110 protein-coding genes, 2 tRNA genes, 1 pseudogene and 1 riboswitch (1 of these 114 running past the window's edge) are annotated in these 115,343 nt (G+C 71.0%); of the genes and pseudogenes, 78 read left to right on the top strand and 35 right to left on the bottom strand.

The features are described from left to right. Positions 1–600 (bottom strand): AfsR/SARP family transcriptional regulator (locus tag ABD211_RS02385; RefSeq protein ID WP_344125693.1); only part of this gene is annotated, 600 nt, incomplete at its 3' end. A 50-nt stretch (positions 601–650) separates the two neighbouring features. Between ABD211_RS02385 and ABD211_RS02390 the strand changes: the two genes are divergently transcribed. After that, positions 651–1,154, top strand: coding sequence for a CYTH domain-containing protein (locus tag ABD211_RS02390; protein ID WP_344125695.1), 504 nt, complete (start codon positions 651–653; stop codon positions 1,152–1,154). A gap of 230 nt (positions 1,155–1,384) precedes the next feature. Then, on the top strand, positions 1,385–1,549 hold the full coding sequence (locus ABD211_RS02395; RefSeq protein ID WP_344125698.1) for a hypothetical protein: 165 nt from the start codon (positions 1,385–1,387) through the stop codon (positions 1,547–1,549). Between the two features lie 281 nt (positions 1,550–1,830). Here ABD211_RS02395 and ABD211_RS02400 read toward each other — a convergent pair whose 3' ends face one another. Beyond that, on the bottom strand, positions 1,831–2,346 hold the full coding sequence (locus ABD211_RS02400; protein ID WP_344125700.1) for a hypothetical protein: 516 nt from the start codon (positions 2,344–2,346) through the stop codon (positions 1,831–1,833). 253 nt (positions 2,347–2,599) lie between these two features. Between ABD211_RS02400 and ABD211_RS02405 the strand changes: the two genes are divergently transcribed. After that, complete coding sequence (locus ABD211_RS02405; protein ID WP_344125702.1) at positions 2,600–3,907, top strand: hypothetical protein; 1,308 nt, start codon at positions 2,600–2,602, stop codon at positions 3,905–3,907. Here ABD211_RS02405 and ABD211_RS02410 read toward each other — a convergent pair. Further along, positions 3,889–4,767: a transglutaminase-like domain-containing protein gene (locus ABD211_RS02410; protein ID WP_344125704.1), complete on the bottom strand. Its 879-nt coding sequence runs from the start codon at positions 4,765–4,767 to the stop codon at positions 3,889–3,891. The genes ABD211_RS02405 and ABD211_RS02410 overlap by 19 nt on opposite strands. A gap of 184 nt (positions 4,768–4,951) precedes the next feature. Between ABD211_RS02410 and ABD211_RS02415 the strand changes: the two genes are divergently transcribed. Genes ABD211_RS02415 through ABD211_RS02425 form a run of 3 tightly spaced genes read left to right on the top strand, consistent with a single transcriptional unit; the run spans position 4,952 to position 6,571 of the window. Beyond that, on the top strand, positions 4,952–5,749 hold the full coding sequence (locus tag ABD211_RS02415; protein ID WP_344125707.1) for a DUF2637 domain-containing protein: 798 nt from the start codon (positions 4,952–4,954) through the stop codon (positions 5,747–5,749). 57 nt (positions 5,750–5,806) lie between these two features. After that, the gene (locus ABD211_RS02420) at positions 5,807–5,980 is read left to right on the top strand and encodes a hypothetical protein (protein WP_344125709.1); all 174 of its coding nucleotides are present in this window, start codon (positions 5,807–5,809) and stop codon (positions 5,978–5,980) included. A 57-nt stretch (positions 5,981–6,037) separates the two neighbouring features. Next, positions 6,038–6,571, top strand: coding sequence for a YbaK/EbsC family protein (locus tag ABD211_RS02425; protein ID WP_344125712.1), 534 nt, complete (start codon positions 6,038–6,040; stop codon positions 6,569–6,571). A gap of 284 nt (positions 6,572–6,855) precedes the next feature. Here ABD211_RS02425 and ABD211_RS02430 read toward each other — a convergent pair. From ABD211_RS02430 to ABD211_RS02440, 3 genes and pseudogenes are all read right to left on the bottom strand, one after another. Continuing rightward, a pseudogene (locus tag ABD211_RS02430) lies at positions 6,856–7,500 on the bottom strand (DsbA family oxidoreductase); the annotation flags it as partial. Positions 7,501–7,566: 66 nt separating this feature from the next. Further along, complete coding sequence (locus ABD211_RS02435) at positions 7,567–7,914, bottom strand: hypothetical protein (protein WP_344125714.1); 348 nt, start codon at positions 7,912–7,914, stop codon at positions 7,567–7,569. 58 nt (positions 7,915–7,972) lie between these two features. Beyond that, a complete protein-coding gene (locus tag ABD211_RS02440) occupies positions 7,973–9,733 on the bottom strand; it encodes a proline--tRNA ligase (protein ID WP_344125716.1) in 1,761 nt (586 codons plus the stop codon). A 108-nt stretch (positions 9,734–9,841) separates the two neighbouring features. On the opposite strand from ABD211_RS02440, the gene ABD211_RS02445 reads away from it, so the two are divergent. Continuing rightward, on the top strand, positions 9,842–10,642 hold the full coding sequence (locus ABD211_RS02445) for an SGNH/GDSL hydrolase family protein (protein ID WP_344125718.1): 801 nt from the start codon (positions 9,842–9,844) through the stop codon (positions 10,640–10,642). Here the strand turns inward: ABD211_RS02445 and ABD211_RS02450 are convergent. Then, a complete protein-coding gene (locus tag ABD211_RS02450; protein ID WP_344125720.1) occupies positions 10,623–11,753 on the bottom strand; it encodes an acyltransferase family protein in 1,131 nt (376 codons plus the stop codon). The two genes, ABD211_RS02445 and ABD211_RS02450, sit on opposite strands and share 20 nt — an antisense overlap. 91 nt (positions 11,754–11,844) lie before the next feature. Between ABD211_RS02450 and ABD211_RS02455 the strand changes: the two genes are divergently transcribed. From ABD211_RS02455 to ABD211_RS02490, 8 genes are all read left to right on the top strand, one after another. Then, positions 11,845–12,396 carry a VanZ family protein gene (locus ABD211_RS02455; RefSeq protein ID WP_344125723.1) on the top strand — a complete coding sequence of 184 codons (552 nt, stop codon included), beginning with the start codon at positions 11,845–11,847 and terminating at the stop codon, positions 12,394–12,396. A gap of 55 nt (positions 12,397–12,451) precedes the next feature. Further along, entirely contained in the window at positions 12,452–14,263 is a 1,812-nt protein-coding gene (locus tag ABD211_RS02460) for an HSP90 family protein (protein ID WP_344125725.1), read from the top strand. Further along, entirely contained in the window at positions 14,260–17,130 is a 2,871-nt protein-coding gene (locus tag ABD211_RS02465) for an ATP-binding protein (RefSeq protein WP_344125727.1), read from the top strand. The genes ABD211_RS02460 and ABD211_RS02465 overlap by 4 nt, the downstream gene beginning before the upstream one ends. A 47-nt stretch (positions 17,131–17,177) precedes the next feature. Further along, entirely contained in the window at positions 17,178–17,768 is a 591-nt protein-coding gene (locus tag ABD211_RS02470) for a TetR/AcrR family transcriptional regulator (RefSeq protein ID WP_344125729.1), read from the top strand. A 503-nt stretch (positions 17,769–18,271) separates the two neighbouring features. After that, positions 18,272–19,609 (top strand): acetyl-CoA carboxylase biotin carboxylase subunit, encoded by a 1,338-nt coding sequence (locus ABD211_RS02475; protein ID WP_344125731.1) that lies wholly within the window; start codon positions 18,272–18,274, stop codon positions 19,607–19,609. A 93-nt stretch (positions 19,610–19,702) separates the two neighbouring features. Continuing rightward, complete coding sequence (locus ABD211_RS02480) at positions 19,703–21,343, top strand: alpha/beta hydrolase (protein ID WP_344125733.1); 1,641 nt, start codon at positions 19,703–19,705, stop codon at positions 21,341–21,343. A gap of 127 nt (positions 21,344–21,470) precedes the next feature. After that, positions 21,471–22,364: a hydroxymethylglutaryl-CoA lyase gene (locus ABD211_RS02485; protein ID WP_344125946.1), complete on the top strand. Its 894-nt coding sequence runs from the start codon at positions 21,471–21,473 to the stop codon at positions 22,362–22,364. Positions 22,365–22,535: 171 nt separating this feature from the next. Then, positions 22,536–23,621: a glycoside hydrolase family 11 protein gene (locus ABD211_RS02490; RefSeq protein WP_344125735.1), complete on the top strand. Its 1,086-nt coding sequence runs from the start codon at positions 22,536–22,538 to the stop codon at positions 23,619–23,621. A 54-nt stretch (positions 23,622–23,675) separates the two neighbouring features. On the opposite strand, the gene ABD211_RS02495 is transcribed toward ABD211_RS02490, so the two are convergent. Beyond that, positions 23,676–25,484 carry an RICIN domain-containing protein gene (locus ABD211_RS02495; protein ID WP_344125737.1) on the bottom strand — a complete coding sequence of 603 codons (1,809 nt, stop codon included), beginning with the start codon at positions 25,482–25,484 and terminating at the stop codon, positions 23,676–23,678. 151 nt (positions 25,485–25,635) lie between these two features. Then, entirely contained in the window at positions 25,636–26,073 is a 438-nt protein-coding gene (locus ABD211_RS02500) for a YdeI/OmpD-associated family protein (protein ID WP_344125739.1), read from the bottom strand. Between the two features lie 60 nt (positions 26,074–26,133). On the opposite strand from ABD211_RS02500, the gene ABD211_RS02505 reads away from it, so the two are divergent. The 4 genes from ABD211_RS02505 (at position 26,134) to ABD211_RS02520 (ending at position 31,989) form a co-directional block, all read left to right on the top strand. Next, on the top strand, positions 26,134–27,657 hold the full coding sequence (locus tag ABD211_RS02505; protein WP_344125741.1) for an acyl-CoA carboxylase subunit beta: 1,524 nt from the start codon (positions 26,134–26,136) through the stop codon (positions 27,655–27,657). 11 nt (positions 27,658–27,668) lie between these two features. Further along, positions 27,669–28,802: an acyl-CoA dehydrogenase family protein gene (locus ABD211_RS02510; protein WP_425560321.1), complete on the top strand. Its 1,134-nt coding sequence runs from the start codon at positions 27,669–27,671 to the stop codon at positions 28,800–28,802. A gap of 95 nt (positions 28,803–28,897) precedes the next feature. Then, on the top strand, positions 28,898–30,373 hold the full coding sequence (locus tag ABD211_RS02515) for a glutamate-cysteine ligase family protein (RefSeq protein ID WP_344125743.1): 1,476 nt from the start codon (positions 28,898–28,900) through the stop codon (positions 30,371–30,373). 182 nt (positions 30,374–30,555) lie between these two features. After that, positions 30,556–31,989 (top strand): PASTA domain-containing protein, encoded by a 1,434-nt coding sequence (locus ABD211_RS02520; RefSeq protein WP_344125745.1) that lies wholly within the window; start codon positions 30,556–30,558, stop codon positions 31,987–31,989. 11 nt (positions 31,990–32,000) lie between these two features. Here the strand turns inward: ABD211_RS02520 and ABD211_RS02525 are convergent, their stop codons facing one another. Next, positions 32,001–32,324 carry a hypothetical protein gene (locus tag ABD211_RS02525; RefSeq protein ID WP_344125747.1) on the bottom strand — a complete coding sequence of 108 codons (324 nt, stop codon included), beginning with the start codon at positions 32,322–32,324 and terminating at the stop codon, positions 32,001–32,003. A 79-nt stretch (positions 32,325–32,403) separates the two neighbouring features. Between ABD211_RS02525 and ABD211_RS02530 the strand changes: the two genes are divergently transcribed. Then, on the top strand, positions 32,404–33,075 hold the full coding sequence (locus tag ABD211_RS02530; protein WP_344125750.1) for a hypothetical protein: 672 nt from the start codon (positions 32,404–32,406) through the stop codon (positions 33,073–33,075). A gap of 161 nt (positions 33,076–33,236) precedes the next feature. Here ABD211_RS02530 and ABD211_RS02535 read toward each other — a convergent pair whose 3' ends face one another. Further along, positions 33,237–33,548, bottom strand: coding sequence for a hypothetical protein (locus tag ABD211_RS02535; RefSeq protein ID WP_344125752.1), 312 nt, complete (start codon positions 33,546–33,548; stop codon positions 33,237–33,239). A 626-nt stretch (positions 33,549–34,174) separates the two neighbouring features. Here ABD211_RS02535 and ABD211_RS02540 point away from each other — a divergent pair. The 4 genes from ABD211_RS02540 (at position 34,175) to add (ending at position 36,948) form a co-directional block, all read left to right on the top strand. Beyond that, positions 34,175–35,026 carry a helix-turn-helix domain-containing protein gene (locus ABD211_RS02540; protein ID WP_344125754.1) on the top strand — a complete coding sequence of 284 codons (852 nt, stop codon included), beginning with the start codon at positions 34,175–34,177 and terminating at the stop codon, positions 35,024–35,026. After that, the gene (locus ABD211_RS02545) at positions 35,023–35,247 is read left to right on the top strand and encodes a DUF397 domain-containing protein (protein ID WP_425560322.1); all 225 of its coding nucleotides are present in this window, start codon (positions 35,023–35,025) and stop codon (positions 35,245–35,247) included. The genes ABD211_RS02540 and ABD211_RS02545 overlap by 4 nt, the downstream gene beginning before the upstream one ends. Before the next feature lie 222 nt (positions 35,248–35,469). Next, positions 35,470–35,964 (top strand): hypothetical protein, encoded by a 495-nt coding sequence (locus tag ABD211_RS02550; RefSeq protein WP_344125756.1) that lies wholly within the window; start codon positions 35,470–35,472, stop codon positions 35,962–35,964. Between the two features lie 9 nt (positions 35,965–35,973). After that, positions 35,974–36,948, top strand: a complete 975-nt coding sequence (add, locus tag ABD211_RS02555; RefSeq protein WP_344125758.1) for an adenosine deaminase — start codon at positions 35,974–35,976, stop codon at positions 36,946–36,948. 837 nt (positions 36,949–37,785) lie between these two features. On the opposite strand, the gene ABD211_RS02560 is transcribed toward add, so the two are convergent. From ABD211_RS02560 to ABD211_RS02570, 3 genes are all read right to left on the bottom strand, one after another. Then, positions 37,786–38,592: a WecB/TagA/CpsF family glycosyltransferase gene (locus ABD211_RS02560; RefSeq protein ID WP_344125760.1), complete on the bottom strand. Its 807-nt coding sequence runs from the start codon at positions 38,590–38,592 to the stop codon at positions 37,786–37,788. 5 nt (positions 38,593–38,597) lie between these two features. Continuing rightward, positions 38,598–39,707, bottom strand: coding sequence for an NAD-dependent epimerase/dehydratase family protein (locus tag ABD211_RS02565; RefSeq protein WP_344125762.1), 1,110 nt, complete (start codon positions 39,705–39,707; stop codon positions 38,598–38,600). A 174-nt stretch (positions 39,708–39,881) separates the two neighbouring features. After that, positions 39,882–39,967, bottom strand: a tRNA-Leu gene (locus ABD211_RS02570). Positions 39,968–40,155: 188 nt separating this feature from the next. Here ABD211_RS02570 and ABD211_RS02575 point away from each other — a divergent pair. From ABD211_RS02575 to pknB, 7 genes are all read left to right on the top strand, one after another. After that, positions 40,156–40,935, top strand: coding sequence for an FHA domain-containing protein (locus ABD211_RS02575; protein ID WP_344125764.1), 780 nt, complete (start codon positions 40,156–40,158; stop codon positions 40,933–40,935). Between the two features lie 5 nt (positions 40,936–40,940). Beyond that, entirely contained in the window at positions 40,941–41,423 is a 483-nt protein-coding gene (locus tag ABD211_RS02580; protein WP_344125766.1) for an FHA domain-containing protein FhaB/FipA, read from the top strand. After that, a complete protein-coding gene (locus tag ABD211_RS02585; protein ID WP_344125768.1) occupies positions 41,420–42,775 on the top strand; it encodes a protein phosphatase 2C domain-containing protein in 1,356 nt (451 codons plus the stop codon). Before ABD211_RS02580 ends, ABD211_RS02585 begins: the two co-directional genes overlap by 4 nt. A 75-nt stretch (positions 42,776–42,850) precedes the next feature. Continuing rightward, entirely contained in the window at positions 42,851–44,341 is a 1,491-nt protein-coding gene (locus tag ABD211_RS02590) for an FtsW/RodA/SpoVE family cell cycle protein (protein WP_344125952.1), read from the top strand. Then, the gene (locus ABD211_RS02595; RefSeq protein ID WP_344125770.1) at positions 44,338–45,816 is read left to right on the top strand and encodes a peptidoglycan D,D-transpeptidase FtsI family protein; all 1,479 of its coding nucleotides are present in this window, start codon (positions 44,338–44,340) and stop codon (positions 45,814–45,816) included. Before ABD211_RS02590 ends, ABD211_RS02595 begins: the two co-directional genes overlap by 4 nt. A 22-nt stretch (positions 45,817–45,838) precedes the next feature. Next, positions 45,839–47,257, top strand: a complete 1,419-nt coding sequence (locus tag ABD211_RS02600) for a serine/threonine-protein kinase (protein ID WP_344125772.1) — start codon at positions 45,839–45,841, stop codon at positions 47,255–47,257. A 48-nt stretch (positions 47,258–47,305) separates the two neighbouring features. After that, complete coding sequence (gene pknB, locus ABD211_RS02605; RefSeq protein ID WP_344125774.1) at positions 47,306–49,012, top strand: Stk1 family PASTA domain-containing Ser/Thr kinase; 1,707 nt, start codon at positions 47,306–47,308, stop codon at positions 49,010–49,012. Between the two features lie 24 nt (positions 49,013–49,036). Here the strand turns inward: pknB and ABD211_RS02610 are convergent, their stop codons facing one another. From ABD211_RS02610 to ABD211_RS02625, 4 genes are read right to left on the bottom strand one after another with little or no spacing between them, the layout of a single operon-like run. Beyond that, the gene (locus tag ABD211_RS02610; RefSeq protein ID WP_344125776.1) at positions 49,037–49,681 is read right to left on the bottom strand and encodes an aminodeoxychorismate/anthranilate synthase component II; all 645 of its coding nucleotides are present in this window, start codon (positions 49,679–49,681) and stop codon (positions 49,037–49,039) included. Positions 49,682–49,689: 8 nt separating this feature from the next. Next, on the bottom strand, positions 49,690–49,914 hold the full coding sequence (locus ABD211_RS02615; RefSeq protein WP_344125961.1) for a hypothetical protein: 225 nt from the start codon (positions 49,912–49,914) through the stop codon (positions 49,690–49,692). Positions 49,915–49,916: 2 nt separating this feature from the next. Continuing rightward, positions 49,917–50,693, bottom strand: a complete 777-nt coding sequence (locus ABD211_RS02620; RefSeq protein WP_344125778.1) for a class E sortase — start codon at positions 50,691–50,693, stop codon at positions 49,917–49,919. An 8-nt stretch (positions 50,694–50,701) separates the two neighbouring features. Further along, positions 50,702–51,505: a DUF881 domain-containing protein gene (locus ABD211_RS02625; RefSeq protein WP_344125955.1), complete on the bottom strand. Its 804-nt coding sequence runs from the start codon at positions 51,503–51,505 to the stop codon at positions 50,702–50,704. Positions 51,506–51,662: 157 nt separating this feature from the next. On the opposite strand from ABD211_RS02625, the gene ABD211_RS02630 reads away from it, so the two are divergent. The 3 genes from ABD211_RS02630 (at position 51,663) to ABD211_RS02640 (ending at position 54,831) form a co-directional block, all read left to right on the top strand. Next, positions 51,663–51,947, top strand: coding sequence for a cell division protein CrgA (locus ABD211_RS02630; RefSeq protein WP_344125780.1), 285 nt, complete (start codon positions 51,663–51,665; stop codon positions 51,945–51,947). A 121-nt stretch (positions 51,948–52,068) separates the two neighbouring features. Further along, positions 52,069–54,204, top strand: a complete 2,136-nt coding sequence (locus tag ABD211_RS02635) for a (Fe-S)-binding protein (protein ID WP_344125782.1) — start codon at positions 52,069–52,071, stop codon at positions 54,202–54,204. A 12-nt stretch (positions 54,205–54,216) separates the two neighbouring features. Next, the gene (locus ABD211_RS02640) at positions 54,217–54,831 is read left to right on the top strand and encodes a hypothetical protein (RefSeq protein WP_344125784.1); all 615 of its coding nucleotides are present in this window, start codon (positions 54,217–54,219) and stop codon (positions 54,829–54,831) included. A 6-nt stretch (positions 54,832–54,837) separates the two neighbouring features. On the opposite strand, the gene ABD211_RS02645 is transcribed toward ABD211_RS02640, so the two are convergent. Next, entirely contained in the window at positions 54,838–55,071 is a 234-nt protein-coding gene (locus ABD211_RS02645; protein WP_344125786.1) for a hypothetical protein, read from the bottom strand. Positions 55,072–55,446: 375 nt separating this feature from the next. Between ABD211_RS02645 and ABD211_RS02650 the strand changes: the two genes are divergently transcribed. From ABD211_RS02650 to ABD211_RS02660, 3 genes are all read left to right on the top strand, one after another. After that, positions 55,447–56,847, top strand: coding sequence for a hemolysin family protein (locus ABD211_RS02650; RefSeq protein WP_344125788.1), 1,401 nt, complete (start codon positions 55,447–55,449; stop codon positions 56,845–56,847). Beyond that, entirely contained in the window at positions 56,844–57,851 is a 1,008-nt protein-coding gene (locus tag ABD211_RS02655; protein WP_344125790.1) for a hemolysin family protein, read from the top strand. Before ABD211_RS02650 ends, ABD211_RS02655 begins: the two co-directional genes overlap by 4 nt. Before the next feature lie 168 nt (positions 57,852–58,019). Continuing rightward, positions 58,020–58,164: riboswitch (cyclic di-AMP (ydaO/yuaA leader) on the top strand. An 11-nt stretch (positions 58,165–58,175) separates the two neighbouring features. Then, positions 58,176–59,162 (top strand): C40 family peptidase, encoded by a 987-nt coding sequence (locus ABD211_RS02660; protein WP_344125792.1) that lies wholly within the window; start codon positions 58,176–58,178, stop codon positions 59,160–59,162. Between the two features lie 68 nt (positions 59,163–59,230). Here ABD211_RS02660 and ABD211_RS02665 read toward each other — a convergent pair whose 3' ends face one another. After that, positions 59,231–59,623, bottom strand: a complete 393-nt coding sequence (locus ABD211_RS02665) for a CBS domain-containing protein (RefSeq protein ID WP_344125794.1) — start codon at positions 59,621–59,623, stop codon at positions 59,231–59,233. 192 nt (positions 59,624–59,815) lie between these two features. Between ABD211_RS02665 and ABD211_RS02670 the strand changes: the two genes are divergently transcribed. Genes ABD211_RS02670 through ABD211_RS02680 form a run of 3 tightly spaced genes read left to right on the top strand, consistent with a single transcriptional unit; the run spans position 59,816 to position 62,385 of the window. Beyond that, a complete protein-coding gene (locus ABD211_RS02670) occupies positions 59,816–60,562 on the top strand; it encodes a phosphocholine cytidylyltransferase family protein (RefSeq protein WP_344125796.1) in 747 nt (248 codons plus the stop codon). A 4-nt stretch (positions 60,563–60,566) separates the two neighbouring features. Next, a complete protein-coding gene (locus tag ABD211_RS02675; RefSeq protein WP_344125798.1) occupies positions 60,567–61,661 on the top strand; it encodes an iron-containing alcohol dehydrogenase family protein in 1,095 nt (364 codons plus the stop codon). Then, a complete protein-coding gene (locus ABD211_RS02680; RefSeq protein ID WP_344125800.1) occupies positions 61,645–62,385 on the top strand; it encodes a CDP-alcohol phosphatidyltransferase family protein in 741 nt (246 codons plus the stop codon). Before ABD211_RS02675 ends, ABD211_RS02680 begins: the two co-directional genes overlap by 17 nt. Here the strand turns inward: ABD211_RS02680 and ABD211_RS02685 are convergent. Further along, positions 62,348–63,583 (bottom strand): glycosyltransferase, encoded by a 1,236-nt coding sequence (locus tag ABD211_RS02685; RefSeq protein ID WP_344125802.1) that lies wholly within the window; start codon positions 63,581–63,583, stop codon positions 62,348–62,350. The genes ABD211_RS02680 and ABD211_RS02685 overlap by 38 nt on opposite strands. A 38-nt stretch (positions 63,584–63,621) precedes the next feature. Between ABD211_RS02685 and ABD211_RS02690 the strand changes: the two genes are divergently transcribed. From ABD211_RS02690 to pheA, 22 genes are all read left to right on the top strand, one after another. Then, a complete protein-coding gene (locus ABD211_RS02690; RefSeq protein WP_344125804.1) occupies positions 63,622–64,476 on the top strand; it encodes a DNA-formamidopyrimidine glycosylase family protein in 855 nt (284 codons plus the stop codon). A 264-nt stretch (positions 64,477–64,740) separates the two neighbouring features. Further along, positions 64,741–66,213, top strand: coding sequence for a sugar transferase (locus ABD211_RS02695; RefSeq protein WP_344125957.1), 1,473 nt, complete (start codon positions 64,741–64,743; stop codon positions 66,211–66,213). A 535-nt stretch (positions 66,214–66,748) separates the two neighbouring features. Continuing rightward, positions 66,749–67,435, top strand: coding sequence for a response regulator transcription factor (locus ABD211_RS02700; protein ID WP_344125806.1), 687 nt, complete (start codon positions 66,749–66,751; stop codon positions 67,433–67,435). Positions 67,436–67,465: 30 nt separating this feature from the next. Continuing rightward, on the top strand, positions 67,466–68,575 hold the full coding sequence (locus ABD211_RS02705; protein WP_344125808.1) for a HAMP domain-containing sensor histidine kinase: 1,110 nt from the start codon (positions 67,466–67,468) through the stop codon (positions 68,573–68,575). Between the two features lie 126 nt (positions 68,576–68,701). Further along, positions 68,702–70,321: a DUF4153 domain-containing protein gene (locus ABD211_RS02710; RefSeq protein ID WP_344125810.1), complete on the top strand. Its 1,620-nt coding sequence runs from the start codon at positions 68,702–68,704 to the stop codon at positions 70,319–70,321. A 41-nt stretch (positions 70,322–70,362) separates the two neighbouring features. Continuing rightward, entirely contained in the window at positions 70,363–71,172 is an 810-nt protein-coding gene (locus ABD211_RS02715) for an ABC transporter ATP-binding protein (RefSeq protein ID WP_344125812.1), read from the top strand. Next, on the top strand, positions 71,169–72,833 hold the full coding sequence (locus tag ABD211_RS02720; RefSeq protein WP_344125814.1) for an ABC transporter permease: 1,665 nt from the start codon (positions 71,169–71,171) through the stop codon (positions 72,831–72,833). The genes ABD211_RS02715 and ABD211_RS02720 overlap by 4 nt, the downstream gene beginning before the upstream one ends. After that, entirely contained in the window at positions 72,830–73,357 is a 528-nt protein-coding gene (locus ABD211_RS02725) for a flavin reductase family protein (RefSeq protein ID WP_344125816.1), read from the top strand. Before ABD211_RS02720 ends, ABD211_RS02725 begins: the two co-directional genes overlap by 4 nt. 82 nt (positions 73,358–73,439) lie before the next feature. Then, positions 73,440–74,417, top strand: a complete 978-nt coding sequence (locus tag ABD211_RS02730) for an NAD-dependent epimerase/dehydratase family protein (protein WP_344125818.1) — start codon at positions 73,440–73,442, stop codon at positions 74,415–74,417. A gap of 84 nt (positions 74,418–74,501) precedes the next feature. Next, on the top strand, positions 74,502–75,728 hold the full coding sequence (locus ABD211_RS02735; protein ID WP_344125820.1) for an LCP family glycopolymer transferase: 1,227 nt from the start codon (positions 74,502–74,504) through the stop codon (positions 75,726–75,728). 299 nt (positions 75,729–76,027) lie between these two features. Beyond that, on the top strand, positions 76,028–77,269 hold the full coding sequence (locus ABD211_RS02740; protein ID WP_344125822.1) for an LCP family protein: 1,242 nt from the start codon (positions 76,028–76,030) through the stop codon (positions 77,267–77,269). 62 nt (positions 77,270–77,331) lie between these two features. Then, entirely contained in the window at positions 77,332–78,564 is a 1,233-nt protein-coding gene (locus ABD211_RS02745) for an LCP family protein (RefSeq protein ID WP_344125824.1), read from the top strand. Positions 78,565–79,170: 606 nt separating this feature from the next. After that, positions 79,171–80,253, top strand: coding sequence for an LCP family protein (locus ABD211_RS02750; RefSeq protein ID WP_344125826.1), 1,083 nt, complete (start codon positions 79,171–79,173; stop codon positions 80,251–80,253). A gap of 42 nt (positions 80,254–80,295) precedes the next feature. Beyond that, positions 80,296–80,616 (top strand): rhodanese-like domain-containing protein, encoded by a 321-nt coding sequence (locus ABD211_RS02755; protein ID WP_425560323.1) that lies wholly within the window; start codon positions 80,296–80,298, stop codon positions 80,614–80,616. After that, positions 80,597–81,352 carry a glycerophosphodiester phosphodiesterase gene (locus ABD211_RS02760; protein WP_344125830.1) on the top strand — a complete coding sequence of 252 codons (756 nt, stop codon included), beginning with the start codon at positions 80,597–80,599 and terminating at the stop codon, positions 81,350–81,352. Before ABD211_RS02755 ends, ABD211_RS02760 begins: the two co-directional genes overlap by 20 nt. Before the next feature lie 101 nt (positions 81,353–81,453). Beyond that, positions 81,454–82,656, top strand: a complete 1,203-nt coding sequence (locus ABD211_RS02765; RefSeq protein WP_344125832.1) for a sensor histidine kinase — start codon at positions 81,454–81,456, stop codon at positions 82,654–82,656. Beyond that, the gene (locus ABD211_RS02770) at positions 82,653–83,108 is read left to right on the top strand and encodes an ATP-binding protein (RefSeq protein ID WP_344125834.1); all 456 of its coding nucleotides are present in this window, start codon (positions 82,653–82,655) and stop codon (positions 83,106–83,108) included. The genes ABD211_RS02765 and ABD211_RS02770 overlap by 4 nt, the downstream gene beginning before the upstream one ends. An 18-nt stretch (positions 83,109–83,126) precedes the next feature. Then, positions 83,127–83,999, top strand: a complete 873-nt coding sequence (locus tag ABD211_RS02775; protein WP_344125836.1) for a DUF5926 family protein — start codon at positions 83,127–83,129, stop codon at positions 83,997–83,999. A 248-nt stretch (positions 84,000–84,247) separates the two neighbouring features. Then, positions 84,248–84,826, top strand: coding sequence for a hypothetical protein (locus tag ABD211_RS02780; protein ID WP_344125838.1), 579 nt, complete (start codon positions 84,248–84,250; stop codon positions 84,824–84,826). A gap of 58 nt (positions 84,827–84,884) precedes the next feature. After that, on the top strand, positions 84,885–85,337 hold the full coding sequence (locus ABD211_RS02785; RefSeq protein WP_344125840.1) for a PAS domain-containing protein: 453 nt from the start codon (positions 84,885–84,887) through the stop codon (positions 85,335–85,337). Positions 85,338–85,405: 68 nt separating this feature from the next. Beyond that, positions 85,406–85,786, top strand: coding sequence for an ACT domain-containing protein (locus ABD211_RS02790; RefSeq protein ID WP_344125842.1), 381 nt, complete (start codon positions 85,406–85,408; stop codon positions 85,784–85,786). Further along, positions 85,783–86,742, top strand: coding sequence for a prephenate dehydratase (gene pheA, locus ABD211_RS02795; RefSeq protein ID WP_425560324.1), 960 nt, complete (start codon positions 85,783–85,785; stop codon positions 86,740–86,742). Before ABD211_RS02790 ends, pheA begins: the two co-directional genes overlap by 4 nt. 7 nt (positions 86,743–86,749) lie before the next feature. Here pheA and ABD211_RS02800 read toward each other — a convergent pair whose 3' ends face one another. The 3 genes from ABD211_RS02800 to ABD211_RS02810 are packed head-to-tail and all read right to left on the bottom strand — an operon-like array spanning position 86,750 to position 88,383. Continuing rightward, a complete protein-coding gene (locus tag ABD211_RS02800) occupies positions 86,750–87,487 on the bottom strand; it encodes an AIM24 family protein (protein ID WP_344125846.1) in 738 nt (245 codons plus the stop codon). A 51-nt stretch (positions 87,488–87,538) separates the two neighbouring features. Continuing rightward, positions 87,539–87,901: a metallopeptidase family protein gene (locus ABD211_RS02805; RefSeq protein ID WP_344125848.1), complete on the bottom strand. Its 363-nt coding sequence runs from the start codon at positions 87,899–87,901 to the stop codon at positions 87,539–87,541. A 53-nt stretch (positions 87,902–87,954) separates the two neighbouring features. After that, positions 87,955–88,383: an OsmC family protein gene (locus ABD211_RS02810; RefSeq protein WP_344125850.1), complete on the bottom strand. Its 429-nt coding sequence runs from the start codon at positions 88,381–88,383 to the stop codon at positions 87,955–87,957. Between the two features lie 109 nt (positions 88,384–88,492). Here ABD211_RS02810 and ABD211_RS02815 point away from each other — a divergent pair, with 109 nt between their 5' ends. Then, positions 88,493–89,140, top strand: coding sequence for an NADPH-dependent F420 reductase (locus ABD211_RS02815; RefSeq protein ID WP_344125852.1), 648 nt, complete (start codon positions 88,493–88,495; stop codon positions 89,138–89,140). Between the two features lie 36 nt (positions 89,141–89,176). Continuing rightward, positions 89,177–90,001: a hypothetical protein gene (locus ABD211_RS02820; protein WP_344125854.1), complete on the top strand. Its 825-nt coding sequence runs from the start codon at positions 89,177–89,179 to the stop codon at positions 89,999–90,001. On the opposite strand, the gene ABD211_RS02825 is transcribed toward ABD211_RS02820, so the two are convergent. Then, entirely contained in the window at positions 89,969–90,580 is a 612-nt protein-coding gene (locus ABD211_RS02825) for a GNAT family N-acetyltransferase (protein ID WP_344125856.1), read from the bottom strand. The genes ABD211_RS02820 and ABD211_RS02825 overlap by 33 nt on opposite strands. Before the next feature lie 125 nt (positions 90,581–90,705). Between ABD211_RS02825 and ABD211_RS02830 the strand changes: the two genes are divergently transcribed. From ABD211_RS02830 to ABD211_RS02840, 3 genes are all read left to right on the top strand, one after another. Then, positions 90,706–91,503, top strand: a complete 798-nt coding sequence (locus ABD211_RS02830; RefSeq protein ID WP_344125857.1) for a hypothetical protein — start codon at positions 90,706–90,708, stop codon at positions 91,501–91,503. Between the two features lie 56 nt (positions 91,504–91,559). Beyond that, positions 91,560–92,822 (top strand): serine--tRNA ligase, encoded by a 1,263-nt coding sequence (serS, locus tag ABD211_RS02835; RefSeq protein ID WP_344125859.1) that lies wholly within the window; start codon positions 91,560–91,562, stop codon positions 92,820–92,822. 78 nt (positions 92,823–92,900) lie between these two features. Then, positions 92,901–93,758 carry an HAD family hydrolase gene (locus ABD211_RS02840; RefSeq protein ID WP_344125861.1) on the top strand — a complete coding sequence of 286 codons (858 nt, stop codon included), beginning with the start codon at positions 92,901–92,903 and terminating at the stop codon, positions 93,756–93,758. Between the two features lie 87 nt (positions 93,759–93,845). Here the strand turns inward: ABD211_RS02840 and ABD211_RS02845 are convergent, their stop codons facing one another. Further along, on the bottom strand, positions 93,846–94,478 hold the full coding sequence (locus ABD211_RS02845) for a bacterial proteasome activator family protein (RefSeq protein ID WP_344125863.1): 633 nt from the start codon (positions 94,476–94,478) through the stop codon (positions 93,846–93,848). A 178-nt stretch (positions 94,479–94,656) separates the two neighbouring features. Here ABD211_RS02845 and ABD211_RS02850 point away from each other — a divergent pair, with 178 nt between their 5' ends. Then, positions 94,657–95,844, top strand: a complete 1,188-nt coding sequence (locus ABD211_RS02850; RefSeq protein WP_344125865.1) for an ABC transporter substrate-binding protein — start codon at positions 94,657–94,659, stop codon at positions 95,842–95,844. Here ABD211_RS02850 and ABD211_RS02855 read toward each other — a convergent pair. Next, positions 95,837–96,580 (bottom strand): class I SAM-dependent methyltransferase, encoded by a 744-nt coding sequence (locus ABD211_RS02855; protein WP_344125867.1) that lies wholly within the window; start codon positions 96,578–96,580, stop codon positions 95,837–95,839. The genes ABD211_RS02850 and ABD211_RS02855 overlap by 8 nt on opposite strands. 117 nt (positions 96,581–96,697) lie before the next feature. Between ABD211_RS02855 and ABD211_RS02860 the strand changes: the two genes are divergently transcribed. Both ABD211_RS02860 and ABD211_RS02865 read left to right on the top strand, forming a co-directional pair. Beyond that, complete coding sequence (locus ABD211_RS02860) at positions 96,698–97,390, top strand: glycosyltransferase family 2 protein (protein ID WP_344125869.1); 693 nt, start codon at positions 96,698–96,700, stop codon at positions 97,388–97,390. Next, on the top strand, positions 97,390–98,316 hold the full coding sequence (locus ABD211_RS02865) for a serine hydrolase (RefSeq protein WP_344125871.1): 927 nt from the start codon (positions 97,390–97,392) through the stop codon (positions 98,314–98,316). The genes ABD211_RS02860 and ABD211_RS02865 overlap by 1 nt, the downstream gene beginning before the upstream one ends. Here the strand turns inward: ABD211_RS02865 and ABD211_RS02870 are convergent. Continuing rightward, on the bottom strand, positions 98,313–99,287 hold the full coding sequence (locus tag ABD211_RS02870; protein WP_344125873.1) for an NAD(P)H-quinone oxidoreductase: 975 nt from the start codon (positions 99,285–99,287) through the stop codon (positions 98,313–98,315). The genes ABD211_RS02865 and ABD211_RS02870 overlap by 4 nt on opposite strands. Before the next feature lie 209 nt (positions 99,288–99,496). Here ABD211_RS02870 and ABD211_RS02875 point away from each other — a divergent pair. Further along, positions 99,497–99,585, top strand: a tRNA-Ser gene (locus ABD211_RS02875). Between the two features lie 113 nt (positions 99,586–99,698). Here ABD211_RS02875 and ABD211_RS02880 read toward each other — a convergent pair. Together ABD211_RS02880 and ABD211_RS02885 are read right to left on the bottom strand one after the other, a co-directional pair. Continuing rightward, complete coding sequence (locus ABD211_RS02880) at positions 99,699–99,884, bottom strand: hypothetical protein (protein ID WP_344125875.1); 186 nt, start codon at positions 99,882–99,884, stop codon at positions 99,699–99,701. After that, positions 99,881–100,204, bottom strand: coding sequence for a hypothetical protein (locus ABD211_RS02885; protein ID WP_344125877.1), 324 nt, complete (start codon positions 100,202–100,204; stop codon positions 99,881–99,883). The genes ABD211_RS02880 and ABD211_RS02885 overlap by 4 nt, the downstream gene beginning before the upstream one ends. A gap of 219 nt (positions 100,205–100,423) precedes the next feature. Here ABD211_RS02885 and ABD211_RS02890 point away from each other — a divergent pair, with 219 nt between their 5' ends. From ABD211_RS02890 to ABD211_RS02900, 3 genes are all read left to right on the top strand, one after another. Beyond that, the gene (locus tag ABD211_RS02890; protein WP_344125878.1) at positions 100,424–100,984 is read left to right on the top strand and encodes a hypothetical protein; all 561 of its coding nucleotides are present in this window, start codon (positions 100,424–100,426) and stop codon (positions 100,982–100,984) included. A 77-nt stretch (positions 100,985–101,061) separates the two neighbouring features. Next, complete coding sequence (locus ABD211_RS02895; RefSeq protein ID WP_344125881.1) at positions 101,062–101,865, top strand: hypothetical protein; 804 nt, start codon at positions 101,062–101,064, stop codon at positions 101,863–101,865. Further along, positions 101,862–102,221: a GntR family transcriptional regulator gene (locus tag ABD211_RS02900; protein WP_344125884.1), complete on the top strand. Its 360-nt coding sequence runs from the start codon at positions 101,862–101,864 to the stop codon at positions 102,219–102,221. The genes ABD211_RS02895 and ABD211_RS02900 overlap by 4 nt, the downstream gene beginning before the upstream one ends. Positions 102,222–102,224: 3 nt before the next feature. Here the strand turns inward: ABD211_RS02900 and ABD211_RS02905 are convergent, their stop codons facing one another. Continuing rightward, entirely contained in the window at positions 102,225–103,064 is an 840-nt protein-coding gene (locus tag ABD211_RS02905) for a zinc metalloprotease (protein ID WP_344125886.1), read from the bottom strand. Between the two features lie 114 nt (positions 103,065–103,178). On the opposite strand from ABD211_RS02905, the gene ABD211_RS02910 reads away from it, so the two are divergent. Together ABD211_RS02910 and ABD211_RS02915 are read left to right on the top strand one after the other, a co-directional pair. Further along, the gene (locus ABD211_RS02910; protein WP_344125888.1) at positions 103,179–103,643 is read left to right on the top strand and encodes a T6SS immunity protein Tdi1 domain-containing protein; all 465 of its coding nucleotides are present in this window, start codon (positions 103,179–103,181) and stop codon (positions 103,641–103,643) included. Further along, positions 103,640–104,155: a GNAT family N-acetyltransferase gene (locus ABD211_RS02915; RefSeq protein WP_344125890.1), complete on the top strand. Its 516-nt coding sequence runs from the start codon at positions 103,640–103,642 to the stop codon at positions 104,153–104,155. The genes ABD211_RS02910 and ABD211_RS02915 overlap by 4 nt, the downstream gene beginning before the upstream one ends. On the opposite strand, the gene ABD211_RS02920 is transcribed toward ABD211_RS02915, so the two are convergent. Together ABD211_RS02920 and ABD211_RS02925 are read right to left on the bottom strand one after the other, a co-directional pair. Further along, positions 104,141–106,051, bottom strand: a complete 1,911-nt coding sequence (locus ABD211_RS02920; protein WP_344125892.1) for a primary-amine oxidase — start codon at positions 106,049–106,051, stop codon at positions 104,141–104,143. The genes ABD211_RS02915 and ABD211_RS02920 overlap by 15 nt on opposite strands. 41 nt (positions 106,052–106,092) lie before the next feature. Next, positions 106,093–106,878 (bottom strand): (2Fe-2S)-binding protein, encoded by a 786-nt coding sequence (locus tag ABD211_RS02925; protein WP_344125894.1) that lies wholly within the window; start codon positions 106,876–106,878, stop codon positions 106,093–106,095. 233 nt (positions 106,879–107,111) lie between these two features. Here ABD211_RS02925 and ABD211_RS02930 point away from each other — a divergent pair, with 233 nt between their 5' ends. Together ABD211_RS02930 and ABD211_RS02935 are read left to right on the top strand one after the other, a co-directional pair. After that, positions 107,112–108,602, top strand: a complete 1,491-nt coding sequence (locus ABD211_RS02930; protein WP_344125896.1) for a peptide deformylase — start codon at positions 107,112–107,114, stop codon at positions 108,600–108,602. Between the two features lie 20 nt (positions 108,603–108,622). Next, positions 108,623–109,396, top strand: a complete 774-nt coding sequence (locus ABD211_RS02935; RefSeq protein ID WP_344125898.1) for a CPBP family intramembrane glutamic endopeptidase — start codon at positions 108,623–108,625, stop codon at positions 109,394–109,396. 42 nt (positions 109,397–109,438) lie between these two features. Here ABD211_RS02935 and ABD211_RS02940 read toward each other — a convergent pair whose 3' ends face one another. After that, positions 109,439–112,984 carry a carboxypeptidase regulatory-like domain-containing protein gene (locus ABD211_RS02940; RefSeq protein ID WP_344125900.1) on the bottom strand — a complete coding sequence of 1,182 codons (3,546 nt, stop codon included), beginning with the start codon at positions 112,982–112,984 and terminating at the stop codon, positions 109,439–109,441. A gap of 82 nt (positions 112,985–113,066) precedes the next feature. Continuing rightward, on the bottom strand, positions 113,067–115,343 hold the 3' portion of the coding sequence (locus tag ABD211_RS02945; RefSeq protein WP_344125902.1) for a carboxypeptidase regulatory-like domain-containing protein. Its footprint extends 1,248 nt past the window's final position; only the last 2,277 of its 3,525 coding nucleotides appear in the window; the start codon falls outside the window, past its right edge; it ends in the stop codon at positions 113,067–113,069.

A 115,343-nucleotide genomic window follows, 5' to 3' on the forward strand; every position in this document is an offset into this window, starting at 1 on the left:
CGCGGCGAGCGCGCGCATGCGCAGCGCCCAGGTCCGCTCGCGCAGCGGGTGCGCGGCGGCGAGCCCGTCGAGCTCGGCGCCCAGCAGCGCGGCGTCCGCCACGAGCCGCAGTTGCGCCTCGACGCGGTCCTCGGTGACGGTCAGCCGCAGCTCGGACAGCCGCGCGTCCGCGGCGACCGCGAAGTCGGCGCCGGCGACGTCGGAGAGCGCCGGGCCGCGCCACAAGGACAGAGACTCGGCGAGTACGGTCGCGGCGCCGGCCGGGTCGTCCGACCGCAGGGCCCGGGCACCTTCGCGGGCGAGCCGCTCGAAGCGGTGCGCGTCCACGGCGTCGGCGGGCAGGTCGAGGCGGTAGCCACCCGGGCCGGAGACGAGCGGCAACCCGGGGACGGCCCGGCGCAGGCGGGACACCAGCGACTGCAGGGCGTTGGCCGGCTCGGCCGGCGGCGCGTCGCCCCAGACGGCGTCGACCAGGGCGCCCACGCTGACGGTCCGGCCGGGGTCGAGGGCGAGGCGGGTCAGCAGGGCGCGCAGCCGGGTCCCGCCGACCTCGACGGCCACCCCGTCGACGGTCACCTCAAGCGGACCGAGCACCCCCACCCACACAGCGTGAACTCTGCCATCCCGCGTCACGGGCTACGGTCGTGGGCATGGTGCGCACATACGGGCGGGTCGAGCGGGAACGCCGGTTCCTGCTCGCGGCCGCGCCCGACCCGGCGTCCGTCCTGGTCACCCGCGAGATCCTCGACCGGTACGTGGACGGCACCCGGCTGCGGCTGCGCGCCATGACGGACCTGGCCACGGGCCGCACCGACTACAAGTTCACGCAGAAGATCCCCGACGGCAGCCTGCTCACCACGATGTACCTGACCGCCGACGAGTACGCCGTCGTCGCCGCGCTGCCGGCCGCGACGCTGCGCAAGACCCGGCACAGCGTGCCGCCGCTCGGGGTGGACGTCTTCGCGGGCGGGCTCGCCGGTCTGGTGCTCGCCGAGGCCGAGTTCGACGACGACGCGTCGCTGCGCGCGTTCGAGCCGCCCGCGGGGGTGGTCGCCGAGGTGACGGACGACCCCCGGTTCACCGGCGGTCGGTTGGTGCGGGCCGCGCGGGTCGAGGTCCGCGAATGGCTTGCGGAGTACGGCGTAGCGCTCTGAGCGGCCGGACAGGAGTCTCCGGTCGGGCTAGCATGCGCCGCATGGGAGCGTTGAAGCCATGGCACCTGATGGTGTGCCTGTGCGTGGTGACCGTGGTGATTGCGGTCGGCGGCCTGGTGGTGCTGCTGACCCGCCGCCGGTCCTGACCTGGTGACGGCGACAGGGGCGCGTCCGGTTGGACGCGCCCCTGTCACATGACGTGCTTGTCGCGCTGACTCACCAGGTCACCGGTGGCACCACCAGCAGCCGTGGTGTCCGTGGCCGTGGTGTCCGTGGCCGTGGTGTCCGTGGCCGTGGTGACCGTGGCCATGGTGTCCGTGGCCGTGGTGTCCGTGGCCATGTCCGTGGCCGCCACCGTGGCCGCCGTGCGTGACGACCGCAACCGTGGACGCTGAGTCACTTCCGACCGCCGCCGCGGCAGCTGGGGCCGCGGTCATGCCCAATGTGAAGAGGGCACCGATCAGGATCGCGAACAAACGGAATCGCAGGCGTGTCATTTCTCCCCCCTAATGACGCAGCGCCGAAGTGCATCGGAGCTGGAGCCTGCGGGGTACCACCGTGTCGGGGTGTTGCCCAGGCAACATTCCCAACCCTACGTAGTTGAACCATCGCTGTCAGTGGCTACGGAAAGGTAATACGAGGGAATTTCGCCAATTCATCGGACCTTTGCGGCGGTCTACCAGCCGCGGCCACCACCGTGGCCACCGCCGCCATCGTGGCTGTCTCCATGGCCATGCCCGTAGGTGGTGCTGTGACCGTGGCCGCCGCCTCCACCGCCGTGGCCGCCACCGCCGCCGTTACCGCCGCCACCACCGCCGTGGCCGCCGCCCCAGTTGCCGCCACCACCGCCACCGCCCCAATGACCGCCACCACCGCCGTGGCCGCCGCCACCGCCCCAGTTGCCGCCACCGCCCCCGCCGTGGCCGCCGCCCCAATGACCGCCGCGCCCTCCCCGGTGGCAGTCGTCGTCCCACCGGCCGCCGCGTCCGTGGCGGTTCCCGTGCCCCCGGTCGTGGCGCCAACTGTCGCGCCAACCGCTGTTCCGCTCGTGACCGGTCGCGAACGAGGTCGTGGTCAACGTGGTCGCGGAGGTCGTGGCGGGCGACGCGGCGGCGGCCGGGCCGGCCGCCATGCCCACGGCGAAGAGCGCGCCGGATGACACGGCGAGAAGTCGCAGTCGCAAGCGATTCATGGATCCCCCTCGGGTACGAACGGAACAGTGCCCCTGACGCTACGCAGCAAAATCACGAGTTGAGCCGATTTGGTCCGATTTCACGGGGAGGGGGTACCTGTCCTTCGTGGAGGGACGCCGCAGACGGGTACGGACGAATGATTGCTTGCTCGTTGCGGCTGCGCTAACTTCGTCGCCTGCTCTGTAACTTTCTGCGTGATACCCGCCAGCTGGCCGCCGTGCGGGGTCACGCGGCCCTGAATGGTGGTGGCGCGTGCGCCTTCCCGACCCCGAGCACACCCGGATCGTCCTTGCCGGCACGGGCAACTACGGCTATGGCGGGCTGAGCCACCTGCCGGCCGTACCGCACAACGTCGTCGCGTTCGCAGAGACGTTCGCCGACCGGCGGCTGTGCGGCGTGCCCGAGCACCACATCCGGGCGCTCATCAACCCCAACCGGCCCACGACCGTGGCGTCGGAAATCCAGGTCGCGGCTACCGACGCGGCCGACCTGCTGTTCGTCTACCTCGCCGGCAACGTCGTGCCCGTCGGGGCGACCGAGCCGGCGCTGGCGCTCGCCATGGACTTCTCCGGGACGAGCACCGGCTCCTCCTTTCTGGACCTGCGACAGGTCGCCCAGACCGTCGCGGCCAGCCGTGCCTACACCCGCGTCCTCGTGCTCGACCTGCGGATCGTCGCGCCGCCCGAGCTGGAGGTCGCGGTCCGGGAGACGATCGCCCGGCAGGTCCACCAGCCCGGCGTGGCCGTGCTCCTCGCGGCCACGGCCGACGACAACACCTACGACAGCCCGGGCCGGGCGGGCACGGCCTTCACCCGCGCCATGCTCGACGTGGCCCACCGGCGCGACAACAGCGGCCAGTTCTATGTCAACCTGGTCGGCCTGTACGAACAGGCGGCGGAGCGGATGCAGCGCGCCGGCAAGCCCGCCCCCAAGCTCATGCTCGCCCGCGCCATCTCCGACCGGCCCGCCCTCATCCCGGCCGGGGCCGGTCCCACCCGCACCTTCGGCGGGCGGGTCACCGACGAACGCAGCCTCGCCAGCAAGGTCACCGATGAGCGTGACCTGGGCGAACGGCGACTCTTCGGCCGGTTCACCGGCGGGCGCTCCGGCCGCTCGCGCGGGCAGGCCGCCGACCGGGGCGCCGACCGCCGGGCCGCGCTGGACCCGCACGAGCACTTCGCCGCCACCGTCGACACCCGTACGCCCATGGTGTTGTTCGCGAACGCCAGCCCGACGGCGCCGGCGCCCGAGGATCTGCACCGCATCTGGATGATGCGGGAGGCCGCCGCGGCGGCCGAACGCGACTATCAGCACCCTGACCTGGCGCTCGACCACTACCGCGCGCTCGTCCTGCACGCCCAGCGCGTTCTCGGCCCCGACGACCGGGAGCTCATGGGGGTGCGGCAGCGGCTCGCCTACTGGGTCGGCATGTCCGGCGTGCCCGCCCACGCCACGGACCTGCTGCGCGACCTGCACGCCGACCAGCTGCGGCTGCTCGGCCCGGAACATCCGGAGACGGTGTCGGTCTCCCGCGACCTGACCTACTGGTCCCAGCGGTAGGCCGGCGCCGGCTCGTCGAGTGAGGTGAGCCGCGTGTGGTCGTCGCCCGGAAGGTCCCCGGCGACCACCGCGCTCACCGCGACCTCGCCCAGCTCCACGTGCCCGGACAGCACCGTGGAGAACGCGATGTCGGCCGCGTCGCGGCCGGTGGCGACGCGCACCAGCGACTGGCGCGGCGCCAGCCGGGTCGCGTCCCACACCCACCACGAGCCGTCGATCTCCGTCTCGGTGACCATGTGCAGGTCCATGGGGCTCAGGCCGGGGGCGTACACGGCCGCGACGCGCGCGGGCACCTGCACCGCCCGGCACAGGGCGGCCACCAGGTGCGCGAAGTCGCGGCACACGCCCGCGCCGGCGAGCAGCGTGTCGACCGCGTCGGTCGTCGGGCCGCTCGACCCCGGCAGGTAGGCCACGTGCTCGTGCACGTACTCACAGATGGCGCGGGTCCGGTCGAGGTTCGTGGTGATGGCGCCGAAGTGGCTGCGCGCGAAGCCCTCCAACCGGTCCGACGGGCAGTAGCGGCTCGGCCGCAGCGCGTCGGCGCGACCACGCTCCGTCACCGGCGCGGGTGCGCGGGTCGCCGGCGTGGCCAGCGCCGCCTCGTAGCGCACGGTCAACGGCCCGGGCAGGACGTGGACGACGTGCTCGCGGCCGCCCGCGAGCGCCGGCACGACCGAGGCGCCGACCGGCACACCGTTGCTGACCAGGTCCAATGTCTCCGTACGGCCGTCGCCGGTGGTGCCCGCGGCAGCGATCTGCAGGGCCAGGCTCGCCGCCGTGGTCGCCTCGAACGTGAGCTCACACGTGACGTGGCGCTCGCCGGGCGGCGCGAGCGTGAGGGTGTCGGTCTTGTTCGGCACGGCAGGGCAGATACCCCGCGTAGCCGTCGCGTACACCTGTGGTGGGTTTCCGGGCCGTTACACCTTCCACCATGTGCGCAACCTCGCGCCACGCCGATATGAAGGTGGCGACCTTGACGACAATCGGTCAGGCTGCTTCGTCGGGGCGGCCACAGCCGTGCCGCGCTCAGGGGAGGAGCAACCAGTGGCTGTGAACACGACCAGGCTCGCCAGCAACCTGTCGGCCGCCGTCGTGGCGGGCATCGCCGCGTGGTCGTCGTACCACCACATGGTCAGCGTCGCGCTGAGCGTGGGCGAGCGTCCCGACGTGGCGTACGTGCTGCCGCTGTCCGTCGACGGCATGCTCGTCGTCGCCTCGGTCGCGATGGTCGACGACCGGCGCAACGGCCGGCGGGTGCGCTGGTCGGCGCGGCTCGCCTTCGTCGCGGGCGTGGTCGCCTCCGTGGCCGCGAACGTCGCCGCCGCCCAGTCCACGGTCGGCGCCCGGATCGTCGCCGCCTGGCCGGCGATCGCGCTGCTCCTGACCGTCGAGCTGCTGTCGCGCACCGGCCGGCTGCTCACCCGCGTCGAGCCGGAGGCCGCCGCGCCGCCGGCACCCGCGGCCCCGCCCGCGGCGGCGCCGCTGGTCGTGGCGCCCGCGTGGGAGCCCGCATACGCGACCGAGATGCCTGTGTCCGGCGCGCCACGGTCCTATGTGGATGACGTGACGCCGCTGGCCGCGCCGCGGCGGAGCGCCCCCTCGATCCCGGAGGACCCGTTCCCGACGCCCGTCTCGCCGGCGGTGGCGCCGGCGACCACGACGCTGCCGTCCTCCACGCGCATCGCCGTCGCGCAGGCGCTCCCGCCCGCCGGCCCGACGGCCGCCCGCCACGCCAGCGAGCGCCGCGCCCGGGCCGCGCAGTCGACGACCCCGACGACCCGCACCTCGGCCCGGGTCAGCTCCGCCCGGCCGCGCCCGGCCGCCGAGGACGGCGACAACTAGCGGACAGAACGCGTGCGGGTGACACACCTGTTCGGTCCCGTGCCCTAGGGTCGCGGCATGTCCGACGTCCAAGAGGACCCCAGCGCCAACACGGCCCGGTTCCAGGCCTTCGTCAACGAGGCACCGGAGCCGGAGTCGGAGAAGCGGGGCCTGCCCATCGCACTCATCGCCACGGTCGCCGTGGCCGCCGTCGCCGTTGTCGCGGCGATCGCCTTCCTCGCCACCCGCTGATTCACCCGGCGTCGGCGGCGTCCTGCCTGGTCGCCGCCGACGTGCGAGGATGTCGGCGTGTTAGGGACCCTCGCTACCGAACCGGCCCGGCAACGGCCGGACCTGCTGGCCGCCCCGGTGCGGGCGGCCCTCGACGCCTTGCCGCTCGACGCCGTGCTCGTCGCGCCCATTGACGCCGACCTGGCCGACACGGCCGCGTTCTGCGCGGCGTACGAGGTCGGCCTCGAGGTGTCCGCCAACTGTGTGATCGTCGCGGGCAAGCGCGGCGGCGAGGTGCGCTACGCCGCGTGCGTGGTGCTGGCGACCACGCGCGCCGACGTAAACGGCGTCGTGCGACGCCACCTGGACGCCCGCAAGGCGAGCTTCGCGCCCCAGGCCGAGGCGGTGGCGCTGACGAACATGGAGTACGGCGGCATCACCCCGATCGGTCTCCCGTCGGACTGGCCGATCCTGATCGACGCGGCGGTCGCCGCGACCCCCTACGTGATCATCGGCTCGGGCGTCCGCCACAGCAAGATCGCCATCCCCGGCCCCGCCCTGTCAAAGCTCCCGAACGCCCAGGTCCTCCCCGACCTGGCGACGCCCGCCTAACTGTCCGCGCCCCCCGCGGCGCTTCGCGCGGTTCCGAACGGCAGAAGTCGACTTCCGCACGTTATCGGCGCGTCCGATAGGTGCGGAAGTCGACTTTTGCTGGGTGCGGGACCGCGCGCGGGTCAGCGGCAGGAGTCGTCCGTGCAGGCGTCGTCGGCGGGTGTGCGGGGGTGCGGGATGTGGGGGGCCGCGGTCGTGGGGGGCGCGGCGGTCGTGGAGGGGTGGGGGTGGGCGTCCGGGGCGTGGGCGCCGACCAGGGTGCGCAGGACCGGGCGGATGCCCTCGCGGCGGGCCACCTCGTCGAGCACGGACGCGAGGGTGGCCGCGTCCTGGGCGCCGGTGACGGCGTACTTCCCGGCGAAGATGAACGTCGGGACGCTCGTGATGCCGAGCTCGCCGGCCCCGGCCAGCTCCCCGCGGACCTCCGCGACCCCCTCGTCCGAGCCGAGCAGGCGCGCAACGCGGTCGCGGTCGAGCCCGACGGACGCGGCGACGTCGACCAGGGTGTCGTGGTCGGAAATGTCGCGGCCGTGGGTGAAGTGGGCGGCGTGCAGCGCCTCGACGACGTCCTGCTGGGTGTCGGCGTGCGCGCCGAACGGCACGGCCTGGGGCAGGCCGGCGAACCAGATCAACCGGTGCGCGTCGAACGTGTTCGCGACGAGCGCCGACTCGAAGTTCATGGTGATGCCGGCGGTCTTGCCGGCGGCAGCGGCGGAGCCGAACATCTGACGGGCCCGGGCCTCGCCGCCGTAGCGGGCGCCCAGCCACGGCAGCAGCGGCTGGCCGGTCGCCGGCGCGCCCGGATCCAGCTGGTACGCGCGCCAGCGCAGCGTCACCTCGCCGTCGTAGGAGCGCAGCGCCTCCGTGAGCCGGCGCATGCCGATGTAGCACCACGGGCAGATGACGTCAGAGTAGATCTCGATCTCCACGCCGAGTCCAACATTGCGAGCGTGGCTCACATTTCCGCAGCTAGTGGCAGCCGGAGGAGATCCGCGTCACGGGGCCAGCCCGAACCGGGTGATGGCGAAGCAGACGACCGTGACGAACCCCGCACCGATCACGGAGCCGACCAGCAGACCCTGGCCGAACGGCCGGGCGGTCGGCAGGCGCCCGGCAACGAACCTGATCAACAGGACGAGCGGCAGAAGGACGACGTTCGTGAGGCCGTAGTAGCCCACCGCACGTTGCAGGTCCGGATCACCGATCAGGGTCCACAGCCGCCACGACACGATGCCGAGGATCACGGTTTGAAGACCGGTCCCCGCGACGAAGCCCGGCCACCATCCGGACGCGACCCACCCCGCGGGCACGGTCGCCCCCAGCTGAGTACGTGGACGGGTCACGTCCCGTCCAGTCGGCAGGACGGGTCCGGGTCGGACCCGTCCTGACCAGACCTTGAGGTCAGGTGAGGTGAGCGACGATGTCGGCGACCGGGACGTCCACCGACTCGCCCGTGGCGCGGGTGCGCACCTCGACGAAGCCGTCCGCCAGGCGGCGGCCGACCACGACCGCCTTCGGCATGCCGAGCAGCTCCGCGTCCGTGAACTTGACCCCGGCCGAGACGCCCGGGCGGTCGTCCACCAGCACGGACACCCCGCGGGCGGACAGTTCGGACGCGATCTGCAGGGCCGCGTCGACCTGGGCGCCCTTGCCGGCGGCGATCACGTGGACGGCGGCCGGGGCGACGGCCTCCGGCCAGACGAGGCCGCGCTCGTCGGCGTACTGCTCGGCGATCGTGGCGATGAGCCGGGTGACGCCGATGCCGTACGAGCCCATGGTGATGCGGATCGGCTTGCTGTCGGGGCCCAGCGCGTCGAGTCCGAACGCGTCCGCGTACCGGCGGCCGAGCTGGAAGATGTGCCCCACCTCGATGCCGCGCCGGGTGGTCAGCGTGCCGCCCGTGCAGGCCGGGCAGGCGTCGCCGGCGCGGACCTCGGCGGCCTCGATCGTGCCGTCCGGCACGAAGTCGCGGCCGACGACCACGTTCGTGGCGTGCTTGCCGGGGATGTTCGCGCCGGTCAGCCAGGCGGTGCCGGTGACGACCCGGGGGTCGACGACGTAGCGGAAGCCGAGCTTGGACAGGCTCGCGCGGTCGTCGGAACCCTGTGGGCCGATGTAGCCGCGGACCAGGTCGGGGTTCTTGGCGAAGTCCTCCGCCTCGAACATCGACGGCACGGCCGGGGCGAGCGACGCCTCCAGCCGCTTCATGTCGACCTCCCGGTTGCCGGGCACGCCGACGATCAGGACCTCCGGCTCCGTACTCCCCGGGGTTGTGATCTTGAGGACGACGTTCTTGAGCGTGTCGGCGGCGGTCCAGTCGTCGCGGTTGCCGAGGCGGCGCGCGTTGGCCAGGTCGACGAGCGACTCGATCGTGGGGGTGTCGGGGGTGTCGTGGACCTCGAGCGCGGGCCGCGACGAGGGATCGGTGGCGGGCGGCGCGGGCGTGGTGACGGCCTCGACGTTGGCGGCGTAGTCGCAGGCGGTGCAGCCGACGAAGGTGTCCTCGCCGGCGGCGGCGTGCGCCAGGAACTCCTCGGACGCCGAGCCGCCCATCGCGCCCGCCATGGCGGACACGACGGTGTACTTCAGGCCCAGCCGATCAAAGATCTTGACGTACGCGTCGCGGTGCGCGGCGTAGGAGGCGCGCAGGCCGTCGTCGGACAGGTCGAACGAGTACGAGTCCTTCATGACGAACTCGCGCCCGCGCAGCAGGCCGGCGCGGGGCCGGGCCTCGTCACGGAACTTCGTGCCCACCTGGTAAAGAATGACCGGAAAGTCCTTGTAGGACGAGTACAGGTCCTTCACGAGCAGCGTGAACAGCTCCTCGTGCGTCGGCCCGAGCAGATAGTCGGCGTTGCGCCGGTCCTTGAGCCGGAAGATGTCGTTGCCGTACTCCGTCCACCGGTGCGTCGCCTCGTACGGCTCGCGCGGCAGCAGCGACGGGAATGAGACTTCCTGCGCCCCGATCGCGGCCATCTCCTCGCGCACGATCGTGGCGATCTTCTCGCGCACCAGCACGCCGAGGGGGAGGAACGTGTACCCACCCGGGGCGGCACGGCGGATGAACCCGGCGCGCACCAGCAACTTGTGGCTGGGCACCTCGGCCTCCGCGGGGTCCTCCCGCAGGGTGCGTACGAAGAGCGTCGACATCCGCAGCAGCATTCGGGCAGCCTATCGGGTCGCTTCCGGGTCACCGCCAACGGTTATCTACGCCACGCTCCACGCGGGGCGGGCTGACGCGAACGGGTGTCGCGCGGTAGATATATGCCCGTGCAGTGGCGTAGCTATGTGGCGGTCGGTGACAGCTTCACCGAGGGAATGGACGACCACCAGCCCGACGGGTCCTACCGGGGCTGGGCGGATCTTGTCGCGTCGCGGCTGGCCGCCGAGTACCGGACCGCCGTGGCCGGCCGTCCGGCCGCCGAGGAGCAGCACGACTTCCGCTACGCCAACCTGGCGGTCCGCGGCCGGCTCTTCGACAGCGTCGTGGACGACCAGGTGCCCGCCGCCCTGCGCATGCGCCCCGACCTGGTCAGCTTCGCCGCCGGCGGCAACGACATGCTGCGCCGCAGGTTCGACCCGGACGCGCTGGTCAAGCGCTTCGACGAGGTCGTGCGGGTGCTGCGCGCCTCCGGCGCGGACGTGCTGGTGTTCCGGTTCGCCGACGTGACCGTCCGGCTGCCGGGCCGGCGGATCATCCTGCCCCGCGTCGAGATCCTCAACCGGGAGGTCGAGGTCGTCGCCGACCGGCACGGCGCCCGCCTGGTCGATCTGTGGCACGACGAGGAGTTCCACAACCCGCAGCTGTGGAGCATCGACCGCCTGCACATGAACGCGATCGGCCACCGCCGCGCCGCCGCCCACGTGCTCAAGGCGCTCGGCCTGGAGCCGTCGCCGGGCTGGTGGGAGGTGCCGGCCAAGCTGACCCACTCGTGGGCCGCCGCCCGCGCCGCCGACGCCCGCTGGGTCGGCAACCACCTGGCCCCGTGGGTGAAGCGCCGGCTCACCGGCCGCTCCAGCGGCGACCACGTGAGCGCGAAGCGTCCCACGCTCAGCTCCGTGCAGGACTAGGCACCAGGCGCGGCCGCCGCTTCGCGGCAAGATCTTCAACCCAACCCAGGGCGAGTACGGCCGACAGCAGCAGCCCGACCCCGATCCCGGCGTAGAGCACGTACCCGGTCCGGTCGCCGAAGCGCCACACGTCGGCCCAGTCGGCCACCGGTTCGCTGGCCGACAGCGCGATGTTGTGCCACAGATAGATCGTCACCGCCCGCGCGGTCACGACGGAGACGAGCCAGTCCAGCGCCCGTACCCGTCGCAGCCAGGCCAGGTCCGGACTGAACCGCATGAGCAGCAGCACGAACCCGGTCGAGTAGAGCCCCTGCGCCAGCGGGATCTCGTTGAGGTCCAGCGTGCCGCCCTCCCCCGGGTGGGTGACCGCCCACGCCGTCCCGGCGGCCAGCAGGACGACAGCGGATCCCAGCCACACCGCCACGGGCAGCCGGCGCAGCGCGCCGTCGCGGTGGGCGAAGCCGAGCACCCAGCAGGCCCCGAAGATGGCCGCGTTCACCAGCGCGTTGCCGAACGTGGTGTCCAGGTCGACCCCGGCGGCGGGCGCCGCGAACTGGGTGAGCGCCAGGATCACCAGCGGTGCCACGACCGTGGGCAGCGGCCACCGGCGGAACAGCGCGTGCAGCAGCGGCGACAGCAACACCAGCCACAGGTACGTCACGACGTACCACAACACGATCGTCGCCGGCTCCAGCTCGTCGGCGCCGCCGGGCTGACCGACCGGCAGCAGCCACAGCAGCAGGTCGCCCGACGGCAGCGCGGTCGGGTCGTCCGACCACAGCAGCCACAGGCTCACCGGCACGACGATCGCGCCGAGCGCCCACAGCGACGGCACGAGCCGCCGGATCCGGCTCCGCACCACCCGCGTGGCCGGGCCCCGGCGCAGCGACGCCGCCATGAGCGAGCCGGCGATCGCGAACATCACGCCCATCGCCGGAAACAGGTACGCCAGCCAGGCGAACCCCAGCGCGTGATAGATGATCACGCGTCCGATGGCCAGCGCCCGCAGCCCGTCGAGGAACCGGTCACGGTCCGGCCGCGTGTCCGGTACGGCGGCGACGCCCCGCGCGGCGGAGGCGGCTTCGTCAACATAGGCGGGGGCGGAGGTCACCCGACGATTCTGAGCGTCGCTTGTGGAGTATCTGTGCGGATCATGTGAAGCTCACCCGGGTGCGGTCGGTCGAACGGATACCGTCCGACGCATGCATGAGGTCTGGGTGCGGTACGGCTGGGTGGTCTACGTCTTCGTGGCGGCCCTGCCGGTCATTGTCGGCGTGACGCTCGGGACGGTCGCGCTGCGCCGCCGCCGCGGCGTACTCCCCGAAGTGGCCTGGCGGGACACGGTGGCCGAGGTGGGGATCGTGGCCGGCACCGCGCCCTGGCTGTTCATGGGATTCATCCCACACTGGGAGGCGGTCCGCTCGGCGCACCTGCTGCCCTTCGTGGACCTGGTCGACCAGTGGCACGTGGGGCCGGAGTTCTTCGCGGTACAGGTCGGCGCGAACCTGCTGGTCTTCGCGACGGCGGGGTTCTTCGCGCCGATCCGGTGGCGGATCGGGCCGGGCGCGGTGCTCGTCGGCGCGGCGGTCGCGTCCGCGCTGCTGGAGATCGGCCAGTGGGTGTTCGACATCGGCCGGGTCACCTCGGTCGACGACGTGCTCGTCAACGCGGTCGGGGCGTGGCTCGCGGCGCTCTGCTCGACCCGCTGGTGGGCCCGGCGAAGGGTTACGAACGTCGCGGTCGCCCCCGCCTGACGCGTCCGGCAGGTACCGTGTCGCGAGACATGTGACCTGGGGGAGCGGCGCAACCATGACCAACTTCCAGGTCGACCTCCGTGGCGTGGTCGACCTGCTCAGCCACCACCTCTACGGCAGCCCGCGGGTGTACGTGCGGGAGCTGCTGCAGAACGCGGTCGACGCGATCACCGCCCGGCGCGCGACGGACTCCGGCGCGCCCGCGCTCGTGCGCATCGAGCCGGCCGAGCTCACCGGCGACGGCACGCTGCGCGTGCACGACACCGGCATCGGGCTCACCGAGGCGCAGGTGCACGAGCTGCTCGCCACGATCGGGCGCAGCGGCAAGCGCGACGAGCTGGGCTTCGCCCGGCACGAGTTCCTCGGCCAGTTCGGCATCGGCCTGCTGTCGTGCTTCCTGGTCGCCGACGAGATCCGGGTGCGCACCCGGCACGGCAACGAGCCGACCGTGCTGTGGACCGGCTACGCCGACGGGCGTTACGAGGTCGCTGTCGCGGGCCCGGCCGACGAGCGCGCCGAGCAGGGCACGTCCGTGACGTTGGTGCCGCGCCGCGACGGTGCGCAGTGGCTCACCGGGCCGACCGTGGTCGAGCTGGCCCGCCTCTACGGCTCGCTGCTGCCGGTCACCGTCCGCGTCGGCAGCGAGGTCGTGTCGGCGGGGCCGCCGCCGTGGCTGGCCACCGCGGCCGACTCACCCGGCGACCGCCGGGAGAGACTGATCGGGTACGCCCAGGCGACGCTCGGTTTCACCCCCTTCGACGTGATCGACCTTTCGGTGCCCGCCGCGGGGCTGACCGGCGCGGCATTTGTCCTGCCGATGCCCGTCAACCCGGCCGCGAAGCTGGGCCACCGTGTCTACCTCAAGCGGATGCTGCTCGGCGAGGGCACCGAGGGCCTGCTGCCCGAGTGGGCGTTCTTCGCCCGATGCGTCGTCGACGCCACCGAGCTGCGACCCACCGCGAGCCGCGAGGCCCTGTACGAGGACGGCCTGCTCGACGAGGTCCGCGAGGCGCTCGGCGACCAGCTGCGCGGCTGGCTCGTCCGGCTGGCCACCAACGACCGCGACCGGCTGGCCGCCTTCCTCGACGTGCACCACCTCGGCGTGAAGGCGCTCGCCCTGCACGACGACGAGATGCTGCGCCTGGTCGACCAGTGGTGGCCCATGGAGACGAACGTGGGCCGCATGACGCTCGCCGAGTTCCGCGAGCGGCACGGCACCGTCCGCTACTGTGCCACGATCGACGAGTTCCGCCAGCTCGCGGCCGTCGCCGCCGCGCAGGACCTGGCCATCGTCAACGGCGGCTACACGTACGACTCGGAGATCATCGAGCGGCTGCCGTCGCTGGACCGGGAGATCCTCGTCGACCGGCTCGACCCGAGCGACCTGACCACCCGGTTCGACACCCTCGACCCGGACACCGAACTCGCGCTGCGGCCCTTCCTCAAGGTCACCCAGCGGGCGCTGGACCGGCTCGGCTGCGAGGCGGTCGTGCGCTCGTTCGAGCCGGCCGCGCTGCCCGCGCTCTACCTGGTCGACCGGTCGGCGGCGTTCCAGCAGCAGTTGCGCGCCACCCGCGAACGCGTCGACGACGTGTGGGCGGGCGTGCTCGCCGCGTTCGAGCAGGCGGAGGCCGACGCGCGCCCGCAGCTGGTGTTCAACCACCGCAACCCGCTGGTGCGCCGGCTCATCGCGCTCACCGGCAGCGGGCTCACCGAGCTGGCCGTCGAGGCGATCTACGGGCAGGCGCTGCTGCTCGGCCACCACCCGCTGCGCCCGGCCGACGCGGCGCTGCTCAACCGGTCCTTCCTGGGACTGCTCAACCACGCGGTGATCGGGGAGGCAGAGCGTGAGGGAGGCTCAGCGTGACGGATGAGGCACGGGTGCGCGAGATGATCGCGCAGCTCTGGGACATGCCGTACGGGGCCGCGCACATCGCGGCCGCCGAGGAGGCGGTCCGGCACGCCGACGCGCTCGACAGCGCCGACCTGGGGTTCCACGCCCGGATGGCAGCCACCCCGGCCTACCAGCACGGCGGCGAGCCGGCCAAGGCGTTCGTCACGTTCTCCTGGTGCCTCGCGGAGTACGACCGCAACCCGGCCCGGTACGGGGCGAACGACGCCGAGCTGCTGCGTTGGTACTTCAAGTACGTCATCTCGTCGCTGACCAAGTTCCCCGAGGTGCCGCTCGACCGGACGTACGCGGTGCTCGACGACATGCAGCGCCGGTTCACCATCGGCGGGCACAGCCTGCACGCGGTCTACCAGTACCGGTGGGTCGTGGCGAACCACCTGGGCGACGAGGCGGCCGCCGACGAGTGGTACGCGAAGTGGTCCGCCGCGGCGCGCGACGAGAACTCCGACTGCGCCGGCTGCGACCCGACGTCGAAGGTGTCGCACCTGGTCAGCCGCGGATGCGACGAGGAGGCCGTGGCGCTGGGCGAGCCGGTGCTCGCCGGCCAGCTGGGCTGCCGCGAGCAGCCGCAGTCCATCCTGACCGAACTGATGCTGCCGTACCTGCGCACGGGCCGGCTCGACGAGGCGCGCGACGCGCACCGGCGGGCGTACCGGACCGTGCGCGGCAACGTGGCCAACATGGGCGACGTCAACCAGCACATCCACTTCTGCGGCGTGACCGGCAACGAGGTGCGCGGCCTGGAGCTGATCGAACGGCACCTCGACTGGCTCGACCGGGCCCCGACGCCCCTCACGGCGATGTACTTCGCGGCCGCCGCCGGCCTGGTGCTGCGCCGGCTGACCGAGGCCGGGCACGGCGAGGTGCCGGTCCGGCGGGCCGCGGGCGAGATCAGCGTCGCGGCGCTGGCCGACGACCTGGCCGCCCACGCGCGGGATCTCGCGCAGAAGTTCGACGAGCGCAACCGGACCACGCACCAGTCGCGCAAGGTCGCGGAGTGGCTGACCGCCGAGCCGATCGTCGACTACCTGCCGCTCACCGCCACCGCCCGGCCGCTGTCCGCGCCGCCGGTCGCCGACGCCGCCCCGGCCGAGCCCGCGCCCGTCGTCGTCGACGTGCCGGAGTCGACGACCGTGGACGAGCTGCTCGACATGATCGACCACGGGTACTCGACGGGCGACGAACGGCGCTCGTTCGCGCTGGTGCGCGTCTTCGCGGAGCGCTTCGGCGCGGGCGGGCTGGCCGACGACCAGGCGGCCCGGTGGGCCGACTACCAGGCGGGGGGCGCCGCCAACGAGCGCGGCGACCTGGCGGAGGCGGAGCGGCTCTGGCGGGAGGCGGTTCGGCTCTACACCGAGCTGGACCTCCCCGACCGCCGGTACACCGCGTCCGGCCGGCTCGGGCTGACGCTGTGCGAGCTGGGCGCCGGCGACGAGGGCCTGCCGATGACCGAGGAGGCCGCGGCGTACCTGCTCACGCAGGGGGCGCCGCACCTGCGGGCCAGCGCGGCGCACCGGCTGTCGGGCGCGCTGCTGTCCCTGTCGCGGCCCGAGGAGGCCCTGGCCGCCCTCGACGTCGCGGCCGAGTACGCGCCGGACAGTCCCAACCCGTACACGGTGTTCGCGGTCGCGCTGAGCCGGGCGCAGTGCCTGGGGATGCTGGGCCGGGTGTCCGAGTCGGTCGTGGCGGCCCGGCAGGCGCACGGCGGGTTCGCCGAGCTCGACCACCGGGCCGGCCGCGCTGCGTCGGCCTGGGCCATGGGCCTGGGCCTGGAGATGACCGGCGACGGCGAGGGCGCGGTCGCGGCCTTCGAGGACGCCATCGCGCACCTGTCCGACGGCCGGGTGATCGCCGACGCGCGCCGGCACCGGGCGCACCTGCTGGCCGCGACGCCGCGCGCCGCCGAGGTGATCGACGACCTGGTCGAGCTGGTCGCGCTCGCCGAGGAGCGGGCACCCGTCGGGGTGCGCACCGGGCCGCGCGCCGACCTGCCGAGCGCGCAGATCCGGTTCGACCTCGCGGTCGCGTACCGGCACGCGGGGCGGCTGCTCGACGCGGCCGAGATCGCGGAGGAGGCGGTGCCGGCGCTGGCGGCGGCGGAGCGGCCGGACCTGGCCGACCGGTGCCGGTACCTGCTGGCGTCGATCTACCGCGACATGGGCGAGACCGACGGCGCGCTGGCCCTGTTCGACCAGCTCACGGTCAACCTGGACGGCTTCGACAACGCGCCGGCCCGGGGCCAGATGCACGAGGAGGCCGCCGAGATCCTCTACCGGCTGGACCGCGACGGCGAGGCCGCCGCCCGGTTCCTGGCGGCGGCGGAGACGTTCCGCGCGAGCGGACTGATCCTGGACGAGCTGCGTACCCGCCGGATGTCGGCGCTGTCGTTGCGCTGGGCGGGCGACCCGGAGGCGGCCGTGGCCCGGCTCGAGGAGGCGGACGCCTGCCTGTCGGGCGTCCCGGTCGACGAGCCGCCGGCGCGCTGGGAGCGGGCGATGCTCGGCTACGACGGCGCCCGGGTGCTGCTCGGGGCCGACCGGCTCGACGACGCGCTGGCCCGCCTCGACGGGGTGGCCGCCCAGTTCCGGTCGATCGACGCGTACGCCGAGGCCCTGCAGGTCGAGCTGTTCGTCGGGGAGCTGCTGCTGCGCCAGGGCCGGGCGCCCGACGCGGAGGCGCAGCTGCGTCCGGTGCTCGGCGCCGCCCCGACGGGCTCGGACCTGAGCCAGAACGCGGCCTGGCTGCTGTGCGAGTCGCTGGAGGCCCAGGGCCGTTCCGCGGACGCCCAGCGCATCCGCGACGAGTACGGCCTCGACGCTTAGTTACTCTTGAGTAGGAAGGGTCTTGACCCGCGAGTAGGCTGCATCGCGTGAGTGTGCAGACGCAGACCCCCCGCCGCCGGACGCGACGCCAGGAGATTCTGGACATCGCGGTGCAACTCTTCGCCACCCGTGGCTACCACGGCGTCTCCATGGACGACATCGGTGCCGCCGCCGGCGTGACCGGCCCCGCGCTCTATCACCACTTCGCGGGCAAGGAGGCGATGCTGGCCGCCGCTCTGACCCCGGTCAGCGAGCAGCTGCTCGCCGGCGGCCGCGAGCGGGTCGCCGCCCACGAGGCCGACCCGGGCGCCGCCCTCGACGCGCTGGTCACCTTCCACGTCGACTTCGCGCTCGCCAACCCCGCGGTGATCACCCTGCACCTGCACGAGCTGGACCGGCTGCCCGAGGAGCCCCGGCGCCAGATCCGCCGCCTCCAGCGCCAGTACGTCGAGGAGTGGGTGAGCGTGCTCACGTCCTGCCGGCCGGAGCTGGTCGACACGGAGGCCCGGGTCCTGGCCCACGCCGCGTTCGGCCTTATGAACTCGACCCCGTTCGCCGGCTCCGAACTCCCGGCCGAGCGCCACGCGGAGCTCCTCCGCGACGCGACAAAGGCCGCCCTCCGCGGAGGTGGGCGCTGACGCCTCGACCTCGCCAGATGTGAGCTTCTGGCGACGGTGACGCGTTGAGCCTCGCCAGATGCGCACTGTTGGCGGGGCAGTCACGCCTTCGCCTCGCCAACTGAGCACATTTATCCGTGCGAGATCATGGCGTCCGAGGCGGATGCCATGAGGCCGCACCCATTACCACCGCATAAGCGACATATACCCCCGAGCCAAGCCCTCTGTCGTCGTCGTATGGCGCCATAGGTGCGGTATGCGGGGCCGGATTCCAGGCCTATGGCGCCATAAGGTGAAACCCGACCCGGGCCGCGCCGCGCGACCACGGGTTGGTGTCAAGGTCGGGCGTCGAGAGTTATCCACAGGGTCTGTGGAGAGGCTGTGTGCGACCGCGCACAGGGTGCCTATTTGTGCTGGTCGGGGCTGTGGATTTCAGTCATTTGAATGTCCACAGACTCGCCAGTAACCGCGACCGGCCCGTAGTCTGGCGACCGCTCCCCGTTCTGCCAGAAAGGCCGTTCCCCATGATCGGATCGCTGCTCGTCGCCAACCGTGGCGAGATCGCCCGTCGGATCATCCGCAGCGCGAAGCGCCTGGGCATCCGCACCATCGCCGTGCACTCCGAGGCCGACGCGGACCTCCCGTTCGTGCTCGAGGCCGACGAGGCCGTGCTGGTCGGCCCCGCGAACCCCGCGCTGTCGTACCGCAACACCGAGGCGATCCTGGCGGCGGCCAAGCAGACGGGCGCCGAGGCGATCCACCCCGGCTACGGCTTCCTGTCGGAGAACGCCGAGTTCGCCCGCGCCGTCGAGGCCAACGGCCTGATCTGGGTCGGCCCGAGCCCCGAGGCGATCGTCGCGATGGGCGACAAGATCAACGCTCGTAACCTGATGGCGGCGGCCGGCGTGCCCGTCGCCCCCGGCACCACCGACCCGGCCGCGTCCGAGGACGAGGCGGTCGCCGAGGCCGAGCGCATCGGGTACCCGGTCATGGTCAAGGCCGCGGCCGGCGGCGGCGGCATGGGCATGGCGGCCGCCCACGACGAGGCCGCCCTGCGCGCCGAGTACGCCAAGGTGCGCGGCTTCGCGGAGCGCATGTTCGGCGACGGCTCGGTGCTCATCGAGCGCTACTTCCCCCGGGTGCGCCACATCGAGGTGCAGATCCTCGGCCTCGCCGACGGCCGCGTCGTCGCGCTCGGCGAGCGCGAGTGCTCGGTGCAGCGCCGCAACCAGAAGGTGTTGGAGGAGACCCCGTCGCCGGCGGTGTCGCCGGAGCTGCGCGCGGCCCTGTGCGCCGCCGCCGTCCGCGCCGGCGAGGCCGTGGGCTACCGCAACGCGGGCACCGTCGAGTGCCTGCTGGACCCCAGCACCAACGAGTTCTTCTTCCTGGAGATGAACACCCGCCTGCAGGTCGAGCACCCGATCACCGAGGCGATCTTCGGCGTCGACCTGGTCGAGGAGCAGCTGCGGGTGGCGTCCGGCCTGGCGCCGACCTTCGACCCCGACGCGCTGGTCTCCCGTGGTCACGCCATCGAGCTGCGGGTCAACGCCGAGGACCCGAAGCGGTTCCTGCCGGGGCCCGGCGCCATCACCGCGTGGGTCGAGCCCACCGGCGAGGGGGTACGCGTCGACAGCGGGTACGCGGCGGGCACCACGGTGACGCCGAACTACGACTCGCTCATGGCGAAGCTGATCGTCTTCGCGGACGACCGCGCCGCCGCGATCGAGCGCGCCAAGGCGGCCGTGGCCGGCTTCGAGATCACCGGCCCGAAGTGCAACCTGCCGTTCTTCGCCGAGCTGCTGGACAACGCCGAGTTCGTCTCCGGCGACTACGACACGGGCATCGTCTCGCGTATGCGGTGATCGTGCCCGCTCATCCGAAAGGGTGGCGCGGGGTGGCTACCGTCCCAGATGTCGCATACATCTGGGGAGGCGAATATGCGAACAGTACGATCAATGGCCGTCGCACTGAGTGCGGCGGCCATTGTCGTGTCGGCCCTACCCGCACCCGCCCTGGCGGCGCCGAAGGCGGCGGCAGCGCCGGCTGACAAGGTCGTCTGGGGTGAGTGCCCGCCCGCGCCGGACTCCTACCGGGACCCCCGGCAGGAGTGCGCCACCATCACGGTGCCGCTCGACTACCGCAAGCCGCACGGCCGCACGATCGACGTGGAGATCTCGCGGATCGCCACGTCCACGCCCGACAAGCGTCGGGGCATCCTGCTGTCCAACCCGGGCGGGCCGGGCGGCTCGGGCCTCGACCTGCCGGGTGCCCTCGCGGCGCTGCTGCCGGCCGACGTGCTCGACCAGTACGACCTGATCGGGTTCGACCCGCGCGGCGTCGGCTTCAGCACGCCGGTGACCTGCGGCATCCAGGACACGCCCGCGCTCATCACACTGGCGCTGCCCTACCCGGCGCCGGATGGGAGCATCGCGCGCAACGTCGCGTACGCCAAGGAGACCGCGGCGGCGTGCGCGGAGCACTCGGGCGACCTGCTGCCGCACATCACGACCGCGAACACCGCGCGCGACATGGACCGCATCCGGGCCGCGCTCGGCGAGAAGAAACTGTCGTACTTCGGCGTCTCCTACGGCACGTACCTGGGCGCCGTCTACACGTCGTTGTTCCCGCAGCGGTCCGACCGCATCATCCTGGACAGCGGCGTCGACCCCGACCTGGTCTGGAAGGACATGTGGCGGACCTGGAACCCCGCGGTCACTGAGCGGATCGAGGACTTCTACAAGTTCGCGGCGACCTACCCCGACCTGTACGGGCTGGGTGCCACGCCGGCCGCCGTGCGCAGCGAGTACTCGCGGCTTGTCTCCGCTCTTGACGCTGAGCCCGTCGACCTGGGGGACGGGTACATCCTCGACGGGAACTACGTGCGCGAGGTGACCCGGTCGGTGCTGTACGCGGACTTCTTCCTGCCGCTGCTCGGGGAGCTGGTCGCCGAGCTGGTGCCGCTGGTCGACGGCACGTCGACGGCGGCGGAGCGGTCATCGGCGCTCGCCGCGCTGAAGTCCACCGGAGTCCGGCGGGCCGCGGCCGTGGATGTGCCCTTCGACAACACCATCGCGGTGCTGTACGCGGTGGTCTGCGACGACGCGGTCTGGCCGGGCTCGGTGGCGCGGCACGCCCGCGACGTCGCGCGGGCGCGGCAGAAGTGGCCGCTGCTCGCCGGCATGCCGTCGAACCTGTGGCCGTGCGCGTTCTGGCCGACCAAGCCCGTCGAGCGGCCCGTGGCGGTCACCGACCGGGGGCCGCGCAACGTGCTCGTGCTGCAGAACACGCGCGACCCCGCCACGTCGTGGGAGTCGGGCCTGGGCCTGCGTAGGGCGCTCGGCAAGCGGGCCGCGTTCGTCGGCGTCGACCAGGGCGGGCACGGCGCGTTCGCGCTCGGCACCTGCGCCGACGCGGCGATGGTGGAGTTCCTGGCCACGGGCGCGCTGCCGGCCCGCGACCGGTTCTGCGAGGGGGTGCCGCCGCCGTCGCCGCTGGCCCGGTCGTTCGGAGCCCGGCCGCCCTACCTGCCGGTGGGTCCGCTCGACGGGGCCGCGACGCTGCTCGCGGCCGCCGCCCGGGCGCGCGCCGGTAGTTGATCCTTGGCGACACGGCAACGGGGGCCGGTGTCGCCCGTCCTGAGGCGTTGATCCCGGCTCGCGGCGGATCCTGGTCGGTTACCGGCCTTCCGCCGCGAGCCGGGCGCGCTAGCCTCGGGGTGTGGAGCTGCCAGCAGCAGTGTCGCTGCGCGAGGTCGGGCCGCGCGACGGCCTGCAGAACGAGGACCCGGTCCCGACGGCCGCCAAGGTCGCGCTGCTCGACGCGCTGTCGTCGACCGGCGTACGGCGCATCGAGGCGGTGAGCTTCGTCCACCCGAAGGCCATTCCGCAGATGGCGGACGCCGAGGAGGTCTGGGCGGCCGCGCACAAGGAGCCGGGCGTGCGCTACAGCGCGCTCGTGCCGAACTCGCGGGGCGCGACCCGGGCGCTGGAGGCCGGCTTCACCGAGCTGGAGGTCGTCGTCTCCGCGTCGGACACGCACAACCGCCGCAACGTCAACCGCTCCACGGCCGAGTCCCTCGACGACATCACGGGCCTCATCGACCAGGTGCACGAGGCGGGCGGGTCCGTCGAGGTGATCGTGGCGACCAGCTTCGGCTGCCCGTACGAGGGGAACGTGGCGCCCGAGCGGGTCGCCGGCATCGTGCGCCGGGTGCTCGCCGACGGCGCCGACCGGGTGGCGTACGGCGACACGACCGGCATGGCCACGCCGCGCCGGGTCCGCGAGCTGTTCCGCGCCGTCCCGCCGCCGACGCGCGTGCCCACGCTGCTGCACTTCCACAACACGCGCGGCACCGGGCTGGCCAACATCCTCACGGCCCTCGAGCTGGGCGTGGTCGAGTTCGACGCGAGCGTCGGCGGCCTCGGCGGCTGCCCGTACGCGCCGGGGGCCAGCGGCAACGTGGCGACCGAGGAGGTCGTGCACATGCTGGCCGACATGGAGATCGAAACGGGCGTGGATCTCGACAAGCTCATCGACGCCGCCCGCCTGGCGCAGAAGATCGTCGGCCGCGACCTGCCCAGCGGCGTCCTCAAGGCGGGCCCCCGCGTTCCGCGGTAGGAAACTTTCGGATCCCGCCGCCACCCAAAATCCCAGGCCAGCATAGGGATTTCGAAGAGCTTTCGATAGCCATTGACAGCCTTGACTGCGCCTCGAATGCTGGCGCTGCCGACAACTTTCGACGTCTGTCGACGGTCGGCATCGCCAGCTTCGCTAGGAGGAAGCGCGCAGATGAATGACATCCCCATCCACCACCAACGCCGCCGGCGCAACCGGCTGCGGATGTTCATCGGCGGCGCGAGCGCACTGGTGCTCGCCGCGACCGTGGCGGTGCTACCCGGCGTCGCCAACGCGATCAACACCAACCAGACCGGTACGCACAACGGCTACTTCTACACGTACTGGAAGGACAGCGGCTCCGTCGAGATGACCCTCGGCTCGGGCGGCAACTACAGCGTCAGCTGGGGCCAGGTCAACAACTTCGTGCTCGGCAAGGGCTGGAACCCCGGCTCCAACCGCACGGTCACCTACTCGGCCAGCTACAACCCGCAGGGCAACTCGTACCTGACCCTGTACGGCTGGACGCGGAACCCGCTGATCGAGTACTACATCGTCGACAGCTGGGGCACGTGGCGCCCGCCGGGCGCGTCGTCCATGGGCACGGTCACCACCGACGGCGGCACGTACGACATCTACCGCACCCAGCGGGTCAACCAGCCCTCGATCGAGGGCACGGCCACGTTCTACCAGTACTGGTCGGTGCGTACGTCCAAGCGGGTCGGCGGGACCATCACCACCGCCAACCACTTCAACGCGTGGGCGAGCAGGGGCATGAACCTGGGCAACCACGACTACCAGGTCATGGCGGTCGAGGGGTACCAGAGCTCCGGCGGCAACGCCAACGTCACGATCGGCGGCAGCCCGCCGCCGACCAGCAGCGTGGTCACCACCCGGCCGGTCGTCACCACCCGCCCGGTCGTCACCACCGGCGGCCCGACCACCGGCGGCGGCCAGCCCGGCACCTGCACCGCGACGTACCGGACCAGCAACAGCTGGAACACCGGCTTCAACGGTGAGGTGACGGTACGCAACAACGGCTCGTCCACGTTGAACGGCTGGACCGTCAACCTGGGCCTGGCCAGCGGCCAGACGATCCAGAGCCTGTGGAACGGCGTGAACAGCGGGACCACCGGCAGCGTTACGGTGCGCAACGCGCCCTACAACGGCACGCTGAGCGGCAGCGGCTCGACGAGCTTCGGCTTCACGGCCAGCGGCAACGGATCCACGTCGCCGACCGTGAGCTGCACGTCCCCGTAACAGTAGTCGCGGAGCGGGCCGGCACCGTTAGGTGCCGGCCCGCTCATCGTTGCCCTAGACCTGCCGGCGCTGCCACTGCTGGTTGGTGCCGGAGCCGCACGTCCACTGGACGAGCTGCGCCCCGTCGGCGGTGGACGCGCCGGTCACGTCCAGGCACTTGCCGCTGTGCCGGGCGATGACGTTGACGTACCCCGTGCCCGGGTCCTGCAGGCGCCACTGCTGGTTCGTGCCGCCGTTGCAGGTCCACTGGTCGATCCGGACGCCGTTGCCGGTGGCGGACGCGCCGCCGTACACGTCGAGGCACTTTCCGCTGTTCACGCTGACGATCGTGTAGTAGCCGCCGCCTACGTCGGTGAACCGCCAGCGCTGGTTGGCCTGGCCGTTGGACGTCCACTGCACGGCGTTGGCCCCGTCCGTGGTCGCCGCGTTGTAGATGTCCGCGACCTTCCCACTGTGCCGGGCCACCAGGTTGTACGTCGCGGGGACCGGCACCGTCGTCTGCGGCGTGATCCGGTACAGGCCCGCGCCGTGCGCCGGGAGGGACTGGCTGAACGTCGTGGTGACCGTGCCCAGCGAGCCGCCCGTCCACAGGTTGCTGACCGTCGCCGAGCCGATGCCCAGGTCGGCCAATGCCAGCGACACCGTCGCCGTCGCGGCGGACCGGTTGAACAGGGCGATGTAGCGGTCGGAGCTGCCGGGCACGTCAGCGGCCCATACCTGGTACGTCCCGCCGTACAGCTGGCGGTTGTTCGTGCTGTTCTGATCGACGGCGAGCACCCCGGCGTTGGTCATCAGGGCGAGCTCGGCGGCGCGGTTCTCGGTGAGGTTGCCACCCCACATGAGCGGCGCCCGGTTGATGGCCCACAGCGTCATGAGGGTCCGCTGCTCGTCGGCGGTGAGGTTGGAGTAGCGCGGTGAGCCGACCGGCCCCTGCTTCGACAGCCGCCCGATCGGGATCATGTCCGGGTCCGGCCAGGCGCCGGTGCTCCGGTGGGGCGTCCAGTCGCGGAGCACGTCGAACAGGGCGTCCAGCGACGACCAGTTGTCCCACAGGTCGTTGACGATGCGCCACATGTGCGCGTTGGCGGTCACGTGGCCCGCGGCCGACAGCGGCGTCGGCCCGGGCGAGAGGCTGAGCACCATCGGCCGGCCGCTGCGCTGGATCGCCAGCCGGTAACCGTCCACCTCGGACTGCCGGTAGGTGGGCGCGGCGATGTCGTCGACCTTCACGTAGTCGACGCCCCAGCTCGCGTACAGCGCGAACAGCGAGTCCAGGTACGCCTGCGCGCCCGCGTGCGACATGTTCAGGCCCCAGTTGAGGTTCAGCCACGCCGCGGTGGTGGTGTTGTTGATCTGGTTGGCCCGGTAGCTCGTGTTGAGGATCGGCACGTTGTCCGCGACGGCCTGGCGCGGGATGCCGCGCATCAGGTGGATGCCGAACTTCAGGCCCTGCGCGTGGATGTAGTCGGCGAGCGGCTTGAACCCGTTGGTGCCGGTCGCGGACGGGAACCGGGTCGTGTCCGGCAGCAGCCGGCCGTTCGCGTCCATGCGCAGGCGCGGGTTGAGGTTCGCGTCCTGGTTGGGGCTGCCGGTGCCACTGCCCGGGTAGTACCACGCCCAGTCGATGACGATGTACTGCCAGCCGTACTGCCTGAGGTTGTCGCGCATGTAGTCGGCGTTCGCCTTCACCTGCGCCTCAGTGACATTCCAGTTGTACGAGTCGTAGCTGTTCCACCCCATGGGGGGCGTGTTGGCCACCCCGTTGTTCCACGCCATCGCCGGCTGCCCTCCACCCGCCACCACGATTCCCGCGGCGGCCGCCAGGATGAGCACCGTCGCCGCCGCCAACCTGCCACGTCGCATCGCCACTCCATCGATCGAGATCCTTGTTAACGTTCACAATTCTCCACCCGCAACCCTCCCGTAACAAGAAGCGACTGATCGTGTCCACCTTCACTAGATCTTGGGGGCGATAACGGGCCTATAGGAGGTGGCAGCCCTCAAGATCGGGTGACTAGCGGGTGCGGAGGATGTCTAGGGCCTTTGCTATGCGGCGGGTGCGGGTGGCTTCGGCCTTTGCCGAGGTGATGACGTCGACGTGTTCGCGCTGGTGGGTGTAGGAGAGCTGGTCGAAGCGTTCCCGGAGGCCCGCCTCCGCCAGGGCGGCCGCGAAGTCGTCCGGGACCTCGACGGTCCTGGGGGCGGTGTCCAGTTCCACGGTCACGTCCACCTCGTCGCCGGCGGCGACGCCGGCCGCCGTGCGGTTGTCGGCGCTCAGGGGCAGGAAGTAGCGGCCGGTGTAGGCCGCGATGGTGCTCCGGTACGTGTGGGAACCGATGGTCACGGTGACCTTCGGACGCTTGCCGGCGCCCAGCGCCTCGACCACGTCGGCGGGCACCTCGATGCCCGTGGCTGTCTTGCCGCCCAGCTCAACAACGCTGCGGAACTCCATAACGAGCAGTATGCCGGGGTGGCCGACATGGGGTAACCTAACGATCGTTAAGGAGGGCTCATGACGGACGAGCGGATCGACGCGCTGCGCAAGCGGGTCAGCGCCGGTGGCGCCGAGCGCTACCACCAGGCGAACGCCGCCAAGGGCAAGCTGTTCGCCCGCGAGCGGGTCGCGCGCCTGGTCGACGAGGGCTCGTTCGTCGAGGACGGGCAGCTGGTCAACGCGCTCGACGAGACCCTCCCCGCCGACGGCGTGATCACCGGCGAGGCGACGGTCGACGGTCGCCCCGTGTGCCTCATGGCCAACGACTCCACCGTCAAGGCGGGGTCCTGGGGCGCCCGGACGGTAGAGAAGATCATCAGGATCATCGAGAAGGCGCGCGACCACGGCGTACCCATGGTGTATCTGGTGGACTCGGCCGGGGCGCGCATCACCGACCAGGTCGACCTGTTCCCCGGGCGGCGCGGGGCGGGGCACATCTTCCACCAGCAGGTGCTCGCGTCCGGGGCGATCCCGCAGGTGTGCGCGCTGTTCGGGCCGAGCGCGGCGGGCGGGGCGTACATTCCGGCGTTCTGCGACGTGGTGGCCATGGTCGACGGGAACGCGTCGATGTACCTGGGCTCCGACCGCATGGTCGAGATGGTCACCGGCGAGCGCACCACGCTGGAGGCCATGGGCGGCGCGAAGGTCCACTGTGAGCAGTCCGGCGTCGGCCACTTCCTCTGCAGGACGGAGGACGAGGCCCTCGACACGGTGAGGCGCTACCTCAGCTACCTGCCGACGAACTGGCGCGAGAAGCCACCGACAAAAGCCCCGACGGAGCCGCACAAGGGCGACCTGGAGATCCCCGACTCCGAGCGGCGCGCCTTCGACATCCGCAAACTGGTCCGAGGCGTCGTGGACGGGGACAGCTTCTTCGAGATCCAGGCCCGCTGGGCGCGCGAGGTGACGATCGGCTTCGCCCGGCTGAACGGCGAGGTCGTCGGCATCGTCGCGAACAACTCGCTGCACAAGGGCGGCGTGCTGTTCGTCGACTCCGCCGACAAGGCGACCCGGTTCATCCAGCTCTGCGACGCGTTCGGGGTGCCGCTGCTGTTCCTCGCCGACGTGCCCGGGTTCATGGTCGGCACGGCCGTCGAGAAGCAGGGCATCATCCGGCACGGCGCCAAGATGATCAGTGCGGTGGCCGAGGCGACGGTGCCAAAGATCTGCGTCGTGGTGCGCAAGGCCTACGGCGCCGGCCTCTACGCCATGGCCGGGCCGGGCTTCGCGCCCACCGCCACGCTCGCGCTGCCCACCGCGAAGATCGCCGTGATGGGCGCGGAGGCCGCCGTCAACGCGGTCTACGCCAACAAGATCGCGGCCCTTCCCGACGAAGAGTCCCGCGCGGCCTTCGTGCAGAGCAGACGCGACGAGTACGAGCAGGACATCGACCTCGTGCGGCTCGCCGCCGAGAACATCGTCGACGCCGTCGTGCAGCCACACGAGCTGCGCGGCGAACTGATCCGCCGGTACGCCGTCGCCGCCCGTCGCGACCGTGCCGCCGCCACGCCGCAGCGCCGCCACGGCGTCACGCCGGTATAGAGGAGAGACCGATGATCAGCGAAGAGCACGAGGCGCTGCGCGCCACGGTCGCCCAGTTCGCCCGCGAGGTCGTCGCGCCGGTGATCGCGGAGCACTACGCCAACCACACCTTCCCCTACGACGTGGTGCGGCAGATGGGCAAGCTCGGCCTGTTCGGCCTGCCCTTCCCCGCCGGGTACGGCGGGATGGACGGCGACTATCTCGCGCTGTGCGTGGCGATCGAGGAGCTGGCCCGGGTCGACTCGTCGGTGGCCATCACGCTGGAGGCGGCGGTGTCGCTCGGCGCGATGCCCATCTACCGCTTCGGGACGCCCGAGCAGAAGCAGGAGTGGCTGCCCCGGCTGCTGTCCGGCGAGGCGCTGGCCGCGTTCGGGTTGACCGAACCGGGCTTCGGCTCGGACGCCGCCGGTATGCGTACCAGGGCGGTATTGGACAGTGAGCGGGACGAGTGGGTGATCAACGGGAGCAAGGCGTTCATCACCAATTCGGGCACCGACATCACCGCGGTCATCGCCGTCGCGGCGGTCACCGGGCCCGACCACGAGATCTCCACGATCCTCGTGCCGTCGGGGACGCCGGGGCTGACCGTGGCGCCCGGCTACGACAAGGTCGGCTGGTGCGCGTCCGACACGCACGAGCTGCACTTCGACAACGTGCGGGTGCCGGCGGCGAACCTGCTCGGGGCGCGCGGGCGCGGGTACGCCCAGTTCCTGCAGATCCTCGACGAGGGGCGGGTCGCGATCGCGGCGCTGGCCACCGGGCTGGCGCAGGGGTGCGTCGACGAGTCGGTGCGCTACGCCCACCAGCGGGAGGCGTTCGGCCACCCGATCGGCGACTTCCAGGCCATCCAGTTCAAGATCGCCGACATGGAGGTGCGGGCGCACACCGCGCGGCTGGCCTACCTCGACGCCGCCGGCCAGGTCGACCGGGGCATCTCGGTCAAGCGGACCGCCGCCATGGCCAAGCTGTACGCCAGCGAGGCCGCCGTCACCAACGCCCGCGAGGCCACCCAGGTCCACGGCGGGTACGGATTCATGAACGAGACGCCCGTCGCCCGCTTCTGGCGCGACTCGAAAATCCTCGAAATCGGGGAGGGAACCTCCGAGATCCAGCGAATGATCATCGCGCGCGACCTCGGCTTGTAAACGAACGCTTACTCCTCGCATAAGGTTGACCGAACTGTCACTAGCGCGGTGCAATCGGTGACCCTACCGTGGGATCACGGCGGCGGGGAGGACTCATGGGCGAGGACGTCTCGGCGACCACGTTCACGCTGGAAGACAGCATGCGATACCGCCACAAACTCAGGCGGTGCCTCGATGTCCTCCGGATGATGCTCGACGACCTGGCCTTCGACGCGGACTCGCTGAAGACGGGCCTCGAAGTCGAGGTGAACATCGTCGACACCAACGCGCAGCCCGCCATGCGCAACGCCGAGATCCTGCAGGCCTTCGCCAACCCGACCTTTCAGCGCGAGCTCGGCCGGTTCAACCTGGAGATCAACGTGCCGCCCCGGCTCATCGCCGCCGAAGGGCTCGCCGCCTACGAACACTTCATCCGGTCGAGCCTCACCATGGCCGACGAGTACGCCCACCACGTCGACGCGTCGCTCGTCCTCATCGGCATCCTGCCGACGCTGACCGAGGCGCACACGGTGCTGGCCAACCTGTCGCCCGTGCCGCGCTACCTGGTGCTCAACCGCGAGATCATCGAGGCGCGCGGCGGGAACATCGACATCGACATCGCGGGCCAGGAGCGCCTCGCGGTGCGCACCGACTCGATCGGCCCCGAGGCCGCGTGCACCAGCGTGCAGTTCCACATCCAGGTGCCCGCCGACCGGTTCGCCAGCTACTGGAACGCCTCCCAGGCGCTCGCCGGCCCGCAGGTCGCGGTCGGCGCGAACTCGCCGTTCGTTTTCGGCCGCCGGCTCTGGGACGAGACCCGCATCGCCCTGTTCGAACAGGCCGCCGACACGCGTTCCGAAGAACTGAGAACTCAGGGGGTACGCCCACGCGTGTGGTTCGGCGAACGGTGGATCACCTCGACGTCGGAGCTGTTCGAGGAGAACCTGCGCTACTTCCCGCCCCTGCTGCCGCTGCTCGACGACGAGGACCCGGTCGAGGTGTTCCGGTCCGGGGGCGTGCCGCGGCTGCCCGAGCTGCGCCTGCACAACGGCACCGTCTACCGCTGGAACCGGCCCGTCTACGACATCATGGACGGCCGCCCCCACCTGCGCGTCGAGAACCGGGTGCTGCCCGCCGGGCCGGCCGTGTCCGACATGCTGGCCAACGCGGCGTTCTACTTCGGGCTGACCCGGGCGCTCGCCGAGACCGACGACCCGGTCTGGAACCACATGTCGTTCTCCATCGCCGCGCAGAACTTCCGCCGGGGGGCCGAGCACGGACTGCGCGCCACGATGTGGTGGCCGGGGCGGGGCGAGTCGCGGGTGTGCGACCTCATCCGTGACGAGCTCCTGCCACTCGCGGCGGCCGGGCTCGACCGGTTCGGCACCGATCCGGGCGTCCGCGACCGGCTGCTCGGCATCATCGACGGCCGCTGCGCGACCGGCCGTACGGGCGCGGTCTGGCAGGCCGAGGTCGTCGCCGAGCTGGAGCGCGCCGGCCTGACCCGCCGCGACGCCCTCACGGAGATGCTCCGCCGCTATATGACCCTGATGCACACCAACGTCCCGGTCCACCTCTGGCCCTCGGCCTGACCGCGCTGTTTGCTCCGCTACGTCACGATCCTGTCTCCACAGTGGACCCTTGTCGCCGGCGGTCTCGGAGGGAGTAGTTGTTACGTGTCGGGTTTTGTTCGGTGATGGGGTGGCGGGGCGCCCGTATGCTGGCCCGGACGTGATCGCGGGCTCGCCCGCCAGCGCCCGGGGAGGAGAGCGCGATGGCTGACGCCGACAGTTCCGACCAGCCGCGCCCGGCTACGCCGGGGAACGTGCCCGACGCCGACGCGACCCGGCGCTGGACGCAGGATGAGCTGCGCGCCGCCGCGACCGGGCGCGGGCCCTCGTCGGCCGCCGACGGGCCGCCGGAGTCCGGCCCGATCCCTCCCGAGCCGACGCCACCCGTCGAGGACGCGCAGGCCACGACCATCATGCGCCCCGACGACTCAGCGCCGGCCGCGGAGCCCGATGAGCCGGGCGACGCTGAGTCGTCCGCGGCGGTGGCGGCGTCGGAAGGTCCGGCCGAACCCGAGGCAGCCGCCGAGCCGAAGTCGCCGGCACAGCCGTTGCTGCCCGCGGGCGGCATGCGGAACCCCCCGAAGTCCGCGTCACCCGCCAAGCCCGCGCCGCCCACCGAGGTAAAGGCGGAGTCACCTGCCGCGCCCGCGCAGCCCGCCGCGCCCGCGGTGCCCGCCGCGTCGGCTGGGCCGACTGAGCCTGCCGCGCCGGCTGAGCCGGTGCAGGCTGCTGGGCCCACTGAGCCCGTTTCGCCGGCCAAGCCGGTGCAGCCCGCTGGGCCGGCGGAGCCTGTTTCTCCGGCAAAGCCGGTTCGGCCGGCGGCCGAGGCTACGCAGGCGCTTCCGCCCGGCGCCGTTGCGCCCGGGAAGCCGCCGGTGAAGCCGGGGGTCGCGGGAGCGCCGGGGGTGCCCGTGCCGCCGCCGGGCGGGCCCGCCGACGGGAATGCGGCGACAGCCATGCTGCCGCCGATGAAGGGCGCCCGGACAGGGCCGGCGGCCACCTCGGTCATGCCGCCCATGGATAAGCTGCCGCCCGCGGGTGGTCAGGCGTCGCCGACGCCGCCGAACACCCCCAAGTGGGCCGCCCGGGCCGAGGTCCCGGCCGTCGCACCCCAGTTGTCCACGCCCACTGACGAGTGGCAGGCGCTGCACCCGCAACGGCGGAGCGTGATCATGCCTATCATGATCACGATTGGGATCCTGATCCTGGTCGGGCTCACCTCGCTCGGCATCTGGGCCGTGGTCCAAGGGTCGTCCGAGCCCACGCCGGAGCCGACGACCGTGCCGACGAAGGCGCCCGTTGCCACGACCGCACCGGCGACCAGCGCGGCGCCCCCGACGAAGGCCGAGGAGCCGAGCGAGAAGCCGGCCGTCGTTCCGGTCCCGCCCGTGCGCAAACTGCCGACGCTGCTCGCCCGCCAGGCGCTGTCCGCCCTCGGGCTGAAGGTCGTGGTCGTCGAGCGGCCTGACGCGGAGATCGCCGCCGGTACGGCCATCGGCACCGAGCCGGGCGCGGGTTCCTTCGTGGAGAAGGGCTCCGAGATCACCCTGTTCATCTCCTCCGGGCCGCCCGAGGATCCGCCGACCGAGGAGCCGTCGGAGTCACCCGAGGGGCCCACCGAGGAACCGACGGGCTGAGCCCGAGGGCGTTACAAACGGCGGCGGAGCAGGCCCAGGGCGACGAGTCCGACGGCGGCGACGGCGATCCCGGTCGCGCCCACGGTCACCAACGTCTGACCGGCCTCCTGCACCGGCCACGACGGTTCGGTACGGACCGCGTGCGGCGGGGCGGGCGCTTGCCGGTTGTTCCCGGTCACGTCCCGGCCGGCCGAGTCCTCGGGCACGTCAGGGACGTACGGTGCGGCCCAACCGGGGCGCCAGTCGGGTTGGTCCGGGCCGGCGAGCGGCGGGCTGCCCCAGGCGGGCGGCTCCGGTGCCACCAGCCACGGGTCGATCCTCCGGTCCGGGACCACGACGACATGGCGCGGTCGCCGGCTGGGCGTCGCCGGCGCCCGCCGCACCGCAGCCGCGGCCGCTGCCTGCGACGACGTCGTGGCCGGTGACGGGCTCGGGCTGGTCGGACTGACCGAAATGGTCGGACCAATAGAGGATGTCGCCGTCGGACTACCCGACGCGCCGGACGTCGGCGGCGCGGACGACGGGTTCACGGACGTGGGCGGCGCGGACGTGGGCGGCGCGGACGTGGGCAGCACGGTGGTCGGTGGCGCGGCGGTAATGGTGGCCGGCGGTGCGGTGGTGATCGGCACGAGTGGACTGGCCGACCACGTCGTCGGCCCCGCGGTGCTGGGTCGCCCCGTCGTGGGGCGTGCGGTCGTGGGGCGCGTCGAGGTGGGCGGCGCGGTGGCCGTCGCCGACGGCCGAGGGCTGCCGGCTGGCACGGTGACCAGCGGACTCGCGGACCACGACGGGACCGCGCTGGTGTGTGTGGTCGGCGGCGCGGAGTCCAGCGGCACACCGGCCAGCCCCGAGACGGCGGGCGTGATCGGCGATGCCGACAGGTTCGTGACCGACGGGTCCACTGTGGTCGAGGGGTTGACGGTGCTTGACGGGTCGATCGTGTACGACGGCGACATACCGGACGACGGGATGACCGGTGTCGTGAGGGGCACACCACCTGTCACCGAAAAGGGTGACTCGAATGTCGGGACGATGCGGGCGTACGCGTGCTGTCCGGACGTACCCATGGTGGTTGTGGCGGCCTGAGCCCCGCGGGCCAGATCGCAGAACGCGGCCGTACCCAGCGCGGCGATCGCGGCAGCCGCTGACAGCGACGCCCACCGCCGATCGCCCCGGCGGATGCGTTTGACCATGACACGGCCCCCCGGGATGCATCGGGGACCGGGCCACGTGAGGGGTGTTTCTGACTACCGTGGGTAGTTCGATCGTAGGCCGGCGGGGCGGTCGGACAGGCGGCCTTGGCGATTCTGGGTGTCCGGGCGGCGCTGGGCGATGTTGTGAGCCCCGGTAGCGGCCTTCTGGAGGCCGTCGAGCTGCACGAAGATGCAGCGGCGCTCGACGGCGTCACCGACAGAATTCAGTTGATAACCATCGAGCCATGCCCAACCGTTATAGGTCTGCCAGTCCTGTACGCGGATGACCCGGAACATCATGGGTTTGTTGAACTGGATGCTCGCCGCGCGCGTCACGCGCAGCACGTCACCGGAGCGAGGTAACACGGTGCCCTCCTTTCCCCACATTCCGGAGTACCTTCGCGGGGGAGCGTGGGTGATGTGGTGGTCGATCGTGTCTGTTCGGGTGGCCGGCCGCCGCGGGCGACCGACGGTAGGCGCGTCTGATCACGTTGGCGGCCGGGCCAGCACCCCGCTCCGTGTGGCACCCACCCCCGCAGGGCACGGGCGCATACGGTCGGCGGGGCGTGAACCACGGAGCGGTCGAGGACCGGCGATCGCTCTCCGAGGTGGGGCATGGTGGACACCGGTGCGGACGGCCGTTGGCGGGACGTCCGAGCCCGGATGCTCCACAGTGCCCCCTTCATCGTGTTGGTTGGATGAGTTGATCACGGGGAGTTACGTTGGCCTCACGGACAGGTTGCCGTAGGTTATTGCCCAATGCAAGTTGCAAACGGAGTGTTTCTCGGGGTGTCACCCATAGTGATGGCCCGAACACACCGTCGCTGTGCGAATCGGGCAAAACTCGTGAGTCTTGATTGGCGGTGGAGCGCGGGGCAAACTGAACGCGCTTCGTCTTTCCTGTCCTCAGCAACGATCGGTACGGCGGGGATATCTACAGAGGGGGTGCCGGTCCACATCGGACCCGAGCACCGGGGGCCCGGAGGTGACGCGTGACCGCCAGGCGTGGCAGCCCGACGGCCCGACGGCGGCGGCTCGGCGCCGAGTTGCGGAGACTGCGCGACGCGTCGGGATTCACGATCGAATTCGTCGCGGAGCGCTTGGAGTGCTCGGCGTCGAAGATCAGCCGCATCGAGACCGGACAGATCGGCGCGAGTCCGCGCGACGTCCGCGACATCCTCACCATCTACAGCTCCCCGCAGAGCGAGATCGAGTCGCTTGTCCAGGTCGCCCGCGAGGCGCGGCAGAAGGGGTGGTGGCAGTCCTACGGCGTCGTGCTCACCGGCGCGTATGTGGGATTCGAGGCCGCCGCGGACAAGATTGACACCTTCGAGGTGGTGTGCGTTCCCGGCCTGCTCCAGACCGCGGAGTACGCGCGACACCTCATGCTCGTCGGCAACCCGGATATGAGCCAGGACGAAATCGAAAGCCGAATCAGTATCCGGAAACAACGTCAGTCGTTATTGACGCAGGACGAACCCGTGGATCTGCGGGTGGTGCTCGACGAGGCGGTGTTGGCCCGCCTCGTGGGCGGCGCTGAGGTCATGCGGCGTCAGCTCGAGCGTCTCGCGACAGAAGCCGAGCGACCCAACGTCACGATCCAGGTTCTTCCGTTCCGTGCCGGAGCTCATTCCGGCATGGAAGGGGCGTTCTGCATCCTTCGCTTCGCCGAGGAGGTCGACCCGGATATGACGTACGTCACGATGGCCACCGGGGGCGTCTTCCAGGAGAAGGACGACGAAATGACCCGGTACTCGTTTATTTTCGACCGCCTCCGGGAGACCGCGCTGTCGCCGGAGGAGTCGGTGAAATTGATCATCGACAGGGCAAGGGAGCTTCAGTGAGCATCAATATCAAGGGCTTTGACGTCGATCTGAGCCGCGCCGTGTGGCGCAAGAGCACACGGTCGGGCCCATGGACGGACAACTGCGTTGAAGTGGCGTTTGTTGACGGCGCGATCGCGGTGCGCGACTCCAAGAACCCGGAACAGCGTGCTCTGATCTTCACCCCGGGAGAGTGGGATGCGTTTGTCGGCGGCGCGAAGGACGGCGAGTTCGACCTCTGACAGGTGTCCCCGCCCGGCGGAGTCGCGCGGTCCGGGCTGGCACACCTCCGCGTTCACGGAGCGGCGATGCACACGTCATCGCCGCTCCGTTGCCTTTTGTCTTACACGGGTGACGTTTGCCGGCCGACCGTCGCCCGGTCGTCGACTGCGTCGTTGGACCTGATGGCGTTCCGCGTTTTCGCGGAACGCGGAACAGGCAGCGACACGGACGATGGGGTGGCGATGAAGAACGGCGCAAACGGTTCCTCCGACACCGACGACCGGTACGGCGACCCGAACTCCGACGCGCTCGCGAGCTTCCGCAGCAGCGTGCGCCGGGAGGTGCTGGCCGGCGACTTCGAGTCCGACCACAGCCGCCGCAACGGCTCCCTGACCGGGCTCGACGGACTGCCCGGCATCCCGCCGCCGTCGGTCCTGGACGTGCCGCCGCCGCACATTCCCGCCCCGTCCCTGTCGGACGTGGGTCGCGTTTCTGATCTGGGGAGGGTATCGGAGATGGGGCATCTGCCCAGCGTCTCGCATCTGGACGAGTCGGTGTTCGACCCACCGTCCTGGTTGGACAATCCGGCCATGCCGCTCGCGGACCATCCGCTGCTGCGCGGCCTGCTCCTCGAACTGCCCAACAAGGGCCCCATGCCGTCCGCGGACTGGCTGGACCGGTGGTTCGAGGCGGCACGTTCGATACTTGAACTGCTCTACGCCCAGAGCAGTCGGTAATCTTGCGGAGTGGTCCCCGCAATCGAGCTGCACGTTCACCTTGAGGGCGCCATCCGGCCGCACACGCTGCTGGAGATCGCCCGCAACAACGGTGAGACCCTGCCCGCGTCCTCCGTCGCCGAGCTGGAAGCCCTCTACGAGTTCACGGACTTCGCGCACTTCATCGACGTCTGGATGCTCACCACGAACTGCCTGCGCACGGCGGACGACTTCCGCCGGATCGTGGTCGACTACGCCGCCGAGGCCGCCAGCTTCGGAGCCGTCTACGTGGAGGGCATCTTCTCCCCGGGCGAGCGCGTGCAACGCGGCCTGCGCTTCGAAGACATCTTCGAGGGGTACGCCGAGGGAGCGCGCGAAGCGGAGTCACGCCACGGGGTGACGGTGCGCTTCACGCCGGACATCCACCGGCAGTTGCCGGTGGACCTGGCGGAGGAGTGCGCGCGGCAGGCCGTGCGCTACCGGGACCACTTCGTGGTCGGCTTCGGCCTGGGCGGCAACGAGTACGCGGCGCCGCTGGAGCCGTACCGCAAGGCGCTGGAGATCGCGCGCGACGGCGGGCTCGGGCTCGTGCCGCACGCCGGGGAGCTGCCGGGGCGCGACGGGCTCGGCGGGGCTCTGTCGGTCCGGGAGGCGCTGGACGTGGGCGCCGACCGGATCCGGCACGGCATCTGGGCCGTGGAGGATCCCGACGTGGTCGCCGAACTGGTCGACCGGGGCGTCGTGCTGGACGTGTGCCCCACGTCCAACCTGCGTACGCGCAGCGTGCCCGCATTGTCGGAACACCCGCTCCCGGCACTGCTGGCCGCCGGCGTGGCCTGCACGGTCAACACCGACGACCCGGCCATGTTCGGCACCGACCTGGGGCGGGAGCTGGCCGCTGCCGCGTCGCTGGGCCTGTCGGGCGTCGACGCGTTCCGGGCCGGGGTGGCCGGGGCGCTCTGCGACGCGCAGACACGGGCGCGATTGGCGTCCCTGGCGCTCTAGCCGCGCCGCCTCGCCGCCCACGCGACGGGGATGGTGGCCAGCACAAGCACCACCGAGGTGCTGACCAGCGCGATGACGGTCGGGTTCACGTAGCCGGGCACCCGGTCTGAGTGCGCGTTGCACTGCTCGACAACGGCAAGAGCGACGGCGGGTAGTAGTTGCCGTCCGATGGCTGGCCGGCAGCCCTGCAGACGTCCTCCCAATCCGTGGCGAAACTGAACATGTGCAGGAAGCCCCAGTCGTACACGCACAGCGCCGCGATGAAGCACACGGTGACGCCGCACCATAGCCTCGCGTGCCAGTCGCGCCTGCCCGCCATGTCGCCCCCCGTGGAACCGATGCGCGTCGGCGCCGGAAACGCATTGTCATCGACCAGCGCTGGCCCGGCCAGGTGGTGAGGGCGCACGTTGGGGGTATTTGGCGGTTTTAGTGCGGTGTTTGTCTGCACAGCTGGCGATCTGCGCGCCTCCCTCTTCGCCACATGTGAGCATCTGGCGAGGTGCGGGCGGCTTCGGCTCGCCACATGTGAGCATCTGGCGAGGGGGCGACAGCTTCAGCCCGCCACATGTGCACCATTGGCGAGCGGCGAGGTCGTCCCCGCCGCCAGATGCGCACATCTAGCGGAAGCTGGCGGAGGGCGACCCACCTAAGCGTGCACATCTGGCGAGATCACCGCGCCCCACGCTCGCGGCATACGCGCTCAGGGCGGCTTGCGGCGCGGAGGCGGTCAGCTTCCGCGCCGTAGGAGACCCCTTGGCGGCCGGCACGCCCGCCTGACGGCGACCCCGTGACGGGCTGGGTGGCCGGCACGCCCGCCGGTGGCGGTGCCTGGGCGGGTCAGACCGCGAAGGTGCGCGCCGGGTCCGTGGTCGGCGCGGCCGGCTTGGCGCGCCAGAGGCGGGTCTTCTGGGCCGTCAGCCGGGCGACGTACGCCGGGTTGAGGATGAGGTAGCGGCGCCAGAGGCGGCGGGGCTCGAGACCCAGCCGCCACAGCCACTCCAGCCCGCGGGCCTGCATCCACGCGGGCGGGTTGCGCAGCTGTCCGGCGTGGTAGTCGAACGCCGCGCCGACCGCCATGATCGGCATGTTGAGCAGCGGGCGCATCGCGTGCGTGAAGATCTCCTGGCGCGGGCAGCCCAGACCGACGAGCAGGAGTTGCGCGCCGGACGCGGTGACCCGCTCGGCGATCTCGGCCGGCTCGCCCGGGTGGGCGGCGCGGAACTTCGAGGCCTCCAGGCCGGCGATCTTCAGACCCGGGTACTGCTCACGCAACGCCGCGACCAGCCGGCCGAGGGTCTCATCGGTCGAGCCGTAGAGGTAGACCGGCAGTCCCTCGGCCGCGCAGCGGGCGAGCACGCGCAGCGTCAACGCGGGGCCGTAGACGCGGTCGGTGAGGCCGGCGCCGTGCAGCAGGTTCAGCGCCCAGCGGACCGGCTGGCCGTCGGGGGTGACCACGTCGAACGAGTTGAGCCGCGCCTCGTGGGCGGGGTCGGCGACGCCGGTCATCACGCCGTGCACCGCGAGCGCGGTCAGGGCGAGCGGCCGCCGCTCGTGGGCGGCCGCGATGACCTTGTCCTCGGCGGCCTGGTAGTCGATGGCGTCGACGAGGACGCCCAGCACGTTGCGCTTGCCCTGGTCGATCACCGACGTCACCCCTGGGTGTTCGTGTTGGCCTGCGCGGCGGTCCAGGAGCCGGGGACCCAGCGCTCGACGTTCGCCTCGTAGATCTCCTGCATGATCATGGGGACGTCGTAGACCTGCTTCCACTCCGGGTAGTCGCGCGAGAACGCCTCGTTCGAGCCGATCCACCACTGATGGTCGCCGATCCGGTTCGCCTCGCGGTAGTCGTACACCATCTCATTGCCGCTGATCTTCTCGGCGATCTTGAACGCCTCGATGTTGGAGGTGTTCGAGTGGCGCCCGCCGCCGAGGTTGTAGACCGCGGCGCTGCGCGGGTTGCGGAAGAACGCCTCGAACGCGGCCACCACGTCGTGCGAGTGGATGGCGTCGCGGACCTGCTTGCCCTTGTAGCCGAACAGGTTGTAGGTGCGCCGCTCCATGTTGCAGCGCATGACGTAGCCGAGGAAGCCGTGCAGCTCGGTGGCCGAGTGGGCCGGGCCGGTGAGCGTGCCGCCGCGGAAGCAGACGGTCTTCATGTCGAAATAGCGCCCGTACTCCTGCACCATGACGTCCGCGGCGACCTTGGAGGCGCCGAAGACCGAGTGCAGGCACGCGTCGATCGACATGTCCTCCTTGATGCCCTGCTCGTAGGCGTGTCCCGGCTCGATCTCCCAGCGCGTGTCCAGCTCGACGAGCGGGAGCGAGTTGGGCCGGTCGCCGTAGACCTTGTTGGTCGAGCAGTGGATGAACGGCGCGTCCGGGGCGTACTCCCGAACGTTCTGCAGGAGGTTGAGGGTGCCGACGGCGTTGACGTCGAAGTCGGTGAAGGGGTCGCGGACGGCCCAGTCGTGGCTGGGCTGCGCAGCCGTGTGGATCACCACGGCGATGTCGCGGCCATAGCGCTTGAACAGGTCCGTCAGCGCGTCGCGGTCGCGGATGTCGGCGTCGACGTGGGAGTACGCCTCACCGAGCTCGTTGGTGAGCCGGAGCACGTTCCAGGCGGTGGACGCCTCGGCCCCGAAGAACTGCTTGCGCATGTCGTTGTCGACGCCCACGACATCGAGGCCGAGGCCGGCGAAGTGCCGGACCGCCTCGGAGCCGATCAGGCCGGCCGAGCCGGTCACCAGAGCCACGCTCACGCTTAACCCTCCTTCGTCGGGACCTGCGCCAGGCCAGGAGTCTAGTCAGGCCCGTCCGGACACGCCCGACCGCCGGATTCACGACAGCGATGGTCACAAAAAAGCCACAAGGCCCCGGCGGTTGCCGAGGCCTTGATGTCCAGTTCGTGCCCGACCCTGCGGGTCGGACGGTTCTGGTGGGGAAGGGGGGAGTTGAACCCCCACGCCCTTTCGGGCACACGGACCTGAACCGTGCGCGTCTGCCATTCCGCCACTTCCCCGACGGACGTTGTGACCTGAAAGAGGATAAACCCCGTACAGTGCGGTCGTCGATCGGGTTCGGGAAATCCAGTCCGTCGAGACCGCGCGCCACAGCGCTTGGAGACAGTAGCATGCACTGGCCGATCGCCGCGCATACGGCTGGTGCAGAGGGCAGATACCATCATGTCCTCGAAAGCGAGGAGGACCGGTGAGCGTGCTGCAACGCTTTGAAAAGCGCTTGGAAGGCCTGGTTGAGGGGGCCTTCGCCAAGGTGTTCAAGGGGGTCGTCCACCCTGTGGAGATCCTCAACGCCATGCAGCGGGAGGCGGAGGCCCATAAGGCGATCTTGGCCGGTGGGCGCACGCTCGTGCCGAACCGCTACGTGATCGATCTCTCGCCCTACGACCACAGCCGGCTGGCGCCCTACGCGGCGGCCCTCGCCCAGGAACTCGCCCAGTCCCAGGCCGAGTTCATCGGCGAGCAGGGCTGGACGGTCTACGGCGACGTGATCGTGGAGATCGAGCGGGGGGACGGCCTCGACACGGGCATGTTCCGGGTCACCGCCGAGGTCTACACGGGCGCCGACATGGCCCCGCCGAACCCGTACGACCAGGGGGGCATGCAGGGCGGTTACGGCGGCGGGCCGTACGCGGGCCAGCAGGCCGGCGGCGGCTACGGACCGCCCATGGGCGGTGGTGGACCGGCGCGCAACGCCCGCCTCGTGTCCAGCGACGGCCGGACGTACCCGTTGTCCATCGGCTCCACGGTGATCGGTCGGGGTGACCAGGCCAATCTTCGCCTGCCCGACGTCGGCATCTCGCGCCGCCACGCCCGCATCGACTTCGACGGCGCCCAGGTGGTCCTCACCGACCTGGGTTCGACCAACGGAACGTCGGTCAACGGTCAGCGCGTCTCCGCCGTGGCATTGAATCCGGGTGACATGATCCAGCTCGGAACGACCACCCTCACGTTCCGAGTGGACGGCTAACCGCCTTGCCCGAAATCGTCCTCACGGTCGCCCGGTACGGGTTCCTCGTCCTGCTGTGGATCTTCGTATTCACAGTGGTCGGGGTGATCAGGCGTGACCTTTTCTCGGGCAGCCGGGCATCCCGGCTCGTGGCGGCGCCGCGGGGGGTCGGCGTTCCGTCCGGGCAGGGACGACCCGCGAAGGTCAAGCGGGGACGTGCCGCGCACAACCTCATCGTGACCGAGGGTGCCCTCGCGGGCACCCGGTTGACCCTGGGCGAACAGGCGATCTCGATCGGCCGCGCCGAGGACTCCACCCTCGTCATCACCGACGACTACGCCTCGGCCCGGCACGCGCGGCTGGTGCCGCGCAACGGGCAGTGGTTCGTGGAGGATCTCGGTTCGACCAACGGGACCTATCTGGACCGCACCAAGGTCACCGCACCAACCCCCGTACCCCTCGGCGTGCCGATCCGCATCGGGCGCACATCTATTGAGCTGCGGCCATGACACTGACCTTGCGTTACGCGGCGCGGAGCGACCGCGGTCTGATCAGAGGCGGGAACCAGGACTCCGTCTACGCCGGACCGCGCCTGCTCGCCGTGGCCGACGGCATGGGCGGCATGGCCGCCGGCGACGTCGCCAGCAACATCGTGATCGCCAACCTCGCGCACCTCGACGAGGACGCGGTCGGGGACTCCCCGATCGACGACCTGCGGCGCGCGGTCCAGGCGGCCAACCAGCAGATCCGGGAGACCGTCGAGGCCAACCCGGCGATGGAGGGCATGGGCACCACGCTGACCGGCATCCTCCACGCCGGCAGCAAGTTCGGCATGGTGCACATCGGCGACTCCCGGGCGTACATGCTGCGCGACGGGCAGTTCACCCAGATCACCCGCGACGACACGTACGTGCAGCTGCTCGTCGACGAGGGCAAGATCACTGCCGACGAGGCGAACACCCACCCGCAGCGCTCCCTGCTCATGCGGGCCCTCGACGGCCGGGACGTGGACCCCGAGTTCTCGGTGCGCCAGGCCATCAAGGGCGACCGCTACCTCCTCTGTAGCGACGGCCTGTCCGGCGTGGTCAGCGACGAGACGATCGCCGCCACCCTCAAGGAGTACGCGGACCCCGACCAGTGCGCCGAGCGGCTCATCCAGCTCGCGCTGCGCGGCGGCGGGCCGGACAACATCACCGTCGTCATCGTGGACGTCACCGACGCGGACATCGTCGAGTCGGCGCCCATCGTGGCCGGCGCGGCCGCCGCCGACCGGGGCATGGCCACCTCCGCCGACGCCTCCATGTCCTCGGCCCGCGCGGCCGAGTTCGCGGCGCCGCGCACCAGCGCGCCGCCGGAGGAGGAGCCGCAGGCCCAGGCCGACGAGGAGCGCCCCGCGCGCCACCCGGTCCGCACCACGCTCCTGCTCCTGGTGGTCCTCGCGGTCATCGGCGGCGGCGCCTGGTACGCCTGGCACTACACCCAGACGAGGTACTACGTCGGCGTGACCGAGGACGGCACGGTCGCGATCTTCCGGGGCATCCCGGGCCAGGTCGCGGGCTTCGACCTCTCCACGACGGACTACCTCAGCAACATCCGGGTCGAGGACCTGACCGTCTTCGCGCAGGCCGAGGTCCGCGACGGCATCACGGCCGACAGTCGCTCCGACGCCCGCCAGCGCCTCGATGACCTGCTCAACCCGCAGAACCGCAATCTTCTCCCGCTGTGCCCCACGGCGTCCCCGAGCGCGCCCGCGTCCGGTCCGGCCGCCGCCACCACGGCCCCCACGGCAAGCGCGTCCGCGGCGCCCACGACGGACGCGCCACCGTCCGGACCTCCCGACTGCCGGCCGGTCGTCCGCTGACCCGATGCCCCGTCCGACCGAGCCGCCCGTGCCGAGCGTGAGGAAGCCGAGACTGTGACCGCACCCGCCGTACCCATGCCGACCCCGGTCGTGACGACCGGGTCGGTGCGGCGTCCGCGGACCCGGCGCAACGTCGAGTTGGCGCTGCTGATCTTCGCCATGATCGTCGTGGCCCTGTACTCGGCGTCCGTCGAGGCCGGCATGATCCAGAAGGTCACCCCCGACTTCTGGGTGCCGATCGGCGCCACCTTCGTGATCTTCCTCGGCATGCACTTCGCGATCCGCTGGCTCGCGCCGTACGCCGACCCGGTGCTGCTGCCCGCCGTAGCGCTGATCAACGGGCTGGGCGTCGCGTTCCTGCGCCGGCTCGACCTGGGCGCCGCGGCGGCCGCCGAGCGCGCGGACCTGAGCCCGTTCACCGGAGACTCGGTGCGCCAGCTGTTCTGGACGGCGGCCGCGGTCGTCGGCGCGGTGGTGCTGCTGTTCCTCATGCGCGACCACAAGTCGCTGTCGCGGTACGCGTACACGCTCGGGCTCGTCGGCATCGTGCTGGTGCTGATCCCGGCGGTCCTGCCGGCACGGTTCTCGGCGATCAACGGGGCCAAGCTGTGGATCAAGGTCGGCCCCGAGGACGACCCGTTCTTCTCCATTCAGCCGGGTGAGTTCGCCAAGATCTGTCTGCTCAGCTTCTTCGCGTACTACCTGGTCCGCAAGCGCGAGGTGCTGTCGCTGGCCGCCAAGCGGATCGCCGGTATCGACTTCCCGCGGGCCCGCGACCTCGGCCCGGTGCTCGTCGTCTGGCTGGTCAGCCTCATGGTCCTCATCTTCGAGAAGGACCTGGGCACCTCGCTGCTGTACTTCGGCATGTTCGTGGTGACGCTCTACATCGCCACCGAGCGGGTCAGCTGGCTCATCATCGGTCTGCTGCTGTTCTTCGGCGGTGCCATCTCCGCGTACTTCCTGGGCGCGTCGATCGGCGGGCCGTTCGCCAACTTCTACGACCGGGCCAACATCTGGCTCGACCCGTTCGCGACCGCCGACACCACCGGTTACCAGCTGGTCCAGTCGCTGCTCGGGCTCGGCACGGGCGGCATGTTCGGCGTCGGGCCGGGCGCCGGCCTGCCCTACCTGGAGGACTACGACCAGTACGTGCTGCCGGCCGTACACAATGACTTCGTCTTCGCCGGGCTCGGCGAGGAGATCGGCCTGTTCGGGCTGACCGCCCTGCTCGCGGTCTACCTGCTCATCGTCGAGCGCGGGCTGCGTGCCGCGATCACCGTGCGCGACTCGTTCGGCAAGCTGCTCACCGGCGGCCTGTCCTTCACGCTGGGGCTGCAGGTCTTCGTGATCATCGGTGGCATCAGCCAGCTCATCCCGCTCACCGGTCAGACCACCCCGTTCCTGTCCGCCGGCGGCTCCTCGCTCATGGCGAACTGGCTGCTCGTCGCCGTGCTGCTGCGTGTCTCCGACGCGGGCCGCACGCCGGTCACGCTGGGCTCGGGTGGCGGCGGGGTCGTGGCGCCGCCGCAGAAGCTGGCCGAGATCCCGACGGAGGTCGTCCGGTGAACGCGCCGCTACGCCGGGTCGGCGTCGTCGTCATGGTGCTCTTCGGCCTGCTCTTCGCCAACCTCAACTGGCAGCAGGTCTACAAGTCCGACGACTACCGCACGGACGACACGCACAACCACATCCGGGTCCAGGCCCAGGAGTACGAGCGCGCGCGGGGCCAGGTCGTCGTGGACGGCTCGCCGGTGGCGAAGAGCGTCGAGACCACCGACACCCTCAAATACCTCCGGCAGTACCCGGGCGGCGCGGCGTACGCGCACGTTGTCGGCTACAAGTCGGTGGACTTCGGCGCCACCCTCGTGGAGCGGATGGAGAACGACTTCCTGGCCGGCACGGCCGACTCGTTCCTCGACGACCGCATCGCCGAGATGTTCACCGGCAAGGAGTCGCCCGGCGGCAACACCCTGCTGACGCTCAAGAAGGGCGTGCAGGAGACGGCGTACAAGGAGCTGCGGGACAACCAGATCGGCGCCGACCGCGGCGCGGTGGTGGCGCTCGACGCGACGACCGGCGCGCTGCTGGCCGCGACCTCCACGCCGTCCTTCGACCCGAACAAACTCACGATCCACGACTCGGGCGCGGTGCGCGAACAGATCAACAAGCTGGAGAAGGACCCGGACAAGCCGCTGCTCAACCGCGCGTTCTCGGAGATCTTCCCGCCGGGCTCGACGTTCAAGGTGGTCGTTGCCGCGGCGGCGCTGGAGAACGGCGTCAAGCCGGACACCGTGCTCAAGGGCGGCTCGGGCTACCAGGCGCCGGACACCCAGCAGGTGATCCGCAACGCGCCCGGCGTGGTCTGCCCCGAGAACATCACGCTCAAGCAGGCCCTCACGGTCTCGTGCAACACGGCGTTCTCCCGCTACGGCGTGGAGCAGCTCGGCGCGGACAAGCTGAAGGAAGCCGCGAAGTCCTTCGGCTTCGAGGAGCAGACGACCTTCACGCGCGACGAGAAGAACACGATGAACGTCGCGATCAGCGAGACCGGCAAGATGGAGGGCCCGGACGGCAACGTCGACCGGCCCGCGCTCGCCCAGTCCTGCATCGGCCAGCGCGACGTGAAGATGTCGCCGCTGCAGGGCGCCCTGATCGCCGCGGCGATCGCCAACGGGGGCGACCAGATGCGCCCGTACATCATCGACACGCTGCAGGCGGACGCCCGCGCGGTCTACCACGCCCAACCCAGCGTCCTGCGCAAGCCCATCAACGGCGACGTGGCTGCCCAGCTGCGGGACATGATGACCAACGTGGTCGAAAACGGCACCGGCCGCAACGCCCGCATCGACGGGGTGCAGGTGGGCGGCAAGACCGGCACGGCGCAGAACGGCGACGCGCCCGACCACGGCTGGTTCATCGGGTTCGCTATCAAGGACGGCAAGAAGATCGCGGTCGCGGTGCTGCTGCAGAACGCGGGCTCTGGTGGCAGTGCCGAGGCGACCCGCATCGCGGGCGAGGTCCTGAAGGCGGCGCTGAAGTGACGCGACTGCGAGCGAGGTCTCGATGATCAGTCCAGGAACGGTCCTCGGCGGTCGCTACCGCCTCGAGGAGCGGATCGCCAGCGGCGGTATGGGCGACGTGTGGCGCGCCGTCGACGACGTGCTCGGCCGCACCGTGGCGGTCAAGGTGCTGCTGCCGGCGCTGCTGGAGGAGCCGGGCTTCGGCGAGCGCTTCCGCGGCGAGGCCCGCACGATGGCCACCATCAACCACTCCGGCGTGGTCGACATCTACGACTACAGCAGCGAGTCCGCCGTCGGGTCGTACCTGGTCATGGAGTACGTCGACGGCGACGCGCTGTCACGCACGCTGTCCCGGGTCGGCCGGCTCACCCCGGCCCGCACCATGGCGCTCGTGGCGCAGGCCGCCGAGGCGCTGCACGCCGCACACGTCAAGGGCGTGGTGCACCGCGACGTGAAGCCGGGCAACCTGCTCGTGCGGCCCAACGGCACGCTGGTGCTCACCGACTTCGGCATCGCCCGCGCCGTGGGCGCCGCCCAGCTCACCGCCGCCGGGTCGGTGCTTGGCACGGCGGCGTACATCTCGCCCGAGCAGGCGATGGGGCAGCAGGCCACGCCACTGAGCGACATCTACGCGCTGGGCATCGTGGCGTACCAGTGCCTGTCGGGGCGGCGGCCGTTCGAGGGCGACAACCCGCTCGAGATCGCGATGCGGCACGTGCGCGAGGTGCCGCCGCCGCTGCCGCCCGACATCCCGATGCCGGTCCGCGTGATCGTGGAGCGGGCGATCGCGAAGGAGCCGACGGCCCGCTGGCCCGACGCCGCGGCGTTCGCCTCGGTGGCCCGCCGCGCGGCGGCCACCCTCGCCGCGGCGGCCCGCCAGGTCCAGGCCGGCGTCGCCCCCGGCACGCCGGTGCACGTCAGTGGTGCCCCGGCCGGTGGTGCCGCGCCGGTCAGCGGCGGTCAGCCGGGCGTGCCCGGGCAGCCGAGCGCCGGTCAGGTCTCCCCGGGCGTGGTCTCGCCGGGCCTGCCGCCCGGTCAGGTCGCGGCCGGTCAGGTGCCGGGCCAGGCGTCCCCGGGCCAGGTGCCGGGCGTCGGCCAGATGCCCGTGGCCGGTCAGGCCAGCCCGGCCGGCTACCAGGGCCGGGTCGCCCCGGGTGTGGCCGCGGTCCCGGTCCCGCCCGTGGCCAACCAGTACCCGGCCTCGCCGGGCCAGCCGTACGGGACGATGCCGGGCCAACCGGCGGGCTACCCGGTCGGCTACCCACAGCAGCAGTACGGGGGACAGCAGCAGCCGACGAGCAGCCGCGCGGGCCTGGTCATCGCGATCATCGTGGCGGTCGTCGTGGTCGCCATCTGCATCGGTGCGGCGATCGCCCTGTCCAACAACAACACCGGCGCGTTGGGTGTGGACCCTCACGGCCCGGTGCCGGCGGGTATCAGCGCGCTCGCGATGATGGGCTGACAGAGTGGTACGGACAATGCGGGACGACAGCGAAGGACGACGGACGAGATGACCGCCCAGGCTCCTCTCCTCGGGGGGCGGTACCAGGTTGGTGAGCTGCTCGGCTACGGCGGCATGGCCGAGGTCCGTCGCGGCCGCGACCTGCGTCTGGGCCGTGATGTGGCGATCAAGCTGCTGCGCGCGGACCTCGCCCGGGACGACACCTTCCAGATGCGCTTCCGCCGCGAGGCCCAGAACGCGGCGGCGCTCAACCACCCGGCGATCGTCGCCGTCTACGACACGGGCGAGGAGCGCGGTCCGGCCGGCGAGTCGCTGCCGTACATCGTCATGGAGTACGTCAACGGCCGGACGCTGAAGGAGGTCCTGGCGGCGGAGGGGCGGCTGCAGCCGCGCCGCGCGCTGGAGCTCACCGCCGAGATCTGCGCCGCGCTGGAGTTCAGCCACCGGCACGGGATCATCCACCGGGACATCAAGCCCGGCAACGTGATGGTGAACCAGAACGGCCAGGTCAAGGTCATGGACTTCGGCATCGCCCGGGCCCTGGCCAGCGGCGCGTCCACCATGACCCAGACGAGCGCGGTCATCGGCACCGCGCAGTACCTGTCGCCGGAGCAGGCGCGCGGCGAGGCCGTCGACGCCCGCAGCGACGTGTACGCGACGGGCTGCGTGCTGTTCGAGCTGATGACGGGGCACCCGCCGTTCGTCGGCGACAGCCCGGTCAGCGTGGCGTACCAGCACGTCCGGGAGGACCCGAAGCCGCCGAGCCTGAGCAACCGCGACGTGCCGCCGGCAGTCGACGCGATCGTGCTCAAGGCGCTCACCAAGAACCCGCTCAACCGCTACCAGAGCGCCGCCGAGATGCGTGCGGACGTGCTGCGCGCGGCCGCCGGCCGCCCGGTGCACGCCGAGCCGGTGCTGCCCGTGGACGAGGCCGGGCCGACGCAGGTCCTGCGCAACCCGACCGGCGCGACGCGGCAGATCCCGGCCCGGGTCGGCGACACCCGCCGCCGCAAGGCCAACGGCTGGGCGATCGCCGCGCTCACCGCCCTGGGCATCCTCGCCGTGGTGGCGCTGACGGCCGGGCTCATCATCATGAACCTGCCGAAGAAGGCCGTCGTCCCGACGGCCACCGGCATCCCGATCGACGACGCCAACCTGAAGGTGACACAGGCTGGCCTCGTCCCCAAGCCCGAAGCGTTGCAGCAGACTGGCTGCACGCTGCAAGAGGTGCTCAACCAGTCCCCGGAGCCCAACACACGGGTCGACAAGGGCACCGAAGTCGTCCTCCGCTACTGCGTCGGTCCCGAGAAGACGACTGTGCCGAACATCCTCAAGGCGGACAAGGCGAACGCCGAGGAGCAGCTCAAGGGCCGGGGCCTCGAGCCGGTGTGGAAAGAGATCGACAGCGCCCAGGAGAAGGGCACCGTCGTGGACACCGACCCCAAGCCCGGCACCGAGCTGCAGAAGGGCTCCAAGGTCACGGTATCCCTCTCCCGCGGCAACATGAAGAAGGTCGACAACGTCATCGGCTATACGCAGGACGGGGCGACCGCCGTCCTGCGGACGGCCGGTTTCAAGGTCAATGTCGAGGACCGGCCCACGGACGAGGAGTCCCAGGTGGGCAAGGTGGTCAGCCAGGATCCGGACGGCGGGGAGATCCTGAAGGAGGGCACGACCATCACGATCTACGTGGGCGTGGCGGAAGAGCCCAGCGCGCCGCCGACGTCCAGCGAACCCACCGCCCCGCCGACGTAGGCCTCGGGGCGGTCGGGTCGGCCGTCAGGCGAAGGCGGCCACGCGGCGGGTCTCGACCTCGGCGGCCAGCGCTGGGGCGCGGTCCAGCGCCTCGGGCAGGCCGCAGGCGGCGAGCCAGTTGGCCAGCATGAGGTGGCCGCCCTGGGTCAGCACCGACTCCGGGTGGAACTGCACGCCCTCGATCGGCATCGTGCGGTGGCGCATGGCCATGATGACGCCCGACTCCGTCCGGCCCGTGACCTCGATCTCGTCCGGGAGGGTCGACTCGACGACGGCCAGTGAGTGGTAGCGGGTCGCCGTGAACGGCGACGGAAGGCCCGCCAACACGCCCACGCCGTCGTGGGACACCTCGGACGTCTTGCCGTGGAGCAGTTCGGGGGCCCGGGTGACGGTGGCCCCGAACGCCTCGCCGAACGCCTGGTGGCCGAGGCACACCCCGAAGATCGGCAGTTGGCCCGCGTACTCCTTGATGAGGTTGAGGCAGATGCCGGCGCGGGCCGGGGTGCCGGGCCCCGGGGACAGCAGGACCCCGGCCGGGCGCAGGGCGCCGACCTCGGCCACGGAGATCTCGTCGTTGCGCCGCACGTCGCACTCGACGCCGAGTTGGCCGAGGTACTGCACGAGGTTGTAGACGAAGCTGTCGTAGTTGTCGATCACGAGTACGCGCATGGGAGTCCTCAACGGTGGCTCGGCGTAGCTGACGGGTCGACGATGTCCGGGTTCTGCGAGGCCGGAGTGTCCCCGGACTGCTCGACCTGGACGTCGTCGAACGGCAAAAGGGGCTCCACGGCAGGGAACGCCCAGAACCACAGGATCGCAACCGAGATGACGGTGAGCAACACAGATCCCGTGATCTTGCCCGGAAGTCCGAACGGGAGCTTGCGCCAGATCCAGCTGTACATGATCAGCTCCTCAGGGCCTCGGGGAGGCCGTCCTTGCGGGGCGAGCTGCCCTTGAGTACGGCGTGGACGATCAGGCGGTGGTAATTGTCCCACTTCGGGTCGCAGGTGGTGATGGTGAGCATCGCGGTGTCGGGCTTCTCGTTGGGATGGCCGGGCACGGGAGCGACCACGTTGACGTCCGTGGGTTTGACGATCTTCCGGGTGGTCACCCGGTACGTGTAGAAGGTCGTCTGCGTCTCGACGACGATCTCGTCGCCGACGTTCATCTTGTCCAGATCCCAGAAGATCGCCGGGCTGCGGTGGCCGGCCACGGCGAAGTTGCCCAGCTCGCCGGGCTTGGCGCTCTTCGGGTAGTGCCCGGGCGCCCACTTGATGTCGGCGAGGCTGACGCCCTCGACCACGACCCAGTGCTTCTTCAGCTTCGGGATGTAGAGACGCGCGATGGCCCAACCGGGCGGCGCCTTGCCCGCGCTGGGCGCGGCCGTGGTCGGGCCGTGGCTCGGGTCGCCCGAGTCGCCCCAGATCTGCGCGAGCTGCTTGTCCAGGTCGTTCTGGTGCTGCTGGACGATGACGGCCTTACCCCAGATCTCGTACGCCGCGAAGAGCAGCAGCACGAGGCCGGCTGTGATGAGAAGCTCACCGAGCGTCCGCACCCCGGTCCGGACCACGTCACCACGGGTGCGCGCCGGCGGCCCGGCGGTTTCCGACACCGGGGCCGAAACCGGCTCCGGATCATCGTCGCCGATGCGTCGGGAGGCGTAATACGTGGTCGGAGGCATGCTGGAGCCTAACCGGCGACCTGGGCATGATCCAGGTCGACCGACCCCGAGTACGCCGGGACGGTGATGTCCCCCTGCGTGGAGACGTCGTAGCCGAGGCCCCAGAGCCGGGCCGCGTCGGCGAACGCAAGCACGCCGTCGGAGACCTCCAGGGCCCGCCGCATCGCGTTGGGGTCGCCGATCGCCTTGACCACGAACGGCGGCGAGTACACCTGGCCGTGCAGGAGCAGGGTGTTCCCGACGCAGCGGACCGCGCTCGTGGAGATGACCCGTACGTCCATGATCGTCATGGCCTCGGCGCCGCCGGCCCACAGGGCGTTGACGACGGACTGGACGTCCTGCTGGTGCACGACGACATCGTCCACGTCCGCGCCGGCCGGCACGCTGCCGTCAGGTCGTCGGGGCGCGTCGTCGAGGCGAACGGTCAGGCCGGGGCCGTGCAGCGCGGTGAAGCCGGCCTCCTGCTTGAGCGCGTTCGCGCGGGCGCGCTGCTCGGCGATGCCGGAGTCGGAGCCGGCCTGCGCGCCCGTCTGGGCGTCGATGTCGGCCCGGAGCGAGGCGGCCTGCGCCTCGCCGGCGGCAACCTGCTTGCGGCGCTCCTCGATGAGCCGGGTCAGCTCCGGCCCCCGGTCGTCGCGCAGGGCGGTGCCGGCGGCGGTGTGCGCCGTGGTGGTCATGAGGAGCCCGGCGAGCAGCGCGATCAGTGGGACGAGGAGTGACCAGCCGGGCCGCCGGCGGCGGGGCAGGAGCACGCGTCCGGCCCGCTTCGCCGCCTCGCGCCAGGTGGCGCCACGCGCGGATGTGTACTCCAACACACTCTCTTCCATCCCTCAGGACCAGCTCAGGCACACCGACGTGACGCCCGGTTGGCCGTGGCGGACGCGCTGCCATTACGCTAGCCCTCAACCATTATTCACAGGGCGCCTCGGCGGTCATGGATATGGTCTCCGATGTCCCTCAGGAGAGCCCGTGCCTAAGTCATCAGTTCGCAAGAAGAAGGTCTACACTGCGCCGCCGGAGATGCGCCCGCAGTCCACGGCCGCGGCCCACAAGCCGAGCCCGCCGTGGGTTGCCGGGACCGCGCTCGGTCTCGTGGTGTTCGCCATCGTCTGGCTGGTGGTCTACTACCTGTCCAGCGGTTGGGCCGACTTCGGCGACAGCTTCAACTTCCTGTACGAGCTGCGCTACTGGAACCTGCTCATCGGTTTCGGTGCGATGGTCGCCGCCCTGGTGATGTTCACCCGCTGGCGCTGACCGGCTCGGCGTACCGATAAGGTGTGGTCTGCCCCTTCTTTCAAGGGCGCACCTTCTGGTTACTCGTGGGTAACTAGAAGCGGTAGGCTCAGCACTTTCCGGTAGCGCAGGAGGCTCAACCATGGGTGCGGTCCAGATCGTCGCCACCGTGCTCGCGGTCGCGGTCACCGTGGCCGCGATCGTGCTCGTGGTCCGGGCCGTCCGGCGCATGATCGCGGTGATCAAGCTCGGCCAGCCCGACCCCGAGCGGTTCGCGGACAAGGGCCGGCGCACCGGTGCCATGCTCACCGAGATCGTGGGCCACACCCGCATGCTCAAGTGGACCCCGGTGGGCGTGGCGCACTGGTTCGTCATGGTGAGCTTCGTGCTGCTCTCGACGCTGGTCGTCGGGGCGTACTTCGAGGTGGTCGAGCCGACCGCGCACATTCCGCTGATCGGCGCCTGGAGCGTGTACGGCCTGGTCACCGAGGTTTTCAGCGTGCTCGCGGTGCCGGCCATCCTCTACCTCATGGCGGTCCGGCTCATCAACCGGCCGAGCCGCGGCAAGTCCCGGTTCACCGGCTCCACCATGTGGCAGGGCTATTTCGTCGAGTGGATCATCCTGCTCGTCCTGATGTGCGGCCTGATCATCCGGGGCCTGCTCGCGGCTGCCGACGAGCTACCCTTCCCGACCTGGGCCGCGCCGGTCAGCCACGCGCTCGGCAACCTCCTGCCCGCCAGCCTCACGGCCGTCACGGTGGTCGCCTGCATTAAGATCATCATCTCGATGACCTGGGCGATCGTCATCGGCCTCAACCCCACCATGGGCGTGGCCTGGCACCGTTTCTCCGCCTTCTTCAACATCTTCTTCAAGCGCTCCGGTACGGCCGACAAGCCGGCGCTGGGCGGTCTGCGGCCGATGATGAGCGGCGGCGTGCCCCTCGACTTCGAGGAGGCCGACCCGGAGAAGGACCAGTTCGGCGTCAACCAGGTCGAGCAGTTCACCTGGAAGGGCCTGCTCGACTTCACCACCTGCACCGAGTGCGGCCGCTGCCAGTCGCAGTGCCCCGCCTGGAACACCGGCAAGCCCTTGTCGCCGAAGCTGCTCGTGCTCAGCCTGCGCGACCACGCGTACGCCAAAGCTCCTTATCTGTTGGCGGGCGGCGGCAAGGACCTGACCGGGGAGGAGAAGGGCACCGCGGAGCAGCTCGCCGGCGTCAACGTGCTGGCGCTCGCCGAGGCCGACCGGCCGCTGATCGGCGACGCCTCCGCCGGCGGCGTCATCGACCCCGACGTGCTCTGGTCCTGCACCACCTGCGGCGCGTGCGTCGAGCAGTGCCCCGTCGACATCGAGCACGTCGACCACATCGTCGACATGCGCCGCTACCAGGTGCTCATCGAGTCGAACTTCCCCAGCGAGGCCGGCGTCATGCTGCGCAACCTGGAGAACAAGGGCAACCCGTGGGGCGCGCCCCCGCAGACCCGCGCCGACTGGACCAAGGGCCTCGACTTCGAGGTGCCCGTCGTCGGCGAGGTCGACGACTTCGAGTACCTGTTCTGGGTCGGCTGCGCCGGCGCGTTCGAGGACCGGGCCAAGAAGACCACCCGGGCGGTCGCGACGCTGCTGAACGAGGCCGGCGTCAGCTTCGCCATCCTCGGCGAGGGCGAGACCTGCACTGGCGACCCGGCCCGCCGCATGGGCAACGAGTTCATCTTCCAGATGCTCGCCCAGCAGAACGCCGAGACGCTCAACGAGGCGGGTGCCAAGAAGATCGTGGCCACCTGCCCGCACTGCTTCAACACCCTCAAGAACGAGTACGCCCAGGTGGGCTGGACCGGCGAGGTCGTGCACCACACCGAGCTGCTGTCGCACCTGGTCGCCACCGGCAAGCTGACCCCCGTGCAGCCGATCGACGGCGGCGTCACCTTCCACGACCCGTGCTACCTCGGCCGGCACAACCGCGTCTTCACGCCGCCGCGCGAGGTCCTCGGCTCCGTCGCGCCGGTGACCGAGATGCCGCGCAACTCGGAGCGCTCCTTCTGCTGCGGCGCCGGCGGCGCGCGCATGTGGATGGAGGAGCGCATCGGCAAGCGCATCAACATCGAGCGCGTCGAGGAGGCGCTGGCCACCGGCGCCAACACGATCGCGGTCGGCTGCCCGTTCTGCGCCACGATGCTCGGCGACGGCGTGACCGCCAAGAAGTCCACCGGCGCCGCCCCCGACTCCGTCGAGGTCATCGACGTCGCGAGCGTGCTGCTCCGCTCGATCAAGGGCTGATCATTGATCCGGTTGACGCCGGTCGTGGAGCGCTGGTCCTTCGACTGCCCGTTCTGGGTCGTTGAGCAGGATGAGTTCTACGTGCCGGTGCCGCGGATGCCGACCCCGGGCCAATCGGGCGCCGTTCTGTGGGCGCTGATCGGGCCGGCCGCGACCGGGGACGACGGTGCGGTCACCGCCACCGAACCGGCGGCGGCGGTCGAGGCGTATCTCGCGCTCGATGACGCCTTCGTCGCCGGGGGCCTGCGCATGACGAAGGGCGAGTGCGTCATCGACCCCGGTTGCTGCGCTGACCTCGGCGAGTGGCGTGACTGGCAGCGGGTGGTGGCCGGCTACGAGATCGACCTGGGACACAGCCCCACCCCGTTCGTGGAGCACCGCGGCCCGACCGTGCGGGTCTGGTCGGACGGCGGGCACGCGCCGGCGGAAGGGCCCTTCGATCCCGCCACGCCGTATATCGACATCGCGCGTGCGGACCTGCCCGTCCTGCTGCACGCCGTTCAGCAGGACCTCATGGGCTTTCACGCCGCGATCCGACCGTGGGTCGAGGACCTGGTGGGTCCCTTGGCGCAACCGTTGCTGGCCGCCGTTGACCAACGACTCTTGATCAGCGCGCCGCTGCGCTGAGCCCGGCTACTTCTCGTCCCAGCGGATGGCGGCGAAGACGAGGGCGAGCACCACGCCGGCGGCGAGAATGCCGAACTTGCCGGCCCGGCGCAGCTCCTTGAACTGCGTGCGGCGCAGCGTCGGGACGGCCTTGACGCCGGCGACGTAGTCCTTCCGGGCCCGCTTGGCGCGGGTGAAGCTGGAACCGACGATCATGCCGAAAAACACGGCGAGCAATGCCCCGCCGACGAACATCTGCATCCGTACCCTCCGAACGCCTTAGAGGGCCAGCATTCCGGGTGAATCCGACGATGGCAATCGCCAAATCGGCCTAGATCGCTACCCGCCCATCGTTCGTAGCGGCGAACCCGCACCGTGGTGCCCGATGCGCGCTGTCGCTCGAGCGCGACTCGCCCACTGTGCACATGTGGCGGGGTGGGGACGGGCGTGCTTCGCCACCAGTGCACATGTTGCGCTGGAGCCGGCACCCGCACGGCGACGCACTGCCAAAGGCGACCCCCTTGGCGGGCACGAGCGGGTGGTGCCGCCGGCGGTCAGCCCTTGGTGAGCGGGGGCGCCGCGCGGGGAGGGGCAGGTCGGGGTGGCAGGTGGTGCCGGTGGGCGCGTAGCGGGTACATGCGAGAATTCGGGTCGAATCGAGGGGACCGGGTGTTCGTCGAAACCATCCTGCCGTTGCTGGCGTTCGCGTTGCTCACGGCCGGCAACGCCGGATTCGTGGCGGCCGAGTTCTCGTTGGTGACGGTCGACCGGGCCGAGGTCGACCAGCTGGTCGCCGCCGGCGACGCGAAGGCGCGTACGGTCCGCAAGGCGCTGCGGCAGCTGTCGTTCCAGCTGTCCGGCGCCCAGCTCGGTATCACGATCACCGCCCTGCTGACCGGTTACCTGGCCGAGCCGGCCCTGGCGAAGCTGTTCGCGCCGCTCGTCGAGCCGATCGCCGGGGGCGCCACGGAGGGCGTCGCGCACTTCCTGGCGCTCGCCCTGGCGACCCTGCTCTCGATGCTCTTCGGCGAGCTGGTGCCGAAGAACGTCGCGCTGGCCCGGCCGATGCCGACCGCCCGCCTGACGGCCGGGCCGCAGCGGGCGTTCTCGGCGATGTTCAGGTGGCTGATCCTGGGCCTGAACAACTCGGCGAACTGGATCGTGCGCCGGTTCGGCATCGAGCCGCAGGAGGAGCTGGCCAGCGCCCGGTCGCCGGAGGAGCTGGGCCTGCTCGCGGCGTACTCGGCGAAGGCGGGCGCGTTGCCGCACGAGACCGCGGTCCTGTTGCAGCGGACCATCCGGTTCGCTGACAAGCGCGCGGCCGAGGCCATGACGCCCCGCGTGGACGTCCTGGCCGTGGCGGCCGACGAGACCGTCGCGGCGGTGCTGGCCACGGCGCGTTCGTCCGGTTACAGCCGGTTCCCCGTGTTCGAGGAGACGCTCGACCAGGTGGTCGGCGTGGTCACCGTGATCGACGCGCTGACGATCCCCATCGCGGCCCGCGAGACGACCCTGGTGCGGACGGTCGCCCGTGAGCCCGTACTCGTGCCGGAGTCGCTGGACCTCGACGGCGTGCTCGCCACGCTGCGCGCGGGCGGCAGCGACCTGGCCATCGTCGTCGACGAGTACGGCGGGACGGACGGCGTGGTCACCATCGAGGACCTGGTCGAGGAGCTGGTCGGCGAGATCACCGACGAGTACGACCTGGCCGAGCAGGCGCCGGAGCGCCCGCGCCTCGCCGACGTGGCCGGCCCGGGTTCGGAGGTCACGGCGGCGACGCGCGAGCGGCGCTGGCTGGTCGACGGGGTGCTGCGCGAGGACGAGTTGGCCGAGCTGACGGGCTTCCGCATTCCCGAAGGGCCGTACGAGACGCTTGCCGGTTTTCTCATGGCGAGGCTGGGGCACATCCCGGCCGGCGGGGAGACGGTCGAGGAGCTGGGCTGGGAGTTCACGGTCGTCGACGTGGACCGCCGCCGCGTCGAACAGGTCCTGGTCGTCGGCCCGCAGGCCCTCGACGACGAGGAGGAGGACAAATGAGCCTGTTGATCAGTGTCCTTCTTCTCCTGGGCAACGCGTTCTTCGTCGGCAGCGAGTTCGCGGTCATCGCCTCGCGGCACACGGTGGTGGAGCCGCTCGCGGCGACCAGCCGGGCGGCCCGGTTGGCACTGCGGGCGATGAACCAGGTGCCGCTCATGATCGCCGGCGCGCAGCTGGGCATCACGATCTGTTCGCTGGGCCTCGGCGCGCTCGCCGAGCCCGCCCTGGCGCATCTGCTGGAGGCGCCGTTCGAGGCGATCGGCCTGCCGGCCGCCGCCGTGCACCCGGTCGCGTTCGTGCTGGCCCTGGGCATCGTGGTCTTCCTGCACACGGTCGTGGGCGAGATGGTGCCGAAGAACATCACGCTGGCCGGCCCGGAGCGGGCCGTGCTGGTGCTGGGCCCGCCGTTCCTCGGCTTCTGTCTGCTGACCAAGCCGCTCCTCGTCGCGATGAAGTGGCTGTCGAAGACGATCCTGAAGATCTGGAGCATCGAGTCGGCGGACGCGGTGAAGACGGTGTTCACGGCCGAGGAACTGGCGAACCTGGTGACGCAGGCGAGCACCGAGGGCCTGCTCGCGCCCGTGGAGCACGAGCGGATCACCGGCGCCCTGGCGCTGCACCGGCGGACGGCCGGCGACGCCCTGCTGCCCTGGTCGGCGGTGACGACGGTGCCCGAGGACGTGTCGCCCGCCGAACTGGAGGTGCTGGCGACCTTCTCGGGGCGCTCCCGGTTCCCCGTCGTGGGTCGGGCGTCGCGGCGCGTACTCGGATTTGTGCATGTCAAAGATGTTCTCGGGGTGAGTGGTCCGGACCGGCGGCTGCCGATCGACGGCGAGCTGATCCGCCCGCTGGCCGTGGTCCCACCCGACCGGTCCCTCGCGGAGCTGCTCATCGCGATGCGCCGCGAGCGCCGGCACATCGTGCTCGTGAGTGACGGGCACGCGCCCCTGGGCGTGGTGACCCTGCACGATCTACTCGGGGTGATCCAACCGCTACCCGCGTGACACCGTTCGCTCACGCATTGCGACCACCCGCTACACCCGTTGTGCTGCAACGCTTTTTGAATTCCATCGAAAATCATTCATGCGTATCCGACGGGTTGCGGGCGTGGCGGCGACTCCCTAATGTGAAGGACCGTCCGGCTGTGACGAGGCTGACCTCCCGGTGGCCGCGGTCGGATGCCGCCTAATCGTCGCGAGACGAATCGGGGACCCACCTGGTGTCAGATGGGGTGAATCCGCGGCTTCCCCCGCGGTAGGGCCTGCTCTTCCCGCCCGAACCCGTCAGCTAACCCGGTCGGCGGTGAGGGAAGAAGGAGTCGGTTCGTCGTGGCCACCCCCGCCCGCGTCCACAGACCCTTGCGCGTCGCCGTCGCCTCGATGGCGGCCGTCGCACTTGTGCTCTCCTCCAGCGCCCGCGCCCACGCGGCCGATCCGAGCGTCGGTGACGTGGAGAAGCAGATCACCAAGCTCTGGAACGAGGCGGAGCCGGAGATCGAGCACTACAACAAGATCCACGAGCAGTACAAGAAGAACAAGGCGAAGCTCGCCGCGCTCCAGAAGAAGATCGATCCGCTGGAGCGGCAGGTCGACCTCGCCCAGATCCGCATCGGCGTGGTGTCGGCCCAGATCTACAAGGGCGGCCAGGCGAGCGCGATCAATGCGGTGCTCTCCAGCGGCGAGCCGGGCCACCTCGCCGACCAGCTGTCGCTGCTCGACCAGCTGGCCCGCGAGCAGCAGCGGCAGATCTCCGGCGTCTCCGAGCTCAAGGCGAAGTACGACAAGCAGAAGGCCCCGCTGGACGACATCGTCGCCAAGCTCGCGGCGCAGGACGCGGAACTCCTGAAGAAGACCAAGGAGATCGAGAAGAAGCTCGCCGAGCTGCAGGCGCTGCGCCGCAAGCTTTACGGCACCACGGGCACGCTCGGCAACTACCGGCCGTGGCCGTGTCCCGCCGAGGTCCTGCCGACGAAGGGCTACAAGGCCGCGAAGTGGGCCTGCAGCCAGGCCGGCAAGCCGTACGTGTGGGGCGCCGACGGGCCGGGCAGCTACGACTGCTCCGGGCTCACCATGCGGGCGTGGGAACAGGTGGGCGTCTACCTGCCGCACAACGCCGCCTCGCAGCGTTCGTCGATCAAATCCGTGACGCGGGCCAACCTGCAGGTCGGTGACCTGGTCTTCTACAACGGTCTGGCCCACGTGGGCATCTACGTCGGGGACGGCAAGGTCATGCACGCCCCGACCTCGGGCGACTATGTCCGCATGGCGGAGATAGGCGGGCCCGGCAGCATCCACAGCTACGGCAGACCCAGCTGACCCTTCGCGAGACCCCCAGCTGATGGCGGGCGTCTGGCACGTCGGACGGCCGCCATCGCTGTATCGGGTCAGGCGGCCGCGGCCACCGGTTTGCCGGTCCAGACGCGGATGATGTCCCGGACCGAGATGATGCCGAGGACATCGTCGCCGTCGAGCACGACCAGGTGCCGGAAGCCGCCCCGGACCATCGCGGCGGCCGCCTCGTCCAGGGTCCAGTCGGGCCCGGCGTAGACGACCTCCCACGTGATATGTCCCGCGGAACGCTCGACGTCCGGATCCAGCCCGGCGCCGAGAGCGTTGAGAATGTCGCGCTCGGTGATGATCCCGACACCCTCGCCGTCGGGATCCTCGATGATCGCAGACCCGACGCGCCGGGCTGACATCAGTTGCGCTGTCTGGCGCAGCGTGTGGTCGGGACCGACAATCAGCACGGATTTGGACATAGCGTCACGGACCTGCATACGCATCACCCCTCCGAACGCACGGTACGGCCATAGTGACCCGGAGGAGGGCAACTCTCAAGAGTTCAGTTCATTCGCGACGGATAGGCCCTAGGGTCGCGCAGGATTGCTCACACCCGTGCCCGTTCACCGGTCCGTTACCCTGTCCTCACCCACGTATCCCCTCCGTGGCATCCAGATGAAGGAAACCTGATGATCGGACTCGTTCTCGCCGCCGGCGCCGGGCGCCGCCTGCGCCCGTACACCGACCACGTGCCGAAGGCACTGATGGAGGTCGACGGCGCGACGACGATCCTGGACATCGCCCTGCGCAACCTCGCCGAGGTCGGTCTGCGCGACATCACGGTCGTCGTCGGGTACGCGGCGGAGGCTGTGACGGAGCGCCAGGACCGTCTCGAGAAGGAGTACGGCGTCCGCCTGACCTTCATCCACAACGACAAGGCCGAGGAGTGGAACAACTGCTACTCGCTCTGGCTCGCCCGGGAGGCGTACGCGAACGGTGCCCTGGTGGTCAACGGGGACACTGTGCACCCGGTGAGCGTGCAGCGCACCCTGCTGGCCGCCCGCCAGACCGGTGACGCCGGCATCTACGTGGCCCTCGACGACCAGAAGAGCCTCGCCGACGAGGAGATGAAGGTGATCACGGACGCCGACGGGCGCCTCCTGAAGATCACCAAGCTGATGGACCCGGCCGACGCGTCGGGCGAGCACATCGGCATCACCCTCATCGAGGCGCACGCCGCCGCCGACCTGACGAACGCGCTGGAGACGGTCTGGAAGGCCGAGCCGCACCTCTACTACGAGGACGGCTACCAGTTGTTCGCCGACCGGGGCGGCAAGATCCAGACGGTCAGCCTCGGTAAGCTCGACTGGGTGGAGGTCGACAACCACGACGACCTCGCCCGGGCCCGCGAGATCGCCTGCACCTACGGGGAGTGATCGGGTGCCGTTATTAGCGCGTACGGTCACCACGCCCCTCGCCATCGACATCCGGCGCGGCGCGGTGGTCGCGCTCGGGCAGATCCTCGCCGACCGGCGCATCTCGGCCGGCGGGGACGTGGCGATCGTGGTCGGGCCCGGCCAGGGCGACCGGATCGCCGACCTGCTGCGGCCCAGCCTCGGCGGGGCCGACGTGTTCACGGTCAGCGGCGGGTCGGTCGAGGCCGCGCTGGAGCTCGGCGAGAAGATCCGCGGCGGCTCGTACGACGCCGTCGTCGGCATCGGCGGCGGTAAGACCATCGACACCGCAAAGTACGCCGCCACCCGGTACGCGCTGCCCATGGTGAGCGTCGCGACGAGCCTGGCCCACGACGGCATCGCCTCCCCGGTGGCCTCGCTCGACCACGGCGGCGGCAAGGGCTCCTACGGCGTGCACATCCCCATCGCCGTCGTGGTCGACCTCGACTTCGTGGTCGCCGGCCCACGCCGGCAGACGCGCGCCGGCATCGGCGACGCGCTGAGCAACCTGTCCGCGGTCGCCGACTGGGAGCTGGCGAACCGGGTCCGGCAGGAGCCGCTCGACGGCCTCGCCCTGACCCTGGCGCGCACCGGCGCCGAGGCGCTGCTGCACCACCCGGGCCGCATCGGCACCGGGGCCGACGACAGCACGCAGGACGACTTCCTGCGGGTACTCGCGGAGGCTCTTGTCCTCGGTGGCCTGGCCATGTCCGTGTGCGGGTCCAGCCGGCCCTCCTCCGGCGGCTGTCACGAGATCTCCCACGCCATCGACCACCTCTTCCCGCACACCGCCGCGCACGGCGAGCAGGTGGGCCTGGGGGCGTTGTTCTGCACCTTCCTGCGGGTCAGCCGGGGCCTGGAGGACGGCGGGCGGTTCACCCAGCTGAGTGACGCGCTCGGCCGGCACGGCCTGCCCCGCGTGCCGGGCGACCTGGGCCTGAGCCCCGCGCAGTTCGCCGAGGCGGTGGTGCGCGCGCCGGGCACCCGGCCCGATCGTTACACCATCCTGGAGCACGTCGGTCTCGGCTTCGACGATGCCCTCGCGACCGTCAAGGAGTACGTCGATGCTGTCGGCGACTGAGGCGCCAGTGAACCCCCCCGTTCCCTCGGTGCGCGACTTCTACCGCACCAACCGCGGCGGCGGCCTGGTCAGCGAGGGCTTCCACCAGTGGGGCGGGGCGCTGTTCGCGCGCGCGGGCTTCCGCCGGGGCACCGCGCCGACCACGCTGACGCTGACCAACCTCGTCCTGGGCCTGGGCGCCAGCATCGCGGTGATCGCGCTGGCCCGCCCGGCTGCCGATGGCGACGTGCCGATCTGGCTGCCCGGCGTGCTCGCGCTGATCGGCTGGCAGGTCGCCTACATGCTCGACTGCGCCGACGGTCAGCTCGCCCGGGTCAGCGGCCGGCAGAGCGCGGCGGGCGGTCGGGTCGACGTGCTGTGCGACGTGGCGGCGCAGATCGGCCTGGTCACGGCCGTCAGTTCGGTGATGCTGGCGCAACGCGGCGACACGCCCCTGTGGCTCGTGGCGCTGTTCGCGGGCAGCTGGATGGTCAACCTGATCACGTCGGTGATGCAGTCGGGCCCCGCCGCCGCGAGCATGGTGACGTCCCGGTCGCTGCCGGTGCGCCTGGTCAAGCTCGTCCGCGACTACGGCGCGGTCATCACGCTGTTCGCACTGGTGCTCATCTTCGTTCCGAAGTGGACCGTCATCCCGGTCATCTTCTTCACGGCGGTGAACACGCTGTTCCTCTTCGCGAGCATCGTGTTCAGCGCGCGCGCCGCCCTGCGGGCCGCGCCGCGCTGACCTCGCGGTAGATCTCCAGCAGCCGCCCCGTGACCACCTCGGGGTGGAACATCTCCAGGTACCGCTTGCGCGCCGCGTCGCCGAAAGAACCTGCCTGGGTACGGGCCACAGCGAACCCCTCCGCGAGGGCACCCGCCTCGGGGGCGACCACCCACCCGCCTACTCCGGGGAAGCAGAGCCCTGCTCTGCTTCCCTCAGGGAAGCGCCGCTGGTCGGCGCCCACGAGGAACGGCACACCACCCACGTCCGTGCCCAGCACGGGACGCCCGTTGGCGAGCGCTTCGATGATCGCGGTCGGCAGCACGTCATGCCAGGTCGGCACCGCCAGGAACACCGCCGCGGACCGGAGCTGGGCGCTCATCTCCTCGCGCGGCACGACGCCGAGGTAGGTCACGTCCGACCGCTCTGCGGCCGCCGCCTCCGCCAGCGGGCGCAGCTCGCCGTCCCCGGCGATCCGCAGCTGTCCCAGCGCCCCGTCCGGGTGCCGGCGCCAGGCGTCCAGCAGCAGGCCGAGGCCCTTCTCCGGGCTGAGCCGGGCGGCGTAGAGGAAGCCCTCCCCGGCCGTGGTCGGCGCCGGTCCCGGGTCGGGGATCGCGTTGGGCTTGACCGAGATGTTCGCCTCGGGGATCCCGTACTCGATGAGGTGGTCTTTGATGGCGCTGGTCAGGGCGATGTAGCGGTCGACGGAGCGCCACGTGCCCCGGTGCGCGGCGAGCGCTGTCGCCATGGCCGCGCTCTGCGCCTTCGAGCCCCGGTAGCAGGAGTGGATCACGGCGGGCAGCCCGAACGCGCGCCCCTTGCAGTCGGTGCAGATGTGGCCGTCACGGAAGTACAGCCCGGAGGCGCACACCTGACGGTAGTTGTGCACGGTCTGGATCACCGGCACACCGTGCGCGTGCGCGGTGCGGATCACCCACGGTGACAGCAGCGGGTACGGGTTGTGCAGGTGGAGCAGGTCGGGGCGCTCCCGTCGGATCAGGTCCGCCAGGTCGGCCTGGGCGCGGCGGTTGTAGAGCGGTGAGAGCGGCAGCAGCGCCTTGTCCAGCAGCGGCAGCGCGCCGATGCCGTCGGAGGCGCGCTGGAACGGCAGCACCTCGACGCCAGCCGCGCGGAGCTGGGAGATCTCGGCGTCGACGATGACGTTCTCGCCGGACGGGAGCGCCTCGCGGTAGCGGTTGTGCGCGATGACCACCTTCACGGCCGTAACGTACCGCCCCGGCCGGGTACCGTGGTCGGGTGCCCGAGTTGCCGGAAGTCGAGGCGCTCGCCGCGGACCTCCGCGAGCGGGTCGTGGGACGGCGCGTGGAACGCGTCGACATCGCGGCGATCAGCGCCCTGAAGACGTACGACCCGCCGCCCACCGCCCTGCACGGCCGCGAGATCACCGGCACGGGTCGCCACGGCAAGTTCCTTGACCTGCAGTTTTCCGACCTGCACCTGGTTATCCACCTGTCGCGCGCGGGGTGGCTGCACTACCGCGACGCGCTGGGCGCCACGCCGCTCAAGCCCGGCAAGGGGCCGATCGCGCTGCGGGTGCGTTTCGACGACGGCAGCGGCTTCGACCTCACCGAGGCCGGCACCCAGAAGCGGCTCGCCGCCTACCTGGTGACGGACCCGCGCCTCGTGCCGGGCGTGTCCCGGCTCGGGCCCGACGCGCTCGGGGTCGACCTGGACGGCTTCGCCGCGGCGATCCGGGCGCAGCGGGGCCAGCTCAAGGGCGTGCTCACCGATCAGCAGGTCATCGCCGGCGTCGGCAACGCGTACTCCGATGAGATTCTGCACCGCGCGAAGCTGTCACCCTTCGCGATCAGCGCGCGGCTGACGGACGACCAGGTGGCCCGGCTGTACGAGGCGACGCGGACGGTCCTCGCCGGTGCCGTCGAGAAGGCTGTCGGCCAGCGTGCGGCCAGCCTGAAGGCGGAGAAGAAGGCCGGGCTCGTCGTGCACAACCGGACGGGCCTGCCCTGTCCGGTGTGTGGCGACCTGATCCGGGAGGTGTCTTTCGCCGATTCGAGCCTGCAGTACTGCCCCACCTGCCAGACGGGTGGAAAGCCGCTGGCCGACCGGCGACTTTCGCGCCTCGTGCGTTAAGCAGTCGACTGTCCGCTGAGCGCATGACGCTCGACACGGCGCGGGCAGGGAGATTACTGTCGGCCAGTCGGCGGCTGAACGTTCTCACCGCCGTGGCAAACTGGGTGAGCTGTGACAGTTCCGGTGTCGCGGTTGGCGCGGCCGCCCGAGCGGATGAAGGTCGGTTGATCCGGCGTGGCATGGGAGGACAAACCCGAGGTGACAACGAGCCTCCGGCCTTCCACCACGGAGGGGGTTCATCGACGTGGCCGCCACCGGGCTCGGATCCCGGAAAGCATCGAGATCATCCCGAATCACAACGGCGTGCCCCGGTCCGGCCTGTTCAAGGCGAAGCGGGCGTCGACCTGGCACCGGCCGTACCGGCTGGGTCTGCTGGTCCTCGACTACGGCGCGGCGGCGCTCGCCAGCTTCACCGCCAGCGGCTATGTGAAGTCCAACGCGGGCTTCGACAGCGAGGCCCTGCTCTCCCTCGTGGAGTACCTCTACCTCCCGCTCGCCTGGCTGGTCGTCCTCTGGGGGCACGGCGCCTACGACCGGCGCTACCTGGGCGTCGGCACGGACGAGTTCAAGCGGGTGTTCCGGACCTTCGTCACCATGACCGCCCTGGTGGCGTTCGTCGCGTTCTCCAGCAAGGCCGAGCTGTCCCGGGTCACCGTCGGCATCGCCATGGTGTCGGGCCTCGTCTACATGCTCATCGGCCGGTACCTTGCCCGCCGGTTCCTCATCCTCGCCCGCGGTCGCGGGCGCGCCCGCAACAGGTTGCTGCTGGTCGGGACGCTGCCCGAGGCGCTGGAGGTGTACACCGCGGTCAGCCGGGCGCCCGGCGCCGGCATGATGCCGATCGGCATCCGCCTCACCGAGGGGTACGTGAACACGCGCGGCATGGCGACACCCGTGCCCGTGTTCGTCGGTCGCGAGGTGATGAGCCTCGTCCGGGAGCTGGGCGCGGACACGATCGCGGTCTGCGGCTCGGCCAGCAACGAGCCCGGCGAGCTGCGCCGGCTCGCCTGGCAGCTCGAGGGCACCGGCATCGACCTGGTCGTGGCACCGCAGCTGACCGACATCGCCGGCCCGCGCGTGCACATCCGTCCGGTCGAGGGCCTGCCGCTGCTGCACGTCGAGGAGCCCACCCTCGCGGGCCTCGCGTGGCTGTTCAAGAACTTCATGGACCGGCTCATGTCGGCCCTGCTCCTGGCGATCATCTCGCCGCTACTCCTGATCATCGCCATTCTGATCAAGCTGTCCGACCGGGGGCCGGTCTTCTTCCGGCAGTCCCGGGTGGGTCGGGAGGGCAAGACCTTCCGGGTCTGGAAGTTCAGGACCATGTACACCGATGCTGAGGAGCGCCTCGCACACCTCGTCGAACAGAACGAGACCGACGGCCTCCTTTTCAAGATCCGTAACGATCCCCGGATCACGCCGGTCGGGCGCTTCCTGCGCGCCAGCTCGCTCGACGAGCTGCCCCAGCTGATCAACGTGCTGCGCGGCGACATGTCCCTCGTCGGCCCGCGCCCGCTGCCCGCCGACGACGGCGACTTCCTCGGCGACGTCCGCCGCCGCCTGCTCGTCCGCCCCGGCATGACCGGGCTGTGGCAGGTCTCCGGGCGCTCGGAGCTCTCCTGGGACGACGCGGTCCGCCTGGACCTCTACTACGTCGACAACTGGTCGCTCGCCTTCGACCTGCTGATCCTCTGGCGCACGATCGGCGTGGTCCTGGCCCGCAAGGGCGCCTACTAACCCTCACCGCCGCCGGATGTGCACATGTGGCGACGTTGTCGCCTCGTCTACCCGCCAGGTGTGCACATTTGGCGGGGTCTGAGCGTCGGCGGTCCGCTAGATGTGAGCAGTTGGCGGGGTCGGGTGTCGGGCGCTCGCCAAATGTGCGCATGTGGCGAGTTCGGGCGCGACCCCGGCCCGTGAAGGTTGCGCTTGCGGGCGTCGGGCACGCGGGGTGTCGGGCAACGCAGCCAAGATTGGTATCTCCTGTGCAGGCATGTGGCTGGGCTGCACTCCCGCACAGAAAACGGTGATCTCGAGCGCCGCCGCCGGGCGATATGTCGCTTGTTGGCCCCCGGGGAATGCGCATCCGCACAGGATTCGCTGATCATGGACGGCCGGGAGTCGGCTGCGGGCGATTGAGCTGCACGTTCGCACCGCAGATCGCGATCTCCATCAACGGATCGTCACCGTCGCCGGCCGGCGCGGGTTGGCTACACAACCTCTTCACCTGGTGGGACGGGGTTCTCCATAGGCGCTCGTTAGAGTCCCGGACATGAACGAGCGACGGATCCTGGTGGTGGAGGACGAGCGGACCATCGCCGACGCGGTGGCCGCCCGCCTGCGGGCCGAGGGGTTCGCCGTCGAGCTGGCCCACGACGGGCCCAGCGCGGTGGCGCGTGCCGAGGCCGTCCAGCCGGACCTGGTCGTCCTCGACATCATGCTGCCCGGGTTCGACGGCCTGGAGGTGTGCCGCCGCATCCAGGCGACCCGCCCAGTACCGGTGCTCATGCTCACCGCCCGTGACGACGAGACCGACCTGCTGGTGGGCCTGGCCGTCGGCGCGGACGACTACCTCACCAAGCCGTTCTCCATGCGGGAGCTGGCCGCCCGCGTACACGCCCTGCTCCGCCGCGTGCAACGCCACCCGGGGGCGTCCGCCGGGGGCGCCGACGCGGAGATCCGCGTCGGCGATCTGGAGATCAATCAAACCCAGCGGAGGGTACGCCGCGGCGGCGTCGAGGCCCATCTGACGCCGACCGAGTTCGACCTGTTGGTGCACCTCGCCAGCCGACCCCGGGCGGTGCTGCCCAGGGAGCGGCTGCTCGCGGACATCTGGGGCTGGGCTGACGCTTCGGGGACGCGTACGGTCGACAGCCACATCAAGGCGCTGCGCCGCAAGCTCGGCGCCGATGTGATCCGCACCGTGCACGGCGTCGGCTACGCCCTGGATCTCAGATGACCGAGCGTAGCGAGGGCATCAGGTGGCTCTGTGACGACGTCGACGGGGACACGGTTTGTGCCGAACTGGCTCGTGCGGCTGCTGGCGGCGTTGCCACGCCCGCTCGACCCGGTCCGCTCGATCAAGCTCAAGCTCGGGATCCTGCTGGTCAGCTCGGGTGCGGCCGGGCTGTCGTACTTCTGGCTGCAGTTCGGCGGGATTCCGCCGGTGACCTCGGCGATCGCCATCGGGCTCGCCCTGGCCACCTCCCAGGTGCTCGCGCACGGGATGACCCAACCGCTGCGCGACATGACGGCCGCCGCCCGGGCCATGGCGCGCGGCGACTACAGCCGGCGGGTGCGCGCCACCTCCCGCGACGAGGTCGGCGAGCTGGCCAAGGCGTTCAACCAGATGGCCGCCGACCTCGACACCGCCGACCGGCAGCGCCGCGAGATGATCGCGAACGTCTCGCACGAGCTGCGTACCCCCATCTCGGCCCTGCAGGCCGTGCTGGAGAACCTGGTCGACGGGGTGGCGGCCGCCGACCCGGCGACCCTGCGCACCGCGCTGGCCCAGACCGAGCGGCTCGGCCGCCTGGTCACGGAGCTGCTGGACCTGTCCCGCATCGACGCGGGCGCCCAGCCGCTCAAGCTCGCCGTCCTCGACGTGGCGCCGCTGCTGGCCGACGTGGTCGCGGAGGCGGACGTCATGGCGTCCGCGTCCGGGCGGGACGTGCAGGTCGACGCGTTCACCCGGCACGACGCGGCGACGATCGTGGCCGACCGCGAGCGGCTGTGCCAGGTGCTGGTGAACCTGCTGGACAACGCCACCCGGCACAGCCCGGCGGGCGGCGTGGTCACGGTGACCGCCTACCGCACCGACGAGGGCGTCACGATCGACGTCTGCGACGAGGGTCCGGGCATCGCGCCCGCCGACCGGGCCCGCATCTTCGAGCGCTTCACCCGGGGTGAGCGGGCCACGGGCGGGGGTACGGGCCTCGGCCTGGCCATCGCCCGCTGGGCCATGGACCTGCACGGCGGCACGATCGCCGCCGTCGACCCGCCGGGCGGGCGCGGCTGCTGCGTCCGGCTCACCCTGCCCGACGGCGCGGGTACGCGCGCCGCCGGCGCGGACACCCGCACCGGCCACCCCACCGACTAGCCACCCACGCGCACCACGGGACGGGCCGCCACGGCGGCCGTGCCGCGATGCCGCGTGCCCACCCCTGGAGTGATCATGTCGATCGGTCAGCCTCTGCCCCATCCGGTTCCGGCACCGTCGCCCGTCGTGGTCGTCAACAGCGGGCCACTCGTCACCTGGTGGACCGGCAAGGTCGCGCCCGCCGGCCGGGTGCCCGCCGCCGCGACGGTCGCCGGCGTCGTTGCCGGCACCGCGGTGCCGATCGACCGGCCCGGCATCGGCTGGCTCGCCGCCGCATCGGCGTCGGCCGTCGCGGTGGCCCTGGCCGGCAGGGCCGCGCGCGCCGCGGCGTCTGCGAGCCGTGTCGAGGTGCCGGCGAGTCGCGCTGAGGTGCCTGCGAACACCGTCGAGACATCCGCGAGCGGCGCCCAGGCGTCCGCGAATCGCGCGGAGGCCTCCGCCCGCCGTGCCGAGGCGGTCTGGCGCTGGACGTTCGGGGCCGCCGCTGTTCTGCTCGTGGCCGTTGGCACCGTTCGGGCCGCCGAGTGGCTGTTCGTGTTGTGCCTGCTCGGTGCCGTTGTGTGCGGCGCGGTTGCCGTCGGCGGCGGGCGGAGCGTGGCCGGGCTCGTCGTGTCCGTGCTGTCGGTGCCGCTCGCGGCGTTGCGCGGCCTCGGTTGGTACAGCCGTAGCCTCGGCGCCCTATCCCGGGATGTTTCACGTGAACCCACCGACGGGACCACCGAACGGGCGCCGTCGCCGGTTCGCCTGCTGGCGTCCGTACTCCTGGGGGTTGTTCTTGTCGCTCTTTTCGGGGCGCTGCTCAGCAGCGCGGACGCCGCGTTCGCCGAGGTCGTGGGTCGGGCCCTGCCGTCGTTGGACGCCGGCCCGATCATGCGGTTCGGCCTCTTGCTCGTGGTGGGCACTCTGGGGACGGTAGGTGCCTGCTACCTGAGGATGCGCCCGCTGGCGGTGGGCGAGGGGGCTACCGCCAGCGGGCGCCGCACGGTGCGGCTCGTCGAGTGGGCCGTGCCGGTGGCGCTGCTCGACCTGCTGTTCGCGTCGTTCGTGGCCGTGCAGTTCGCGGTGCTCTTCGGCGGCAACGAGCACGTCCTGGCGACCGCGGACCTCACCTACGCCGACTACGCCCGCAGCGGGTTCTGGCAGCTGTTGTACGTGACCGTGCTCAGCCTCGGGGTGGTCGCCGTGGCAGCCCGCCTGGCGCCGAGGGACACCGCGCGGCACCGGCTCTGGCTGCGCCTGCTGGTCGGGGCGCTCGCCGCGTTGCTGCTGGTCGTCGTGGCCTCGGCGCTGACCCGGATGTGGACCTACGAGCAGGCGTACGGGTACACCCGGCTGCGCGTGTGGGTGAGCGCCGTCGAGTTGCTGCTCGGCGTCGTGTTCGTGCTGGTGCTCGTCGCCGGGGTGCGGCTGCGGGCCCGGTGGATGCCGCGCGCGGTCGTCCTGGCCGGCGCGCTGACGTTGCTGGGGCTCGCCGCGCTGAACCCGGACGCGTTCATCGCCGAGCGCAACATCGCCCGCTGGCACGCGGACCACCCGCTCGACACGTACTACCTGGGCCAGCTCTCCGACGACGCGGTGCCGGCGCTGGCCACACTGCCCGAACCGCTGCGCGGGTGCGTCCTGGGCCGGTTGGCGACCGCCCGGCAGGACCGCGGCGCCAACCCGTGGGCCGGCTGGAACTACGGCCGGGCGCGGGCCGCGGACACGCTGGAGAACGCATCGACCTTCTTCGCCTGCCCGTCCTGACGCGCGGGCGGTTTCGCCCCGGCACGCTAGATTCTGGAGATATGAGCAGCGGGGAGACGACAGCCGCCGCGCCGTCGGTCGAGGCACCACCGGTCGACGGCGCGCAGCCGGCGCTCGCGCTGCGGGGCCTCGCCAAGCGGTTCGGCCTCAAGGTCGCTGTGGCCGGCATCCACCTCGACGTCCCGGCCGGCTCCTTCTACGGCCTGCTGGGGCCCAACGGGGCCGGCAAGACGACGTCGCTGTCCATGGCCGTGGGCCTGCTGCGCCCCGACGCGGGCGCCGCGTACGTGCTGGGTCAGGACGTGTGGGCCGACCCTGTCGCCGCCAAGCGCCTGCTGGGCGTGCTGCCCGACGGGGTGCGCATGTTCGACCGGCTCACCGGCCGCGAGCTGCTCGCCTACACCGGGCTGCTGCGCGGGATGCCCGCCGACGAGGTGGACGCCCGCGCCCGCGACCTGCTCGACGTGCTGGGCCTGGTCGAGGCGGGGCAGACCCTGGTCGTCGACTACTCGGCCGGCATGCGCAAGAAGATCGGGCTGGCGTGCGCGCTGCTGCACGCGCCTCGGGTCCTCGTGCTCGACGAGCCGTTCGAGGCCGTCGACCCGGTCTCGGCGGCGCTGATCCGCGACATCCTGCAGCGCTACGTCCACAGTGGCGGGACGGTGATCTTCTCGAGCCACGTCATGCAGGTCGTCGAGCGGCTCTGCAGCCACGTCGCGATCCTCGCCGAGGGCCAGATCAAGGCCGTGGGCACGCTGGCGGACGTGCGCGGCGGGCGCGACCTGGAGGAGGTGTTCGTCGAGGTGGTGGGCGGGCGCACGGCGACGGGCAAGGAGTTGTCCTGGCTGTGACCACGGCACGGCCGCGCGACATCGTGCGGCTCAAGATCCAGCTGCTGCGCAACTCGCTGCGCGGCCAGTCGTGGCGCATCGCGCTGTTCCTGTTGGGGCTGGTCATAGGCCTGTTCGTGGGCTTCGGCGTCGGGCTCGCGGTGAGCCTCACCGGCCTCGACGGCGCCGACCCGGCGACGAGCCGCGACATCGCCTACCTGGTGGCCGTCCTGCTCGGCACGGGCACCGTGCTGGCCTGGGCGCTGTTCCCGATGCTGTTCTTCGGCATCGACGAGACCATCGACCCGGCCCGCTTCGCGCTCCTGCCCGTGCCGCGGCGGGTGCTGCTCGCCGGCATGCTGGCCGCGGCGTTCGTGGGCGTGCCCGCGCTGACCACGTTCCTCGCCACCGGCGGCCTCGCGATCGCGGCCGGCCTGCGGTTCGGTCCGCTCATCGCGCTCGTGTCGCTGGTGTGCGTGCTCGTGGGGCTGCTCGTGGGCGTGGTCGCGAGCCGGGCGCTGACCAGCGCGCTGGCCGCCATGCTGCGCTCGCGCAAGATGCGCGACCTGGCGGCCGTCCTCATCGCGGTGCTGGCCTCGATGGCGGCGCCGTTGCAGTGGGGGATCACGGCGCTGGTCGACTCCGGCTCCATGAGCAGGGCCATGGCGATCTCGCGGGTGCTGGCCTGGACGCCGCTCGGCGCGCCGTACGCGATCCCGTTCGATCTCGCGGAGGGTCGGGTCGGGCCGGCGGCGCTCCGTGCCGTGATCATCGGGGTCACGCTGGCGGGGCTGCTCTGGTGGTGGTCGGCGACCCTGGAGTCCGCCATGATCGGGACGACGGCGCAGGGCGGGGCCGCCCGTGCCGCGACGCCCGGTGGCGCGGTGGGCGCGCTGATCCCCCGGAGCCTGCGCGGCCTGGTCCGGCCCAGCCCGTACGGCGCGATCTTCGCCCGCGAGTGGCGGTCGTGGTGGCGCGACGCCCGTCGGCGGGCCAGCCTCCTGTCCGTGCTCATCGCCTCGGCGGTGGTGCCCATCGTGGTGCTGTTCACCCCGTTCCAGCCCGTGGTGGAAGGGGCGCCCACGCCCGAGCCGCACCGGCTGATCGTCGGGTACGGCGTCACGTTCGCCGGCACGATCGGCGGCATGCTGCTGGCCAACCAGTTCGCGTTCGACGGCAGCGCGCACGCCGCCCACCTGCTGGCCGGCGTCCCGGGCCGGACAGAGCTGCGCGCCCGCGCCGCGGCGCTGGCCGCGCTGACCGTTCCGTTGATCGCCGTGATCACGAGCGCGGTGCTCGTGGCCAGCGGCGGCGCGGACTGGATCCTGGCCGGGTTGGGCCTGCTGGCGACCGGGTTCGGCGCCGCCATCGCGGCGGCCTCGCTGCTGTCGGTCCTCGCGGCGTACCCGATGCCGGACGTGAACAACCCGTTCGCCCTCAACACCGGGTCGGGCAGCGCCAAAGGGCTGCTCGCCGCGGTGGCGATCGTGGCGACCATCGCGCTCTCCAGTCCGGTGACGCTGGTGAGCATGCTGCTCGACGGCCTCACCCGGGGGATCGTCGTGCTGGTCGTCGGCGTCGCGTACGGCGTCACGGCGGCCTGGCTGGGCACCCTGATCGCCGGCGACGCGCTGGACCGGCGCGGCCCGGAGCTGCTGGCGGCGGTGACACCCAGGCGATGACCATCCACATGACCGACCCGTTCGCGACCCCCGAGCCGCAGCGCTCGCCGGTGCGCCGGCTGCGCGGCCGGCTGCCGTCGGCGGTGACGCTGTGGACGGCGACCGGCCGGCGCGGTCCCGTCGGGCTGACCGTCTCGTCGACGGTGGTGGTCGAAGGCGACCCGGGCCGCCTGCTCGGCGTGCTCGATCCCGAGTCCGACCTGGCCGAGGCCCTGACCGGCACCAGCCGGCGGACCCGCTTCGTCGTGCAGCCGCTGACCGAGGGGGAGCGACGGCTCGCCGACAAGTTCGCCGGCCTGATGCCCGCCCCCGGCGGCCTGTTCGCGGGCCTGGACTGGCGCGACTCGGGGTACGGCCCGGTGCTGGCCGGTCCGCGCACCTGGGCCGGGGCGGTCGTGGTGGACGCGCGGCCGCTCGGCTGGGGCGTCCTCGTGGAGGCCGAGATCGCCGAGGTCGAGGTCGCCGACGATGCGTCGGCCGGACCATTGGTGCATTTCCGCGGCCGTTACCGCACCATAAGCTGACGTTCATCTCCTTCGGATAGCGACGTTGGGCGCTAAATTGGCCCAAAAGTTGCGGACATCGTTGTGGATTAAGGTTGTGGGCATGGGTGTCGCGCGACGTTTTGGACCAGGCCACCGGGTGCTCGTCACGGGTGGTGCCGGATTTGTCCCATCACACATCGTCGATGAGCTGCTGGCGCGTGGCGTGACGGTCGTCGCTATCGACAACTTCGTGACGGGCTCCAAGGAGAACGTCGCGCATCTGGCGGAGCACCCCGACTTCACCCTCGTCGAGGCCGACCTCGCGTACGGGTTGCCGGCCGACCCGGCGGTCGAGGAGCGCTTCGACGCGATCATGCACTGCGCCTCGCCCGCCAGCCCGACCGACTTCGGCCTGCTGCCGATCGAGATCATGAAGGTGAACGGCCCGGCGACCCTGCACCTGCTGGAGCGGGCCACCACCGACGGCGCCCGGTTCCTGGTCACGTCCACCTCCGAGGCGTACGGCGACCCCGAGGTGCACCCGCAGCCCGAGACGTACTGGGGCAACGTCAACCCGATCGGCATCCGCAGCGTCTACGACGAGTCCAAGCGGTTCGCCGAGGCCGCCACGATGGCGTACCACCGCTCGCGCGGCACCGACGTCGCCATCGTCCGGATCTTCAACACGTACGGTCCGCGCATGCGCTCCGACGACGGCCGGGCCATCCCGACGTTCATCACCCAGGCGCTGCGCGGCGAGCCGATCACCGTGCACGGCACGGGCGACCAGACCCGCTCGATCTGCTACGTCGACGACCTGGTCCGCGGCATCCTGGCCCTGCTCGACTCGGGCGAGACCGGCCCGATCAACTGCGGGACAGAGTACGAGATGACTATGCGACAGTTGGCCGAGACGATCGTGAACCTCGCGGGCAGCCCGTCCCAGATCACCTATGTGCCGCGTACCTCGGACGACCCCGAGCGCCGCCGCCCCGACCTGACCCGCGCGCGCACCCTGCTCGGGTACGAACCGCAGGTCGGGCCGGACGAGGGCCTCCGCACCACGATCGAGTACTTCGCCCAGCGCGTGGCGAACTGAGGCGTTCTCCACGCGGCGCGAGCCGGGTCGTGCTTACGGTCACGCTGATCGGTTGACGTGACTGGGCTGCGTACCCTTGGGCCCATGGCGACTCCCCCAGAAGAGGACAACCCCGTACTCCCCGGCGACGGCGCTCCCCGGGTGACCGGCCGCGCGTCCGCGCCCTCGTCCTACCCGGCGGGTCGGGCCTCGGTGGGTCGCGCCTCGGTCGGGTCGTCGGGTTCCTCGGGCCGGGCCCCGGCGTCGGGTGCGCCACGGCCACCGTCCGGCACCGCGTACGGCCCCGGCGCCGCCGTGGCGAAGAAGAAGCGCGTCAAGCCCCGGTGGGGCCGCATCGCGCTCGTCGGGACGCTCGCCCTGGTGCTGCTCATCGGGGTGTTCGGCCTGGGTGTCTACCTCTACGCGAACAGCTTCAACAGCAAGCTGGACCGGACCGACCCGTTCTCCGCGATCACGGGCGACCGGCCGCCCAAGATCGTCGACGGCGCGTTCAACATCCTGCTGCTCGGCAGCGACTCGCGCGACCCGGACGCCCCCATCGACAAGGCCGGCAAGTGGCGCACGGACACGATCGTGCTCATGCACGTCTCCGCCGACCACCAGAAGGCGTACCTGGTCTCGTTCCCCCGCGACCTCTACGTGCACGTGCCGCAGAGCGCCGACGGCCAGTACGGCAACACGATGGCGAAGCTCAACGCGGCGTACGCGTGGGGCGGCCTGCCGTTGATGGTGCAGACCGTGGAGGGCTACACCGGGGTACGCATCGACCACGTGGCGATCATCGACTTCGCCGGCTTCAAGGACGTGGTGGACGCGCTCGGTGGGGTGGACCTGAAGGTCGAGAAGACGATCAAGTCGGTGCACAAGCCGTACCGGACGTTCAAAAAGGGCACCAATCACATGAATGGTACTCAGGCGCTGGACTGGATCCGGCAGCGTTACCAGTTCCCGGATGGCGATTTCGCCCGGATTAGGCATCAGCAGGAATTTCTCAAGGCCATCATGGACAAAGCTGTGAGTACGGGCACACTCGCCAATCCCGTAAAGCTGAACAATTTCCTGAATGCGGTCGTGAAGGCGGTAAAGGTGGACAAGGAATTTGACCTTGTCTCCATGGCGCTGCAGTTCCGGAACATGAACAGCAGCAACCTGGTGTTCCTGACGTCGCCGCACCTGAACCCGCAGAACATCAACGGCGAGAGCGTCGTCCCGGGCGACAAGGAGAAGGCCCTCGGGCTCTATGACGCCATGGCGAAGGACAAGGTCGGCGAGTGGGTGGCCGCGAACCCACCGTCACCGGCGCCTAACTGAGACGGCACATATCTGAGAGTTCAATCAGAATTGTCGACGTCCGCGCCTGAAAGATCCTGGTTACGGCCTTGTAACGACCATCCGGGTTCTCCGGGGGTGGCCATCTCGGGTAAAGTCACCGGAAAGCTTGACGTCCGACGGGGTGGGGTGGGAATGAGCTCGGGAGCGCGACCGCTGGGCCACGCGGCCCCCACGCGGCACGCCGGCTCCCAGGCCCGCCACACCACCACGGCGCTTCCCCGGCCGACGTACGCTGAGCCGACCGACCGGAGGGCCTGCCCTCCCGCCCTGGAGATGTGATGCAGTCGTACGCGCCTTCGCGACCCACCTCGACGGTGTACGGCTCGCCTGTCCACGCGGACGACGACCTGACGCCATCGTCCGACGATGAGCCCGGCAAGGGCAAGGGTAGGAAGAAGAAACGTCGCCGGTTTCTCCCCACCGACCCCGGCTGGGCCAAGACCCTGCTGATCGTCGGCGCCGTTCTCATGATCGTCAGTGGCATCAGCGGCGGCATCGTCGTGACCGGTCGTCTCGCGTTGGCCTACGCCACGAAGGACATCAAGCAGGAAGACCTGATCCCGGAGGAGTTGAAGGCCGCCGGCAAGAACATCGACGGAGAGCTGAACATCCTGCTGCTCGGCCTCGATGAGCGCAAGAACAGCGACGCGGCGATCCGCACGGACTCGATCATCATCATCCATGTGCCGAAGGCTCACGACAACGTCTACCTCATCTCGCTGCCGCGTGACACCAAGGTCGACATCCCGGCCATGCCCGACTTCAACTACCCCGGCCGCAGCAATGCCAAGTTGACCGAGGTCTACCAGGTCGGCAACCAGAAGAACGGCAAGCCCGACGACTCGGAAGCCGGCCGTAAGCGCGGGGTGACCGCCACCGCCCGTGTGATCAGCAAGCTGGTGCCCGGCGGCATCAGGTTCAACGCCGTCGCGATCATCAACTACAACGGCTTCAAGAAGCTGGTTGAGGCGCTGGGCGGCGTGAAGATGTGCATCGACCAGGTGGTCAAGTCGGAGCACTACGACGCCAAGGGCAAGTACCACACGAGCACGAGCCGCGAGGGCGTCTCGCAATACACGTACAAGCCCGGCTGCCGCAACATGAAGGCGTGGGAGGCCCTCGACTACGCGCGTCAGCGCGAGGGCCTGCCGAACGGCGACTACGACCGCCAGCGTCACCAGCAGCAGTTGCTGCGGGCCATCTTCTCGAAGCTGCTGAGCAAGGGCACGCTCACCGACGTCTCGCAGTTCAGCGCCCTGCAGAAGGCGGCCGGCGACCTGCTCACGCTGGACCTCGGCAAGGTCAAGATCGAGGACTGGCTGTTCTCCTTCAAGCACCTGAACGAGAGCAACATCGTGATGATCAAGACCAACGGCGGCACCTACGCCAGCCAGACGATCAACGGCCTCTCGTACCAGATTCTTAACGAGGACAGTGTCGACCTGCTCAGGGCCGTGAAAGAGGACACCGTCTACGAGTTCCTGACCAAGCACCCCAACTGGATCGCCAAGACGAAGTAGCGGGCCTGCCGCCACTCGCCTGACGGGGTAGGTTGAATTCGTCGCTGGCCCTTGGAGGTGTGATGCAGCCGCGATCCACCTCGACGGTGTACGGCTCGCCTGTCCGTCGGGACGACGCGGGTGACGCGCTGCCGCCGGAAGATGGCGAGCCGACCAAGGGCGCCAAGAAGAAGCGCCGCCGGTTCCTTCCGACGGACCCCGGCTGGGCCAAGACCCTGCTGATCATCGGCGCGGTCCTCGTGATCATCAGCGGCATCAGTGGCGGCATCGTCGTGGCGGGCCGCGTCGCCCTCTACTACGCCACCAAGGACATCCCGGACGAGAACCTGCTGCCGCCCGAGATCCGGGCGGCCGGGAAGAACATCGACGGCGCGCTCAACATCCTGCTGCTGGGCCTGGATCAGCGGAAGAACAGCGACGCCCAGATCCGGACCGACTCGATCATCCTCATCCACATTCCCAAGGCGCACGACGCGGCGTACCTGATCTCCCTGCCCCGCGACACGAAGGTCAGCATCCCGCCGATGCCGAAGTTCGGGTACCCGGGCACGGACCTGGCGAAGCTGAACGAGGTCTACCAGTACGGCAACCGGAAGAACGGCAAGCCCGACGACTCGCCGCAGGGCCGCACGAACGGCGTCACGGCGACCGCCACGGTGATCAACAACCTGGTGCCCGGCGGCATCAAGTTCAACGCGGTCGCCATCATCAACTTCGAGGGATTCAAGAAGCTGGTCGAGGCCCTCGACGGCGTCCACATGTGCATCGACCACGTCGTGAGGTCCGAACACTACGACTCCAAGGGTCGCTATCACACCAGCACGAGCAGCGAGCCGGGCGTCATCCCGTACACGTACAAGAAGGGGTGTCGCGACCTGAAGGCGTGGGAGGCGCTGGACTACGCGCGCCAGCGCTACGGTCTGCCCAACGCGGACTACGACCGCCAGCGCCACCAGCAGCAGCTCCTGCAGGCGATCTTCACGAAGCTCATGAGCAGGGGCACGCTCACCGACGTCTCCAAACTGATGGAGCTGAAGAACGCGGCGGGCGACCTGCTGACCCTCGACCTCAACGGCGTTCCGATCGAGGACTGGCTCTTCTCCTTCAAGCATCTGAAGACCAACAACATCGTCATGGTCAAGATGAACGCCGGTACGTACGCCTCCGAGAAGATCAACGGCCAGTCGTACGAGCGACTCACCGATGACAGCGTGGCGCTGCTGAAGGCCGTGCACGACGACAAGGTCTACGAGTTCCTCCTCGACCATTCCACGTGGATCTCCAAGTCCAAGTAGCTGGCTGACGCGCGTACCCGCACAGGTGGCGGCCCGGGCGCATGATCACGCGCCAGATGTGCACAGTTGGCGGCCTCGGGCCATCCAGAGCCCGCCACATGCTCACAGTTGGCGGCCCCGGACCATCCCGCAGCCGCCAGATGTTCACATCTGGCGGCGACGCGTGCCTCCAACCTCGCCAGATGTTCACATCTGGCGGCGACACGCGCCTCCAACCTCGCCAGATGCTCACATCTGGCGAAGGAGTGCCCGCCTCATGTCGCGACATGTGCACATGTGGCGGGCCCGTCTTCTCGGACCTCACGAGATGTGCACATGTGGCCGGTGGGCTCGTCTCGGACCACGCCAGATGTGCACATGTGGTGGGTGGGCCGCTCTCGGACCTCGCCAGATGTGCACATCTGAGGGGCGGGCACTTCTCGGACCTCGCCAGATGGGCACATCTGAGGGGTGGGCAGCCCTCCGACCTCGCCACATGTGCACATGTGGCGCACCGGACCGCTCGGCTGGCGGCGATGGCGAGGGACATTCGGAGTTTGCCCGCAGCGGTGACGATCTTCGACGTATCGTGGCGGCAGAGGCTGCTACCACCCCTTACGGAGCGCCATGCCCGTTCCATCGGCGGGTCCGGACGAGCCCGCCGACGCGGGCGACCCGTCCTCAGCCGCCCATCCAAGAGCACACCGCCGCCGGGGGCGCGCCCGGACCGTTCTCCTGATCGTCGCCCTGGTGCTGCTGGTCACGGCCGCGCTCGGCTTCGTGGCCGCGCGGGTGACCATGAGCGCCTACGACCGGGCGGTCGCGCGGGACGTCCTGCTCGACCCCGACGCCCGGGCCACCACGCCCGGCGCCGCGGTACGCGGACCGCTGAACTTCCTGCTGCTCGGCTCCGACCGGCGCAAATCCAACCCGGACATGGGCCAGCGTTCGGACACGATCATCATCGCCCACATCACCCGCGACCTGGACCACGCCTACCTGCTGTCGATCCCCCGGGACCTGCTCGTCGAGATCCCGGCCCAGCCGGACATCGGGTTCCCCGGCGCGTACACGAAGATCAACGCCGCGTACGGATACGGCAGAAGCGCGCGGGGTGGCGCCCGTCTCGTGGCACGCACGCTGACCCGACTGACCGGGGTCCGTTTCGACGGCGCCGCGGTGATCGACTTTAGCGGCCTGCGGTCGGCCGTCACGGTGCTCGGCGGCGTACGCATGTGCGTCGACGTGCGCACCGTGTCGATCCACACCGGCGCCGTCTTCGAGAAGGGCTGCCGTCGGATGAACTCCGCGCAGGTCCTGGACTACCTGCGCCAACGGGACTCGCTGCCCGACGGCGACTTCGGCCGCCAGCGCCACCAGCAGCAGTTCATCAAGGCGATAGCCGCCGAGGCCCGCCGGCAGAGCCTGCTGGTGCACCCGATCAAACTCGACCGGCTGATCCGCAGCGTGGCGGCCTCGCTCGTGGTGGACATCGGGGCGGTGTCGCTGCCGGACCTGTTGCTGGCGCTGCGCGGCATCGACGACCGCAGCCTGACCGGCATCCGGTTGCCGGCCTACGACGACATGATCGACAACATCTCGTACGTGGTGGCGGAGCGGCCGCGGGCGCACGACCTGTTCGACGCTGTGCGGACCGACACACTCGCGGCCTGGGCCGCCGCAAACCGATCGTGGGTCAACCGGATCTGACGCCGGCTGAGGTATACAGGTTGGGTGTTTGGACCTCCTCCTGTGCCGGCCGTGACCGCCACCCAGGTCGGCGACGACGACTTTCTGCTCGATGTCCGCGACGACGACGAATGGCACGCGGGCCACGTCGACGGCGCCCACCACGTGCCGATGATGGAGCTGCTCGCCCGGCTCGACGAGGTCCCGCAGGACCGCGACGTCGTCGTCGTGTGCAAGGTCGGCGGCCGCTCGGCGCAGGTCACGGCGTACCTGAACGCCAACGGCTGGGAGCGGGTCCGCAACCTCGACGGCGGCATGCTCGCCTGGGTCGGCGCCGGCCGGCCGATGGTGAGCGAGGACGGACATGCCGCCCGCGTCCTCTGACGAAGGCGCGGGGCCGCTGGTCTTCGCCCACCGCGGCAGCCTGCCCGAACACACTCTCGACGCGTACCGCGAGGCGATCGACGCCGGCGTGGACGGCCTGGAGTGCGACGTCCGGCTGACCCGCGACGGGCACCTGATCTGCATCCACGACCGCCGGCTGGACCGCACGAGCAACGGCCGGGGCCCGGTCAGCACGTCCCGCCTCGCCGACCTGAACGAGCTGGAGTTCGGCGGGGCGCCGGGCATCCTGACTCTCGACACGCTGCTGACGACCGCGCTGGACGCGGGCCGCCCGCTGCGCCTGCTCATCGAGACCAAGCACCCGACCCGCCACGGCGCCAAGGTGGAGCGGGCGCTCGTGGCGATGCTCGAGCGGTACGGCCTGGCCAAGGCGGACCCGGCCGTGCCCGTGCAGGTGACCGTCATGAGCTTCGCCGCGCTGGCGCTGCGTCGCGTCCGCGCGCTCGCCCCCGCCCTGCCGACGGTCTACCTCGTGGAGTACGTCCCGCCGGGCGTCCGCACGGCCCGCCTGCCGTTCGGCGCGGAGATCCTGGGCCCGGGCGTCGGCGCGTTGCGCGCCCACCCCGACCTGATCCGCTACGCGCACGCCCGCGGCCGGCAGGCGTACGTCTGGACGGTGAACTCGGACGAGGACCTGGATCTCGTTCGGAGGATGGGCGCGGACGGGATCATCACCGACAGGCCAAAATTTGTTTTGGCCGCGCTAGGCCGCTGAGCTGGAATTTGCACGTGCATGGACTCGTGCATTCGCCCTCGCAATATGAAAGTGACGCGAAGGGGGCTGTCAGGCGCCTACAAAGCGGGCAGACTCTACACATGCACGTCGATTACCGGCGCCTCGTCGACGGCCTCAATATCACTGCGGACATGGCCGCCGACCCGAACGAGGGCCTGCCCGCGGTGAGTCAGCTTGTGGAGACGCTCGCGGTCTCGACGCAGGCGGCCGGCGCCACGTTCACGGCGTACGACGCGAACGGCGGCCGGGTGGTCGCCGCGACCGGCGCGATGGAGTGGGCGCTCGGTCAGCCGATCGCGCCCGAGCACATCGTGTCCGAGATCCCGCGGGTGTGGTCGGGACGGGTCGAGGTGCTGCCGCCGAGCCTGGCCGAGCCCCTGCTCAGCCGGGGTCTGCTGCGGATGCTGGGCGCCCGCGTCGGCGCGCCCGGGGAGCCGATCGGCGCCATGCACGTCTACTACGCGCAGCGCTGGGGCGAGATCAGCCAGGACCTCGTCAGCGCGGTGATCCTCGTCGCGAACTGCATGCACCGCCTCTACCGCGAGCGCAAGGACCTGCAGCTCGACCGGTCGCCCGTCGAGGACGACCGCGACCTCTTCCTCGCCGCCGCGGGCCACGAGCTGCGGACCCCGGTCACCGTCATCAAGGGGTACGCGGGGACGCTCGCCGACCGGTGGGAGGCGCTCGACGACCACGAGCGCCGGGGCGCGGCCCAGGTGCTGACCCAGCGCGCGGACGAGCTGGCCCGGCTGGTCGACCGGCTGCTCGCCGCGGCCGGTGGAAGTTCCGCTCAGCACTGGCTCACCCGGTCCGTACCCTTTGATCTTCTTGAGGGCCTGCACCGCGCGGTGGCTGACCTGCCCGTGCCACCCCGCGAGTCGGTGAAGCTGGAGCTGCCCTCCACGCTGCCGCCGGCGTACGGCGACCCGGCGGCCCTTTCCATGATCGTTGCTGAGCTGGTGGGGAACGCCCTGCGGCACGCGGAGCCGCCGGTCGACCTGGACGCGGGCAGCGACGAGCGCAGCGTCTTCTTCCGGGTCGGTGACCGGGGCCCCGGCATCGACCCCCGGCTGGCCGAGCGCGCGTTCGAACGCTTCTGGCAGGGCAACCGGGCCGTGGAGAATGGAGGCGTAGGGTTGGGTCTCTATTTGGTCAGACGCATCATTGAGCGACAAAACGGGTGGGTTTCGCTCCGCCCGCGCGACGGTGGGGGTACGGTCGCTGAGGTGCGGCTGCCACGGGCCGATGTTCCGCACCGGCCAACGGCGGCAGGGGAGGCATGAGCGTGTCGACGGCGGTCAGGGAGCAGGCGTGGTGCCTGGTGGTCCCTCACCACGCCCGCGGTGCCGGCCTGGCCAGACGCCGTCTCGCCCACGACCTCGGCGGCCTGGTCCCCGCTGAGCTGCTCTCCGACACCGTCACCGTGGTGGCCGAGCTCGTCGGCAACGCCGTGCGGCACGCCGCGCCGCTGCCCGGCGACGTGATCCGGGTGGCCTGGCGGCTGCGCACGGGGAGCTCCGACGTCGCCGTGGAGGTCCGGGTGACCGACGGCGGCGCCGAGGACGTGCCGACCCCGCGTCAGGCGAGCCCCGAGGCCATCGACGGCCGCGGCCTCGCCATCATCGACGCCCTCGCCCAGCGATGGGGCGTCATCCGCGACGGCCTGGGCCAATGCGTCTGGGCCGAGCTTTGTCGGCCGCTCCTCGGCCCTGCGCTGCCGGTGCCGAGCGAGTAGGACATAGGCTCTCCTCTCGTGAGCAAGCGTCGAAAGCAAGCCGGCGGCGAAGCTGGCGCCAAGCGGTCCAAGATCCGTGACGTCTTCGTCCCCCGGCCCTTCGAAGGGCTCGCCGGCGAGGCCGACTGGATCGCCCTGCGCGAACTGGTGCCGGCGGCGAGTTCCCCGGTGCGGCTGCGCCCGGAGTACGGCGACCGCGAGGTCACCGTAGCGACCGTCCTGCCGATGGCGTGGCCGGCCCTGACGAAGCCGGACGGGCGCGTCTTTCTCGGCCTGCAGCGTCACCAGCAGTCCGGCGACGTGAGCCGGGACATCGCGGTCGCGCTGCTCAACGCGCTCGAGGTCACCGACCTGGGCGGGCCGGTCACGGTGCCGCCACTGCCGGGCGAGGGCCCGCGCCTGCAGGACATCCTGGTCGACGGCGCGCTCGACGTGACCGTCCACACCGGCTTCGACTTCTGGCTCGACAACGACCCGGGCGACGACCCGACCGTGGCGGCCTCCCTGGAGCGCGCCAATGCCTCCATCCAGCCGACGGTGAAGCTCGCCGGCGTCCCGGCGGCGTACTGGTGCCGGGTCCCCGAGAAGGCGCACGTGCGCTGGGTGCTCACCGAGGACGAGGAGCCGGCGCTCGCCGCGCTGGCCCGCCTCGGCGCCGCCGGCGCGCTCGCCCTGGGCGAGCACACCAAGTTCGCGGGCATGTTCCGGGCGCACGGCCGCCTCGTCCCGGTGTGGGACCTGCCGGCCGAGGTGAAGCCGGAGGAGTGGGAGACCCCCCTCGTCGAGTTCGCCAAGCGTTATGCCGAGTCGCTGGCGAGCGATGCCGAGCTGACCGCCGCCGAGCGCCGCGCGCGGCAGGGTCTGTTGGGTCGGCAGCTCACCCTTCGCTGACCCGGGTTGTGATATTTACCACGTCACCGTCGGGGATCACGACTACGCAGGTCGCGCCGGACGGCGGCCAATCAGTGACGTGAATGTCACATTCATCCCTGATTCACTCAGGGGAATTCTGGAGTGAGCATCTTCTGTCACGTCCCCGCGGCAACTTAACGTAGTCCAACGACGACTAACAGGTGAACACCGAAAGGTGCGTCATGGCTGGTCTGCATGGCAATGAGCAACTCCGTCCCCTCGGCTGGATGCGGGAGAAGCGGGAGGAGCGCGCCAACCGGCGGCTGATGACCCAGCGGGCCCGCGTGGTCGCGCAGGTCGAGCTGCTCGGGCCGCAGTGGCGGGTGCTCGACCTCAACCCCGCCGACCCCGACTTCATCGCGATCGGCCCCGGCGGCATCTTCTCCGTGACGGTCTGCGACCACGGCCGCTCCAAAGTGGAGCTCGCCGGCGAGGTGGTGCAGATCGAGGGCCGCCGCCCGCCGTACGTGCAGATGGCACGCAAGGAGGCGCAGCGCATCAGCGACACGCTGTCCGCCGCGGCCGGTCGTCGCATCCCCGTGATCCCCATGCTGGCCTTCATGGGCACCGGCCAGCTTGTCTACTGGGGAAAGCCGCCCGAGGGGTGCGTCGTCTCGTCGTACCGCGATCTGCGCCGCGCACTGGATGCGCACGGCAACCGACTTGGTCAGCCTACGATCGACAAGCTCTGCGCGCTCGCGGACCACCCGGATACGTGGACCAATCACTCGAACGAGGACGCACCGAACTACCAGTGGTATCCCGAGGGCACGTCGGCCGCTGACAAGTCGCGCGACCGACGCTAGCGTCGACACCAAGACAGTGCCGCCGCGCCACCCAGCGCCGGCGGAGGGGGAGGGTGTCGTGGCGCACGTGGAACTGTCGCTGACCGAGGCCGGCGCGGCCCCCGAGCTGACCACGTCCACCGCACTCGACCGCTGGCTGCGCCCGGTCGCCGCGGCCGAGGACCCGTGCGTGCTGCTCGACGCCGACGGCGTCGTGGTCGCCGCGTCGCCGGCCTGCGCCGACTTCTTCGCGGTCGACCCGGTCGACGCGGTCGGACGGCGCCTGGTCAGCGAGGTCCTGATGCTGATCGACTTCAGTGGCACCGCGACTGACCTGCCCGAATGGGAGATCGACAGAGTGCCACCCGTGTTAGCGCTAACCTCCGGCGCCCTCGCCCGTGGCCTCCTGCGCGCCGTCGGCCCCGCCGCGACGTACACGCTCGACGCGGTCACCACCCCGCTGCGCGAGGGCGCCGCGGTTGTGGGCTCGCTCACGTTCTTCGCCCCTGTCAGCGGTTATCAGGCGAACTAGGCATCGAAGACATCTCAATCGGCGGGCCGCCCGTACGGTGCCGCACGATGGTGCCATAGCCTTTGTCCGTGCTTGATCTCGTCCTGCTCCCGGACGATTACGCCGTGTGCCGGCTTGATCGTGGCTCCGCCGTGCCGGCGATCGAGCCCGGCCGTGACGGCGTCGTCTCGGTGACCCGCTCGGCGGACGAGATTTCCGTCATCTGCCCCGCCGACCTCGCGCCGCCGGCCGCCGCCACCAACACCCCGTGGCGGTGCCTGCAGGTCGCCGGGCCCGTCGACTTCGCCCTCACCGGCATCCTCGCCTCGCTGGTGAATCCGCTCGCGGACGCGCGGGTCAACATCTTCGCCTTCTCCACGTACGAGACCGACTACATCCTCGTGCCGACGGTGCGCCTGGCCGAGGCGCTCACCGCGCTGTCCGGCGCGGGGCACCGGATCGCGACGTGAGCAGCCGCTACGCTGGGCCCGTGCCGTTGCGCTACACCTATCTGGGTCCGGAGGGCACCTTCTCCGAGCAGGCTCTGCGAACTCTGCCGGAGGTCGCGGACGCCGCCGTGACCGCGGCCCGCAGCGTTCCCGAGGCCCTCGACGCCGTGCGTGTCGGCGAGGCCGACGCCGCGCTGGTGCCGCTGGAGAACTCGGTCGGCGGCGCCGTCGCCGTGACCCTCGACGAGCTCGCCTCCGGCGCACCCCTGATGATCACCCGCGAGGTGGTCCTGCCCGTGCAGTTCGTCCTCGGTGCCCGCGCGGGCGTCGAGCTGGAGCAGCTCGGGACGATCGCCGCGCACCCGCAGGCCGCGGCGCAGTGCCGCAACTGGCTGCGCAAGAACGCCCCGGGCGCCACCGTGGTCGAGGTCCTGTCGAACGCGGCGGCCGCGGTCGGCGCCGCCACCGGGGAGTACGACGCGGGCATCTGCGCGCCCATCGGCGCGGACCGGCACGGTCTGACCCTGCTGGGGCGCAACATCGCCGACCACGCCGACGCCGTGACCCGCTTCGCGCTGGTGTCCCGCCCGGCCACGCCCGCGCCGCCGACCGGCGACGACGTCACGTCGCTCGTGGTGTTCATCGCCCAGAACCGGGTCGGCGCGCTGCTGCAGGTGCTCACGGAGTTCGCGCTGCGCGGGGTCAACCTCACCCGCATCGAGTCGCGGCCCACGGGCGAGCGCCTCGGCCGCTACCTGTTCTTCTTCGACTGCGAGGGCCACGTCGCCGAGGCGCGGCTGGGCGAGGCGCTGATGGGCCTGCACCGGGTCAGCGCCGACGTGCGCTTCCTCGGGTCGTACCCGCGGGCCCGGCTGGACAACAGCGTCGGCCGCGCCGAGTTCGCACCCGGCACGACCGACGCCGACTACGCCGAGGCCACCGGCTGGCTTTCCCGCCTCCGCGCCGGCGACCTCTGACGGAGCACTAACCGAGCAGCCCGCCCAGCACGCCGCCGCCCTGGCCGGCCTGCTGGCCGGAGCCCTGGCCGGCGAGCCCGCCCGGCGGCATCTCGGACGGCTGCACGACAACGAAGCCCTGCCCCGCGAAGCTCATCGTGAACGCCTCACCCGTGCTGCGGCCGATGAGCGTGCCGAGGCCGAGCTGGTCGGCCCGGTGGTAGCCCGTCTGCAGGTTCGCCGACCAGCAGATCGCCGCCTGCGGGTCCGCGTACGTCGGCTGGTCGACCTGGAGCACGACCGGCGTGCCGTGTGTGGTGATCGCGATCCGGCCGGAGCCGGTGAAGACGCAGTTGAACAGGCCGGCCGAGGACAGCATGCCCATGCCCTTCACCATCTTGATGTCGTACTGCAGGGTCGACTCGAAGGCGAGCACGTTGGCGCCGTTGATCGAGATGGCGTCGCCGGGCTCCAGGTCGATGAGGTAGACGTCCTGGCCCTCGTTGGCGAGGAACACGTCGCCCCGGCCGGTCATCTTCATGATCGGCACACCCTCGCCGGTGACCGCGCTCTTGAGCCACTTGCCGACGCCGCCCGCGCCCAGCGCCTGGAACTGCACCTGGCCCTGGTAGGCGACCATCGAGCCGCGGCGACACATGATCTCGCCGTTGAGTTCGACCTTGAGCATCTTGGAGTTCTGCAGCCGTAGGCCCGGAGTGTCGGACTCCTTCTCCAGGTTGTCGGCGGCGAAGAGGGCGCTGCGCATCGAGGGGATCCTTCCGCGGAGGGGTTCTGTCCGCGAAGGTAGGAGATGCCGTCAATCCCAGCCGAGGTCGTGCAGCCGCTCGTCGTCGATGCCGAAATGGTGCGCTATCTCGTGCACGACGGTGATCGCCACCTCGTCGATCACGTCGTCCTCGGTGTCGCAGACCCGCAGTGTCGGGTTGCGGAAGATCGTGATGCGGTCGGGCAGCACGCCCGCGTAGTCCCACCCGCGCTCGGTGAGCGCGTGCCCCTCGTAGAGCCCCAGCAGCTCCGGCTCACCGGGCGGGGGCTCGTCCTCGACCAGGATCACCACGTTGCTCATCAGGTCGAGCAGCTGTGGTGGGACCTCGTCGAGCGCCTCGCCGACCAGGTCCTCGAAGCGCTCGCGACTCATCTCGACGGCCACGGTGTCCATTGTGCCGCCCGCCGGGGGTCGCGGCGGCCCCTGCCGCCGCGCCCCACCGGCGGTCAGGCGAGACTGGCGGTCAGGGTGATCTCGGTGCCGGGGGCCAGCAGGCGCGAGATCGGGCACCCCGTCTTGGTGGCCTCGGCCAGCTTCTGGAACTCGGCCTCGTCGATGCCCGGCACGTCACCGGTCGTCACGAGGTCGATACGGGTGACCGTCTGCGCACCTTCGACGGGCTCGAGGTGGACGGCGGCCGAAGTCTCCACAGAGGTGGGCGGGAATCCGGCGTCGGTGAGTGCCTTGGACAGGGCCATCGAGAAGCAGCCGGCGTGCGCGGCGCCGATGAGCTCCTCCGGGTTGGTGCCCTCGCCCTCCTGGAACCGGGACCGGAACGAGTAGTTGCCCTCGTAACCGCCCTGGCCCGTGCGGACGGTGCCGGATCCTTCGAGCAGCGTGCCCTGCCACAGGGCGGAAGCGTTGCGAATAGCCATGGCTGCGACGTTAGTCCATGAAAGACGCTGCCACGCCGTTGTGCGCGCGGTGTTGCGCCGTGAGCGCAACGATGAGCTTCCTCGCGTTGCCGCTGGCATCGTGGACGCCATGCGAATCGCGGTGCTGGGGACGGGGGATGTGGGGCGCACGCTGGCCAGCCGGCTGGTGGAGCTCGGCCACGAGGTGACGTTGGGGTCGCGGTCCGCGACCAACGAGGCCGCCGTGGGTTGGTTGAAAAGTCTGAGTACTGCCGAACGAGCGGCCGTCGGCACCTTCGCCGACGCGGCGGCCGGGGCGGAGCTCGTGGTCAACGCGACCGCCGGCACGGCGAGCCTCGACGCGCTCGCCCTGACGGGCGCCGACAACCTCGCCGGCAAGATCCTCCTGGACGTGGCCAATCCCCTGACCTTTGCCGACGGTGTCCCGACGCTGACAGTGTGCAACACCGACAGCCTCGGTGAGCGGATCCAGCGCGCGTTCCCGGGTGCGCGGGTGGTCAAAAGCCTCAACACGGTCAACTGCCAGGTCATGGCCCGGCCCGACCTGGTCGGCGGCCCGCACACGATGTTCGTCGCCGGCGAGGACGCGGACGCCAAGGCGACCGTGACCAGCCTGCTGCGCGAGTTCGGCTGGCGGGACATCGCCGACCTCGGCGGCATCGAGGCCGCGCGGGGCCTGGAGATGCATATCGCCCTATGGATCCGCCTCCGCCCGGCCGGCGGCAGCAACCTGTTCAACCTGCAGGTGGTCACCTAGGATCTGCCTCGTTCGGCGCCGGACCGGGGAGGCGGAGTGGACTCCGACACGATGATCGCCCTCGCGTCGGCAGGGCTGTCCGCGATCACGGCGGTCGGGGCCGGCGTCGTGGGCACCCGGTCGACCATGCAGACCCGCCGGCTCGAGCACGAGCTGGCCCGGGAGCTGCGCGCCGAGTCCCGGGCGGAGCAGGCCGAGAAGATCATGCGGCAGTACCGTGACCCGCTGCTGCAGGCCGCCAACACCCTGCAGGGCCGGCTCTACAACATCGTCGAGCTGCGCTACCTCGACCGGTATCTCCACTGTGGAGAGCCCGGCGAGGAGCGCTACGCCCGCGACTACACGGTGTTCGCCATCGCGGAGTACCTGTGCTGGGTGGAGATCCTGGCCAAGGAGCTGCGCTTCCTCGACGCCGCCGACCTGCCCGGCAACCACGCGCTGCTCGCGCAGCTGGGTGCGATCCAGGTGAGTTTCCAGAGCGACAAGCTGCCCGATGTGTTCCGGGTGTTCCGGGGGCGCCAACGGGCCATCGGCGAGCTGATGATGGTGCCGACCGGCGCGGCGGACGGCCCGCGCCACGAGTGCCGGGGCTTCGCCGCGTTCTCCCGGGCGCTCGACGAGGACCCGACCTTCGCGGGCTGGTTCGCGCCGCTGCACGCGGACGTCAACCGCCTCGTCAACGCCGGCCCCGAGACGATGACCCGGCTCGTGCTGCTGCAGCGCCAGCTCATCGCGCTGATCGATTTCCTCGACCCGCAGCACACGCGGCTGCCCACGCCGCACCGCGCCCAGCTCCCGTCGCCCGGAGCGGACGGGCTGGTGGCCGCCTCAGCGGGCGCTGGCGAAGGCGGGAGCGACTGACGCCGGCTCGGCCAGCCACTCGTCCGCGAGCATGCCGTAGATGACCTGGTCGCAACGCCCGGCCGGGAACGAGATGGCCTGCCGGCGCACGCCCTCGTAGGTGAAACCGAGCCGCTCGGCCACCGCCCGGCTGCGCACGTTCTCGGCCACCGTGCTGATCTCCACGCGGGCCAGCCGGTACGCGCCGAAGGCCTGGAACAGCAGGGCCCGCGCGCTGCGGGTGACCAGGCCACGCCCCTCGTACCAGGCATCGATCCAGTAGCCGATGGTGGCCGAGGTGCGGCTGTCGTCCAGCCACAGGCCGCACGAGCCGACGAGCTCCCAGCCGGCGATGGACCGGACGACGATGGCCAGCGGCAGCTCGTGCCCCTCCGCCCAGCGCCGGGCCGACCCGGTGAGGAACGATGTCGTGTCCGGCAGGGTCAGCGGCGCGCAGGCCCACGGCTCCCACCGGGACAGCCGCTCCTGGTTGGCCACGAGCAGGTTGTGGTACGCGGGAGCGATGGCCGGGGTGCGCACGATGAGCCCGGCGTCCTCGCCGAGTGGGTGCACGAACGGCGCTTCCACCACGTACGACACGGCTGCCCTCCTCGACTGAGGCTTCGATGCTGGCAGCCGTCCCGCCGGATGTCCACCATCCGTTGGGCCCACGCACACCGAGGTCGGGGTCGCTGTCGCGGCCCTCGGCCTGGCACCATGACGGGGTGGCTGGTGACATCGGCATCTGGCAGGACGAACTCGGCCCCGCGCCGGGCGACCGCGGCCGGGCCCGGCCGCCGCGACCGCGTCGCGCCTGGTCGCGCACGGACTGGGCGCGTCGCCTGCTGGTGCCGGCCGGCAGTGCCGGTCAGCGCCGCACCGCCTGGGCGCTCACGGTGCTGGGCGCGGCGGCGTTGGCGGCCTCCCTGATCGCGCCGTGGCAGCACGTCGGCTTCGACCAGAGCCCCACCACCCAGGGCAGCTTCCTCGGCGTCCAGTTCACCACCTGGGTCAACGACCTCGACATGTTCGGCCTGGTGTATCTGATCGGCGCGATCGCCGTGCTCGCCGTCGCGGCCGCCGCGACCGCCCGCGCCGACCACGCCGCGCGGCTGCGCTTCCCGGCCACGGGCGCCGGTCTCGGCCTGGTCGCACTGCTCGTCGCGATGGTGGTGCGCGCATCCGTCGGCAGCCTGGGCAACGCGCGCTCGATCATCGACAACATGGCGTCGTACATCACGGTCGACGCGAACGGCGCGCCGCTGTCGCCGAGCGAGCCGTCCGGGTTCACCTCGTCGGTCGGCCCGGGCCTGATGGTCGCGTTCGCCGCGGTGCTGCTGCCGTTGGGCGCCGTCTGGCTCGCGTCCCGTGCCGCCCGACCGGGGGAGTACGCCGCGCCGGCGGCGCCCGCCGCGGCCGACCCGGACGCGGTCGAGGAGAGCGGGCACGACGTCATCGAGGCCGGTGACACGTCCGTGTGGCGGCCCCGCGACCCCTACGACCTCACCGTCACGCCGAGCTGACCCAGCGGGGATATTGACGTGAAGCCTGTCCGGGGCGCCCGGTAAGCTCACGTTTTGTGATTGACCTGCGCCTGCTCCGAGATGACCCCGACGTGGTTCGTGCCAGCCAGCGGGCCCGGGGCGAGTCCCCGGACGCCGTGGACGCGCTGCTCGCCGCCGACGAGGCGCGGCGCGCCGCCGTGCAGCGGTTCGAGGCGCTGCGCGCCGAGCAGAACTCGCTGGGCAAGCAGGTCGCCCAGGCCAAGGGCGACGAGAAGGCGGCGCTTCTCGCCCGTACCAAGGAGTTGGCGGCCGAGGTCAAAGCGGCCGGGACGGCCGCGACCGAGGCCGAGCAGCTCCTGCGCCACGCCAATCTTGTCGTGCCCAACATCGTCGAGGCAGGCGCGCCCGAGGGCGGCGAGGACGACTACGTCGTGCTCCGCGAGGTCGGCGAGCGCACCCGGATCGACAACCCGCGCGACCACCTGGAGCTGGGCGAGGGCCTGCGCGCCATCGACGTCGAGCGCGGCGCGAAGGTGTCGGGCAGCCGGTTCTACTACCTGACCGGCGTCGGCGCGCTGCTGCAGCTCGGGCTGCTGCAGCTGGCCATCCAGCAGGCGGTCGAGGTCGGGTTCACGCCGAGCATCACGCCCGTGCTGGTCAAGCCGGAGTCGATGGAGGGCACCGGGTTCCTCGGCGCGCACGCCAGCGAGATCTACCGGCTCGAGGCCGACGATCTCTACCTGGTCGGCACGAGCGAGGTCGCCCTGGCCGCCTACCACAGCGGCGAGATCATCGACCTGAACGCGGGGCCGCTGCGCTACGCCGGCTGGTCGTCGTGCTTCCGCCGCGAGGCCGGGTCGTACGGCAAGGACGTGCGCGGCATCCTGCGGGTGCACCAGTTCGACAAGGTCGAGATGTTCGTCTTCTGCAAGCCGGAGGACGCCCACGACGAGCACCTGCGCCTGCTCGCCTGGGAGGAGGAGATGCTGGCCAAGGTCGAGGTGCCCTACCGGGTGATCGACGTGGCGGCCGGCGACCTCGGCACCAGCGCGGCCCGCAAGTACGACTGCGAGGCGTGGCTGCCGTCGCAGCAGCGCTACCGGGAGCTGACCAGCACGTCGAACTGCACGACCTTCCAGGCCCGGCGGCTCAACATCCGCTACCGGGACGAGGAGGGCCGCACGCAGACGGCGGCCACGCTCAACGGCACGCTGGCCACCACCCGGTGGATCACCGCGATCCTGGAGAACCACCAGCTCCCGGACGGTTCGGTCCGGGTGCCCAAGGCGCTGCAGCAGTTCGTCGGCGGCCGGGACGTGCTGACTCCCGCTCTTTAAACTATTGCCTCCTTGCGGACATGGCCGCGACATGCCCATCAGGGGTAATGTTGTCGACCCTTTCCCCAAGGAGGACGCATGACCAGCAGCGTCGCGGTCAGCCCCGGTCCCGTCGCGCGGACGTCGTCCCGGTTGCCCCGCATTCTCGCCACCGACCTCGACGGCACCCTGGTGCGCGGGGACGAGACCGTCAGCGACTACAGCGTCGCGGTGCTGCGCCGGGCGCGGGCCGCCGGCGTGACGATCGTCGGCGTCACCGGGCGCGGCCCGCGGCTACTCGACCTGTGCCGCCGTGACCTGCCCGAGGCCGACTTCTTCGTCCTCGCCCAGGGCGCGTACGTCATCGACCAGCGCGATCCGGAGCGGCCCGTCGTGCTGCGTCGCGACCGGATGCCCGGCGAGGACCTCGGCCACGCCCTGCGGTTGATCGAGACCGCCGCCGGCGTGCCGCTGTCGGTGCTGGTCGAGGCCCTGGACACGCCGCGCTCCCCGCTGTGGGGCGACGCGGACGTCGTCTGGCCGTACCCGGAGTGGCAGGTCTACGACCGCGCGTTGGCGCTGGCCGGGCCCGTGTACAAGGGCTTCGCCCGGGCGCCGGGTCTCACGGCCGACGAGTTGTTGGCGCTGGCCCGCCGGGTGGTGTCGCTTGATCTGGCCGAGGTCACCCAGGCCGGGCTCGGGTACGTGGAGATCACCGCGCCGGGCGTGGACAAGGGCACCGGGCTGGCCGTGGTCGCCAAGGCGGTCAGCGCCTCGCCGCTGGACGCTGTCGTCTTCGGCGACATGCCCAACGACGTCCCGATGTTCCGCTGGGCCGGCCGCGGCATCGCGGTGGCCAACGCCCACCCCGAGATCCTGGCCCTGGCCGCCGAGGTCACGGCGAGCAACGACGCCGACGGCGTAGCGGCCTGGATCGAGTCCCTCCTCGACGCCTGACCGCGCCCGCTACCGCGCGGCAAACGTCGACTTCCGCACCACACGACAGGCGCCATACGGTGCAGAAGTCGACTTCTACAGCGTGGGTCAGAGGTATTGGCCCGTAGGGCCCGTGGGGTCGCCGGGGGTGTGGGGGTCGGCGGGTGAGAGGCCGAAGCCTGCCGCGCCCGGGCGGCCGGCGGGGAGGGCGGCGCGGCCGCCACCGCCGCCGCGCATCTGCTCCAGCTGGAGGCGGGCGGCCATCTGCTGGGCGACCAGGGCGGCCTGGATGCCGTGGAAGAGGCCCTCCAGCCAGCCGACCAGCTGGGCCTGCGCGATGCGCAGCTCGTCGACGCTCGGCGTGGTGTCCTGCGTGAACGGCAGGGACAGCCGCTCCAGCTCCTCGACCAGCTCCGGTGCCAGGCCGTCCTCAAGCTCGCTGATCGACCGCTTGTGGATCTGGGTGAGGCGCTGCCGGGCGGCCTCGTCGAGCGGCGCGGAGCGCACCTCCTCCAGCAGCTGCTTGATCATGCTGCCGATGCGCATCACCTTGGCGGGCTGCTCGATCAGGCTCGACGGGTCCTCGTCGGTCTGCTTGCGGCCGGTCCCGTCGACCTCGACCGTGCCCAGTGGTCGCCCGTCGGGGCCGACCACGACAACCGTGCTGGTGGCCGGTGCGTCGCCGGCGGCCGGCGGGTTTGCGGCGGTCTGGGCGGCTTCGGTGCGCTCGGCGTCCGTCATGCGCACCACGATAGCGTCGCCGCGTCGGGCGCCGATCCGGCCTGTGACCTGCTCGCCGTTGACGCGTGATCAGGATTCGGGGTACAACCCCGTGGGGCTCGGACGCGCGGACGGCGCGCCATGCTCTCGCACGTCACGGCCGGTCTGGCGCGGGCGAACCAGTTGGGGAGGGAACGCAGTGGGCCAGGTCGACCGTCGTCAGCTTCTGAGGTTGTTCGGTGCCGCGGCCACGGCCGGCGCCGCGGCGGCCGCGCTCGCCGCCTGTGGCGGATCCGCTTCCGGCAGCAAGGAGCAGATCTCCGGCCGCCGGGTGCGGGTGGGCCTCCTCGCTCCCAAGGACGGCCCGTACGCCGCGATCGGCGCGGACATCACCGACGGCTTCAAGCTCTACCTCGACGAGCACCGGAACGTGCTGGGCCGGCACCCGGTCGAGCTGATCATCGCCGACGAGGGCACCACGGTCGACGCGGCCCGCAAGGCCACCGAAGGGCTGCTCGCGCAGCAGGTGCACGTGATCGCGGGCGTGGCCAGCCCGGCCGCCCTGTCGGGCATCCGCGACCTGGTGGAGAAGGCCCGCGTCCCGCTGATCGGCGCTAACGGTTCGCCGGGCGACCTGACCTCGGTGTACTACATCTGGCGCGCCTCGTACGCGGACGGCCAGGCGAGCACCGCCCTCGGCGACTACCTGGCCGACCAGGGCCGCTACCGCCGGGCGTACGTGCTGCACGACGGGACGTCGCAGGGCCTGGCGGAGGCGGACGCGTTCCGCAGGGCGTTCTCCTCGACCGGCCGCACGATCGTCGGCCAGGCCGCGGGCACCGGGTCGTACAGCGCCCGGCTGCAGGGCGCCGCGGGCACCAGCGCCGAGATCATCTACTGCGCGTACTCCGGCGACGCGGCGTGGCAGCTCCTCAAGGCGTACGCCGGGACGGGACTGACCAAGCCGCTGGTCGGCCCGGGCATGCTCACCGAGATCCGCGACCTGACGAAGCTCGCCAAGGACCTCAAGCGGCTGCCCGAGGTGTACACGGCGATGAACTACACGCCGGATCTCCAGCTCGCCGCGAACCGTCGCTTCGCCGCGGCGTACTCCAACGCCACCGGCGTGCAGCCGACCGCGTACGCGATGGCGGCCTACGACACGGCCGGCGTGCTCGACAACGCGCTGCGCCTGATCAGCGACGACATCACGGCGATGGAGGTGAACCGCGGCATCTCGGCGCTCGGCGAGATCCAGAGCCCGCGCGGCACCTGGACGTTCAACAACACCCGTACCCCGCAGCAGAAGTGGTACCTGCGCAAGTTGGAGCTGTCCGGCCAGGTGCCGGCGAACCTGATCACCGCGGAACTGGCGACCCTCAGCTGACCCGCGGCCGGGGCACGTGCGCCACGGCGGGGACCCGGGCCACGCCGAAGACCGACTGCCCGAACGGCGACCGGGCGTGCCGGTCCAGGAACCGCGCGATCGGCACGAACGTGCGGTCGTAGAGGCGCAGCAGCGCGCCGTTGCGCGGCGTCATGCCGAGTCCCTTCACCGACACGTACCAGTTGAGCAGGCCGATCGGGTTGAGGTAGCGGACCTCCTCGACGTCGAGGCCGGCCGCGGTCATCGCGTCGTGCAGGCTCTTACGCGTGTACCGACGCTCGTGGCCGATGGCCCGGTCGAAGCGGCTCATCGCCGACGGGAACGCCGGCACGATGATGATGACGGCGGCGCCCGGCCGGACCAGGGCGCCCATGCCGCGCAGCGCGCCGACGTGGTCGGGGATGTGCTCCAGCACGTTGTAGGCGATCGCGGCGGTGTGGTGGCCGTCGGCGTCCGGGTCGGGCAGGTGCAGTTCGCGGGTGTCGACAGTTTCATCAGTGGCGAAGCGGGCGGCCAGCGCCTTGTAGCGCGACTCGTCGGCTTCGGTAGCTGTGAACTTCGTCACGCTGGGGGCCCACTCGGCGGCGTAGTCACCCGTACCGCTGCCCACCTCGACGGGGTCGTCCCCGAGGTATGGGCGGGCGAGGTCCGCGAGCCAATGACGGTAGGCGCGGGCGTCGGACAGCTCCTCGAGCACATCGGACTGCAGGCGGGAATCTCCGGTCACGGTAGGCACGCCGTAGACTCTCTCACGCCTTCACCCTTACTGTGGGAAGACACTATTTCCGTTTTGTGGAATCTCAGTCACGATTCGGACATAGCTAGAGCCGTAACCTACGCCGGAGTGGCCCCCGTGAAGCTGTCCATCCTGATGCCCGTCTACAACGAGGCAAAGAGCATCGCCAGCGCGGTAAAGCAGGCTCTCGACGTCACGTACCCGGTGGAGGTCGAGCTCGTCATCGTCAACGACGGCAGCCAGGACGGCACCGGCGAGGTGCTGGCCGCCCTCGACGACCCACGGCTCAACCTGATCACGCACCCGCAGAACAAGGGCAAGGGTGCCGCGATCAAGACGGCCGTCGCGGGCGCGACCGGGGATTACATGGTCATCCTCGACGCCGACCTCGAGTACGACCCGCAGGACATCCCGCGCCTGCTGCAGCCGGTGCTCGACGGGCACGCGAAGGTCGTCTACGGCAACCGCACGTTCGGCAGCCACTCGTCCTTCTCGTTCTGGTACGTGATGGGCAACAAGGGCGTCACCACGGCCGCGAACATCCTCTACAACTGCTACATCTCCGACCTGGAGACGTGCTTCAAGCTCATGCCGTTGGAGCTGTACCGGTCGCTGAACATCAGGTCGGCCGGCTTCGGCATGGAGGCCGAGGTCACCGGCAAGCTGCTGCGCCAGCGCATCCGCCCGTACGAGGTGCCGATCTCCTACCGCGCGCGCTCGCGCGAGGAGGGCAAGAAGATCACCTGGAAGGACGGCGTCGAGGCGCTCTGGATCCTCGCCCGCGAGCGGGTGCGCAAGCCGCTGGGCTGATGCGCGTACCACCCCGGATCCTCGTCGGGGCCGCCTGCGTTGCGGTGCTGCTGGGCGGCAGCCTCCTCGCGGCCAACGGGTGGCGGACGCGCTCAACCGGCGCGGCGACGGCACCCGGGCCGGCCGGTCCGACGGGTCACGCGGCGCCCCCGACCTGTGGTCCGTGGGGCTGCGAACAGGAGAAACGGTTCGCGGCGGCCGACGCGTTCGTCAAGCGGCAGCCCGGCTACCTCGGCATCGTCGTGCGCGACCGACAGACCGGCGCGGTGTGGCGGGACGGCACGACCACCCACCCGACGTGGACCGCCTCCACCATCAAGCTCGCCATGGCCACCAGCCTGCTGGAGCGCGACCGCGCGGGCGACATCGAGCTGGACGCGACGGCGCGCCGCCAGATCGACGACATGCTCGCCTTCTCGTCCAACGACGCCGCCGACGCGCTGTGGCACCGCTACGGCCGCGCCGACATGGTCACCCGCTTCCAGCGGACGTACGGCATGACGCACCTGACCTTCGTCAAGGGCTTCGACCGCTACTGGGGCCTGATGAAGTGCACCGCCGAGGATCTGGCGGTGCTGATGTCCTACATTCTGGACACATTGGATAGTACGGACAAGGGCTACCTGCTCACGGCCATGCGCGCCGTCGACCCGATCCAGCGCTGGGGCGCCTGGGCGGCCGGCACCGACCTGCGTCCCGGCGTCAAGGGCGGCTGGTCCGTCGAGAAGGACCCGGGCGGCGAACACTGGGTCACCAACACCGTCGGCTTCGCCGGCGACGACGCCCGCTACGTGATCGCCGCGATGTACCACCTGCCGCCCGGCACCGGCACGATCGCCCAGGGCGTCCACGCGGTCTCCGACCTGGTCGCGACCGTCTTCGGCCAGCCCACCCCGGCCCCCGCGGTCGTCCCCGACCGCGACTAGGTCACCAACAGGATCTTGCCCAGGTGGTCGCTGTCCGCCATGCGGGTGTGGGCCGTCGCCGCGTCCGGCATGGGGATGCGGATGTCGATCACGGGGTGGACCATGCGGGCCTCCACGAGGGGCCACACGTGCGCCCGTACCCCGGCAACGATGCGGGCCTTGTCCTCCGCGGACCGGGACCGGAGCGCGGTGGCCGCGACGGAGGCCCCCTTGGCGAGCAGCATGCCCAGGTCGAGCTCGCCCCGCCGGCCGCCCTGCAGGCCGATCACCACGAGCCGGCCGCCCGGCGCGAGCGCCGCGACGTTGCGCGGCAGGTAGGGGCCGCCCACGATGTCGAGGATGACGTCCGCGCCCCGGCCGGCGGTGGCCGCCAGCGTAGCGACCACGAAATCCTCGGCTGTGTAGTCGATGGCCAGGTCCGCGCCCAGCTCACGCAGCGCGTTGTGCTTGGCGCTGCGCGCCGTGGTGAGTACGCGCGACCCGTGCGCGTCCGCGAGCTGGATGGCGAACGTGCCGATCCCGCTGCCGCCGCCGTGGATGAGCAGCACCTCCAGCGGCTGCAGGCGGGCCACGTCGAAGACGTTCGACCAGACCGTGCACGCCACCTCGGGCAGCCCGGCCGCCTCGACGAGATCCACCGTGTCGGGCACGCGAAGCAGCTGCCCCTGGGGCGCGACGACCTTCTCCGCGTACCCACCGCCGCTGAGCAGCGCGCACACCCGGTCGCCGACCTGCCACCCGGTGACCTCGCGCCCCACGGCGGCGACCGTCCCGGACACCTCTAGGCCCGGAATCTCGGACGCGCCCGCCGGCGGCGGGTAGAGCCCCTGCCGCTGCAACAGGTCCGCGCGGTTCAACCCGGCGGCGGCCACGTTGATGAGCACCTCGTCGGGACCGGGCTCGGGCTCGGCCACCTCGACCCACTGGAGTACCTCGGGCCCACCCGGCTCGGTGATCGTGATCGCACGCACGCCCTCATCATGCCCGCCCGTGCCGGTCCGCGCCTTTTGCGCGCGCCGGCCGGCCGCACGTAGCTTGCAAGTTATGCGGCTACCGGCCGCCCAGGAGACCGCATAACTCGCAAGCCAGCGGGACCCGATCGGCGGCGCGGGGCGGCGCGGGGGAATCTGGCAGACTGTCAGCGGACTCGCGCGCGGCGGTGCGGTGCGCGGGTGCGTCGGGAGGGCTCGCCTAGTGGCCGATGGCGGCGGTCTTGAAAACCGCTAGGGGTGGTGACACTCCTCCAGGGTTCGAATCCCTGGCCCTCCGCACGAGCGCCCTAGGGCCACCTGGACAGAGCAAATGCTGATCAGGTGGCCCCTATTGGTGGGTGTGCCGGGTCTACGCGGTGTCCACGGAACCTGCTCTGACCCCACCCGCCGTCAGAAGACGAGGTGCCAGAGCCACGCGAACAAGCCGGCGCGGACGAGCGCGATCACGCCAATGACCGCGAGCCCGAGCAGGCCGAGGCCGGCGGCGATGCCGAAGCGTTCGCTGACGTCGATGTCCAGGGCGGTGACCGCGATGGGGAAGCACACCCGGACCAGCAGGCCGAGCGCGATGCTCATCGAAGCGAGAACCAGATCCAGTGCCACAGCCAGCCGAGCCAGTGGCCGAGCCAACGGAACACGCCGACCCGGTTGAGCACCACGCCGATGGTGATGACGAGTCCGACGAGCGCCACCACCGCCGACGCGTACGCGAGGAAGCCAGCGTCGCCGGCGGTGAGGCGGCGGACCGCATTGATGGCCAGGACCATAAGGATGGCGCAGACGCCGAGGCCCACAAGCCACGGATCGTCGTGGTACCACCCCAGGACGAGGGCCGGGACGACCAGTCGACCAGCTTCTCCAGGAAGCGAACCAGCGGTCCCATGCCCCTCCCGCACCGCGCGCCAGGCTCACCTAACGCTAGCGATCCGGCACTGTGCGGATAGCCGTCCATTTCTCCATCGGTCCCGGCCCACGGGTCGGCCGGCAATGGCCGATCGGCGGCGCGGACAAGCGTCATCGCGCGTGGGTCGGTTGAGCGTGACAGGTCTGGTGGTGCATGACGGCTGGCCGGTCGGAGGAGAGGCAGAAGCCGGGACAACCACTGCAATGTTCGGGTGACCGACGAACGTGAGAAGCGCTGGGCGATGCCCCTGCCGTTCCGGATGCTGGGGTGGGTCGCGGGAGCACTGTCGATGGTGAACCTGGTGCGCGACCTTGACTGGGTATCGCTGAGGGGCAGTGTGGACCAGTGGGTCGATGCGTACGGCCGGTTTGTGGCCGCCGGCGCTGACCTGCTGTTCGGGTGGATCAAAGTTGGCTGGCTCCACGTGTCCCACATGGAGGCACACGGCCTGGTGATTGTCGGACTGTTGCTGTCCACTTTCATCAAGGCGGGAGTCACCGAGACCAACGCCCGGGGTCAGGCAGCCACCTTCGGGGAGGATGTGGTCAAGCCTCTCGGCGCGTTGGGCGTCCCCGCCGTTGCTGCCGCGCTCGTACTGCCTGGCAGTTGGGGCTTCTGGGTTCCCGTCGTGGGCATGACGTCGTTCTGTACCCTCGCCTTCTTCATGGGCGCGGAGATGGGCCGAACCTTCAAGGTCGCGGTGCTGACCAACCTCGCCGGCACGCTGGGCATCGCCGCGCTCGTCGTCCTGCTCGGCTCGGCGCTCCGGTAGGTCGTCCCGGGCCGTTGACTTGTCGCAACTATTGTCTCACCATGTTGGGACAAGGCTTGAGACATCGGGAGGCCGTCATGCCGGATGGAGCGGACCTCAAGGTGGCCAGCGCGTGGTTGGCCATGCACGGTCTGGCCGACGCCGAGCCGACGTCGTTGCTGGCGACGCGGCTGGCGGTCCGGCGACGGGCGCGGCTGGCCGCCTCCATCCTGCTGGCCGTGTTCATCTGCGCGGTCGCCCTCATCTACGCCAGCGATCGGCCTGAAGGCGGCGCGGTCGACCGGTCCGGCCCGCGCTGGTCGCTGGTGGCCCTGACGGTGACGGTGGTCGGGTTGGTGCTGGCCCTGGCGCTGCTTGACGGGTGGGTGCGGCGGGTCGACCGGCGGGCCGGGGCGGCGTTGCCGCGACGGGCGGCCCACCCGGTCCGGCTCGGCTGGCGCGACGTGCTCGGCTGGCCGCGCGTCGCGCTCGTGGCCGGCACGTTCGCGGGCACGGTGGCGCTGGCGATCGGAGCCATCACCAGGCCGGACGCCACCGCGCGATACGCGGCGGTCGTCCTGCTCATCGGGCTGGGCGGGGTCGCGGTCGGCATGGTGGTGCAGTTGCGCCACGTGCTCACGCACCCGGCCGTGGCGGACGACGAGGTCTCGCTGACCGCCGACGTCATCATGCGGATCGAGGACGCCCGCGAGGTTGCCGTGCCGACCGTGGTGTGGTTGCTGCCGGTCGTGTCGGTCATCGAGTCCGCGCCCGGTTGGTGGACGGCCGCCTGGCTCACCTTCGTCGTCCTCGGCGTCGCCGGGCTCGCCCTGGTCACCGTGTGGACCGTGCGGACCGGCCAGGTGGCGCGCCTCGTCGCGGGCGCCCGGGGAACCGAATGATCGTTATCGACCCGGCGTCACCCGTGCCGCCGTTCGAGCAGCTCCGTGCGCAGCTCGCCCGGCAGATCCAGGACCGCACGCTGGCGGTGGGCACCCGGCTGCCGACCATCCGCCGGCTGGCCGCGGACCTGGGTCTGGCCGTCAACACGGTCGGCCGCGCCTACCGGGAGCTGGAGGAGGCGGGGCTGATCGAGACGCGCGGGGCCGGCGGCTCGTTCGTGGCCGCGGCGGGCGAGCAGGGACGCGAACGGGCACGCGCCGCCGCGGCCGAGTACGCCGCCGTCGTCGCCAGCATCGGCATCGACACCGACGAGGCCGTCCGCATCGTCCGGGCGGCGCTCACCAGGGGTCGGTGACCCCTACCGGCGGCTGTCGTAGAGGCAGCCGGCGGACCGGCCGAGCGCCTTGAGGCCGGCGCGGTCACCCTTGCCGAACACGGCGGGCTTGCGGGTCAGCGTGGGGTACATGATCTCCCACGTGTCCTTCTGCTTCGGGTGGTCCAGGCCGACGGTGTGGCCGATCTCGTGCATGAGGAGCTGGCCGCGGGTGCCCTGCCAGCCGTACCGCGGCCCGGAGCCGAAGCCGCCGGAGAGCTTCATGCCGGCGTTGAGGACGGCGTACCCCTCGACGATGCGCGGGGCCTTGGCGCCCCTGCTCGTGTAGGCGCCGACGCTGGAGCCGCCGCCGATGCCGGCCAGGCCCGTGTCCCTCGCCTTGATCATGGAGCTGTCCCGGCCGGGGCGGGCCCAGGCGATGACCAGCTGCGTGCCCTTCGGGTAGCGGTCGTTGCGGCCGCCGGGCATGACCCTGGTGGTGCCCTGGTAGGAGAACCTCAGGCCCGTGGCGGCCGCGATGCGGGCGATGGCCGCCTTCGTATCGCTGATCGCGCCGGAGGACGCGTATGTCGGGTTGACCCGGTAGCCGATCGTGGCGCACGGGTTCCAGCGCGCCCTGCCCGGAAAGAGGAACCGGTACGCCCGCGCGTCACCCTTGAGGGTGTTCGTCACCGCGGACGTGGTGGCGGTCGCCGAGGCGGCGCGCTCCGTGGGCCCGGCGTCGGCGTTCGAGGTCGACGGGAGACCGGACGCGGCCGGCGTGGCGGTGGCGGGCAGGCCGGCCAGCGACGCGGTGACGGCGGTGGCGAGCGTGAGCGACAGGGCGATGCCCCCGAGGCGACGGCGCGTGAGAGAAGGTCGCATGCACTTCCTCGGTCTCGGTCTTCTCCGTGCGCGTATCTGATCGGCGGGACGTGACCGGAACTTGAGGAAGACCGTGGCGACGAAGCGGCACGCGCCGGGGGACATACTGGCGGCGTGGAATGGACCAGGACGTTCGGTGCCGAGCGGTACGACGCGGCGCTCGCCGGCTGGCGCTGGCTGGGGCTCGACGGGCTCACCGCGCAGTTCACGTCGTACTTCGGGGATGTTTTCCTGTCCTCGGCGGACGGCTGGTGGTTCCTCGACACGATCGAGGGCAACCTGAAGCTGACCTGGCCCACCCGGGAGGCCCTGGAGGTCGACCTGGCGACGGAGGAGGGGCAGAACCGGTACCTGCTGGCGCCGCTCGCCGAGGCGGCCCAGCGACGCGGGCTGACCCTCGGGCCGGACCAGGTCTTCGACTTCATGCCGCCGCCGGTCCTGGGCGGGTCCTTCGATGTGGCGAACATCACTGTCGAGGACTTCGTCATCTCGATCAACATCGCCGGCCAGCTGCACCAGCAGCTGCGCGACCGGCCGCCCGGCACGCCCATCGGCCAGATCACGATCGAGGGGCCGTGACGGAGGCCCGACGGGCCGGGCCGGACGACGCAGCCGAGCTGACCCGGCTGCGGGTGGTCATGTGGGCGGCCATGGACGGCATCGCCCCCGAGATCGGCCCGTGGCACGCGGCGACCGTCGACCGGTTCCGCGAGACGCTCGCCGACCCGGACGGCACCTGGGCCGCCTTCGTGATCGACAACCCCGACCAGCGGCCGGGGCTGGTGTCCTGCGCGGTGGGGACGATCGAGCGACGCCTGCCGAACCCGAACAACCTCACCGGCGACTTCGGCCACATCTTCAACGTGGCCACCGACCCGTCCTACCGGCGGCGCGGCTACTCCCGCGCGTGCCTGATCGCGCTGCTCACCTGGTATTCCGAGCGCGGCGTGCCCCGGGTGGAGCTCAACGCGTCCAAGGACGGCGAGCCGCTCTACCAGCAGCTGGGCTTCGCCCGCACCGGCATCCCCGCGATGCGCTGCTGGGTGCCGCCCCGGCCGGGGGCGGCACCCAGCACCTCAGTGACAGTGTGACGTCCGGGCACGGCTGTCGACGCAGTGGTCGGCCGTGCTCTCCGGGACGTCCAGGGTCGGGTTGCGGTCGAAGAAGCCCGCCGGCTTCAGCGTGAAACCGCACGTGTCGACGGGCATGACCGGCCAGTCCTCCGGGCGCGGGTAGTGGGTGAGCCCGAACGTGTGCCACAGCACCACGTCGCGCCCGTCGAGGTCGCGGTCGGCGGCCACGTAGGACGGCAGCCCGGCCCCGCCGGCGTGCTGGTTGACGAGGTCACCGGCGGCATAGCGCTCTGCCGGGTCGTACCGCGTGATCCAGAGCGCGCGGGTCGCGAACGCCGCACGGCGGGAGATCGAGGCGCTGTCGTCGGCGGCGAGCAGCGGCGACTGCGTCGGATAGAGCGTGTACGCGGTCGGGTCGCCGAGGCGGTTCGCCCGCTCCGCGCTCGAGATCTGCCACACGCGCCCGACGGAGGCGTCCGCGACCCGCGCCCCGTCAGACTCCCGCCCGATCCGGCTGATCGACCGGCTGAACGCGTTCCCGTAGGGATTCGACGGCGACACCGGCACCCGGACCAGGTCCACCTCGTCGACCGCGTTGGCCAGCCCGTCGACCATCATGTCCAGCCGCGCGCTGAACAGGTGCTGGTGGAAGGGCGCGCCGAGGCCGGGCGCGAGCTGCGTCGCGTACGGCGACCCGGGGATGTAGGACGACGTGAACACCACGCCGGTGGCCTTCACCTCGAGCTGGATGGTGCCGTCGAGGTAGAGGTACCAGTAGAAGCCGTAGTCGTAGTTGCCGACCGTCACGAAGAACGAGATGACGAGGCGCCGTTGGCGGCGGGTCTCGCGGGCCTCGGTGAAGATGTCGGTGTGCTTCCACAGCACGCCGAAGTCCTCCTCGTGCATGCAGATCGCGCTCGGGATCCCCCGCGGGTTGCCCTCGCCGTCGGCGAGCACCGCGTCGAAGTAGTGGATCTCGCCGAGGCAGTCGCAGCCGAGCCGCAGCTCGTTGGCCTGCTGGCCCAGCAGGTACTCCCCGGCGTCGAAGTAGTTCTGCCAGAACCGCACCGGGCTCGGGTCGGCGTAGGGCACGACCATCTCGGCGACCGACGCCCGGTAGATGACCGGCCGGTCGTTGATGGAGATCTGGTGCAGCGTGAGGCCCTCGCGGGCGTCGAACCCGATCCGGAACCGCCAGCCCTCCCAGGTGACCTCGTCGCCGTGGACGGCGAAGCTGGGGCCCTCGGGCTGGGTGATGCTGATCGGCTTCAAGGTCTGCCGTAGCGGCCCTGGTTGGTCGAAGTTGCCCTCCTCGGCCGGGATGGGCAGGTCGGCGTGGTCGATGAGCTGGACGACCCGCTTCTCGATGAGGTCCACGTAGGCCACGAGGCCGTCGATCGGGTGCGCCCAGCAGTGGTCGTCGGGCCGGTTCGCCACGAACGACAGCGCGCGCAGCAGCCGCCGGCCCGTCTCGCCCTTGATGCCGAACTCGCCGGCCGACAGTGGGCACGGCCGGACCAGGTCGAGGTCGGTGATGCCGCGCCGCTCGACCGCCGCGCGCCAGCCGGGGTCGGCCTTGACGATCTCGTCGACGGCCATGAACTCCTCGAGCATGATGGGCGGCTGCCCGTCGCGGGCCGGGTCCAGCGCGGTGTCCCGGTCGATCGTCGCGCGGGTCAGCGACGCGACGACGTCGCGCGACGCTCCCGTGCGGACGTCGAGGAGGATCGCGCGGACCCGCCGGTCGACCGGATCGCCCGGCTTGTGGGCGAGCACGACGTCCTTCGCCGGCTCCTCCAGCGCGAGGTAGGGAAAGCGGATGTCGGGCCCGGCGAGCCCGTGTTCGGTCAGCAGCGTGCGCGCGGCGACGATCTCGTCGGCGGTGAGGCGGTCCAGGGGGTGTGGGGAAGGCATGCGGGGATTCTCCTAGCCCGCGCCCGCCTGTCCACAGAAGATCAGGGGTGTCTGATCACGCAGCCCGTGCACACCTTCGGCTCCGGCAGGGTGAAGGCGAGGCAGCAGGTGCGCCGCTTCACGCACAGGCCGGCGCCGGTGGGCGCGGGCTCCAACTGTACGAGGTCGTCCACGTCGAACAGGTCGAGCAGCTCGTGCGCGGCGTCCAGGGTGGACCCGGGGATGGCGTCCGCGGCCCGCGACAGGCCGTGGGCCACCCCCGAGGCGAGAGAACCCCAGAGGGTACGGGGGCCGAGGTGCACCCGGTCGCGGAGGCGGTCGAGCAGCGGGGCGAGGTGCGCGTCGATGAGCGAGGCGCGCAGCACGCCGCGCAGCGCCTCCTCGTCCGGCACGACGACGACCTCGTCGGTCGGCGTGACGGCGAGCGGGTCGGACGCGAGGATCGCGACCCGCACCTGGGCCAGGCCGGCGGTGAGGAACGGCTGCCGGGGCGACCAGCGGGCGGCCACCGCGTCGGGCGTCATGAGGGGCACCCGCCGGGCCACCGCGTAGCTGAGCACGGCCGGCAGCGAGACCCAGTAGCTGTAGCACTTCCAGGCGAGCGCGGCGGCGGCGTGCGGGCTGGCGTGCCAGCGGTTGGCGGCCGAGTCGAGCAGGCCGGGCAGGGCGTCGCCGGAGACGATGCGGCTGGCGCTGATCCACCCGAGGTGGACCGACCGCACCCGCACGCCGGGGGCGAGGCCGGCGGTGGTGGGCCCGGTCATCCGCGCGAGGGTGTCGAGCAGCGGGGCGAGCGGATCTGCGGTCCGGCTCAGGACGGCGGTCACGCTCACTCCCTTCCCCCTTTTCGGCGGGCACCAACGGGGGTGCCCCGCGGCCAGACGCAACACACTAGCGCGTTTAGGCAAGCCTAACCAGACTAGCTGCCCGTCGGGGGAAGTTCCGGCCCTGTCAAGCATTTTGTCAGAAAAGTGTCGGTCGGCCGGCGGGCATCCTGACCCGAGAAACACTTAATACGGTGCCGAGTACCGTTCCCCCTGACCCGGCGAGGTGACCGGCTATGACGGAACCGCCCGTCGATCGGGCCGCGACCGCCTTCGCCGACGCCCTTGCCCACCTGCGGGAGGAGCGGGGCCTCAGCAAGAAGCAGCTGGCCGCGGAGATGGGCTTCGACCCGTCCTACGTCAGCCATGTCGAGGCGAAGCGCCACCGTCCCACCGAGGACTTCGCGCGCCGCGCCGACACCGTGCTGCGCGCCTCCGGCACGATCTGGCAGCTCTTCCGGGAGTACGACGACGCCCGGTCCGCCTCCGGCGGCCGGCACACCGGCGGCGGGCGCCGCCTCGGCCCGCCCGAGCAGCGACAGAACCTGCAGGCCGGCCTCATCGTCGAGCGGGAGCTGGCCGAGCTGAGCTTCTCCGGCGGGCGCTACCACTGCCTGGTGCGCCGGGCGCTCTACAACGCCGGCACCGAGCCCGTCACCCGCTACCTGGTGCGCGTCGCCGTCGACCGCTACCCCGGCGAGCCCGAGCGGTCCAACCGCTACTACCGCACCCACCCGCTGACCTGGACGGAGCTGGAGCTCACCGCGCGCAGCGCCGGCGAGTCCATGATGATCCGGCCCACCCACGACCGGGACTCCTTCAAGGAGGTCTGGTTGCTGTTTGAGAACGCCGACTCGCGCTTCCCGCTCTACCCCGGCCAGCGCACCACCATCGAGTACGAGTACTCGTGCGGCGAGGACAAGTGGGGCACCTGGTTCCAGCGGGCCATCCGGCTGCCCACCGAGCGGCTGACCGTCCGGCTCGACTTCCCCGCCGCGCTCGACCCCGTCGTGTGGGGGGTGGAAAGCTCGTTCACGGCCGACGCCGCCCCGCTGCGGACGCCCATCGCGAGCCGGGCCGAGGGCGACCGGGTGACCTTCGACTGGGCCACCGACAACCCGCCCCTCAACGCCCGGTACCGGCTGGAATGGCGGTTCCGGGGCGTCGCCGGCCTGCCCAGCGACCGGATGCGCGCCGCCGGGGTGGTGCAGCGCGGCGCCCCGATCCTCAACACGCCCGCCCGCCGGTTCGACCTGCCCGCCGACCGGGCTCTGGCCGAGGACGTGGTGGAGCGCCTGCAGGAGACCCTGGGCCGGGTCATGGGCCTGCACGACTTCAAGAAGGGCGCCGGCATCGCGGCCCCGCAGGTCGGCATCGGTTGGTCAGCCGCCATCGTGCGGCCCACCGACCCGTCCCTCGGCGGCGAGATCGTGCTGATCAACCCGAGCATCGTCGCGTCCTCCACCGAGCACGACGAGCAGTACGAGGGCTGTCTGTCGTTCTTCGACGTGCGCGGGCGGGTGCCCCGGCCGACCGTCATCGACGTCCGGCACCAGCTGCCCGACGGGACGCCGGTGGTGACCCGGTTCGACCGGGCGCTGGCCCGGCTCGTGGCGCACGAGATCGATCACCTGGAGGGCGTGCTCTACCCCGACCGGATGATCTCCGGCGTGCCCGTGGTGCCGGTGTCGGAATACGAGGCGGCCGGTCTGCCCTGGCGGTACTGAGCCGGCGCTAGGCTCGCGGCGTGGTCGATCAGGTGCGGTCCCCGCTGTCGGATGTCGTGCTCAGGCGCGAGGTCCTGCTGCTGCTCGGCGTGAGCCTCGGGCAGTCGGCGCTGTACTCCATCGTGAGTTTCGTCGGGAAGCTCACCGCCCCGGCCCCGCTGTCGACGCAGACGACGACGCTCAACCCGTCGCAGGCCCCCGGCCGGCCGTGGCTGGACCTCAGCTACCAGCTGCTCGGGGTCCTGTTCAACGTCGTGCCGGCGCTGCTGGCGATCCACCTGCTGCGCCGCGACCACGCCGATGTCCCGTCCTCGCTCGGCCTGGACCGGCGCCGCCCGGCGTTCGACCTGCTCACCGGCGTAGGAATCACGGCGGCGATCGGCATCCCGGGGATCGGGCTCTACGTGCTCGCCAAGGAGCTGGGCATCAACACGGCCGTCGCGGCGGCCAACCTGCCCGACATCTGGTGGGCCGTGCCCGTGCTGATCCTGGCCGCGATCGGCAACGCGGTGATCGAGGAGGTCGTGGTCGTCGGCTACCTGCTGACCCGGCTCGGCGACCTGCGCTGGGGGCGGTGGCCGGCGATCGTGGCGAGCGCGCTGCTGCGCGGGTCCTACCACCTCTACCAGGGGGTGGGCGGGTTCGTCGGCAACATCGTCATGGGGCTCGCGTTCGGCTGGTTCTTCACCCGTACGCGGCGGTTGTGGCCGTTGATCGTGGCCCACACGCTGCTGGACGTGATCGCTTATCTCGGTTACACGTACCTGGCCGACAAGGTCGGCTTCCTGAAGTGAGGTCCGGGGCGGGCGGCGTCGTGCCGCCCGCCCCGGCTCGCGTTACGGCGTGAAGGTGATGTTCAGGGTCTTCGTGCCGGTGACGGGGATCGCGACCGTGTGGGAGTCACTGAGGTAGTCCGAGTCGTTGTAGTACTCGGTGCCCCAGACGCCGTTGGCCGATCCATCGATCTTGAGCTTGACGAGCTGCGGCCCGAAGACCGGCACCGTGTAGGTGCCGTCCGGCGCGGTGTCGCCCGAGCCCATCTCGTCGCCGGTCACCGCGTTGATCACGGTGATCCGCGCGGAGGCCGGCTGGCCGTCCGACGCGACGACCTTGCCGGTGAGCGTGGTCCCCTTACGCAGCTTCACGTTGTACTGCGTGGTGGTGTTGACCTTGACCTTGACGCCGTCGGCGAGCAGCCGGTTCGGGACGTTGCCGGACCACTGGGCCGCGTACTGCCGGTGCCGGAAGAACAGCGTCCAGTCGTACGGGCCGAGGTCGGTCAGCGTGTAGCGACCCTGCGCGTCCGTCGCGACCAGGGCGCCCGGGGCGCCGCCGCCACCGCCGTGCCCGTCGTTGTAGCTCGACAGGGCCGCGATGGCGTTGGCGATCGGTGCGCCCGTGGCCTTGTCGGTGATGATGCCGCTCACCGAGCCGGCCCTGTCCAGCTTGATCGCGGGAACGGTGGTGGTCTTCCCGCTGGTCAGCGTCACCTTCTTCGCCTTGGCCTGGGCGCCGACGCCGCCGGTCGGGCCGACCCACTGCCGGCCGTGGACGCCGTCGGTGATCCAGACGAACAGGTTGTAGTCGTCCGGCGTGATCCCGTTCTGGGTCACGACGCCCTGGTCGTTGGCGCAGACCTTCCGGCTCGCGCCGAGGTAGGACGGCCGGTCGGTCTCGACCAGTTCGACGCACGCGCCCGGCACGGGCGCGCCGGACTTGGCGTCGGTGACCGTGGTGCTGAACGTGGCGCCCTTGCGCAGCTTCGCGGCCACCGTGGTCTGCTGGCCGCTGAGCACCACCACGCGCTTAGTCTGGGTCATGATGTAGTCGGAGTCCTCCTCCTCGACGTACGTCGCGACCGTGTACTCGCCGGCGCTGAGGCCGTCGAGGTTCACCGTGCCGGTCGTGGTGCACCCGTAGGAGGTCACCCCGTTGTCGGCGTACGCGCAGAACGTCGAGATCGGCGCACCGGTCGCCGCGTCGGCGGCCGTGATCGCCATCGAGCCCGGCGGTAGCAGCGCGTCGTCCACGACGGCCGTGTCACCCGCCGCCACCGTGACCGTGTCGGCGGCCTGGGCGGTCGTCTTGCCGTACGCCCACTGGTTGGCCGTGTCGGTCATGAACCGCACCTTGTAGCTGCCCGGCACGACGGTCGCCGACCACTCGCCGTTCCAGTCCAGGTACGCGTTGAAGAACTCGCCACCGCCGCTGATCTCGACGGTGCCGCTGGTGACCGGGTAGCCGTAGGAGTCGGTCAGCTGTCCACGGATCGTCGCGGTCGGCAGCATCGCCTCGTCGAGGACGTTGTCACCCTCCGCGAACGTGAACACCGTCGCGTCGGCCTTGGTGCGCGCCTGGTGAGCCCACTGGATCAGGCCGTTCTCCAGGACAAAACTCACCTTGTACCGGCCGGGCCGCAGTCGCGCGGAGTAGCGGCCGTCGGAGTCCGTGAACGCGTACGTGACATCGTCGGTGACCGCGTCGTGGAGGTACACCTGGGCGAACGGCACGGGCTGCCCGTTGCCGGTGAGCTGCCCGGTCACGGTCGCGAACGGCAGCACCTCGTCATCGACCGTCACCGTGGCCCCGACACCGACGGTGATCACGTCAGCGTCCTCCACCCGGGACTTGCCGTGCGCGAACTGCGTCGGACCCTCGTACCCGAAGGGCCGGAAGGACACCGTGTAGTTCCCCGCCGGCAGGAACGGGAAGCTGTACGAGCCGTCCGTGTCGGTGTTCGCCTGGGCCATGACCTGGCCGTCCGTGCTCGTGGCGACCACGTACGCGCCACCCACCGCAGTGCCGTCCGTCCTGGTCAGGTGGCCGGTGATCTGGCCGTGCGGCGCGAGCTCCTCGTCGAGGATGGTGGCCTGACCGTCGACGACCTCGATGATGTCGGCCGACTCGAAGGTCAACTTCTGGTGGCTCCACTGCTGCACGCCGCCGGGCAGCGAGAACGACACCTTGTAGGTGCCCGCCCACACGTACGGCAGCGCGAACGAGCCGTCCGCACCCGTGGTCACGTAGTCGATCCAGTCGTAGTACTCGTTCCAGATCGTGACGCCCACCTCGGCCACCGGCTGCCCGCCGTCGGTGAGCCGGCCGGCGATGCCGGTGCCGCCCACCGACGGCGGCCGGAGCGTGTCGCTGACGGTGACGGTCTTCCCGGCCGTCACGCTGAAGGCGTCCGCCGCGTAGTCCAGGTACTTGCCGTACGCCCACTGGGTGATCCCGTTGGCCTGGAACCGGACCTGGTACACGCCGACCGGCACGGTGACGCTGTACTTGCCGTACTCGTTCGTGGTGGCGGGGTAGCTCACGTTCGTGCTGGTGTTGATGGCGGTGACGGCGGCGCCGACCACGACCGCGCCGGTCTCGTCCGTCAGCATGCCGGAGATCGTGCCGGTCGTCGGGGTGCTGCCGATGATCGTCTCTTCGATCGAGGCGACCCCGCCCGCCGGGACGTACACCGACTCGGCGTTGGTGCGCTTGGTCTGCTGGTGGTACCACTGGTAGCTCGTCGTCCTGCCGTCGTTCGACTTGAACTCCAGCTGCACCGGACCGGCGAACATGGGCATGCTGAACGAGCCGTCGGCGAGGTTCACCGTGGCGCTGCTGACGATGTTGCTGCCGTTGACCGCGTACGCCCGCACGTCGACGCGCTTGGCCGTGCCCGGCGTCACCGTGCCGGCGAGGGTGCCGATGGGCAGCTGCGTCTCGTTGACCGTCGCCGTCTGCCCGACCTCGAACGACAGCTCGTCGCCCTGGCTCTGGCTGGTCCTCCCCGGCACGTACTGGACGAGTCCGGTGGTGTTGTCCTGCACGCGCACGCGGTACGTGCCCGGCACCACATAGGGGATCCGGTAGGCGCCCGCCGCGTCGGTCGTGACCGTGGGATAGGTCTCGGTGTAGAACGTCGGGTCCAGCATGATGGTCGCGTTCTGCAGGGCGGTCCCGCCGGCCGTCTGGACAAGGCCGGTCACGGTCGCGTGCGGCAGGACCGTCGTCTCGACCGGCGTCTGCTCGCCGGCCACCACGGAAATCGGCTGGGCGCCTACGTCGTACCGGGCGGACTGTGGGTAGTACTGCCGGACGCCGCCGGGCAGTTCGTAACGGACCAGGTAGTTGCCGGGCGGCACGTCCGCGAACGAGAACGCGCCGGTGGAGTCGGTCACGGCGTTGGCGATGTCAGCCGTGTTGTCCGGCAACTGCAGGACGACGGGGACATCGGAGAGGGCGGTGGTGCCGTCGAGAAGGTGGCCGGCGACGGTGCCGGTCGTGTCCTCCGCGTACGCGGGCAGCGCGTTGGCGGTAAGCGAGCCGGTGACGACGACCGCGAGTGACGCGGCCACCGCCAACCGGCGCAGGGAGAGGGCAGGCATCGGTGGGTTGCCTCCGGGCTAAGGGGAATGTTGGAAGAGAACAGCCGGGGCGGGCGGCTCGGCCGCCCGCCCCGGCTGTGCGTTACGGGGTGAAGGTGAGGTTCACGGTCTTGCTGCCCTGCAACGGGACCAGGACCGTGGTGGCGTCGCTCAGGGTGTCCGCGTTCTGGTGGAACTCGGTGCCCCAGACGCCGCCGACCGTGCCCCCGATCCTGATTTTGATCAGCTGCGGGCCGAAGACGGGCACCGTGTAGGTGCCGTCCGGCGCGGTGTCACCCGAGCCCATCTCGTCGCCGGTCACCGCGTTGATCACGGTGACGCGCGCGACGTCGACCGGCTGGCCGTCCGACCCGAGGACCTTGCCGGTGAGGGCGGTGCCCTTGCGCAGCTTCACGTCGTACCGCGTGGTGGTGTTGACCTTGACCTTGACGCCGTCGGCCAGCAGGCGGTTGGGCACGTCGCCCGACCACTGCGCCGCGTACCCGCGGTGCCGGAAGAACAGCGTCCAGTCGTACGGGCCGAGGTCGGTCAGCGTGTAGCGACCCTGCGCGTCCGTGGCGACCAGGGCGCCCGGGGCGCCGCCGCCCCCACCGTGCCCGTCGTTGTAGCTCGACAGGGCCGCGATGGCGTTGGCGATCGGTGCGCCCGTGGCCTTGTCGGTGATGATGCCGCTCACCGAACCGGCCTTGTCCAGCTTGATCGCGGCGACCGTGGTGGTCTGTCCGCTGGACAGGGTCACCGTCTTCGCCGTCGCTTGGGCGCCCACGCCGCCGTTCGGGCCGACCCACTGCCGGCCGTGCACGCCGTCGGTCACCCACACGAACAGCTTGTACGCGTTCGGGGTGATCCTGTTCTGGGTCACGACGCCCTGGTCGTCGGCGCAGACCTTGCGGCTCGCGCCGAGCCAGCTCGGCCGGCCGACCTCGACCAGCTCGACGCATGCGCCCGGTACCGGGGCGCCGGTCGCGGCGTCCTTGACGATGGTGCTGATGGTGGCGCCCTTGCGCAGCTTGGCGGCCACCACGGTCTCCTGGCCGGTGGTCACCACCACGCCGCGCGTCTCGGTCATGAGGTAGTCGGAGGTCTCCTCCTCGACGTAAGTCGCGACCGTGTACTCGCCGCCGCTGAGTCCGGTCAGCGTGACCGTGCCGGTCGTCGTGCACGCGTCGGTGGTGATGCCGTTGTCGGCGTACGCGCAGAACGTCGAGATCGCCGCGCCGGTCGCCGCGTCCGTCGCCGTGACCTTCAGCGAGCCCGGCGCGAGCAGCTGGTCGTCCACGACGACCGTGGCGCCCGCCGCCACGGTGACCGCGTCGGCGGCCTGGGCGGTCGTCTTGCCGTACGCCCACTGGTTCGCCGTGTCCGTGATGAACCGGACCTTGTAGGTGCCCGGCACGACCGTCGCCGACCACTCGCCGTTCTCGCCCAGGTAGGCGTTGAAGAACTCGGTGCCGTCGCTGATCTCCACGTTGCCGCTGGTCACCGGCTCGCCGTTGTGGTCGAGCAGGCGCCCGCGGATCGACGCGGTCGGCAGCAGTTCCTCGTTGACGACGTTCTCGCCGGTGCCGAACGTGAACACTGTCGCGGCGGCCTCGTCGCGGGCCTGGTGCGCCCACTGGCTCAGGCCGTTCGTCAGAACAAAATTCACCTTGTACCGGCCGGGGTGCACCTGGGCACTCCAGTTGCCGCCGCCGTCCGTGTACGCGTAGGTGATGTCCCCGTGGGTCGCCTCGTAGATGTACACCTGCGTGTACGGGACGGGCTGACCCTGGTCGGTGAGCTGCCCGGTCACGGTGGCGAACCGCATGACCTCCTCGTCCACGGTGACCGTGGCGCCGGCGTCGACGGCGATCACGTCGGCATCCTCGGCCCGCGACTTCTGGTGCGCGAACTGTGTCAGCCCGCCCCACCCGAACGGCATAAAGGCGATCTTGTAGCCGCCGGTCGGCAGCCACGCGAACGTGTACCGGCCGTACGCGTCGGTGTCCGCGTAGGCGATGATCCGGCCGTCGGTGCTGGTGGCGGTCACGGGCGCCCAGACGACCGCGTTACCGTCCGCGCTCGTCAGGCGGCCGGTGATCTGGCCGTGCGGGGCGGCCTCCTCGTTGAGGGTGGTGGCCGCGCCGTCGTTGACGGTGATGATGTCCGCCGACTCGAAGTCCCACTTCTGGCTCGACCACTGGTCGAGGTAGCCCGGCAGCGTGAACTTCACCTTGTACGTGCCCGACGACAGGTCGGGGAACGCGAACGCGCCGAGACCGTTGGTGACTGTGGAGCCGACCCAGTCCTGGTTCTCGGTGTAGACGGAAACCTGGACGCTGCCGACGCCGGCCCCGTTGTCGGTCAGCTTGCCGGTGAG

The organism is Luedemannella flava (assembly GCF_039528515.1).
Taxonomy (GTDB): Bacteria; Actinomycetota; Actinomycetes; order Mycobacteriales; family Micromonosporaceae; genus Luedemannella; species Luedemannella flava.

Bases quoted from the DNA above. Each gene is read 5' to 3' on its own strand.
- ABD211_RS02900 (WP_344125884.1), top strand. From the start codon at position 101,862: ATGATCGTTATCGACCCGGCGTCACCCGTGCCGCCGTTCGAGCAGCTC.
- ABD211_RS02905 (WP_344125886.1), bottom strand. From the start codon at position 103,064: ATGCGACCTTCTCTCACGCGCCGTCGCCTCGGGGGCATCGCCCTGTCG.
- ABD211_RS02920 (WP_344125892.1), bottom strand. From the start codon at position 106,051: ATGCCTTCCCCACACCCCCTGGACCGCCTCACCGCCGACGAGATCGTC.
- ABD211_RS02520 (WP_344125745.1), top strand. From the start codon at position 30,556: ATGGCTGACGCCGACAGTTCCGACCAGCCGCGCCCGGCTACGCCGGGG.
- ABD211_RS02500 (WP_344125739.1), bottom strand. From the start codon at position 26,073: ATGGAGTTCCGCAGCGTTGTTGAGCTGGGCGGCAAGACAGCCACGGGC.
- ABD211_RS02655 (WP_344125790.1), top strand. From the start codon at position 56,844: ATGAGCCTGTTGATCAGTGTCCTTCTTCTCCTGGGCAACGCGTTCTTC.
- ABD211_RS02810 (WP_344125850.1), bottom strand. From the start codon at position 88,383: ATGGCTATTCGCAACGCTTCCGCCCTGTGGCAGGGCACGCTGCTCGAA.
- ABD211_RS02550 (WP_344125756.1), top strand. From the start codon at position 35,470: ATGAAGAACGGCGCAAACGGTTCCTCCGACACCGACGACCGGTACGGC.
- ABD211_RS02700 (WP_344125806.1), top strand. From the start codon at position 66,749: ATGAACGAGCGACGGATCCTGGTGGTGGAGGACGAGCGGACCATCGCC.
- ABD211_RS02490 (WP_344125735.1), top strand. From the start codon at position 22,536: ATGAATGACATCCCCATCCACCACCAACGCCGCCGGCGCAACCGGCTG.
- ABD211_RS02865 (WP_344125871.1), top strand. From the start codon at position 97,390: ATGCGCGTACCACCCCGGATCCTCGTCGGGGCCGCCTGCGTTGCGGTG.
- ABD211_RS02745 (WP_344125824.1), top strand. From the start codon at position 77,332: ATGCAGCCGCGATCCACCTCGACGGTGTACGGCTCGCCTGTCCGTCGG.
- ABD211_RS02665 (WP_344125794.1), bottom strand. From the start codon at position 59,623: ATGCAGGTCCGTGACGCTATGTCCAAATCCGTGCTGATTGTCGGTCCC.
- ABD211_RS02505 (WP_344125741.1), top strand. From the start codon at position 26,134: ATGACGGACGAGCGGATCGACGCGCTGCGCAAGCGGGTCAGCGCCGGT.
- ABD211_RS02880 (WP_344125875.1), bottom strand. From the start codon at position 99,884: ATGAGCATCGCGCTCGGCCTGCTGGTCCGGGTGTGCTTCCCCATCGCG.
- ABD211_RS02650 (WP_344125788.1), top strand. From the start codon at position 55,447: ATGCGAGAATTCGGGTCGAATCGAGGGGACCGGGTGTTCGTCGAAACC.
- ABD211_RS02730 (WP_344125818.1), top strand. From the start codon at position 73,440: ATGGGTGTCGCGCGACGTTTTGGACCAGGCCACCGGGTGCTCGTCACG.
- ABD211_RS02455 (WP_344125723.1), top strand. From the start codon at position 11,845: ATGCATGAGGTCTGGGTGCGGTACGGCTGGGTGGTCTACGTCTTCGTG.
- ABD211_RS02940 (WP_344125900.1), bottom strand. From the start codon at position 112,984: ATGCCTGCCCTCTCCCTGCGCCGGTTGGCGGTGGCCGCGTCACTCGCG.
- ABD211_RS02460 (WP_344125725.1), top strand. From the start codon at position 12,452: ATGACCAACTTCCAGGTCGACCTCCGTGGCGTGGTCGACCTGCTCAGC.
- ABD211_RS02420 (WP_344125709.1), top strand. From the start codon at position 5,807: ATGTCCGACGTCCAAGAGGACCCCAGCGCCAACACGGCCCGGTTCCAG.
- ABD211_RS02600 (WP_344125772.1), top strand. From the start codon at position 45,839: ATGATCAGTCCAGGAACGGTCCTCGGCGGTCGCTACCGCCTCGAGGAG.
- ABD211_RS02495 (WP_344125737.1), bottom strand. From the start codon at position 25,484: ATGCGACGTGGCAGGTTGGCGGCGGCGACGGTGCTCATCCTGGCGGCC.
- ABD211_RS02390 (WP_344125695.1), top strand. From the start codon at position 651: ATGGTGCGCACATACGGGCGGGTCGAGCGGGAACGCCGGTTCCTGCTC.
- ABD211_RS02475 (WP_344125731.1), top strand. From the start codon at position 18,272: ATGATCGGATCGCTGCTCGTCGCCAACCGTGGCGAGATCGCCCGTCGG.
- pknB (WP_344125774.1), top strand. From the start codon at position 47,306: ATGACCGCCCAGGCTCCTCTCCTCGGGGGGCGGTACCAGGTTGGTGAG.
- ABD211_RS02750 (WP_344125826.1), top strand. From the start codon at position 79,171: ATGCCCGTTCCATCGGCGGGTCCGGACGAGCCCGCCGACGCGGGCGAC.
- ABD211_RS02770 (WP_344125834.1), top strand. From the start codon at position 82,653: ATGAGCGTGTCGACGGCGGTCAGGGAGCAGGCGTGGTGCCTGGTGGTC.
- ABD211_RS02590 (WP_344125952.1), top strand. From the start codon at position 42,851: ATGCCGACCCCGGTCGTGACGACCGGGTCGGTGCGGCGTCCGCGGACC.
- ABD211_RS02725 (WP_344125816.1), top strand. From the start codon at position 72,830: ATGACCATCCACATGACCGACCCGTTCGCGACCCCCGAGCCGCAGCGC.
- ABD211_RS02815 (WP_344125852.1), top strand. From the start codon at position 88,493: ATGCGAATCGCGGTGCTGGGGACGGGGGATGTGGGGCGCACGCTGGCC.
- ABD211_RS02765 (WP_344125832.1), top strand. From the start codon at position 81,454: ATGCACGTCGATTACCGGCGCCTCGTCGACGGCCTCAATATCACTGCG.
- ABD211_RS02895 (WP_344125881.1), top strand. From the start codon at position 101,062: ATGCCGGATGGAGCGGACCTCAAGGTGGCCAGCGCGTGGTTGGCCATG.
- ABD211_RS02635 (WP_344125782.1), top strand. From the start codon at position 52,069: ATGGGTGCGGTCCAGATCGTCGCCACCGTGCTCGCGGTCGCGGTCACC.
- ABD211_RS02615 (WP_344125961.1), bottom strand. From the start codon at position 49,914: ATGTACAGCTGGATCTGGCGCAAGCTCCCGTTCGGACTTCCGGGCAAG.
- ABD211_RS02930 (WP_344125896.1), top strand. From the start codon at position 107,112: ATGACGGAACCGCCCGTCGATCGGGCCGCGACCGCCTTCGCCGACGCC.
- ABD211_RS02740 (WP_344125822.1), top strand. From the start codon at position 76,028: ATGCAGTCGTACGCGCCTTCGCGACCCACCTCGACGGTGTACGGCTCG.
- ABD211_RS02480 (WP_344125733.1), top strand. From the start codon at position 19,703: ATGGCCGTCGCACTGAGTGCGGCGGCCATTGTCGTGTCGGCCCTACCC.
- ABD211_RS02680 (WP_344125800.1), top strand. From the start codon at position 61,645: ATGCTGTCGGCGACTGAGGCGCCAGTGAACCCCCCCGTTCCCTCGGTG.
- ABD211_RS02845 (WP_344125863.1), bottom strand. From the start codon at position 94,478: ATGACGGACGCCGAGCGCACCGAAGCCGCCCAGACCGCCGCAAACCCG.
- ABD211_RS02620 (WP_344125778.1), bottom strand. From the start codon at position 50,693: ATGCCTCCGACCACGTATTACGCCTCCCGACGCATCGGCGACGATGAT.
- ABD211_RS02610 (WP_344125776.1), bottom strand. From the start codon at position 49,681: ATGCGCGTACTCGTGATCGACAACTACGACAGCTTCGTCTACAACCTC.
- ABD211_RS02585 (WP_344125768.1), top strand. From the start codon at position 41,420: ATGACACTGACCTTGCGTTACGCGGCGCGGAGCGACCGCGGTCTGATC.
- ABD211_RS02515 (WP_344125743.1), top strand. From the start codon at position 28,898: ATGGGCGAGGACGTCTCGGCGACCACGTTCACGCTGGAAGACAGCATG.
- ABD211_RS02440 (WP_344125716.1), bottom strand. From the start codon at position 9,733: ATGCTGCTGCGGATGTCGACGCTCTTCGTACGCACCCTGCGGGAGGAC.
- ABD211_RS02805 (WP_344125848.1), bottom strand. From the start codon at position 87,901: ATGGACACCGTGGCCGTCGAGATGAGTCGCGAGCGCTTCGAGGACCTG.
- ABD211_RS02800 (WP_344125846.1), bottom strand. From the start codon at position 87,487: ATGCGCAGCGCCCTCTTCGCCGCCGACAACCTGGAGAAGGAGTCCGAC.
- ABD211_RS02645 (WP_344125786.1), bottom strand. From the start codon at position 55,071: ATGCAGATGTTCGTCGGCGGGGCATTGCTCGCCGTGTTTTTCGGCATG.
- ABD211_RS02510 (WP_425560321.1), top strand. From the start codon at position 27,669: ATGATCAGCGAAGAGCACGAGGCGCTGCGCGCCACGGTCGCCCAGTTC.
- ABD211_RS02400 (WP_344125700.1), bottom strand. From the start codon at position 2,346: ATGAATCGCTTGCGACTGCGACTTCTCGCCGTGTCATCCGGCGCGCTC.
- ABD211_RS02715 (WP_344125812.1), top strand. From the start codon at position 70,363: ATGAGCAGCGGGGAGACGACAGCCGCCGCGCCGTCGGTCGAGGCACCA.
- ABD211_RS02670 (WP_344125796.1), top strand. From the start codon at position 59,816: ATGATCGGACTCGTTCTCGCCGCCGGCGCCGGGCGCCGCCTGCGCCCG.
- ABD211_RS02760 (WP_344125830.1), top strand. From the start codon at position 80,597: ATGCCGCCCGCGTCCTCTGACGAAGGCGCGGGGCCGCTGGTCTTCGCC.
- ABD211_RS02840 (WP_344125861.1), top strand. From the start codon at position 92,901: ATGACCAGCAGCGTCGCGGTCAGCCCCGGTCCCGTCGCGCGGACGTCG.
- ABD211_RS02735 (WP_344125820.1), top strand. From the start codon at position 74,502: ATGGCGACTCCCCCAGAAGAGGACAACCCCGTACTCCCCGGCGACGGC.
- ABD211_RS02780 (WP_344125838.1), top strand. From the start codon at position 84,248: ATGCGGGAGAAGCGGGAGGAGCGCGCCAACCGGCGGCTGATGACCCAG.